114 protein-coding genes and 4 tRNA genes (2 of these 118 only partly in view) are annotated in these 115343 nt (G+C 46.1%); 56 read left to right on the top strand and 62 right to left on the bottom strand.

What is annotated here, in order from left to right; genetic code table 11:
- From JFQ59_RS02140 to cbpB, 4 genes are all read left to right on the top strand, one after another.
- On the top strand, positions 1-1608 hold the 3' portion of the coding sequence (locus JFQ59_RS02140; protein WP_202318760.1) for a penicillin acylase family protein. It extends 684 nt beyond the left edge of the window; the window shows 1608 of its 2292 coding nt (coding positions 685-2292); its start codon lies beyond the left edge, outside the window; the stop codon is at positions 1606-1608.
- Positions 1595-1894, top strand: a complete 300-nt coding sequence (locus JFQ59_RS02135) for a hypothetical protein (RefSeq protein WP_202318759.1) — start codon at positions 1595-1597, stop codon at positions 1892-1894. The genes JFQ59_RS02140 and JFQ59_RS02135 overlap by 14 nt, the downstream gene beginning before the upstream one ends.
- 71 nt (positions 1895-1965) lie before the next feature.
- On the top strand, positions 1966-2049 hold the full coding sequence (cbpA, locus tag JFQ59_RS12740) for a modified peptide precursor CbpA (protein WP_202318797.1): 84 nt from the start codon (positions 1966-1968) through the stop codon (positions 2047-2049).
- A 14-nt stretch (positions 2050-2063) separates the two neighbouring features.
- Positions 2064-3293, top strand: a complete 1230-nt coding sequence (gene cbpB, locus JFQ59_RS02125; RefSeq protein WP_202318758.1) for a peptide-modifying radical SAM enzyme CbpB — start codon at positions 2064-2066, stop codon at positions 3291-3293.
- A gap of 2 nt (positions 3294-3295) precedes the next feature.
- Here the strand turns inward: cbpB and JFQ59_RS02120 are convergent, their stop codons facing one another.
- The gene (locus JFQ59_RS02120; protein WP_202318757.1) at positions 3296-4762 is read right to left on the bottom strand and encodes a sodium/proline symporter; all 1467 of its coding nucleotides are present in this window, start codon (positions 4760-4762) and stop codon (positions 3296-3298) included.
- The gene (locus tag JFQ59_RS02115) at positions 4755-5201 is read right to left on the bottom strand and encodes a hypothetical protein (RefSeq protein WP_202318756.1); all 447 of its coding nucleotides are present in this window, start codon (positions 5199-5201) and stop codon (positions 4755-4757) included. The genes JFQ59_RS02120 and JFQ59_RS02115 overlap by 8 nt, the downstream gene beginning before the upstream one ends.
- A gap of 120 nt (positions 5202-5321) precedes the next feature.
- Between JFQ59_RS02115 and JFQ59_RS02110 the strand changes: the two genes are divergently transcribed.
- Complete coding sequence (locus JFQ59_RS02110; RefSeq protein ID WP_202318755.1) at positions 5322-6671, top strand: CaiB/BaiF CoA transferase family protein; 1350 nt, start codon at positions 5322-5324, stop codon at positions 6669-6671.
- A gap of 5 nt (positions 6672-6676) precedes the next feature.
- On the top strand, positions 6677-7978 hold the full coding sequence (locus JFQ59_RS02105; protein ID WP_202318754.1) for a CaiB/BaiF CoA transferase family protein: 1302 nt from the start codon (positions 6677-6679) through the stop codon (positions 7976-7978).
- Here the strand turns inward: JFQ59_RS02105 and JFQ59_RS02100 are convergent.
- From JFQ59_RS02100 to JFQ59_RS02090, 3 genes are read right to left on the bottom strand one after another with little or no spacing between them, the layout of a single operon-like run.
- Complete coding sequence (locus tag JFQ59_RS02100; RefSeq protein ID WP_202318753.1) at positions 7975-10530, bottom strand: PAS domain S-box protein; 2556 nt, start codon at positions 10528-10530, stop codon at positions 7975-7977. The two genes, JFQ59_RS02105 and JFQ59_RS02100, sit on opposite strands and share 4 nt — an antisense overlap.
- Positions 10530-10937 carry a response regulator gene (locus JFQ59_RS02095; RefSeq protein WP_202318752.1) on the bottom strand — a complete coding sequence of 136 codons (408 nt, stop codon included), beginning with the start codon at positions 10935-10937 and terminating at the stop codon, positions 10530-10532. Before JFQ59_RS02095 ends, JFQ59_RS02100 begins: the two co-directional genes overlap by 1 nt.
- A complete protein-coding gene (locus tag JFQ59_RS02090) occupies positions 10909-13623 on the bottom strand; it encodes a GAF domain-containing sensor histidine kinase (RefSeq protein ID WP_202318751.1) in 2715 nt (904 codons plus the stop codon). Before JFQ59_RS02090 ends, JFQ59_RS02095 begins: the two co-directional genes overlap by 29 nt.
- 554 nt (positions 13624-14177) lie before the next feature.
- On the opposite strand from JFQ59_RS02090, the gene JFQ59_RS02085 reads away from it, so the two are divergent.
- The 4 genes from JFQ59_RS02085 to JFQ59_RS02070 all read left to right on the top strand — a co-directional run bounded on the left by JFQ59_RS02085 (position 14178) and on the right by JFQ59_RS02070 (position 18852).
- Positions 14178-14747, top strand: coding sequence for a hypothetical protein (locus JFQ59_RS02085; protein WP_202318750.1), 570 nt, complete (start codon positions 14178-14180; stop codon positions 14745-14747).
- A 294-nt stretch (positions 14748-15041) separates the two neighbouring features.
- Positions 15042-16073 (top strand): mRNA surveillance protein pelota, encoded by a 1032-nt coding sequence (locus JFQ59_RS02080; RefSeq protein ID WP_202318749.1) that lies wholly within the window; start codon positions 15042-15044, stop codon positions 16071-16073.
- 35 nt (positions 16074-16108) lie between these two features.
- The gene (trkA, locus tag JFQ59_RS02075; protein WP_202318748.1) at positions 16109-17419 is read left to right on the top strand and encodes a Trk system potassium transporter TrkA; all 1311 of its coding nucleotides are present in this window, start codon (positions 16109-16111) and stop codon (positions 17417-17419) included.
- Positions 17416-18852, top strand: a complete 1437-nt coding sequence (locus JFQ59_RS02070; RefSeq protein WP_202318747.1) for a TrkH family potassium uptake protein — start codon at positions 17416-17418, stop codon at positions 18850-18852. The genes trkA and JFQ59_RS02070 overlap by 4 nt, the downstream gene beginning before the upstream one ends.
- Before the next feature lie 4 nt (positions 18853-18856).
- Here JFQ59_RS02070 and hisS read toward each other — a convergent pair whose 3' ends face one another.
- Positions 18857-20089 carry a histidine--tRNA ligase gene (gene hisS, locus JFQ59_RS02065; protein WP_202318746.1) on the bottom strand — a complete coding sequence of 411 codons (1233 nt, stop codon included), beginning with the start codon at positions 20087-20089 and terminating at the stop codon, positions 18857-18859.
- A 107-nt stretch (positions 20090-20196) separates the two neighbouring features.
- Here hisS and JFQ59_RS02060 point away from each other — a divergent pair, with 107 nt between their 5' ends.
- From JFQ59_RS02060 to JFQ59_RS02040, 5 genes are all read left to right on the top strand, one after another.
- Positions 20197-21174, top strand: a complete 978-nt coding sequence (locus tag JFQ59_RS02060) for an acyltransferase (RefSeq protein ID WP_202318745.1) — start codon at positions 20197-20199, stop codon at positions 21172-21174.
- On the top strand, positions 21134-21397 hold the full coding sequence (locus JFQ59_RS02055) for a DUF2095 family protein (protein WP_202318744.1): 264 nt from the start codon (positions 21134-21136) through the stop codon (positions 21395-21397). The genes JFQ59_RS02060 and JFQ59_RS02055 overlap by 41 nt, the downstream gene beginning before the upstream one ends.
- Complete coding sequence (locus JFQ59_RS02050; RefSeq protein WP_202318743.1) at positions 21390-22553, top strand: redox-regulated ATPase YchF; 1164 nt, start codon at positions 21390-21392, stop codon at positions 22551-22553. Before JFQ59_RS02055 ends, JFQ59_RS02050 begins: the two co-directional genes overlap by 8 nt.
- 95 nt (positions 22554-22648) lie before the next feature.
- Complete coding sequence (locus tag JFQ59_RS02045; protein ID WP_202318742.1) at positions 22649-22810, top strand: hypothetical protein; 162 nt, start codon at positions 22649-22651, stop codon at positions 22808-22810.
- Between the two features lie 59 nt (positions 22811-22869).
- Positions 22870-22942: transfer RNA gene (locus JFQ59_RS02040), tRNA-Gly, on the top strand.
- A 252-nt stretch (positions 22943-23194) separates the two neighbouring features.
- Here JFQ59_RS02040 and JFQ59_RS02035 read toward each other — a convergent pair.
- The 5 genes from JFQ59_RS02035 to JFQ59_RS02015 form a co-directional block, all read right to left on the bottom strand.
- Positions 23195-23266 (bottom strand) — tRNA-Cys (locus JFQ59_RS02035).
- Positions 23267-23416: 150 nt separating this feature from the next.
- Positions 23417-24190: a CoA-transferase subunit beta gene (locus JFQ59_RS02030; protein WP_202318741.1), complete on the bottom strand. Its 774-nt coding sequence runs from the start codon at positions 24188-24190 to the stop codon at positions 23417-23419.
- 5 nt (positions 24191-24195) lie between these two features.
- Complete coding sequence (locus JFQ59_RS02025; protein WP_202318740.1) at positions 24196-25164, bottom strand: CoA transferase subunit A; 969 nt, start codon at positions 25162-25164, stop codon at positions 24196-24198.
- Positions 25157-26017, bottom strand: a complete 861-nt coding sequence (locus tag JFQ59_RS02020) for an enoyl-CoA hydratase/isomerase family protein (RefSeq protein ID WP_202318739.1) — start codon at positions 26015-26017, stop codon at positions 25157-25159. Before JFQ59_RS02020 ends, JFQ59_RS02025 begins: the two co-directional genes overlap by 8 nt.
- Positions 26018-26081: 64 nt before the next feature.
- A complete protein-coding gene (locus tag JFQ59_RS02015) occupies positions 26082-26630 on the bottom strand; it encodes a hypothetical protein (RefSeq protein ID WP_202318738.1) in 549 nt (182 codons plus the stop codon).
- A gap of 85 nt (positions 26631-26715) precedes the next feature.
- Between JFQ59_RS02015 and JFQ59_RS02010 the strand changes: the two genes are divergently transcribed.
- Entirely contained in the window at positions 26716-27657 is a 942-nt protein-coding gene (locus JFQ59_RS02010; protein WP_202318737.1) for a hypothetical protein, read from the top strand.
- On the opposite strand, the gene pyrE is transcribed toward JFQ59_RS02010, so the two are convergent.
- Positions 27616-28146, bottom strand: coding sequence for an orotate phosphoribosyltransferase (gene pyrE / locus JFQ59_RS02005; protein ID WP_202318736.1), 531 nt, complete (start codon positions 28144-28146; stop codon positions 27616-27618). The two genes, JFQ59_RS02010 and pyrE, sit on opposite strands and share 42 nt — an antisense overlap.
- Before the next feature lie 4 nt (positions 28147-28150).
- A complete protein-coding gene (locus JFQ59_RS02000; RefSeq protein WP_202318735.1) occupies positions 28151-28690 on the bottom strand; it encodes a CDP-2,3-bis-(O-geranylgeranyl)-sn-glycerol synthase in 540 nt (179 codons plus the stop codon).
- A 152-nt stretch (positions 28691-28842) separates the two neighbouring features.
- Between JFQ59_RS02000 and JFQ59_RS01995 the strand changes: the two genes are divergently transcribed.
- Entirely contained in the window at positions 28843-29721 is an 879-nt protein-coding gene (locus tag JFQ59_RS01995; RefSeq protein ID WP_202318734.1) for a polyprenyl synthetase family protein, read from the top strand.
- On the opposite strand, the gene JFQ59_RS01990 is transcribed toward JFQ59_RS01995, so the two are convergent.
- A complete protein-coding gene (locus tag JFQ59_RS01990) occupies positions 29711-30352 on the bottom strand; it encodes a histidinol phosphate phosphatase domain-containing protein (RefSeq protein ID WP_202318733.1) in 642 nt (213 codons plus the stop codon). The two genes, JFQ59_RS01995 and JFQ59_RS01990, sit on opposite strands and share 11 nt — an antisense overlap.
- Positions 30353-30389: 37 nt before the next feature.
- On the opposite strand from JFQ59_RS01990, the gene JFQ59_RS01985 reads away from it, so the two are divergent.
- Complete coding sequence (locus JFQ59_RS01985; RefSeq protein WP_202318732.1) at positions 30390-30677, top strand: DUF211 domain-containing protein; 288 nt, start codon at positions 30390-30392, stop codon at positions 30675-30677.
- Positions 30678-30721: 44 nt separating this feature from the next.
- On the opposite strand, the gene JFQ59_RS01980 is transcribed toward JFQ59_RS01985, so the two are convergent.
- Genes JFQ59_RS01980 through JFQ59_RS01970 form a run of 3 tightly spaced genes read right to left on the bottom strand, consistent with a single transcriptional unit; the run spans position 30722 to position 33034 of the window.
- Complete coding sequence (locus JFQ59_RS01980; RefSeq protein ID WP_202318731.1) at positions 30722-31516, bottom strand: ATP cone domain-containing protein; 795 nt, start codon at positions 31514-31516, stop codon at positions 30722-30724.
- Positions 31485-32330 carry a mechanosensitive ion channel family protein gene (locus JFQ59_RS01975; protein WP_202318730.1) on the bottom strand — a complete coding sequence of 282 codons (846 nt, stop codon included), beginning with the start codon at positions 32328-32330 and terminating at the stop codon, positions 31485-31487. The genes JFQ59_RS01980 and JFQ59_RS01975 overlap by 32 nt, the downstream gene beginning before the upstream one ends.
- Positions 32327-33034 (bottom strand): DUF432 domain-containing protein, encoded by a 708-nt coding sequence (locus tag JFQ59_RS01970; protein ID WP_202318729.1) that lies wholly within the window; start codon positions 33032-33034, stop codon positions 32327-32329. Before JFQ59_RS01970 ends, JFQ59_RS01975 begins: the two co-directional genes overlap by 4 nt.
- 83 nt (positions 33035-33117) lie before the next feature.
- On the opposite strand from JFQ59_RS01970, the gene JFQ59_RS01965 reads away from it, so the two are divergent.
- A complete protein-coding gene (locus JFQ59_RS01965) occupies positions 33118-33309 on the top strand; it encodes a 4Fe-4S dicluster domain-containing protein (protein ID WP_202318728.1) in 192 nt (63 codons plus the stop codon).
- A gap of 18 nt (positions 33310-33327) precedes the next feature.
- On the opposite strand, the gene JFQ59_RS01960 is transcribed toward JFQ59_RS01965, so the two are convergent.
- The 3 genes from JFQ59_RS01960 to JFQ59_RS01950 are packed head-to-tail and all read right to left on the bottom strand — an operon-like array spanning position 33328 to position 35707.
- Positions 33328-34026: an ABC transporter ATP-binding protein gene (locus tag JFQ59_RS01960; RefSeq protein ID WP_202318727.1), complete on the bottom strand. Its 699-nt coding sequence runs from the start codon at positions 34024-34026 to the stop codon at positions 33328-33330.
- Complete coding sequence (locus tag JFQ59_RS01955; protein ID WP_202318726.1) at positions 34023-34736, bottom strand: ABC transporter permease; 714 nt, start codon at positions 34734-34736, stop codon at positions 34023-34025. Before JFQ59_RS01955 ends, JFQ59_RS01960 begins: the two co-directional genes overlap by 4 nt.
- Positions 34727-35707: a substrate-binding domain-containing protein gene (locus JFQ59_RS01950; protein ID WP_202318725.1), complete on the bottom strand. Its 981-nt coding sequence runs from the start codon at positions 35705-35707 to the stop codon at positions 34727-34729. Before JFQ59_RS01950 ends, JFQ59_RS01955 begins: the two co-directional genes overlap by 10 nt.
- An 89-nt stretch (positions 35708-35796) precedes the next feature.
- On the opposite strand from JFQ59_RS01950, the gene JFQ59_RS01945 reads away from it, so the two are divergent.
- Positions 35797-36147, top strand: coding sequence for a hypothetical protein (locus JFQ59_RS01945; RefSeq protein ID WP_202318724.1), 351 nt, complete (start codon positions 35797-35799; stop codon positions 36145-36147).
- A gap of 95 nt (positions 36148-36242) precedes the next feature.
- Here JFQ59_RS01945 and JFQ59_RS01940 read toward each other — a convergent pair whose 3' ends face one another.
- From JFQ59_RS01940 to JFQ59_RS01890, 11 genes are all read right to left on the bottom strand, one after another.
- The gene (locus tag JFQ59_RS01940) at positions 36243-37355 is read right to left on the bottom strand and encodes a (Fe-S)-binding protein (protein WP_202318723.1); all 1113 of its coding nucleotides are present in this window, start codon (positions 37353-37355) and stop codon (positions 36243-36245) included.
- Positions 37352-38731 (bottom strand): FAD-binding oxidoreductase, encoded by a 1380-nt coding sequence (locus JFQ59_RS01935; RefSeq protein ID WP_202318722.1) that lies wholly within the window; start codon positions 38729-38731, stop codon positions 37352-37354. Before JFQ59_RS01935 ends, JFQ59_RS01940 begins: the two co-directional genes overlap by 4 nt.
- 1 nt (position 38732) lies before the next feature.
- On the bottom strand, positions 38733-39764 hold the full coding sequence (locus tag JFQ59_RS01930; protein ID WP_202318721.1) for a heterodisulfide reductase-related iron-sulfur binding cluster: 1032 nt from the start codon (positions 39762-39764) through the stop codon (positions 38733-38735).
- Positions 39765-39901: 137 nt separating this feature from the next.
- The gene (locus tag JFQ59_RS01925) at positions 39902-41638 is read right to left on the bottom strand and encodes an aldehyde ferredoxin oxidoreductase N-terminal domain-containing protein (RefSeq protein WP_202318720.1); all 1737 of its coding nucleotides are present in this window, start codon (positions 41636-41638) and stop codon (positions 39902-39904) included.
- Positions 41635-41835: a 4Fe-4S dicluster domain-containing protein gene (locus tag JFQ59_RS01920; RefSeq protein ID WP_202318719.1), complete on the bottom strand. Its 201-nt coding sequence runs from the start codon at positions 41833-41835 to the stop codon at positions 41635-41637. Before JFQ59_RS01920 ends, JFQ59_RS01925 begins: the two co-directional genes overlap by 4 nt.
- Positions 41836-41965: 130 nt before the next feature.
- The gene (locus JFQ59_RS01915) at positions 41966-43030 is read right to left on the bottom strand and encodes a sodium ion-translocating decarboxylase subunit beta (protein ID WP_202318718.1); all 1065 of its coding nucleotides are present in this window, start codon (positions 43028-43030) and stop codon (positions 41966-41968) included.
- Entirely contained in the window at positions 43027-43443 is a 417-nt protein-coding gene (locus JFQ59_RS12655) for a biotin/lipoyl-containing protein (RefSeq protein WP_202318717.1), read from the bottom strand. The genes JFQ59_RS01915 and JFQ59_RS12655 overlap by 4 nt, the downstream gene beginning before the upstream one ends.
- Complete coding sequence (locus tag JFQ59_RS01905) at positions 43440-43715, bottom strand: OadG family protein (protein ID WP_202318716.1); 276 nt, start codon at positions 43713-43715, stop codon at positions 43440-43442. Before JFQ59_RS01905 ends, JFQ59_RS12655 begins: the two co-directional genes overlap by 4 nt.
- Positions 43716-43739: 24 nt before the next feature.
- Positions 43740-44372, bottom strand: coding sequence for a fibrillarin-like rRNA/tRNA 2'-O-methyltransferase (locus tag JFQ59_RS01900; RefSeq protein WP_202318715.1), 633 nt, complete (start codon positions 44370-44372; stop codon positions 43740-43742).
- Positions 44369-45145, bottom strand: coding sequence for an NOP5/NOP56 family protein (locus JFQ59_RS01895; RefSeq protein WP_230972207.1), 777 nt, complete (start codon positions 45143-45145; stop codon positions 44369-44371). Before JFQ59_RS01895 ends, JFQ59_RS01900 begins: the two co-directional genes overlap by 4 nt.
- Positions 45135-46079, bottom strand: coding sequence for a beta-ribofuranosylaminobenzene 5'-phosphate synthase (locus JFQ59_RS01890; protein ID WP_202318713.1), 945 nt, complete (start codon positions 46077-46079; stop codon positions 45135-45137). The genes JFQ59_RS01895 and JFQ59_RS01890 overlap by 11 nt, the downstream gene beginning before the upstream one ends.
- A gap of 112 nt (positions 46080-46191) precedes the next feature.
- Here JFQ59_RS01890 and JFQ59_RS01885 point away from each other — a divergent pair, with 112 nt between their 5' ends.
- The 3 genes from JFQ59_RS01885 to JFQ59_RS01875 all read left to right on the top strand — a co-directional run bounded on the left by JFQ59_RS01885 (position 46192) and on the right by JFQ59_RS01875 (position 51845).
- Positions 46192-50952: a thrombospondin type 3 repeat-containing protein gene (locus JFQ59_RS01885; protein ID WP_202318712.1), complete on the top strand. Its 4761-nt coding sequence runs from the start codon at positions 46192-46194 to the stop codon at positions 50950-50952.
- A 43-nt stretch (positions 50953-50995) separates the two neighbouring features.
- On the top strand, positions 50996-51733 hold the full coding sequence (locus tag JFQ59_RS01880) for a DUF6834 family protein (protein WP_202318711.1): 738 nt from the start codon (positions 50996-50998) through the stop codon (positions 51731-51733).
- A gap of 38 nt (positions 51734-51771) precedes the next feature.
- Positions 51772-51845, top strand: a tRNA-Ala gene (locus tag JFQ59_RS01875).
- Positions 51846-52043: 198 nt separating this feature from the next.
- Here the strand turns inward: JFQ59_RS01875 and JFQ59_RS01870 are convergent.
- Together JFQ59_RS01870 and JFQ59_RS01865 are read right to left on the bottom strand one after the other, a co-directional pair.
- Positions 52044-53336, bottom strand: a complete 1293-nt coding sequence (locus JFQ59_RS01870) for a TrpB-like pyridoxal phosphate-dependent enzyme (protein WP_202318710.1) — start codon at positions 53334-53336, stop codon at positions 52044-52046.
- An 88-nt stretch (positions 53337-53424) separates the two neighbouring features.
- The gene (locus tag JFQ59_RS01865) at positions 53425-54060 is read right to left on the bottom strand and encodes a hypothetical protein (protein ID WP_202318709.1); all 636 of its coding nucleotides are present in this window, start codon (positions 54058-54060) and stop codon (positions 53425-53427) included.
- A 73-nt stretch (positions 54061-54133) separates the two neighbouring features.
- Between JFQ59_RS01865 and JFQ59_RS01860 the strand changes: the two genes are divergently transcribed.
- Entirely contained in the window at positions 54134-54676 is a 543-nt protein-coding gene (locus JFQ59_RS01860; RefSeq protein WP_202318708.1) for an XTP/dITP diphosphatase, read from the top strand.
- Positions 54677-54680: 4 nt separating this feature from the next.
- Here JFQ59_RS01860 and thsB read toward each other — a convergent pair whose 3' ends face one another.
- The gene (gene thsB, locus JFQ59_RS01855) at positions 54681-56318 is read right to left on the bottom strand and encodes a thermosome subunit beta (protein WP_202318707.1); all 1638 of its coding nucleotides are present in this window, start codon (positions 56316-56318) and stop codon (positions 54681-54683) included.
- A gap of 314 nt (positions 56319-56632) precedes the next feature.
- Between thsB and JFQ59_RS01850 the strand changes: the two genes are divergently transcribed.
- Both JFQ59_RS01850 and JFQ59_RS01845 read left to right on the top strand, forming a co-directional pair.
- Complete coding sequence (locus tag JFQ59_RS01850; protein WP_202318706.1) at positions 56633-58363, top strand: thiamine pyrophosphate-binding protein; 1731 nt, start codon at positions 56633-56635, stop codon at positions 58361-58363.
- Positions 58360-59562, top strand: a complete 1203-nt coding sequence (locus JFQ59_RS01845) for a zinc-dependent alcohol dehydrogenase (protein ID WP_202318705.1) — start codon at positions 58360-58362, stop codon at positions 59560-59562. Before JFQ59_RS01850 ends, JFQ59_RS01845 begins: the two co-directional genes overlap by 4 nt.
- Here the strand turns inward: JFQ59_RS01845 and JFQ59_RS01840 are convergent, their stop codons facing one another.
- On the bottom strand, positions 59563-60711 hold the full coding sequence (locus tag JFQ59_RS01840; RefSeq protein ID WP_202318704.1) for an MFS transporter: 1149 nt from the start codon (positions 60709-60711) through the stop codon (positions 59563-59565).
- Positions 60712-60788: 77 nt separating this feature from the next.
- On the opposite strand from JFQ59_RS01840, the gene JFQ59_RS01835 reads away from it, so the two are divergent.
- Genes JFQ59_RS01835 through JFQ59_RS01820 form a run of 4 tightly spaced genes read left to right on the top strand, consistent with a single transcriptional unit; the run spans position 60789 to position 63644 of the window.
- Positions 60789-61568: an alpha/beta fold hydrolase gene (locus JFQ59_RS01835; RefSeq protein ID WP_202318703.1), complete on the top strand. Its 780-nt coding sequence runs from the start codon at positions 60789-60791 to the stop codon at positions 61566-61568.
- Between the two features lie 6 nt (positions 61569-61574).
- Complete coding sequence (locus JFQ59_RS01830; protein ID WP_202318796.1) at positions 61575-61937, top strand: response regulator; 363 nt, start codon at positions 61575-61577, stop codon at positions 61935-61937.
- The gene (locus JFQ59_RS01825) at positions 61934-62629 is read left to right on the top strand and encodes an RNA methyltransferase (RefSeq protein ID WP_202318702.1); all 696 of its coding nucleotides are present in this window, start codon (positions 61934-61936) and stop codon (positions 62627-62629) included. Before JFQ59_RS01830 ends, JFQ59_RS01825 begins: the two co-directional genes overlap by 4 nt.
- A 4-nt stretch (positions 62630-62633) precedes the next feature.
- On the top strand, positions 62634-63644 hold the full coding sequence (locus JFQ59_RS01820) for an AI-2E family transporter (protein ID WP_202318701.1): 1011 nt from the start codon (positions 62634-62636) through the stop codon (positions 63642-63644).
- Here JFQ59_RS01820 and JFQ59_RS01815 read toward each other — a convergent pair.
- Entirely contained in the window at positions 63619-64299 is a 681-nt protein-coding gene (locus JFQ59_RS01815; RefSeq protein ID WP_230972206.1) for a TIGR00153 family protein, read from the bottom strand. The genes JFQ59_RS01820 and JFQ59_RS01815 overlap by 26 nt on opposite strands.
- The gene (locus tag JFQ59_RS01810) at positions 64296-65303 is read right to left on the bottom strand and encodes an inorganic phosphate transporter (protein ID WP_202318699.1); all 1008 of its coding nucleotides are present in this window, start codon (positions 65301-65303) and stop codon (positions 64296-64298) included. Before JFQ59_RS01810 ends, JFQ59_RS01815 begins: the two co-directional genes overlap by 4 nt.
- Positions 65304-65390: 87 nt before the next feature.
- Here JFQ59_RS01810 and JFQ59_RS01805 point away from each other — a divergent pair, with 87 nt between their 5' ends.
- From JFQ59_RS01805 to JFQ59_RS01790, 4 genes are all read left to right on the top strand, one after another.
- Positions 65391-66356, top strand: a complete 966-nt coding sequence (locus JFQ59_RS01805) for a phosphate uptake regulator PhoU (RefSeq protein WP_202318698.1) — start codon at positions 65391-65393, stop codon at positions 66354-66356.
- A gap of 17 nt (positions 66357-66373) precedes the next feature.
- On the top strand, positions 66374-66964 hold the full coding sequence (hxlB, locus tag JFQ59_RS01800; protein ID WP_230972205.1) for a 6-phospho-3-hexuloisomerase: 591 nt from the start codon (positions 66374-66376) through the stop codon (positions 66962-66964).
- A gap of 17 nt (positions 66965-66981) precedes the next feature.
- Positions 66982-68016 (top strand): M42 family metallopeptidase, encoded by a 1035-nt coding sequence (locus JFQ59_RS01795; protein WP_202318794.1) that lies wholly within the window; start codon positions 66982-66984, stop codon positions 68014-68016.
- 65 nt (positions 68017-68081) lie between these two features.
- Positions 68082-69260, top strand: coding sequence for an inositol-3-phosphate synthase (locus JFQ59_RS01790; RefSeq protein WP_202318697.1), 1179 nt, complete (start codon positions 68082-68084; stop codon positions 69258-69260).
- An 11-nt stretch (positions 69261-69271) separates the two neighbouring features.
- Here JFQ59_RS01790 and JFQ59_RS01785 read toward each other — a convergent pair whose 3' ends face one another.
- From JFQ59_RS01785 to JFQ59_RS01765, 5 genes are read right to left on the bottom strand one after another with little or no spacing between them, the layout of a single operon-like run.
- Positions 69272-70372, bottom strand: a complete 1101-nt coding sequence (locus JFQ59_RS01785; protein WP_202318696.1) for a mandelate racemase/muconate lactonizing enzyme family protein — start codon at positions 70370-70372, stop codon at positions 69272-69274.
- Between the two features lie 35 nt (positions 70373-70407).
- Positions 70408-70944, bottom strand: coding sequence for an ASCH domain-containing protein (locus tag JFQ59_RS01780; RefSeq protein WP_202318695.1), 537 nt, complete (start codon positions 70942-70944; stop codon positions 70408-70410).
- Positions 70931-71416, bottom strand: a complete 486-nt coding sequence (locus tag JFQ59_RS01775) for a phosphoribosylaminoimidazolecarboxamide formyltransferase (RefSeq protein ID WP_202318694.1) — start codon at positions 71414-71416, stop codon at positions 70931-70933. Before JFQ59_RS01775 ends, JFQ59_RS01780 begins: the two co-directional genes overlap by 14 nt.
- On the bottom strand, positions 71413-72555 hold the full coding sequence (locus tag JFQ59_RS01770; protein WP_202318693.1) for a radical SAM protein: 1143 nt from the start codon (positions 72553-72555) through the stop codon (positions 71413-71415). Before JFQ59_RS01770 ends, JFQ59_RS01775 begins: the two co-directional genes overlap by 4 nt.
- Position 72556: 1 nt before the next feature.
- A complete protein-coding gene (locus JFQ59_RS01765; RefSeq protein WP_202318692.1) occupies positions 72557-72784 on the bottom strand; it encodes a winged helix-turn-helix domain-containing protein in 228 nt (75 codons plus the stop codon).
- A gap of 118 nt (positions 72785-72902) precedes the next feature.
- Between JFQ59_RS01765 and JFQ59_RS01760 the strand changes: the two genes are divergently transcribed.
- Complete coding sequence (locus JFQ59_RS01760; protein ID WP_330999821.1) at positions 72903-73211, top strand: helix-turn-helix domain-containing protein; 309 nt, start codon at positions 72903-72905, stop codon at positions 73209-73211.
- Positions 73212-73309: 98 nt separating this feature from the next.
- Here the strand turns inward: JFQ59_RS01760 and JFQ59_RS01755 are convergent, their stop codons facing one another.
- From JFQ59_RS01755 to JFQ59_RS01745, 3 genes are read right to left on the bottom strand one after another with little or no spacing between them, the layout of a single operon-like run.
- Positions 73310-75292, bottom strand: a complete 1983-nt coding sequence (locus tag JFQ59_RS01755; RefSeq protein ID WP_230972203.1) for a DNA topoisomerase I — start codon at positions 75290-75292, stop codon at positions 73310-73312.
- A complete protein-coding gene (locus JFQ59_RS01750; protein WP_202318690.1) occupies positions 75289-75825 on the bottom strand; it encodes a KH domain-containing protein in 537 nt (178 codons plus the stop codon). The genes JFQ59_RS01755 and JFQ59_RS01750 overlap by 4 nt, the downstream gene beginning before the upstream one ends.
- 1 nt (position 75826) lies before the next feature.
- Positions 75827-76609 carry a serine protein kinase RIO gene (locus JFQ59_RS01745; RefSeq protein ID WP_202318689.1) on the bottom strand — a complete coding sequence of 261 codons (783 nt, stop codon included), beginning with the start codon at positions 76607-76609 and terminating at the stop codon, positions 75827-75829.
- 50 nt (positions 76610-76659) lie between these two features.
- On the opposite strand from JFQ59_RS01745, the gene dph2 reads away from it, so the two are divergent.
- From dph2 to JFQ59_RS01720, 5 genes are all read left to right on the top strand, one after another.
- Entirely contained in the window at positions 76660-77592 is a 933-nt protein-coding gene (gene dph2 / locus JFQ59_RS01740) for a diphthamide biosynthesis enzyme Dph2 (protein ID WP_202318688.1), read from the top strand.
- Positions 77593-77622: 30 nt separating this feature from the next.
- Positions 77623-78804 (top strand): LUD domain-containing protein, encoded by a 1182-nt coding sequence (locus tag JFQ59_RS01735; RefSeq protein WP_202318687.1) that lies wholly within the window; start codon positions 77623-77625, stop codon positions 78802-78804.
- Positions 78805-78864: 60 nt separating this feature from the next.
- Entirely contained in the window at positions 78865-79779 is a 915-nt protein-coding gene (gene trxB / locus JFQ59_RS01730; protein WP_202318686.1) for a thioredoxin-disulfide reductase, read from the top strand.
- A gap of 734 nt (positions 79780-80513) precedes the next feature.
- Positions 80514-81737, top strand: coding sequence for a saccharopine dehydrogenase family protein (locus JFQ59_RS01725; protein WP_202318685.1), 1224 nt, complete (start codon positions 80514-80516; stop codon positions 81735-81737).
- 4 nt (positions 81738-81741) lie between these two features.
- Positions 81742-83055, top strand: coding sequence for a RuBisCO large subunit C-terminal-like domain-containing protein (locus JFQ59_RS01720; RefSeq protein ID WP_202318684.1), 1314 nt, complete (start codon positions 81742-81744; stop codon positions 83053-83055).
- A gap of 144 nt (positions 83056-83199) precedes the next feature.
- Here the strand turns inward: JFQ59_RS01720 and JFQ59_RS01715 are convergent, their stop codons facing one another.
- Positions 83200-83769 carry a DUF2250 domain-containing protein gene (locus JFQ59_RS01715; RefSeq protein ID WP_202318683.1) on the bottom strand — a complete coding sequence of 190 codons (570 nt, stop codon included), beginning with the start codon at positions 83767-83769 and terminating at the stop codon, positions 83200-83202.
- A 99-nt stretch (positions 83770-83868) separates the two neighbouring features.
- On the opposite strand from JFQ59_RS01715, the gene scpB reads away from it, so the two are divergent.
- Entirely contained in the window at positions 83869-84378 is a 510-nt protein-coding gene (gene scpB / locus JFQ59_RS01710; protein WP_202318682.1) for an SMC-Scp complex subunit ScpB, read from the top strand.
- A gap of 92 nt (positions 84379-84470) precedes the next feature.
- Here scpB and JFQ59_RS01705 read toward each other — a convergent pair whose 3' ends face one another.
- From JFQ59_RS01705 to JFQ59_RS01680, 6 genes are all read right to left on the bottom strand, one after another.
- Complete coding sequence (locus tag JFQ59_RS01705; RefSeq protein WP_202318681.1) at positions 84471-84917, bottom strand: hypothetical protein; 447 nt, start codon at positions 84915-84917, stop codon at positions 84471-84473.
- Positions 84918-85134: 217 nt separating this feature from the next.
- Positions 85135-85452 carry a hypothetical protein gene (locus JFQ59_RS01700; RefSeq protein ID WP_202318680.1) on the bottom strand — a complete coding sequence of 106 codons (318 nt, stop codon included), beginning with the start codon at positions 85450-85452 and terminating at the stop codon, positions 85135-85137.
- Complete coding sequence (locus tag JFQ59_RS01695) at positions 85442-85810, bottom strand: phospholipase C/P1 nuclease family protein (RefSeq protein ID WP_202318679.1); 369 nt, start codon at positions 85808-85810, stop codon at positions 85442-85444. The genes JFQ59_RS01700 and JFQ59_RS01695 overlap by 11 nt, the downstream gene beginning before the upstream one ends.
- A 416-nt stretch (positions 85811-86226) precedes the next feature.
- Positions 86227-86937, bottom strand: a complete 711-nt coding sequence (locus JFQ59_RS01690; protein WP_230972202.1) for a segregation/condensation protein A — start codon at positions 86935-86937, stop codon at positions 86227-86229.
- Entirely contained in the window at positions 86934-90410 is a 3477-nt protein-coding gene (smc, locus tag JFQ59_RS01685) for a chromosome segregation protein SMC (protein WP_202318678.1), read from the bottom strand. Before smc ends, JFQ59_RS01690 begins: the two co-directional genes overlap by 4 nt.
- A 1-nt stretch (position 90411) precedes the next feature.
- Positions 90412-90855 (bottom strand): hypothetical protein, encoded by a 444-nt coding sequence (locus JFQ59_RS01680; protein ID WP_230972201.1) that lies wholly within the window; start codon positions 90853-90855, stop codon positions 90412-90414.
- Positions 90856-91439: 584 nt separating this feature from the next.
- Between JFQ59_RS01680 and JFQ59_RS01675 the strand changes: the two genes are divergently transcribed.
- Genes JFQ59_RS01675 through JFQ59_RS01660 form a run of 4 tightly spaced genes read left to right on the top strand, consistent with a single transcriptional unit; the run spans position 91440 to position 94883 of the window.
- Positions 91440-92297, top strand: coding sequence for a ribbon-helix-helix domain-containing protein (locus JFQ59_RS01675; RefSeq protein ID WP_202318676.1), 858 nt, complete (start codon positions 91440-91442; stop codon positions 92295-92297).
- A 53-nt stretch (positions 92298-92350) separates the two neighbouring features.
- Complete coding sequence (locus JFQ59_RS01670) at positions 92351-93043, top strand: precorrin-2 dehydrogenase/sirohydrochlorin ferrochelatase family protein (protein ID WP_202318675.1); 693 nt, start codon at positions 92351-92353, stop codon at positions 93041-93043.
- Positions 93040-93981, top strand: coding sequence for an Lrp/AsnC family transcriptional regulator (locus JFQ59_RS01665; RefSeq protein WP_230972200.1), 942 nt, complete (start codon positions 93040-93042; stop codon positions 93979-93981). The genes JFQ59_RS01670 and JFQ59_RS01665 overlap by 4 nt, the downstream gene beginning before the upstream one ends.
- Positions 93978-94883 (top strand): TIGR00269 family protein, encoded by a 906-nt coding sequence (locus JFQ59_RS01660; RefSeq protein ID WP_202318674.1) that lies wholly within the window; start codon positions 93978-93980, stop codon positions 94881-94883. Before JFQ59_RS01665 ends, JFQ59_RS01660 begins: the two co-directional genes overlap by 4 nt.
- A 223-nt stretch (positions 94884-95106) precedes the next feature.
- Here JFQ59_RS01660 and JFQ59_RS01655 read toward each other — a convergent pair whose 3' ends face one another.
- The 4 genes from JFQ59_RS01655 to JFQ59_RS01640 form a co-directional block, all read right to left on the bottom strand.
- The gene (locus tag JFQ59_RS01655) at positions 95107-95865 is read right to left on the bottom strand and encodes a hypothetical protein (RefSeq protein ID WP_202318673.1); all 759 of its coding nucleotides are present in this window, start codon (positions 95863-95865) and stop codon (positions 95107-95109) included.
- 82 nt (positions 95866-95947) lie between these two features.
- On the bottom strand, positions 95948-96325 hold the full coding sequence (locus tag JFQ59_RS01650) for a cytochrome c oxidase subunit II (protein ID WP_202318672.1): 378 nt from the start codon (positions 96323-96325) through the stop codon (positions 95948-95950).
- Between the two features lie 4 nt (positions 96326-96329).
- A complete protein-coding gene (locus JFQ59_RS01645; protein ID WP_202318671.1) occupies positions 96330-98195 on the bottom strand; it encodes a 4Fe-4S binding protein in 1866 nt (621 codons plus the stop codon).
- Positions 98196-98208: 13 nt separating this feature from the next.
- Complete coding sequence (locus JFQ59_RS01640) at positions 98209-98475, bottom strand: hypothetical protein (protein ID WP_202318670.1); 267 nt, start codon at positions 98473-98475, stop codon at positions 98209-98211.
- 445 nt (positions 98476-98920) lie between these two features.
- Between JFQ59_RS01640 and JFQ59_RS01635 the strand changes: the two genes are divergently transcribed.
- Both JFQ59_RS01635 and JFQ59_RS01630 read left to right on the top strand, forming a co-directional pair.
- Positions 98921-99247 carry an SHOCT domain-containing protein gene (locus tag JFQ59_RS01635; RefSeq protein WP_202318669.1) on the top strand — a complete coding sequence of 109 codons (327 nt, stop codon included), beginning with the start codon at positions 98921-98923 and terminating at the stop codon, positions 99245-99247.
- Between the two features lies 1 nt (position 99248).
- Positions 99249-101282, top strand: coding sequence for a heavy metal translocating P-type ATPase (locus JFQ59_RS01630; protein ID WP_230972199.1), 2034 nt, complete (start codon positions 99249-99251; stop codon positions 101280-101282).
- Between the two features lie 16 nt (positions 101283-101298).
- Here the strand turns inward: JFQ59_RS01630 and JFQ59_RS01625 are convergent, their stop codons facing one another.
- Both JFQ59_RS01625 and JFQ59_RS01620 read right to left on the bottom strand, forming a co-directional pair.
- Entirely contained in the window at positions 101299-103350 is a 2052-nt protein-coding gene (locus JFQ59_RS01625; protein WP_202318667.1) for a heavy metal translocating P-type ATPase, read from the bottom strand.
- Positions 103347-103706, bottom strand: a complete 360-nt coding sequence (locus JFQ59_RS01620) for an ArsR/SmtB family transcription factor (RefSeq protein ID WP_202318665.1) — start codon at positions 103704-103706, stop codon at positions 103347-103349. The genes JFQ59_RS01625 and JFQ59_RS01620 overlap by 4 nt, the downstream gene beginning before the upstream one ends.
- Positions 103707-103852: 146 nt before the next feature.
- Here JFQ59_RS01620 and JFQ59_RS12385 point away from each other — a divergent pair, with 146 nt between their 5' ends.
- A complete protein-coding gene (locus JFQ59_RS12385) occupies positions 103853-104416 on the top strand; it encodes a helix-turn-helix transcriptional regulator (RefSeq protein ID WP_230972198.1) in 564 nt (187 codons plus the stop codon).
- An 11-nt stretch (positions 104417-104427) separates the two neighbouring features.
- Here the strand turns inward: JFQ59_RS12385 and JFQ59_RS01610 are convergent.
- A tRNA-Ser gene (locus tag JFQ59_RS01610) sits at positions 104428-104520 on the bottom strand.
- Between the two features lie 79 nt (positions 104521-104599).
- Between JFQ59_RS01610 and JFQ59_RS01605 the strand changes: the two genes are divergently transcribed.
- From JFQ59_RS01605 to JFQ59_RS01590, 4 genes are all read left to right on the top strand, one after another.
- Positions 104600-105919 (top strand): FAD-dependent oxidoreductase, encoded by a 1320-nt coding sequence (locus JFQ59_RS01605; RefSeq protein WP_202318663.1) that lies wholly within the window; start codon positions 104600-104602, stop codon positions 105917-105919.
- Between the two features lie 111 nt (positions 105920-106030).
- Positions 106031-107095: a glycosyltransferase family 4 protein gene (locus JFQ59_RS01600; protein ID WP_202318661.1), complete on the top strand. Its 1065-nt coding sequence runs from the start codon at positions 106031-106033 to the stop codon at positions 107093-107095.
- Positions 107096-108193, top strand: a complete 1098-nt coding sequence (locus JFQ59_RS01595) for a glycosyltransferase family 2 protein (RefSeq protein WP_230972196.1) — start codon at positions 107096-107098, stop codon at positions 108191-108193. It abuts the gene before it with no gap.
- A gap of 33 nt (positions 108194-108226) precedes the next feature.
- Positions 108227-109960 carry an STT3 domain-containing protein gene (locus JFQ59_RS01590; protein WP_202318660.1) on the top strand — a complete coding sequence of 578 codons (1734 nt, stop codon included), beginning with the start codon at positions 108227-108229 and terminating at the stop codon, positions 109958-109960.
- Positions 109961-109963: 3 nt separating this feature from the next.
- Here JFQ59_RS01590 and JFQ59_RS01585 read toward each other — a convergent pair whose 3' ends face one another.
- Entirely contained in the window at positions 109964-111028 is a 1065-nt protein-coding gene (locus JFQ59_RS01585; RefSeq protein ID WP_202318658.1) for a hypothetical protein, read from the bottom strand.
- On the opposite strand from JFQ59_RS01585, the gene JFQ59_RS01580 reads away from it, so the two are divergent.
- Entirely contained in the window at positions 111004-112038 is a 1035-nt protein-coding gene (locus JFQ59_RS01580; RefSeq protein ID WP_202318656.1) for a glycosyltransferase family 4 protein, read from the top strand. The genes JFQ59_RS01585 and JFQ59_RS01580 overlap by 25 nt on opposite strands.
- Here JFQ59_RS01580 and JFQ59_RS01575 read toward each other — a convergent pair.
- Entirely contained in the window at positions 112013-113431 is a 1419-nt protein-coding gene (locus JFQ59_RS01575; RefSeq protein WP_202318654.1) for an oligosaccharide flippase family protein, read from the bottom strand. The genes JFQ59_RS01580 and JFQ59_RS01575 overlap by 26 nt on opposite strands.
- Before the next feature lie 83 nt (positions 113432-113514).
- Between JFQ59_RS01575 and JFQ59_RS01570 the strand changes: the two genes are divergently transcribed.
- From JFQ59_RS01570 to JFQ59_RS01560, 3 genes are all read left to right on the top strand, one after another.
- Positions 113515-113859 carry a hypothetical protein gene (locus tag JFQ59_RS01570; RefSeq protein ID WP_202318649.1) on the top strand — a complete coding sequence of 115 codons (345 nt, stop codon included), beginning with the start codon at positions 113515-113517 and terminating at the stop codon, positions 113857-113859.
- 379 nt (positions 113860-114238) lie between these two features.
- Positions 114239-114397 (top strand): hypothetical protein, encoded by a 159-nt coding sequence (locus JFQ59_RS01565; RefSeq protein WP_202318648.1) that lies wholly within the window; start codon positions 114239-114241, stop codon positions 114395-114397.
- Positions 114394-114615: a DUF2283 domain-containing protein gene (locus JFQ59_RS01560; protein WP_202318647.1), complete on the top strand. Its 222-nt coding sequence runs from the start codon at positions 114394-114396 to the stop codon at positions 114613-114615. The genes JFQ59_RS01565 and JFQ59_RS01560 overlap by 4 nt, the downstream gene beginning before the upstream one ends.
- 53 nt (positions 114616-114668) lie before the next feature.
- Here JFQ59_RS01560 and JFQ59_RS01555 read toward each other — a convergent pair whose 3' ends face one another.
- Positions 114669-115343, bottom strand: partial view of an ArnT family glycosyltransferase gene (locus tag JFQ59_RS01555; protein ID WP_269140539.1) — the 3' portion only. The gene runs 621 nt beyond the window's last position; 675 of the gene's 1296 nt are visible here — the last part of the coding sequence; the start codon falls outside the window, past its right edge — the gene reads right to left on this strand; it ends in the stop codon at positions 114669-114671.

Genomic DNA, 115343 nt, shown 5'->3' with positions numbered 1-115343 from the left:
GATTACGTTTCAAAGTTTGAGGGGACAGGCGGTTCGAACAACTGGGTAGTCAGTGGTAACAAGACCACAACGGGCAAACCCATGCTGGCAAACGATCCGCATCTTCTCCTTTTCGCACCACCGATCTGGTACGAAATGCACACGCAGCTAAGAGGATGGAACGTCAGGGGAGTGACTTTTCCGGGAATCCCGGTAATTGTAATTGGATGGAACGACAACGTCGCCTGGGGGTTCACAAATGTAGGGGCAGATGTCATTGATTTCTACCAGTACGTCTGGAACGGAAGCAAGTACCTGTACAAGGGGAAATGGGTTGAGCCCGAGAGAGTTGTGAAGACGGTAAGGGTAAAAACAGACCATGGATTTGAGGAAAGGAAAGTCATCGTCGAGAAAACAGTTCACGGACCTGTTTTGGAGAAGTACGGAATTAAGGTTGCTGTAAGCTGGACGGGGCTGGCTGCAACACCGGAAGCGGTGGCCATATATCACTACAACTATGCGAGGAACATGTCGGATTTCATTAAGGGCCTGAAGGAATTCTACGTTCCCGCACAGAACGTTGTTTACGCCGATATTTACGGCAACACGATGTACTATCCGGCAGGAAAATACCCCATAAGAACCATAAACGGTAAAGAAGTGCCCGGAAATATCATATTCAACGGCTCCAATGGTGATGGAGAGTGGAAAGGATTCAAACCCTACGGAATTTCAAGCTGGGAGGGATTCATCCCATTCGAGGAGATTCCACATCTTATAAATCCAGATTACGTGGCTACAGCCAATCAGAGAGTTGTTTTCGGATACAGACACTACCTCGGAGACTCCATGTACTTCGCCGATCCCTACAGAGCAATGAGGATTTACGAGATGTTAGACTCGGCAGACAAAGTTGATGCGAACTACTTCATGAAAATGCAAAGAGATACCTACTCCAAGGTTGCAGAGAACTTTGTACCGTTCATACTGGAAGCCAAGGACAAAATGGTTGGTCTGAAGGACTACGTTGAAAAACTTGAAAATTGGGACTACAGAATGGAGAAAGATTCGGAAGGGGCCCTGATATTCTCACTGTGGCTGAAGTACTTCGTTAACGAGACATTCGGAGATGAATTCTACTCCGCTGGTCTTGATGATAGCTTTTATCCCCGACTCTATGTGCTTCAGAATCTCCCGCCCGATAGCCCGTGGTACGACGACAAGAGAACAGAAGCCGTTGAAAATAGAGACGACATCGCAGCCAGGGCACTGAAAATGGCTGTTAAGGAGATAAAAGAGAAAGGTTACAAGACTTACGGCGATCTAAATGTTCTAAACATAAAGCATGCGTTCAGCGGTGTGGTTAACTTCTTTGACTACAGACGGATGCCGATGAGTGGTTCTGACTACACGGTTTTCAACTTCCGCCGTACCGGGTGGGAGGGGACGCAGGCCGGAAGTAGCTGGAGAATGATCGTCACTTTTGACAAAAATTACTGCGTTATCCCCGGCGGCAACTCCGGATTTTTCCTCTCGAAACACTACAGCGATCAACTTGATTTGTGGGCCAGTGGTGAGTACAAGGTGTGTGATTTCTCTCTGAGAGGTGATGTAATTGAATTTGGCTAGAATTGTCGCATTTGCTGCAGGTATAGTACTGTCGATTCTCCACTGGGCCGGAATAGTGCTTGGCGCAGCACTGATTGGCTGGTCTACCGAGAATCTGAGAAAAGGGATGCTCATGGGCTTCGTCTTTGGTGTTACGGTGTGGGCACTGTTCATCGCCTACGCATTCTTCATTTTTGACTTTTCACGGTTTATCGGCCTGCCCTTAACCTATATAAGCCTGCTGATATCAGTGGCACTCGCAACACTGAGCGCCGGGTTTAGTTCAGAGGTTTCAAGAGCTATTTAAATTCAACTTTTTTTGTATTACATGTGTATAACAAAAGCAACAATTTTTAAGCGGTCAGAATACTCCCGATCATGGTGATAGCAGCAAGATACGAGTGCAAACCGGAAGGTGGGCTCACGCATTACGTGGCTCTGGACGAAAGTTCACCATTTTAATTTTTGGTGATGGCATGCTGGAGGAAATAGATCTTGGAAGTTTTAAGGCTTATCTTGACCCCAACACATGTTTCTGGGTTATAGATAGAAGCGAAATTGCAGAAAAACTCTTTGAGAAGAACAGAGACAAGTTTTTGAAGGAAATGGAGAGATACAGATTCGCCATCAATCCAACCACCGTTTACATCAACCCCACAGAGAAGTGCAACCGAAACTGTCCTTACTGTTACATTCCCGGTGAGATCAGGGCCAGAGGGAGAAGTTTTGATTATGAAACTCTCGAGGATATCCTTAACAGGCTGGAGAACGTGGAGTGGGTGATATTTCACGGTGCGGAGCCTCTAATTGTAAAAGATATCATTTTCAAAGCAATTGAGGAGTTCAATTTTAAATTCGGCATACAGACGAATGCAACGCTTCTTAGCGAGGAGGATGCGGAATTTCTGATGAAAAACAACGTGAGTGTGGGAATCTCCTTTGACAGCCACATCAGAGAGGTTGACGAAACAACCAGAGGTGAGGGACACTACAGGGCTGTTTTAAATGCACTGGAGTATTTCAATGGGTACAGGAACCTGAACATCATAGCAACGGTAAACGTGTACAACTACAGACATCTCGATGGACTGGTCGACTTTCTTGCAGGAAAGGTTGAGATACTGCTTGCAAATCCGGTAAGAGGGACAAGTGAGGGTGGTAGGGAGCTCAGACCTCCTGAGGGTTTTGAAAGGTATTACATAAAAGCTGTTGACCGGGCCATTGAGCACACCAGAGAAGGCGAAAGAATAGTAATAGGAGATTTTGCAAACGTTCTCCTTGGGTTGTTCGCCCCAACTTCCAGAGTTCTTCAGTGCGACATCTCTCCCTGTGGCGCCGGAAGAAGGTTTTTCGCCATAAGTGTTGATGGAATCTATCCATGTGGCGAATTCATAGGCATGGATGAGTTCAGGGCTGATATTTCAATGCTATCCAACCTGGAAGAAATTTTGGATATCTTCTGCCCCATCAGGGAAAGAATCGTTGAAAAAATTCCGGAATGCATGGACTGCACATTCAGACATCTCTGCGGTTCTCCATGCCCTGCAGAAATCTATGCTGAGCACAAAACCATGTATGCAAAAAGCCCCTACTGTGAGTTCTACAAGGAAATGGTAAGGCATGCCTTCAGAGTCATTGAGAGAGGAGACGTTGAGCACGTGCTGAAACTTGAAAATCTCAGGAAAATATACGAAATTAAAAAATAGGATTACAGATCCATCGCCGCTCTAATGTCCGGATCCAGCTCTTCCTCTGCAGCCCCCTTGGTAACCATCGAGACGAGGATCATTGCAAGCAGAGCCACTATTATGCTTATTCCGTAGCTCGGGATGCCGTAGGGTATTTTCATCCCCAGACCTTTCTCGTAAATCAGAAATCCAATGTTCAGCACGAGGGCAAGAACCAGGGCCGTAACATATCCCTCCCGCGTTGCCCTCTTCCAGTTGAGGCCAACAAGCACAAGAGGGGCTATTGCAGAAGCAAAGTATCCCCACCCCAGAGCTCCGAGAATCGCCACCAGATATCCCCCAAAGTAGCCGAATATCAGGGCGAATACTGTGAGAATTATCGTGACCACTCTGCCCCACCAAATCTGCTTTCTGTAGTCGAGATCCCTGCCAAAGGCTCTCGGTAGATCTCTAACCAGTGCGGCCGTACCCACTGAAATGAAGCCGCTTGAGGTTGACATTATTGCTGCAAGCAGACCTGCATAAACCAATGCAGAGATTACAGGTGGAACCTGTGTCAGAAATGCAATCGCTGCCTGATCGGGTTTTTGAAGGGCGGGGATTCTGCCACTTATAACCAGCCAGAGGGCAGCATAACCAACGAAAATCCAGAGCAGACTTGAGAGCATATATGCTCCACCGCTGATCACCGCTCCCCACTTCAAGTCCTTGTGACTCTTGAGTGCATAGAACTTCGTCACGCTGTGAGGCTGAGAGCCTATTGTGAAAACGAACCACCACATCAATACGAGCATCCACGTTCCCCTGCCGAGGGGGTCAATGAGTATCGGATTCTCCTGACCAATGGTCTGAAACATCGGCCCTGTCCCACCGGTCATTACGAGGGCAAGAATGAACACGACTGCTGCGGCAATCAGCATTATGAGCCCCTGGAAAAAGTCCGTCAGAATGCTGGCAACCATTCCTGCTATAGCTGTATAGGCCATCGTTATTCCGAAGATTATCAGTATGGACGTTTCAAGAGGTATGCCCAGCAGACCGGAAACCACATAACCTCCAGCCATAACCTGAGTTCCGAGGTAGGCTATTACACCCAGGACGAGACTTATCGCAAGCAAACCCCTTGCAGCTCCACTCTTAAACCTCGCCTCGGCGAGATCCGGAAGTGTTGCAATCGGCCTCACCTCAGCTATCGCCCTAATCCTCTTGCCGATTACGTACCACATAAAGCCGTAGCCCATACCAGCAGTCAGTGTAATCCACAGGGATGTGGCTCCAAGTGCGTAGACCAGTCCAGGACCGCCAACGAATCCGAAACCGCTCATTATTGATGCAAAAATAGCTATGGATGTTATAAATGCTCCAAAGAGTTTTCTTGCACCATAATAATGTTCCGCACTCTTTATCTTTTTCACACCATAAACGCCAATCAAAAATGTCACGATGAAGTAAAGTACAACCACTGCTACCACAAGCGGATCACTCATACTCCTCCACCCCCTTCTTCGCCTCCTTCACAAATTTCTCCCAATCTTCATCGCTCAAAACCCATCTCTCGAAAACCAGAGGATACGTGAGAGTTGTCACCACGAACAGCAGCAGCCACATCACCGGAAACAGTACAAAGAATCCAGGATGCATTCCTGCAATGGTGAAATCCGGAAATCTTCCCCTGAATAGCTGCCAGAAATATACTATGGCCGTAAAACAGACCGTCCAGATGACGAATGTCGGGATCGCTATCGCCATCCCCTTCTTCAGCCCCCCGTTTCTGGACAGCCCTATCACAAACCATACTGCGAGGTGTAGGCCCATGACGTAACCGAAAGCCATCCACTGATTTGTCAGTGCGGTTGCCAGCATCAGCAAAAGTAGCAGGGCCTGAAGTGGAAAGGCCAAGTCTCTAACACCCATACCAACCACCAATTTAATAAAATAATCATTACTTTAAAAAATTTTCGTCAAATTTGAAGTGTGTCAAATATAAAATGCATATTTCTCCCAATCTTCAATAAACCTTATATTAAATACTGAGAATATTCAATCATGTTAGAATATTTTGAGTGGGCAGAGAGGGAGTTTGATCCGGAAAAAATATTCGAGAAGCCCGAACCTCTTGAAGGTGTACGGGTTCTGGATTTAACCGTGGTCCTCTTTGGACCTGAAGCTGGATCTCTTCTGGCAGAATTTGGTGCTGAGGTAATAAGAATTGAGATGCCCGGAAGTCCACCGGGTATGGGCGATTTTGTCAGGAGTGTGGATGCATGGGCGAGATTCTGGAAAGATGCATCAAGTGCTGTGCTCTGGTGCCAGAGAAACAAATACTTCACATCTCTCAACCTCAAGCATCCCAGGGGAAAAGATCTGTTTCTGCGGCTCGTAAAAAAGAGTGATGTCGTTCTCGAAAATTTTGTGCCGGGAACCATGGACAGGCTTGGACTCAGCTACAGACACCTGAAGGAGGTGAATCCACGCCTGATTTACCTGTCACTCAGCGGTTACGGGCAGTGGGGAGAGAGATGGAACTGGCCGAGTTTTGATGCAAGCGGACAGGCAATGAGTGGTGCCGCTGCGGTGAGCGGTTATGAAGGTAGAGTTCCGCTTAGACTGCCTTCATATCCCGGAGACCTGATTGCCGCAACCGCCGGATTCATGTCCGTTCTTGCGGCACTGTACTACAGGGAGAAGACCGGAGAAGGGCAGTACATCGATGTTGCTCAGGTCGAAACTTTCCTGAGGGTTATGGGATCGGTCTTCACGTACACACACCTGAAGGGAAAGGATAGAAAACGGATGGGAAACAGAGATCCGAGTATAGCTCCGGCAAACATGTACAGAACCGCCGATGGAAGGCTTGTCGTAATCTCAACCCTGACAACGGAGGAGTTCAGAAGACTCTGCAGAGCGATGGACAGGGAGGACCTTATGGAGGATGAAAGGTTCTCCAGAACCTCTCAGAGGCTGAGGAAGGAGAATGCAGATGAGATAGACAGAATGGTTGCCGAGTGGTGCAAACAGAAAAACCTTGATGAGATACTACGGATGGCGAGGGAATACGGCTTTTCTGCCGGAGAGGTGAGAGACAGCAAGCAGGTTTACGAGGATGAGCATCTCAGAGCAAGAAGAAGTGTCTGGGTCTTTGATGATCCGGTGTACGGGAAAATGGTTGCCGCAGGAAGCCCGGCAAAGCTCAGCAAATCGCCGGGAAGGATAAAATGGGTTGGCACACCTGTCGGATACCACAACAGATACATTTTCAAAAAACTTCTTGGCCTGAGCGAGGAAGAGATTGAAGAGCTTATCAGAGAGGGTGTGATCTGTTACTGGGCAGATTTCATCGGAAGAAGGCCCCCGAAGGACTTCGATTACGAAAAAGACCCCGTGTTCATATGGTGATGAATATGGACTGGAGGGAATACGCAAGGATGATTACCAACCCCGAGGAGGCAAAATTTAAGGATGATGCACTCGATGGGCTGAGAGTTCTGGATGTGAGTGTGGCAAGTCCATCAGCGATGTTTGCCTCATCCATTCTCGCCGAGCTTGGAGCGGAGGTTATAAAGATAGAGCCTCCAGACGGGGACCCCCTGAGGGAGGTAACACCTTTCGGAGAATTTTATTTCAGGAATACAGGACTCGATTTTCTTATTGAAACGAGAAATAAGATGTTCATAACGCTGAATCTGGAAAAAGAAGAAGGTAGAGAACTTTTAAAGAAAATGGTAAGCAGAGCGGACGTTCTGATTGAGTCCTTCCCGCCGGGCTGGATGGATGAGAACGAGCTGGGGTACAGGCAGCTTAGAGAAATAAATCCCGGACTGATCTATCTGGCATTCTCATCCCACGGTCAGTTCGGGCCTAGAGCGAGGGAGTTCGCCAACATTCCGGATTCAAATCTTCTCGGTCTTGCCGAATCCGGATACATGTACATGACCAAAGAGCTGCCCGAAGCCGGAGAGCCATACAATCTGCCCACAGCTCCCGGCTTCTGGATGGCATACCACTATGCCGGAATGTGGGGGGCATGTGGTGTTTTGCTTGCCCTGATTTACCGTGCCAGAACGGGAGAGGGACAGATGATTGACGTAACCTCAACCGAGGCAATTAACAAGATAGGAATGCATCTTATATTTCCCCACGCCTTCAATGAGCCTCTTGAAGGTTTTCTCCCTCTCGATTCCGGAGTATTCAGCTATGCATTTTATGAGATCAAAGACGGGTACGCCTTTGCCTCGGGCTACACGGATGCGAACTTCAAAGCTCTGGTTACGCAGATCGAAGCTGAGCATCTGATGGAAAAGTACCCCACAGTTTTCGACAGGATTCCACTTGAAAAGCAGAAACAGGCCTACAGGGATGTACAGAACGCAATAAAGAAGTTCACATTCAGGGAGCTGGCAGAGAGAATGGTCAGGTGGAAGGATGAGGGCAGGGAGGGTGTAGCGATCTACGCCAAGGTCATGACACCCAGAGAGGTGCTTGAGGACGGGTTCTGGTGGGATAAATACCTGTTCCGCATCTACCGGGATGCAAAATACCAGAACTTGCTAGTTCCTGTCACTCCCTGGAGATTGAGCAAAACTCCCTACAAGCTCAAATGGCTCGGGAAGGAGAAGGGAGAGAACAACTATCTTGTCTACCACAATCTGCTGGGACTTGGGAGGGAGGATCTGGAAGATCTCAGAAAGGCCGGGATCATCTAACTTTTTTCCCATGTTTTTCTCAGAAACTCCCGTACCTTCTCCGACTCCAGCCACCCCTCATCAAGTCTCTTCAGAACTTCCTCAACCCTCCTTAGCTGGGACAAAATTTTTTCCTTAACGTTTTCATCCTTAATTTCAATCTCCGCAATCAGACTTAAGGCTGCGAGTGGATTGCGGATGTGGTCGACAAGAATTGCAAACTGCTCTATGTTGCTTTCAATCTGGGTGTAAGCGAGAAATTTCTCCTCCTCAAGCCTTAACGCATTCATAGCAAAGGCGATATCTCTGGCCAGCGTTGTCAGAATCTCAACCTCGTCATCCGTGAAGGGTCTGTCCGAGTGGATTGTTATGATCCCCATAATTTTCTCATCATAAATCATCGGTATCACGAGGGCAAAGAGGTGCCCCAGAATGGACAGATATCTGCATCCGGCGACGTGTTTGTTTGGACTGAGCTTCAGAACCTCTCTTCTGGATAAAGCCACTTCCACACATGCGGGTTTATCCAGAGAGGGATAGAATTTCAGCTCACCATTTTTAGCAATACCCACAAAAACCAGCGTGTAAAACTTGGAGAGATTTTCTCCGATGGCCCTTATCAAACCATCTTCATCCTTCTCTCTGACCAGCAAGTTGTTTATCTCGTTAACTATTCTGAGGAGTCTGTTCAACCTCTTTATCTCCTCCTCGTATTCCTTCCTCTTCGTTATGTCTCTCGCAATTCCATGTATCGCCACAACCCTCCCATTCTCGATAATCGGACGGGAACGCAGCTCCATCCAGAGTTTTCTGCCGTCTCTTCTCTTGACTCTCATCTCTATCGGTTCCAGTGGCTCTTTTGTTTCCAGAATTCTCTTAATTCTTCTGTTGACAAGCTCCACGAAGTCCTCATCAACCACATCCTGCACTTTTATCTTCCCGATATCTTCAGCGGAAACACCAAGCGTGCTCAGCGTAGCCTGATTTGCATCCAGGAAAACACCGTCGGGTGTGATTATGAAAAAGTTGTCATTTGCATTGTCCCAGAGCTCCCGGTATTTTCTCTCACTCTCCCTCAGCTTTCGGGTGAGCTCTTCTCTCTCCGTGATATCTATAAGAGTTCCTATAACTGCTGGTCTGCCCCTGTAGATAATTCTGGCGCCAAAAACCTCGTTGAGTCTGATCTCTCCATCCTTCCTTACCACTCTGATCTTGTAGTTTACCGCATCTATCTCCCCTCTAACTCTCCTCTCAATGTTTCTTTTTACGAGATCTCTATCTTCCGGGTGTATGAATTCGAGAGGAGATTTACCTATCAGCTCCTCAACGCTGTAACCCCAGAACTCGGCCATTTTAGGGTTAACGTACTTGAAAACTCCATCCTGTATCAGATACACCCCAACCAGCGATTTTTCCGTCAGAACCCTGAACATCTCCTCGCTTTCCTTCAGCTTGGTTATGTCCACAACCACCCCATCGTAATATTTCGTCCTTCGATTCTCATCCCTGATTGCAACGGTATTCTCAAGTATCCATACCCTGGAACCGTCTTTTCTTATCCAGCACGATTCGCCCAGATAATACCCTTTCTCCTCAAGTTCTCGGATGAACTTCTCCCTCTCATAACCGGGACAGAAGAATTCCACCTTGTTCAGATCTCTATCCTTAAGTTCCTCGATGCTTTCGTATCCAAGCAGTTTCGCTATGTACGGATTGGCAAGAATTATCTTTCCATCCGGAGTTGTACGGTAAACTCCTGCAACGACGTTTTCAAAAACGCTTCTGTATCTCTCCTCGCTCTCTTTCAGCCTGTCCTCCATCTGCTTTCTCTCTGTTATGTCCCTGATGACCCCCTCCACCCTCACCAGCCTGCCGTTTTCGAATACTGCCCACTCCAGAATCTCCAGCCAGAGTGTTCTGCCGTCCTTTGTAACAAACCTGAACTCATCTCTTTTCGTCTCGCCCCTCAGCACGCTTCTGAAAAATTCCCTCAGCCTGTCCAGATCCTCCGGATGCACGAGCTTTCTGGAATTACTGCCCATTACCTCTTTCAGCTCGTATCCCAGCATTTCGGCAAACTTCGGGTTTACCTCAATAAACCTGCCTTTCGTATCCAGAATGAAGAAGAGATCCTTCGCATTTTTGAAGAATCTCTCGTACTCCTGCAGTTTACTCAGATATTCACTGGCTTCCCTTTCCTTTTTCTTTTTCTCGATTGCCACCTCCACCGCTACGGGAAGCTTGATGATGTGCTTGGGTGATTTCAACACATAGTCATCAAATCCTGCTTTCATCGCTTCAACCGCCGTGGTCTCATCACCCGTATGCGTGAGCATGATGACGGGTATGTGAGGGGAAATTCTTCGAACAGCATTCAACACATCGAATCCCGTACCCCATCTGAGCCTGTAGTCCGTCACAACAACGTCAAAATCGAAGTCTTCCAGTGCCCTTTTGAGGTCATCTTCTGACAGAATTTCAACTACCTCCACGTCACCAAAGTACTTTCTCATCTCTCTTATGGCCAGATACCTGTCGTCCGGATTGTCGTCGGCGATCAGCAGCCTCAACATCACACCTCTGGTTTTTCATTTAACATCAGCCAGTAAATATTTATGTGTTTGGTAAGATCCAGCAAGTCCTCAAACCGGACGGGTTTGACGATATAGGAGTTTGCCCCCAGGTCATAGGCTCTGTTTACATCCCTTCCATTCCGTGAGGAGGTAAGCACCACAACAGGAATCCTCCTCAGCTTCTCTCTCGTCTTAATCCATTCAAGGACTTCAAAACCGGAAATCCTGGGAAGTTTAAGATCAAGCAGAATTAAAACCGGTGAATAGCTATTCAAATACTCAATAGCCCTCTCTCCATCCTCTACAACATCAACCGGATTGACTATTCCCGCTTTCTCAAAAGCACGTTTTATCATAAATATATCATCGGGGTTATCCTCAACCAGAAGGATTCTTTCCGTTTTCATCAGCCCACACCTCCAGCTCAATCCAGAATGTGGATCCCTCCCCGGGTTTGGATTTGACGCCGTATTCACCACCCATGATCTCCATCGCCTTCTTGACTATGGCCAAACCAACGCCAGTTCCGGGATAAACCTCCTCTCCGTGCAGCCGCTCGAATATGTTGAATATCCTCCTCTGATACTGCCCCGGTATGCCTATTCCGTTGTCCCGAACAAAAATTCTAACCTTACCGTTAGCTGTTTCGCTCCAGATTTTTATTTCAGGCCTTACACCCTTTTTCACGAATTTGAGAGCATTGGAAAGCAGGTTGAGCATCACACTGAAAAGGAGTTTACCATCTCCTCTGACCGCAGGTATATCCGCCACCTCTATCCTGGCATCTCTAGTACCGATTTCCTCCTTGAGATATTCAAGAACGTCTTCAATTATCGAATTAACGGATATTCTACCAGCAGTGAAGGAATATTTCGAAATTTTCGCATAATCGAGCAGATCGTTGACCAGAGAGTCCATTTTTTCGGAGAGTTTCTCAATTCTGCTTAAATAAAATTTCATTGTTTCATCAGCATTCTCGCCGTAATCCTCAATCAGGGCGTTGATATAACCCCGAATGTTGCGCAGAGGAGCCTTCAAATCGTGAGATATTGCGTTCACGTACGCCTCAAGCTCCTCGTTTGCCTTCCTGAGCTCATCAAGAGTATGCCTCAGTTTCTCTTCGGCAACCTTTCTGTCGGTTATGTCTATCATCGCCCCCACAATTTTAGAGAGATTGCCCTCCCCGTCATAGATTGGCGAGGGAGATGCAATAACGCTGATGCGTGACCCATCCTTCCTAACAAGCTCTGCCTCCACAACATCAGCGTAAAGCTTGCGCTCTCTATACAGCCTTAATCTCTCGGTCAGCGGCTCTTTCTGCTCCGGAACTACGGGATCCAGCATCGTCATTTTCCCCACAACCTCATCCCTCCCATAGCCCAGCATCTCGAGCAGTCTGTCGTTTACAAATGTGATGGTGCCATTAGCATCTGCCTCCCAGAAGGCAACGATGGGAGATTCCACAAGACTGCGATACCTCGCCTCGCTTTCAGCAAGCTGTCTCGTCCTCTCCTCAACCATCCTCTCAAGATTTTTGGTATAGTTTTTAAGCTCCTCCTTCAGCCTCTCTTCCTCAGTCACATCGACGGATATTCCCACAATGGCAGGCTTACCTCCAACCTCAACTCTCGACCCGTAAGTGTCCAGAATTCTCACTTCTCCATCCCGTCTAACGACTCTTAGCCTGTAATTTACGTGGTCTTTCCTTCCCAGTATCCTGTCTCTGTAGTATCTGGTAAAAGTCCCCCTGTCCTCGGGATGGATGAACTCAACCGGATCTCTCCCTATCAGCTCTTCTGGACTGTAACCAAGAATCTCTGCAAGTTTTCTGTTGACATAAACGAACACACCATCCCTGATTATGTCTATGCCCACCTGTGAGTGTTCTGCCATCTTCACAAATATTTCCTCGCTCTCTCTTAGTTTTTCTCTGGTCTGATGGCTCTTTATGGCGAGAGCCACGGAACTTGCAATTTCCATCAGGAAATTCACAACATCATCCGTAAAAACTCCCTTCTCGATTGAAGTGAGATTTATCGAACCCAGCAGATCGTCTGCGACCACAGGAATAAATGCGTAGGATTTTATCCCCTCATCCGTCAGACGTCTTTCCCCCTCACCCTCCCCCCTGACCTCATTCACAACCCACGGCCTTCCAGCCTTGAGAATCTTTATAATCTCTCCAAGTTTTTTAAATCTCAGAACGTAATTGAAAATGTCCGAACCTTCTACGAAAACAACCCTCGCCCTCTCCCCTTCATACAGAGTTACTCCAATCCCTTTAAGCGGTAGCAGATCCGGAAGCTTCTTTGCAACTGTCCTGAGAATTTCACCAACATCTTCTGCCGAAAGAATCGATCTCCTGACCTCATTCAGAATTCTGTTTGCTCTGTAAAGCATCTCAATTCTTTTTCTTGCCTTTTTTTGCTCCGTTATATCCACTGCGATGTGGATTATTCTTGAGATCTCATCTTCATGGCCGATGGGGGTAGTTGAGACGAAGTACGTATTTCCCAGCACCTCCATCTCGACCTCAACCGTTTTTGGTTCTCCGTCTTGAAGGGCCTTTACACAGGGACAGTTTTCTGCAGGCTCATCTCGTCCGTGAAATATTCTGTAGCACTTCTCCCCAACAACTTTCCGAATTCCTTTTGATTTCAGTATATCCTTTGCTTTTCTGTTTACATATATTATATCGAAGCTTGAATTTACAACAATAACCGGATGTGGAATGGACTCGAAAATTTTGGCGAGCTCAGGCATTTCTGCATGCCTTTCGATGGACTGTCTTCTCAACCTCAGCAGAACCTCAACCCTTTTCAGGAACTCAATCCTTTCTAAAGGCTCCAGTATTATATCATCCACCACCTTCAGGTGCTTTTCTGCATTCACGATCTCCTGTCTCGTGGTAACAAGCAATACCGGTAGGAGTCTGTTCTTGGCCTTCATCCGTTCTATTTCCCTGTACTTCTCCTTCAGCTTAATCAGGTCGACGATGAGCAGGTCGAAGCCATCATCCACTACCTCATACCTTTCCGAGAGAAAATCCTCGAGTACTTTCCTGCTTCTTGAGACATCAACCTTTATTTTCATGATTCCGCCCTTCCCGGAATCACGTCAAATCCAGAGACATATATTTCATAACTTAATATGTAATTATGTGACTTAAACTTTCCCTTTTAACATCATCCTCTCCCCAAATCTCCGCCTGTTTGTTAAAAACAAGCCTGATTAATCCCGGATGAGATCGCCGGCCTTAAAATCTGAACAGCGCAGCCACTCAGGAAATCCACATAAAAATTAAAATATCAAATAAAAGTCATTTAAACGATACGAGAACTAAAACGGAGTATAACAAAGAATAACTTTGTTATACTCAGAAATAACTTTCAGCACATCCGCTTCGCTGATGATTGCAAAATCACTGTTTTCGTTCAAAACTGTTCCGAAATCTTATTCTTTCTGAGCAGCTTCAAGCAGAGTGTTATTTTCTCTAACGATAAAAACGCCTTTTGCCATCATTCCCTCACTGCAAGCATGAAATGCCATTGCTCTGGATGCTTTAATTCTTAATACCTAAAGGTGGCCCCTGCAAGCTGCAGGAAGGTAAATATTTTAAATTTAAATCAAGAAACATATCGAGATATATGGCAGATCCATTTAACCATAGCGAGTACATTTTCTACAAGTATGCCGGAGCGGTCGGAGTTTTTGACGGAGATGGGAATTCCATAATGTATGCTGAGAGAGAAGGAGTAAGTAAAATCGGAAAGCCGATACACGTTTATACAAGCAAGTATCGTACCAAGGAGCTTTTAACGATCTCGTCACCGAAGATATGGAAAGAATCGGTATATATTTCCTGGCCCATCACCCCTCCAAACTGGGAGTACCACGTAACCGATGTCGCAGCAAAAGAAGATGTAGGAAGCATCGTTCAGAAGAGTAGGATAAGGATTACCAGAGATGATTGGCTTTTAATTTCCAGAGGAATAACTGTTGGCAGGCTAAAATCTATACGGTACTGGCTTCACAGTTTAATTTGGCCAAGAAAGTACAAAATTATCGCCCAAGATGGGAGGGAAGTTGGCACATTCGAACAGCATAGAGAGATTCTAAACTTCAAATATACGATGACAATCACCGAGCAATGCATAGACACGAGGCTTTTGGTAGCAGCCGGTATAATTATTACAGCATTGAACACAGGGTTTTAGAGTTTCTCTTCTCCGTTATCATGTACTCCATTATTCAAAATAAAAATATTTAACATAACTGAAAATTTGCAATCCGTAAAAGAAATTGTTAGGGAGATAAAAATAAGAGAGGTTGCCAATAGCAACAAGATAAAAAACATTCTTTTGCTCGATTACGAGTAAGAACTGTTAAAAATGAAATTTATTTTGCAAGCCGTTTATTCCGTATTACAATCGTTTGGGGTGGTGTTTGTGTTAAATGGGCACATCTTACAACGCGCCAACACTTTTAAAAACTGTGATCTTAGGTTGGGTGTGCAGATTGTTGAAGAAAACCTGAGAGGAAACGAGGGAGAGATAAAGATCATTCCTGAAACGCTGGACGATCTGTGGCATTTGAAGTACATAATCGAAAAGGGTGACATAGTTTTCGCCACAACAAAGAGGGCGAGCCAGAGCAGCGATAAACTGAGAAGTGATAAGGAAATGATAACCGTGAGACTCGGAATCGAGGTTGAAAAGGTTGAGTTTCACAAATTCGCCAACAGACTGAGAATCTCGGGGAAAATCGTTGCGGGAATTGAGGAATCTGGTTATCATACGTTGAACATTACCGTCAACAAGGAGATAAGTATCATTAAGAACTGGAAGGATGAGCAGCTTGAAAGACTTCGTCGGGCAGTTGAGGAGTCCAATCGACCTGAAATAGTGATGCTAACCCTGGAAGAAGGGTATGCAGTTGCGGGAGTGCTGAGACAGTGGGGTGTTGAGGAAGTATTCGAGGAGAGAATGGGGTACGGCAAAGGGATGGGTGACGGGAGAGGGGAATTCTTCGGGAAGGTTGTATCAAAGCTCGAAAATGTGGATTTCAGATACCTGATTATTGCCGGACCCGGATTCGCCAAAAATGACTTTTATGAGTTTTTGAAGTCCAGAAATCCCGAGATGGCCAAAAAGGCGATAGTTGTGGATGTGTCATCCGTTGGATCAAGAGGATTTATTGAAATTCTGAAGCGGAAGGTAGTTGACAAAATTGTGGGGGAAATAAGGCTTTCAGAAGAGGCAGAATACATAGACAGGTTGCTTGAAGGGATTTCCAGAGGAGAAAAGGTTGCTTACGGTCTTGAAGAGGTAAAAAAAGCCCATAACTACAGGGCAATTGAAATTTTGCTTGTGGCCGATGAATTTTTAATGATTGAGAGAGAAAAATGGGATGTGGATGGCTTTATGCGGGAAGTCGAGGAGTCTGCAGGCAAAGTCGTGATTATGAGCACTGAGTTTGAGCCCGGGAAAAGGCTCATGAGTCTCGGAGGGATTGCAGCATTGTTGAGATTCTCCATTTCCTGAGCCAAGTTTAAATAAATAAGGGAGAGGATTGCTCTATGCGAATCGTCATCGCCGGTGCTGGTGAGGTCGGATACAGCCTCGCCACATCTCTGGCACTGAAACACGATGTGTGTGTAATTGAAAGTGACGCTTCCAGATACGGGCGTGTTTCAGAACTTGATGTTCATGCGATTCAGGGTAATGCAGCAAATATGAGAATTCTGAAGCAGGCTGAGGTGGACAGGGCAGATGTTTTTCTGGCAGTGACCGGCAACGATGAGGTTAACCTGCTTTCAGGGCTCGCCGCCAGAAAGGTTGGGGCAAGAAACGTGATCGTCAGGGTTGAAAATCCTGACTACGTCGAGAGACCAATTGTGAAGGATCATCCTCTTGGATATGATGTTGTGATTTGCCCCCAGCTTGCCCTCGCCCAGGAAGCTGCGAGGCTCATAGGTATTCCGGGGGCCATTGAGATCGTTACCTTCAGTGGTGGGAGGGTGGAGATGATCGAGCTGCAGGTGATGAAGAACTCCAAGGCAGATGGCAGAGCTGTGAAAGACCTGCATTTGCCTCCAAATGTCGTCATAACCTCTGTTTACAGAAATGGCGAGGTTGTAATACCCAGAGGAGACACTGTTTTAAAAGCAGGGGACAGGATTGCGATTGTGGGCAGGACAAAAGATATAGAGGCTCTTAAAGGAGTTTTCGGTCCTCCTGTGACAAGAAAGGTTACTATTTTTGGAGCCGGAACCATAGGCAGCTATATCGCAAAAATACTCGAAAAAGGTAGAATTAGCGTGAAGCTTATCGAGTCCAGGCTGGACAGGTGCGAGATGCTCAGCGAATCTCTTGAGGGGGTAAAAATTATCTGTGGAGATGCAACAGACCTTGAGTTTCTGATTGAGGAAGAAATTGGGAAATCTGATGCTGTTGTTGCAACCACTGAGAGTGACGAGAAGAACCTTCTGATATCACTGCTCGCAAAGAATCTTGGAGCGAGAACGGCGATAGCAAAGGTTGAGAAAAGAGAATATGTTAAACTTTTTGAGGCTGTAGGGGTGGATGTGGCCCTAAACCCGAGAAGCGTAACTTACCATGAGGTTTCCAAACTGCTGAGAAGGATGCAGGTGGAAACGGTGGCAGAAATTGAGGACACAGCAATAATTGAAGTTGTTGTTAAAAACCCGAAACTCGTAGGCAAAACGTTCAGAGAGATAAACCTGCCCAGGGATGCAATAATAGGTGCGGTCGTGAGGGGAGAGGGGTGTCTGATACCTAGAGGAGACACAAAAATCGAACCGGAGGATAGACTTCTGGTTTTCGCAAGATGGGAAGAAATCGAGAAGATAGAGGAGATTTTTGAATGAACGTTAAACTCGTTCTCAGCCTTCTCGGAAAGCTTCTCTTGATGTTCTCTGTCTCCTTCACGGTACCGGCAATAACCGCAGCCATATACTCCGAACCGGTCTGGCCGTACCTGGTATCGGCCTTTCTGGCAATTTTGCTGGGTGCTGCGATCGCATCAGGCTTTAAGTCCAGCGAAGAGTTCGAATCTCTGAGACATAAGGAGAGTTTCGCCATTGTTGCGCTTATCTGGCTTTTGATATCCATAATAGGCGCTATACCCTACATATCCTTCGGCATACATCCAGTTGATGCTTTTTTCGAGTCCATGTCGGGATTCACAACAACTGGAGCTTCTGTGCTGATTCCTGAAGACCTGCCCGCTTCACTTCTGATGTGGCGGAGTATGACCCAGTGGATCGGGGGGATGGGGATAATCGTGCTCTTTCTTGCAATATTCCCGAATGTGGTAAAGAGGAGTTCTGCACTGTTTCATGCGGAGTATCCCGGTGTGGCCATCTCAAAAATTAAGCCCAGAATCAGGGAGACGGCAATGACGCTTTACAAAGTTTATCTGACTCTCACAATTGCCGAAATTGCCCTTCTATACCTATCCGGACTCTCAGTTTTCGATGCGATCAACCACACCTTTACAACCCTCTCCACCGGAGGGTACTCAACGCATTCAGAGAGTATAGCTTACTTCTCAAACCCGAAGGTTGAGGCGATAATCGCATTCTTCGCATTTCTCGGCGGTTCAAACTTCGCTCTGCTTTATTACACCTTCAGAGGAAAACCCGAAATATTCAGAAATTCCGAATTCAGAGCTTACACTGGATTTCTCGCCATTGCAACACTATTTCTTACAGTCTTGAATCTTGAAAAGTACGGTTTAATTGATTCTCTGCGATTCTCTGCATTCCAGGCGGTATCCATCATGACGACGACCGGTTTCACAACAGCAGACTTCGACACCTGGAGCGATTCTGCCAAGCTAATACTTCTCACACTCATGTTCATAGGTGGGTCAAGCGGTTCAACAGGTGGGGGAATCAAGGTTGTCAGAATATACCTCCTTATCAAATACTCACTGCAGCAAATTCTGAGGGCTGCTGAGCCGAGAACCGTGAGAGCCGTGAAGTTTGAGGGTAAAGGTGTTAAAAAAGAGTTGCTTGCCGACGTTGCCGCATTTTTCATTCTCTACATTTTTATGTTTACCATCTCCTCCATTCTCATCTCCCTATCTGGCTACGACATCGTTACGTCAATTTCAGCGTGTGCGGCAACACTCGGAAATGTCGGTCCGGGTATGGGTTTGGCCGGAGCGATGGAGAACTATGCAGCCTTTCCACATCACGCCAAAATTTTACTCTCTCTCAACATGTGGGTTGGCAGACTTGAGATATTTACCGTACTCTCCCTCTTCATCCCCTCCTTCTGGAGAGAGAGGTGGTAGTCTTTCATCCAGCAAGAAATCGGATCGCTTCTTTCTCGGTCAGCAAAATTTGTTCCTGCGTTTTCATGTTTTTCACCGCAACCAAACCCTTTTCTACCTCTTCAGGGCCAATAATTACGGTATAGTCAGCGTTCACCTCACTTGCAAAACTCATCTGCTTTTTCAGGCTTCTCTCCATCACGTCAACCACAGTCCTCACACCCTCAGCCCTCAGCTTATCGGCAATTCTGAAAGCATGTCCTTCCAGCCCTCTGAACGATGCAATTACCACAGTTCTCTCCGATTTTGGAGAAATCTTACAAACTTCACAAACACGGTCAAATCCTATCGCAAACCCGGTTGATGGCGTCTTCGGGCCTCCAAAGAGTGACGACAATTCGTAACTACCTCCACCGCAAACCTGCTTCTGCGCCCCAAGCCCCTCGGCGTAACATTCAAACACAACACCTGTGTAGTAGTCAAGTCCCCTTGCAATCCCGAGATTAAGCTCAAATTTAACCTCTGTCTCTCGCAGAATTGACGACAGCTTTTCCAGCCTCTCGAAATCGTAATCCATTATTTCCTTCGCCTCATCTATTACCCCCTCATCCCCTTTCAGATCTATGATTGCGAGAATCGTTTCTCTCATTTCTCCGTCCACGCCAGCCGCTTCCATGTAGTCCAGCAATCCCTCCCTATCACCTTTATCTATGAGTCTCATAATTTTTGACGCCATTTCATCTCCAAGTGGAGACAGCAGAGACCTCAAAATTCCCACATGACCTATTTGAAGTTCGAAATCGATCCCAAGACTGTCCAGTATTCTATAGGCAAGGAGAACGACCTCGGCATCAGCCAGATGAGAATCTGAACCTATCAGCTCAACACCAAACTGCCAGAACTCTCTGTACCTGCCCTTTTGTGGTCTCTCGTATCTGAAGCAGTTGGCGAAGTAGTAAAATCTGAGTGGGCGGGGCATTACGCTGCATTCGTTAGCGAACATTCTCATGACGGGGGCTGTAAGCTCCGGCCGAAGGGCAAGTTTTCTGCCAGACTTGTCCTCAAAGACGTACATTTCCTCAACAATACCTTCTCCAGACTTTACTGTGAACAGTTCAAGATGTTCGAAGGTAGGTGTTGCAATTTCCCTGTAACCAAAACGCTCAGCAATCCTTCTCATTCTTTTTTCTATCTCTCTCCTCTTCTCCATCTCATCCGGCAAAAAGTCTCTCGTACCCCTCGGTCTCTCGATCTTCACTTTCATGAGTTATACCGGGTGTATTTAACTCCTCCTGTCATGCAGACCCACACGTCAGAGTGCGAGGTTGGCAAAGCTTTAAAAGTTAGAAATTCAAAAGGGAATAGATGCTGGAAAAACTCGTGATTCCCTCCAACACAAGATTTGAAGAGAGGAATATAGTAGCAAGCGGTGATGTGATAATCGGACCGAACTCCAAACTCAGCTACGGGGTAATAGCCAAGAAAATACTGGTGGGTGAAAGGGCCTCCATAGATGGTGACCTTCTGGGCGAAGAGATAAGACTGGACGCCTGGTGCAGTGTAAGTGGAGACGTAACTTCAAAGAACGATGCGTACATAGGTGAGTTCGCCTCCATTGGTGGAAAACTCACAGTTTATGGCGATCTGGAGATAGGCAGAAATGTGAGAATTAAAAACGGTTTTGAGGCCAAGGGGCTGATAACAATTCAGGACCCCACACCAGCACTGTTTTTCATATTCCTGTATCTGATGATTCTGCTAAGGCTTGGACGGCTTGAGGAGGCGGAAAAGCTTCTTGAAGAGGTTGAAGAATTCGACTCGCCCCTTGTCATCCCGGAGAACTCCCAGGTAAGCATTGACAGAATTGTTACCAGAAAGAATGCAGAAATCATCGGAAGCAGAGTTCTCGGGAACGTGAGGGCAAGGGATGTGTACGTGAGCGAGAGTGAGATTTTTGGCAGCCTGAGAGGGAGAGAAATCATTGTCGATAAATGCAGGGTTCATGGTGCTATAGAGGGTAAAGTCGTTTACCTGGTGAACTCAACAGAAGTATTTGGCCATATAAGGGCCGATAAAGTCTATATGGAAGATGGATGCAGCGTGGAGGGAGGAATAGTCGGTAGAGAAGGAGTGTGGATTAAAGAAAGGGTTGAATTGCCCGGAATGGATGAGGAGGCTTCCGAAACTGAAGACGTCGAGGAAAGAGCTGGAGAAAACACCGAACTCGGGGAGAGTGAGAACACTACCGAAGGAAGTGAAGAACCGGTGATTGATGAGAGCGGAGCAAAAGAGGAAGAGGAAGATGGAGTGGAAAAAGGAGAAGTTCAAAAAGATGTTTCCTGATCTGTTTCACGAGATCGAGGGCAGAACCATGCCAACAGTCGTGGATCACCTTGAGGTATGCAAGACTGTTGATGAAGCGGTGGAGGTAATCGATTTTTTTGAACGTAAGGGTGAGATCAGCAGAGAGTATGCGAATTTTTTGAGGAGTAACCCATCACTTCTTAAAAGCCTGATAGGAACCAGAGAAAGGGGAGAATACACCAGGAGGGGTTTAGGTGATTGAGATAGGAATCGCTGGAAAGCCCAACGCCGGAAAATCAACTTTTTTCAAAGCTGCCACTCTTGCAGATGCTGAAATAGCAAACTACCCATTCACCACGATCAAGCCCAACATCGGTGTCGGCCATGTGAGGGTGAGGTGCATCTGCCAAGAGCTTGGAGTGAAGTGCAACGAGTGTATTGACGGGTGGAGATTCATTCCGGTAAAGCTGATAGATGTCGCAGGCCTGGTCCCAGACGCCCACAAGGGTAGGGGACTTGGTAACGAGTTTCTTGACAATCTGAGACAGAGCGAAGCTATCATTCACGTTGTTGACGCTTCTGGCTCCACGGATGAAGAGGGAAACGAGATAGGAGTTGGCGAGAGGGATCCGAGAGATGACGTGAAATTTCTCTACCATGAGATAGACATGTGGCTTTACGGCATTCTCAAGAGGAACTGGGACAAGATTACACGAAAAATGAAGGCAGAGAAAAAAGATGCATCCAAATTTCTTACTGAACAGCTTGCAGGACTCGGATTTGAGGAATGGATGGTCAGAGATGCCATTAAGGGCTTTGGCGATGTTTCGACTTTGGATGAGAATGGTCTGATGGAATTCGCACGGGAACTGAGAAAAAGAAGGATGAGGATGGTGATAGCAGCAAACAAGGCAGATAAGGCTCCAGAAGACCTGATGAGGAGTTTGCTGAACATTCAGGAAATTGTTATTCCAACCTCAGCGGCCTATGAGATGGTTTTGAGAACCGCAGCCAAGAACGGATACATAAAATATCTGCCCGGTGACAGTGATTTCGAAATCATCAAAGAGCTGAATGAGAAACAGATGAGAGCTCTTGAGAAAATAAGAGAGTTCCTACGTGAATTCGGAAGTACCGGAGTGCAGGAGACCATAAATAAAGTCGTTTTCGACCTTCTTGGCTACATCGTTGTCTATCCGGTTGAGGATGAGAACAGGTTTACGGACAGCAGGGGAAACGTCTTGCCTGATGCCCTGCTTGTAAAGAAAGGTACCACTGCGAGAGAACTGGCCTACAAAGTACACACAGATATAGGAAAGCATTTCATTTACGCTCTGGACGCAAGAACCAAAATGAGAGTTGCAGAGGATTACGAGCTGAAAAACAACGATGTTATCAAAATTGTTTCCAGTGTGTGATTATTATAATCACTCATATCATAATTATTAGATAGTTAGATAAAAAAGGAAAAATTTAAATACTTTCAAAACTGAAATTATTCTGGTGAAATACCATGGAATGCAGAATGTGTAGATTCTGGCTCAGAGACTTTTCCTTTCCCGATGGTATTGGATACTGCAATGCAAAAAGTGCAACCACGCCTGCACCACATTCGTGCGAGCTTTTCAGAAGGAAAGAAGAGGAATCAATTGCCGTTAAGGTGCTCTATTATTAATTTTATTAAGAACTCAAGACGAAAGTCTTATTAAGCAACCCGCTACAAACTTAAATCAAGCGCCGATGGTGTAGCCTGGAAACACTGGGGCCTGCCACGCCCCCGCCCCGGGTTCAAATCCCGGTCGGCGCATCCCTTATTCCATAAATTTCAGGTGTTGAAGACAACCATCAGAGAACAGATTCTAAAAATACAATCCACTGAGATTGAATGAGAAAGCAGTGACCCTGCCTATACCAGAATCAAGATCCGAGGATCCTTTGTCCAACCTCAAAAATGCCGATCCCAACAACAGAACTGTAACCGCCATGTGCGGAAGACCCAGAGTCCTTTTTCCACGACCTGGAGCGGGACGGGACTTATTGCAGTGGGAGGTTCATGGAGAGCCAGGGCCCGGATTCGAACCGGGGTAAAGCGGATCTGCAGTCCGCCGCATAGCCCCTCTGCCACCCTGGCCTGGTAGAATTACTGCAAGTTTGTACTTAAACCTTGCTGTTGGCTTTATCGAAAATATCAATTTTGTGAACCCATGACCCAGACTGGCCAAGCTTACGATCCGAAATTGCAGTCCATCGATGCTTCTCTGCATAGTTGGTTAAAAAAAATTTAACGAGTTCTGTAGACGTTGAACGGATCTATCTTTCTCAGGGCTGCTATCTCCTCCTCTTTTATTTCCTCACCGATCTTGGCTCTCGACATATCCACATCAAATCCGGTTTTCTGTATGATTTCTTCCTTTGATACACCGGGATAGATCTTTTCGACGTAGGCCTCCTTTGTCATTTTGTCGAACTTCATTATGCAGAGGTTCGTAACGATCATCATCGGACCTCCGGGCAGTCCCAGTTCCTCCCTCCTTATCAGCTCATCCGAAAACGGTTTTCTCACCATCCATCCGGGAGTCGTTATGTAGTCCACCATCTCAACGAGTTTTCTTCTATCGTGGGGAATAATTATGATCGTGTTCGTGAAACAGCCTATGTCAACAGCTCCGCCACTTCCTGCCAGCCTTTTGTGTTCACCGAGATATTCACCAACCACTGTCGAGTTGACGTTGCCGTACTTGTCAACCTGTGCCCCTCCAATAAACCCTATATCGTAGTCTCCCCTCCCTGTCCCGGCCAGCGAGTGCAGGTTGCTGAGCTGCGCGGAGCATCGGTAGCTTATTCGTGGGCCAAAAAGGGATATCGGTACCTCCGGTATGGTAACATCAAATGACCCACTTTCAATGTTTATGGTAAGATCCGGAGCATACATCTCCTTTGCAAGCTTCGTAACGAGGACAGGCAGACCTATACCCGCAATAAGGTTCTTGCCGTTATGTTCAGCAAGCTCCCTTGCCGCAAAAATTACTGCCATCTCAAGCCGGGTGCACTCCATCCCGATCACCCCCATTTTGGCCAGGCTCTGGGCCTGAAGCCCAGACCTTTTACTGTCCTCAAACTCTGCAGCCTGTCAACCCCAAGTTTCCTGAGGTACTGAAAGTGATCATCCACACCGTACACCCACTCCTCAGCCCATTTTCTGAACCCTTCCTCCGTCCGAGCGGCCATAGCATACTCCATTATAAATTCCGCATCAAGCTCGTAGTAGTGGGACACGACAGTGGGATGTGCACCCCACGGAAGCGGGACTATTCTGTCGACAACCGTTGATGGCAACATGTTCCTGTTTGGATCTTCCCTAAGATACTCCTCCGGAACTATTTCTTCGGCTGTAACAATTACCTTATCCGCTGCAAACGCTGCAAACTGATCCACACCCTCCACACCGAATACTCTGCACGTACCCTCCATTCCAACCTGCTGAACATGGATTATCGCCACATCAGGCTTTATACCGGGCAAAAGCACTCTATGCACTCTCTCACGTGTAAAGGGGTCCTCCGCCAGAACGTACTTCTTTTCCGGTATCTTCTCCTTGTTTCTCACGAATTCCCTGATCTTATCGAGCCCTGAGTACTTCGGGTTGAGAATGTCCGACCCCCTGGTGTAGTCTGACGCCACAAAGCTCAGACCAAATGCCGGGGCCATGAGAATCAGAAGGGAGTCGTTGTGGCCGAGATCTTCGATAACCAGGTTTCCCCTGTTATACTCCCTCTCGATGCACGGAGCCTTTCCGAACGCCCCGAGGTAGTTGTAACAACCGATGAATCCCCTGATGCATCCTGCCCCCACCGCAGGATCGTGGAGAGACATTATCGAAAGGGTGACCAAATTCTTTTTCTCCTGCCTCATTATTTCATAAACGGCTGCCATTGGAAACCTTGAGTCCAGAACTCCTCCAAAAGCAACGATGTCTCCATTATTGATCTCCTTTACAGCCTCTTCAAGCGTAACAATTTTATCACTCATCCTTTATCCACCTCCCAACCAGATCGGGATTTAAAACATCCATTATCCTTTCCTGCTCGTTTGTGTATTCCGGATCCCGTTTATCTCTGAAGGCCGCCGGACCTTCGTAAAAATCTCTGTTAAGCAAAAGATTCCAGAAAAGCATACTTTCAATCCTCAATCCATCCTCAAGCGGTCTGCCTATCCCCCGAATGAGGGCCTCTTTGTCAGTTCTCACCGACCCCTGAGGAAACGAGCATATCCTTTCTGCAATCTCCACTGCACGTTTCAGCACTTTGTCTTTCGGAACAATCTCGTTAACAAGACCTATTCTGTAAGCTTCCTCTGCATCAATCTCCCTACCTGTTAAAATCAGCTCCATTGCCCTTCCGAGACCCACGATCCTCCACAACCTCTGCGTGCCGCCGTCTCCCAAGCCAACATTCCACCTGCGATTGAGAACTCCAAACCTTGCGTCTTCCGAACACACTCTTATGTCAGCGGCCAGCGCTATTTCAAGTCCCCCTGCATAGCACAGACCATTTATCGCAGCTATTACGGGTTTGAAGACCTCAATACCTCTCGTGATGCCGCCAAACCCGGGACCTGCGTAAGCCGAAGTTCTCGGAAAACTTGTTTTCTGTTCCAGAATGAACCTGTGCCACGCCTTCAGATCTGCTCCCGTACAAAATGCCCTGTCCCCCATCCCTGTAATTATCGCAACCCACAGATCATCGTTATCCCTGAACATTCTCCATGCATCTGCAAGCTCAAAGTTTGTCTCTGGATCGATGCAGTTCAGCACATCAGGACGGTTTATTGCAATGGTCAAAATCCTGTCCTGCCTTTTTACCACTATATTTTCATAACGCATAAAATTTTTAATCATGAACATTTATTTTACTCTTGACCGGCTTTCTGTGAACAGAGTATGAACATCATTTGAGAATTTTAAGAACGAAGCCCTGAGACCTTAATTCAAGCAGAACATCCATACCATATCGTTTCTCGAAAAAGTGCTTTAACTGTCTTCCCCACATCTCATCTACCTTCAGACTTGCCATCTTTGAGAAAAAGAATATTGAAATGCCGCCTTCATCTTCAACAACCTCCACCTCCCTTGCTCTGTCACAAACAAGCCAGATCTTCCTGATCGCTTCAATCGCCTCCTCAAGAGTTACCCTATCAAGCGGTTTGGAAGTGATCCACTCAACGGCCAGCTCATTGGCATTATTGCGAATTGAGGACTCCATTCCCTCCTCAACAATTGCTCGAAGCTGCTCCTTGCTTATTACACAGAGATCCATGACCTTGAAAACCTCCGAACGTAACATCTCTATCTCATCTGGATTCTTCGAATTGCTCCCCAGATAGAATTCGATTGCCTCCTCAATTATTTCATTCAAATTCTTACCCCTTTCTCTCGCTGCCCTAACAAGCATGCTGTGAACTCCGGGGTTCAGGGTTGTGTGAATGTGCCTCTTCATTTTACAATAACTTTCACTTAAAATTTTTAAAAAATTGCGTTTCAAAGGCATAAAATGTTTTAAAACAATAATTCAGATGATAAGTGTGGACGCTGAACAGAGGATAAGGCGACTGCTCGAATCTGTGAGGGAAGACGGAATTCTGCAGAGTGAAATTCACAACAGGCTGAACCTCTCGAAATCTACGGTTTCAGAGATCCTCACCACACTTGAGTACGAAAAAGAGGTTGTGAGAAAGAAAATATCAGGCAAATCGTACAGGGTCTGGCTTACCAGATACTCCCCCGAACCCGTTGAAGGCGTGTTGAGAATCGGAATTCTGCGAGCCAGTGAGTATCCGAAAGTAGTTGCCGCTGCTGAGAGTCTAAACGCCTTTATTAGAGTTTACGACAGCAGCATTGAACTCACAAAAGATTTGGTTCACGGATACGTCGATGCTGCCGCCTCGCCATTCATAACACAGGCTTTTTTTGGGGTACTGATGAAAACAGTAACAATAGTGCGGAAGGTGGCGCTTAACGGCAGCGGACTTGTTTTCTCCAGAACGGACTCACAGTGGTGGGGTTGCTCCGAGTTCTCCACAATGGAGCGTAATCTGAGAAAATATATGGATATGCACGGTATTGACGGAAAAATAAGGTATTTCAGGTCTCCGGAGAGTATGATAAACTCCCTACCTGAGCTGAGGGCAATTGCCATCTGGGAACCCTACTTCACGATGCTCGAAAATCTCAGAAAAGAGAGATTCTGTGACGTCCTTGGTGACTACCTCTGCTGCACTCTGGCTTTCAACAACAGCTTTCTCGAAGTTAACCCTGACATTGAAGAGACCTTTCTTCGTGAGTTCGACAGGGCGAGGGCTGGCAGGAGGGAAGCAAAAATTCTGGCAGATGTGACGGGCTTTGAGAGCAATCTGATTTTGAAATCGTTTGAAAACTACGAGTTATATCCTGAACAAAAATTTAGTAAAAAAGAGCTTGAAGAGCTAAGACTTGGTGGTATCGAAGGAATCATACGCCTTGATTAAATCGCTGAGCTTTAAAAGACTCATGAACTCTCTCCCCGATTCCTCCCTGTCAACCACCGCTATTATTGCCCCGACAACTCCTCCGCTTTTCTCCACCCTCCTTGCTGCCGAAAGAGCAGACCTGCCTGTGGTTATAACGTCTTCCACCACAACGACTCTCTCTCCTTTCCGTATCTCTCCTATCCTGTCTCCCCCAACTCCGTAGCTTTTTTCCTCCTTTCTGAATATTACCAGCGGCTTTTTGAGCTTCAGGGATGTGGCAACTGCAATCGCCACGCCACCAAGCTCCACACAGGCAACTCTGTCGAATTCCACACCGCTCAGCTTCTCCGCAATCCCGTCTGCAATCATCTCAAGTATATCCGGAAACGTGGATGCCAGCTTGACATCAACATAGACCCTGCTCCTTTTTCCGGATGAGAGCAGGAAATCCCCGAACCTGAGAGCACCAACGTCTATCATCCTTCTGACAAGTCTCTCGGCATTCATACTATCACCATGGAACTTCCTTGAAACCTATGCGGAAGGCAATATAATTTATTCCAAGATGCAGTGCAGGGGTAAGCAGGATGGCCGTCAATATGATCTCCACCGAAAAAAGCTTCCAGAAGGGAGCGTAAAGGGCAGAAATAAACAAAGTTACGATGAGAAACGTAAGCTGGTCGACGATGAGAAATCTTGCCCCTCTTTCATATCCCAGTCTCCTTTTGAAAAAGCTCCCCACAGAGTCACCGATCATCGAACCTGCTGCCAGAAGCATGGTCAGTGTGAAAAATTCTGCATAAGGCAAAGAACTGTAAATTTTAAAGGCAAAAAGGGTTTCAACAGCATACTGAAGGTTTGCCGTCAGAACACCCCCGGCAATTCCTCCCACAAACCCTCTCCAGGTCTTTCCGTCACCCAGGATCCTTCTGCCATCAAAAAAGTTCTTCCCGAAATCGATTGGAGTGCCACCACCAACCAGCACTGCAAAATTGTTGGGAGTATAAGCAGGAAGAAGAAGCCAGATTGTCTTGAGGATTAAATCGAGCATACATCCAGTCATACCAAAATTTTTAAAGTTTTTCAAACAGAGCTGGGCATTATATATCAACCATACATTTTTTGAGAGAAATTCGGGGGCATATTTAAATGTCTGAAAATATCTCGAAACAGTTATAAGTTCATATCCATAAAGCTGGAAAAGTGATCGAATACTGGCCGGAGTACAGGATTTTCGAGGACAATCTTGCCAAATTCATTGAAACAGTAGTTGCCGCTCCTAAAATAAAGAGGGCTTTGTCTTATGCAATTTCCGCAGGTGGTAAGCGAAGCAGACCGCTGATAGTACTCCTATGTGGGAAACTGTGCGGTGGAGACTACGGTGACGTTATGAATCTGGCCATCTCTGTTGAACTCATACACACGGCCAGTCTTGTTCATGATGACGTGATAGACAGAGCGGAGAAAAGGAGAAAAAAGGATGCCTTGCACAAGAAATACGACATAACTCTTGCGATTGTGCTTGGGGACTGGCTTATATCAAAATCCGTGGAGCTCACCTCGGAATACGGAGAAGAGATTATCAGAGATTTTTCCAAGGTCGGAATGATGATGTCGGAGGGAGAGGTGCTCGATTTCTACAGCATAAAGGAACCATTCGATGAGAAAGATTATTTCGAGTGTATAGAGAAAAAGACTGCCGCACTTTTTGCCTACTCCGCAAGAAGTGCATGTAAAATCGTCAGTGATGACAAGAAGGCCGCAGAAAAACTTTACCAGTATGGTCTGAACCTTGGTCTGGCGTACCAGATAGTTGATGATATGCTTGAGTACATGAAAATACTTGAAGACAAGCACTCTGAGTTTGAATCACGAACCCTGCCCCAAATTTACGAGGAAAAATACGGAAAGAGCGAGGTGATCTCCAGAACAATTGAGAAGATGGGTTATTTCGCCGAAAAAAGTTTGGGTTCTCTTGAATATTTTGAAGATGGTGTCGAGAGAGAGAAACTGGAGCAGATTGTGAATTACATGACCTACGATATGATAAAAAGACATTCCGGAAAGAGGGTTATTTTCTAAGCTTCCTGAAAAGCCTCTCGTTGTTTTCCAGAACCCTTTTCCAGTCCTCAATCCCTGCTCCCCTGAGGACTTTAGCCGCCCCGCTGTCATTGATTATGTCTGACGGAGAGTGAGAGTCCGTGTTTATCACGAGCTGAAATCTGAATTTTTCCGCTAGCCTGGCAACTCTGCCGTTGCATAGGCAGTGACCCTTTCTGGTGCTGATTTCAATATGAATTCCGTTTTCTCTGGCAAGCTCCGCTTCCCTCTCGCTCATTATTCCAGGATGGGCCAGAACGGATACCTCTTCACTGAGTGCTGCAAGATTCGTCCCCTCTTTAACCGGCTCTGCAATAGTTTCACCATGCACAACAACTATATCGGCCCCTTCTTTCCATGCAGCTTCGACCGCCCTTCCAATTAATTCCGGAGGTACGTGCGTTATCTCAACACCAATCAAAAACTGGGAATCATAAAAATCAATGTACTCTCTCATTTTCGCCAGTTTTGAAAGAATATCGGATATGTTGGAGAAATCTGCGTGGTCCGTGATTGCAAATCCACGATTTCCTGCAGCAAACATCCTTCTCGCTATCTCTGAAGGGATTAGCTCCCCATCGCTGAACACGGAATGGACATGCAAATCGAACATGCAAAAACGTTAAATAAGGTGCTAATAAGCTTTTACTGTGAAGGGATTGAGAAGGTTAGTCCTTGATGTTTTAAAGCCACACGAACCAAGGACTACTGTTTTTGCCCTGAGATTGAGCGAGCTCAACAATGTTGATGGGGTCAACATCCACCTCTCCGAAATAGATCAGGCAACGGAAAATATAAAAATAACAATTTTAGGTAATGATCTCGATTTTGACGAGATCAAGAGACTGATAGAGGATCTTGGTGGGGTTATTCACAGCATTGATGAGGTCGTTGCAGGAAAAATCGTCGTTGAATCCGTAAGAACGGAGCAGGACTGACTCCAAAACTTACGAGTGGACTCACTGTACGGTCTGTACCCAAACTACTGCCGGTGAAATGATCTTGCGGCCTCTATCAGTTCTCCAGCCTTTTTGATCCCCTTCCTTTTAAGCTCATTTTCACTTGCATCCAGAACATCCCTGCAGAACACTAAGCCCGCATTCACAGCAGAATCTATTGTTTCTTTGTCTATTCTCAATATGGTAATTGGATAAAGATTTTTATACTCAAGAAGCTGTTCTATTCCATTTTCTTCGGGATAACTCCAGCCTGTGAGCTTTATACCCATGCAGGCCCCATACTTCTTTGCATCTTCAGAGAACTTCGTGTTTGTCACCATCCACGGTCTGGTGAAGTTCTCTCTGTCTTTAACGTCCAGAAACCTGGCATAGGTGTACATCGCCTCTTTAAGCCCCGTGTATAGGGGCAGGTTGTGGAACTTGCATTCAATCATGTACCTGCCCTCTCTGTTCTCAGCAATTACATCTATTTCCTGTTTCACACACCTTCCTTCAACCACGACGTTTGTTTCAACCCTGTATCCATACTCCTCAAGCAATCTGGCAACAAATTTCTCAAAACCGAAGCCCGCTGGACCCAAACGAAGAATAGAACGTTTGAGATCGTATCTTGCCCCCTTTGAGTACTCGTACTTCAGCAGAGATTCAATGACGAGTTCGAGCACATCATCAGTTGAGATTCCGTCATAAATCCTGCTTTCTACCTCTCGTGCCACCTTTTCAGCAATTCTTCTGCTAGCTCCCGCCCTCTGGCAGGTCCTCATTATCTTCTCCCTGCTGAACTCCTCAAGTCTCCCGTCTCTTTTCCTCACCCTCACCCAAATCAGCCCTCAATTCATTTGCGAACCACACAACTCTCTGAGGGAATGGGATTTCAATTCCGTTTCTTTCAAGCTCGGTCTTTATTTTCCAGAGAAGATCCATTTTAACAGAGTACCATTCATTTGATGGGGCCCAGATTCTCACCGTAAGATTTACCGAATTGTCACCGAGGCTGTCAACGAAAACCTGTGGCTCCGGGTTTTTCAGGGCAAAAGGATGTTCATCAATCAGTCTTTTAATAATTTCTACTGCTCTCTCGGCATCATCACTGTAGCGTATTCCGATTGAGTACTCAAATCTCCTGGCCACATGAGTAACATAGTTCGTTATACTTGAAGTGAAAACCTTCTCATTTGGAATCCTGACATACAATCCATCGTAAGTTCTGATGATGGTTGAAAGAATGTTCACGTCCTCCACAAAGCCAGCAACACCCTCAATGCTTATCTGATCCCCTATCTTTATGGGCTTCTCTGAAATCAAAAATATCCCGGAAACCAGGTTTGCTACAACGCTCTGGCTCGCAAAACCAATAACAATACCTACAATCCCTCCAGCCACCAGTAAACCGGACAGATCAAGTCCAAGGGAGGGAAGCACTCCGATAAACGCAACGATAATTATTCCAAAGTAAATTATTTTAAGCATCAGTTCAAGCTGATCTCTCTTCATTTTGTCAATCAGAGCTCTTCTGAGATTGGTTGTGACTATTTTGGCAAATACGGTGGCGACAGCCATCACCAGAATTACAAATATCAGGTCAAAGACCGTTACATCCTGATAGATTCTGTAGTCCAGAATATCGATCATAGTCCCCACTCCATAACAAACTTTACTCCGGCAATAGATATCCTTCTGGCAGTGTATAGCTCCAGCGACTTCTTCATTTTGTCCCTCAAGGGTTTATTCGTGAATCTTGTTTCTGCTACTTTAGGAGAGAGTATGTTTACCGATGCTGATGAGCAGACCATCTCATCGTCGTAGAATATTTTCATCCCATAGATGTCAAAAACTGCATTGCTTATCTCGATCCACTCATCGTCGCTGTTGACGATCCTCAGTCTGATCACTCCCTCTCTGTACCTGTCCACCGATGGAACATCCGCATGCAGGTCGCTCTCCCAGTACCTGCATATTATACCCTCTCTCGGGTTTCCGTAAAGGGTGTACTTTGGCCTTTGCATTGAGAAAACATCAACAAGTCCAACACTCTTTTTTGCCGCAACAAAAACGGCAATTTCAATCGGAAATGTGGCATAAACCTCAACCGTCGATTTCGGTTCTGAAACAAATGGCTTCCTGAACCTGATCTGAAGGAAGTTGGTAATCTCCTTAGGAAGATTTACAGGCTCAACAGGATTTACAATCAGTCTTCCTGAATCGGTAAAGACGTTCTTCTCCTTTCTTCCACCGTTTTCCCTTATGTATCTGTAGAAAACACCTTCTTTCTCAATTTTAATTCTGTACTCCCCGATCTCCGCAGAGAAGTCTTTAAGCTCGTGGTAACCGAACACATTTATTTTTAGATTGACTTGGATAAAAGCTTTTGTATTTGCCTGAGAAGAAACTTTTTAAATTAAACATCCAAATAGGTGCAATGGTGGAGATCAGAGTGGATAAGGAAAAATGTGATGGTTGCGGAGAGTGCATAAGCGTCTGCCCCGGATCCGTCTATGAATTCGATGATGACGGAAAATCTGAACCTGTAAGACCTGAAGACTGTATTGAATGCTGTTCCTGCGTCGAGGTCTGTCCGACCGGGGCCATTTATGTTGACGTATGTGAATAAAAATATTTTTAATTTTTATTAGTATTGAAGCTCACCGGTGACAAACCTTCTTGATATCTCGCTCTTGGGGCGTTCAAAAAATTCCTCTGTCTTTGAGACTTCAACCACCCTCCCGCCAAATATATGGGCAATCCTGTCAGACAGTCTTTTTGCCTGAAACAGATTGTGAGTTGCAAGAACAACAGTTGTCCCTTTTTTTGCAATTTCCGTGATAACCTTTTCAACAATTGCTGCATTCACGAGATCGAGATTTGCCGTTGGCTCGTCCATTATGAGAACTTCCGGTTCAATCGCAATGGCTCTTGCTATGGCCACCCTCTGCTGCTCTCCCCCCGACAGCCTCTTCGCATTGTATTTTTCAAAGCCCTCGAGATTTACAAGTTTCAAAGCTGTCCTCACCCTGTCTTCAATTTTCCTGGACTTCCTTATCCTCAAACCGTACGCCACATTTGAATAAACGCTGCTGTTGAACATCACGGGTTTCTGAAATACCATTGTTATTTCCCTCCTGCAGTTGTTATCAGCGATCTTCCCCTTGTAGTAATATTTTCCGCTGTCCGGCTTTTCAAGAAGAGCGAGTATTCTCAGTAATGTCGTTTTGCCTGCTCCACTGTGGCCAACTATCGTGAATATCTCACCCTTTTCAATTCTCAAGGTGATGTCCTCAAGAGCTCTGGTGTCTCCGTATTTTTTCGAAATTCCTTCAAGTTCAATCACATTCTCACCAGTTTCCGCTGTAGCAGATTCGAGAACAGGTTGACTGCAAAAACAATTGAGATAAGAATTATCCCGAGTGCGATTGCCATGTCAAGTTCACCACGGCTTGTGTACATTTGTATCGCAGTTGTGAGGACTCTTGTGTTCAGGGCACTGCCTTTAACAAATACGTTCCCTCCAATTATTATTGCAATTCCCAGCTCAGCAACAGCTCTGTTGAAGGCTGCTATCAGTGCAAGAAAAATCCCGCTTGAAGCTTCCCTTATTACAGCAAACGATGCTTCAATATCGCCTGCTCCCAGAGTGAGGGCCAGCTCCCTTATCTCTCTTTCGATGAACTCAACAGAGCTGGCAGAAAAGCTAATGATGATTGGGGTTATCAGCACCGCCTGCCCGAGACTGATTCCAGCTTCCGTGTAAATCAGGCCGAGAAATCCGAGTGGACCGGTAGGTGCGAGTATCAGATAGAGTATGAGGCCGAGCACAACAGTCGGTATACCCAGAAGTGCATTGAAGAGTCCTTTCACGGTAGTTTTTCCGGGAAAATTGTAGAGACCAACGGCAACACCTATCGGAAGGCCCCATATTGTTGCCAAGACCGTTGCAAATCCGGAAACCCTTATCGACCTCATCGCAATATCCACTACATCAGGATTTGCCGTAATGATGAGCTTCAGAGCCTGCTGGACACCGGACACAATCAGCTCCATGGCACTTCAAAGAAGCTCAGATCCGATTTATATCTGTAGTCTTTCGGACACTCTGTCATATAACCATCATCCTTGATGAATCCGTACTTCACTATCCACTCAAACGCCGTACCGCTACCTTTTTTTAGGACGTCAACCGCCGGATAGAATAGAGGGGTACCATACTCCTTCTTTCCATACTGACCGATTATTTTCTGCCCCTCCTGACTGGTCAACCACTTGGCAAGCATGACCGCTCCACTGTAATCCTTACTGAACTTTTCCGGATTAACTATAATTATGCTGTAAACGTTGATCAGCTCCTCTCCCCTGTTTACAAGAGCTTCCAGATTTATCAGCCCGTCTTTCCTGTATTTAAGATAGGTGCCAATATCTGAGAGCGTATAGGCCTTTGTGTTGCTGGTGTACAGCAGAGTCTTTCCCATTCCCGTACCTGTTGCCCTAAACCAGCTCTCATTTCTGAGCGATTTGTAATTAAAACCTGCTGATTCCCATAACCATATTTCCTTTACGTTTGTTCCCGAACCATCATCTCTCGAGACCCATATCGCCTTACCCTCCCTTCCAGCCTCAGCAATTTTCTTCATGGCGTCAATCGGATTGAGTCCCCTGATGCCAGCGGGGTCATCTGAGGGACCGACTATCACAAAGAAGTTGTAGGCAAATACCTTTCTGTTCACACCGTAGCCTTCCTTAAGAAACTCCACCTCCTTGCTTCTGGCATGCACCATTATCGCATCAGCCAGCCCATGCTTTGCATCCTGAATCGCAGCTCCGGTTCCCTTTGGAATGAACCTCAACGTTATTCCTGTTTTTTCTTTGAATGCTGGAGCAATCGCATCTTCAAGCAATCCCGTGTCATAAAGGCTTGTTGTTGTTGATATCGTCAAAACCCTCTCCTTTGGAGTTAAACCATACCACACCAGCCCGGCCACGATGACGGCAGCAACAACAATTAGCAACTTCTTCATCCAATCACCGATATGTTCAGCCATGCATATTGAATAAAAACTTTGCCATCCACAGCAAAACTTAAATTACGCATTGCTCGCTCACGACCATGTACAAGTTCCATCACAGAACAATATATGTTAACGAAAAAGTTGATAAAATGATAGAATGTGCCAAAGAATGGAAAATTAACATGAGAGCTTTCGAGAGACTGTTCGTGAATCTCGGACTCGAGTTCCCAACCCTCAGGGATCTGGGAAAAATTGTCAAAGTGCACACCTCTACACACCCCGGAAGACTTCGGGTTTACAGGCTCGAAAAGGTTTTGAAGAGATTTGGTCTGCATCTCGCAAGAGTCGAAAGGATAGAAGGTGATATAATTCTCAGTTTTGTGAAAGGGTGCAGAACGCGGTGGGTCGAGTTTCTTGAAATGGTTGACAACACACCGCAAGATTTTTAAAACGTAAAATAAAGGGGGATCGGGGCAGAGGGGTCTGCAGGAGGAGGACCGTTGGGGACTTGCCTCAGTATCCCCGATGAAAGCTCCATAAGGTTTTATCTTTTCAGAGCTTCAAGTAAAATTTCGGCGATGTCCTTAACTTCCACCCCAACCTTTTCGTCCCTCGCAGCGTTGTCGAGCATCATGAGACATGCGGGACAGGCGGTAACCAGGATGTCGGCGGTTTCAGCAGCCTCCCTGACCCTGATTCTCGCCGGACTTTCTTTACCACCCAGATAGTCTGTGTAAAAGTTTCCTCCTCCGCCTCCACAACAGAATGAATTTTTGCGGTTCCTGGGCATTTCGTAAAGGGTCGAAATTTTCGAAAGAATTTTCCTCGGCTCCTCGTAAACTGCATTCCACCTCCCCAGAAAACACGGATCGTGGTATGTGACTTTCTGGTCGATTCTGGAGGTTTTCAGCCCTCTATCCTTCATCAAGCTCCAGAGGAACTGGGTGTGGTGCAGAACATCCATTCGGTAGTAGTTCCTGAGTGCGTTGAATGAGTGCGGATCAGGGGTCAGCACTTTTCTCACTCCCCTTTCCTCAAATTTCCGTTTGTTTTTGTCCATTAAATGTTCGAATAGCCCAAATTCACCCATTATCAAAGCCTCATTTCCCTCACACGTTTCATCACTGAACATACCGTAGTCCACACCGGCAAGATCGAGAATTTCTGTTAACGCCTTCAATGCCATCTTTGCCCTTTCGTCATAAGCAGCTACGCATCCTGCATGCAGCAGGAACTCATTTCCGACGTATTCTCTCGCAACCTCCACCTTCGCCGCATAACCCCACGGATTTCCGAACTTGGCGAGGTTTCTGAAGAATTCTACGACCTTCTTTGGTGCCTGCCCTTTCTCCACCATGTCACTTCTCGCTGCGATGAACACATCAACAAGCTGTTCGCTGAACTTGAAAACGCAGTGCTCCACGCAGTTTCTGCATGCTGAACAGGAGTAAATTATCTCTCCAAGATGTTCGCTCCATTTCACATTTCCGTTCATCCACGCCCTGATAAGCCACATCCTTCCACCGGAAAAGTACGTCTCGAACCTGTACTTTGCGTAACTCGGACAGTTTATCTCCGAGTAGTCCGATGAGAACTTGCAGTACCCGCATCTGAAGCAGCGGTGAACGATTTCGGCGTAGTTTATTTTCTCCATCATTCCACCTCCCAGTTTCCAGGGTTCATTATGCCGTTCGGATCCAGCAAATCGATCACCCTTTTCATCAGCATTTTTGTCCCTTCATCCATCCTCTCCAGAATCATCTGCTGTGCCGGCTCTTCAGCCTTCCACGGAATTCCCCCCATTTCAAGCACGGCCTTATTCGTTTCGTGGAGAGCTTTTTTCGCTCTCTCAACATCTTCCTCATCGGCCCTGTTGAAGGGATATGCATAGGCAAACATCATGCAGTGGGATCGGCCGATAATGCGTATGCTGAACGCCCAGTCAACGCCCAGCCTTTTTACGATCTCAAGTCCTCTCCTGTAGGCCTCATCAAACAGGTAAACCGGCAGAATTGCCCCAACATACTCGAATCCTCCACCCTTTCTGACGTCTGCAAATCTAACAAGCTGTGACATTGGTTCCTCAAGGAATGCTGACTTCATCCCCGGAGTCAGATACAGAAATCCCCCGTCCTTCTGCTTTATGTAATCCTTCAGGGCATTGCGGATTATTTTCCTCTTGAACTCCAGCTCTTCCTCACTGTCTGCTGTAATGTAAATAGTTGTGTGCTGAAACCCCTCTGCCCAGTCCGGTTTCGGCTGAGCCCATACTGTAATGTCCTCGGCCATCTCGGTGTGGGTAACCCTCCATATCACATCGCTGACATGAGATGGGTTTTCGGTGACAAAGATCATCACATCCCTGTAGCGATGCTTCGGAAACAGCTTTATTCCCAGCTTTGTCACGATTCCAGTTCTGCCAAACCATCCGAGGAACAAACCGGCAAGATCGGGCAGTGGTGATCGGGAGAACCAGTAGGGCGAGATGCTGCATGACCCAACCCTGCAAATATCACCTGTGGGCAGAACAACCTCCATACCGTTAACCATCTCGGAATGAAAACCATAGATCTGCGATAACCTCCCCGAGCCATGTATGAGCGCATTTGCTGTAACCGTTGCAATCGGTGGAGCGTCCGGTGTGGAGAGGCGTAGACCGGGATGGTTCTTTTTCAGATACGCCTTGAGCTTCCCCTCGCTAACTCCCGCCTCGATCACAGCGTACCTTGCCCTCTCGTTGACCTCCACTATCCTGTCCATCCTCTTCATGTCAACAACAATCCCTCCCTTAAGCGGTCTGACCAAACCGCTCAGAGACAGAGCACCACCCATGGGGACAACTGGGATTCTGTACCTGTTTGCGAGAATTACGATCTTCTGAACTTCCTCGGTAGTGCCCGGCATTACTACATAGTCCGGCATGACGGGTGGCATCGTTCCGGGATCGGAGGAATATATGTAGAGTTCTTCGGGCTCCTTCGAAACGTAATTTTCACCAACAATACCTTTCAGCTCGCTGTAAACGTCAGTCACTTCAACCACGCCCCGGGATCTTCGGCATCTCGCCGATTGCCAGCCTGCACAGATCGCTCACAAGAACGGGCATTAAGCCCGCCTTGGCTGCTCTCTCCGCAAGTGCCACATAGCACATCGGACAGTTGAACACTGCAAATCTTGCTCCCGATCTGGCCATGTCCTCAATGTTATTTTTCTGCAGTTTCTCAGCCAGTTCGTACTCTCCCCACATTTCAAACACAGCTCCACAGCAGATTCCGTTCTCCCTATCGTACTCCCTTTCAACCCTTTCCACCCCGATCAACTCGAACACTCTGTCGAGCATCTTGTCAGTCTCGGGGCTGAGTCTGTTCGAGCAGTTTCGCTGATATGCTACTTTCACGTTCAGCTTCCGTATTCTGTCCTCATTCTTCTTAAGCCAGTCATAGAGGTACTCATAAAGGTGAACGGTTTTGAACGGTACATCTATACCGTAAGCCCTCGCATATGAATTGAAAAAGCCATAACACTCGTCATGGAAACAAACAAGTTCTTCAATACCGTACTTTTTCACGTTCTCTATTGTCTGCTTTGCCCTTTCCTTTATCACAGACATGTTGGCGAAATGCAGGTAAACCAGATTGCAGAACACCTGTCTGCCCAAAATGATCGGGAGCCCCTCGAAAATCCTGCTTCTGACATTATCCACAAGATCCGGGAAAAGACAGAGAGAGAGCGCCTTCTCTCCAACATCCGATATATTAGCAAGGTCCTTCTTTTTCGCACCATACATTCTGACGAGTTGCTTCGCAATAGGCTTTGGAGCAAGGTTAATACCATAGTTCTCCTGCAGCTCCACAATACGGTAGAAGGGGTGATTGTCGTAGGGACAGTATTCCTCACATGAATAACAGGTTTTGCACTCTTCGAGAACCCTGCTGTAATCTCCTTTCGCAATCTTCACTCTCTCTTCCCTTGCAGACTCAAGATCGTAGTTCAAATACTGACATTTCATCAAACAGGCTATGCTGTCGCAGTTGAAGCATAGTTCAGGGTCAAATTTCAGCTCCACCACACCACCTCCGCATATCCAAATTTACTCTCCTAAAATGGTGACACTCACAAATCATGATTAAAATTGGCAGAGATTTTAAAAAATTTTTCGTAATTTATGATTTGAGAGCTTGACGATTGATAAATGATGCTATTTCACATGAAATCCCATCCCATTTCTCTGTAGTACTCATCCACCATCCTCTCAACATCCTCTTTGGCAAGAGGTTTGCCCGTAACGTAATCCCTGAATCCATCCTCAAACCAGTCATCTGGTGGAGAGTCGTGTTCTCGCCTGAAACCCTCTCTGACGTTGGCAAGCTTGAGTAAAGTCCAGATTTCCTTTGCTCTCCCCATCATTTCCTCTTTCGTAACCTCCATTCCGGTCACAGCAGAATACAGCTCTGCACAAAGTTCAGCACTGTAAAATCTGTTTATCTGAGCTCTCGCACAGATGCCAAGTGATGCAAGGATCACAAACCAGAGGTTGGAGTAGCACAAAAGCTTACCAACCCTCAAACCTCCCTCCAGAATCTCCCCTATCTTTTCATCATCCAGACCCATTCGTCTGAGATGCTTTACGAAGCTTTCTGAAGGTCTTCTTGCAAAGTAGGTTGGAGAGCCGTGAGCCGCAACGTGAGGGCCTCTGGGATCGATGACCTGGCCGAGCTCCATGGTACCAAAAAGATCCCAGACAAGGGGTCCTTTGGGAGTGACGTATGCCATCATTCCCTTGATACTGTTCTTCGCCTCCCCAAATTTTCTCTCCATCCCACCAATCCCTTCTGCAAGCAGGTTTCCCATTCCTTCCCTTAAACATACCCTTTCTGCCCACCCCGACAATGACTCAAAGGATGAAAGATCTATTTTCTCCTCAAGCTCAATTATTCCCTCCTCTTCAAGCTCCTTTGCGAAGCTCAAAACACCAAAGAACTCGAACATATCCATCCCGTAATCGTCGAGGATTGCGGTGAGTTTCATCGCCTTTCTGTAGTCCTTCATCCCCATCATTACCGGTGTCAGAAGATTGACCACCGAGGTAGTATGGATTCTGTTTCCATCGATTTCTATTTCGTCCTTATCCCCAACAGGACATGATACGCATGCAATTCTCTTTTTTCTGATTCTGAAGTACTCGTCTTCCGGCAATGCTGGAAGAGATTTCAAAAGTCCGAGTTCCTGCCACTCCTTTAGATGGGGATACTTCCTCATCCGCTCAAGTAAATTCGCGCAAATTCGGTTGAATCTTTCCCTATCCGCAACTCCTATCTCTCCGTTGCCCATGACGAATATCGCTTTCAGCTTTTTAGATCCCAGTACAGCACCTATTCCTCCCCTCCCAACAGTAGATAGTCTGTCGATGTATGCCATCGAAAATCTAACAAGATTCTCACCCGCCTGACCGATTGACAATACCCCACCCTGCCCGAATCTGCTTCGGAGATTTTCAGTCGTTTCTCCAACACCCAAACCCCACAGATCTTCTGCCTTGCATATCTCCACATTTTCGTCCTCAATTTTAATGATGACGGGCGATTCGGCCTTTCCCCTGATCACAAGACAATCATAACCTGCAAATTTCAGATTGCAGCCGAACGTAACTCCTCCACCTCCGCCCCACCCAACGGCGTTGTTAGCAGGCAGCTTTGTAAAGGTATAAACTCTCGACGCTGCCGGAACGTTGGTACCAACCAGAACTCCGGTACCTATGATGACGGGATTTTCGGGTGAGAGTGGATCAACTCCGGGACGGATGTGGTCATAAGCAATTCTAACACAAAGGCCAAATCCACCCAGATATCTCTTCACAAGCTCCGGATTGAGATTTTCAACCTCGATATCACCGCTGCTCAAATCGATGGTGGCCAGTTTACCGGCAACTCCAAAACTCACTTTACCACCCTGAGAGCAGAGTAAAAGCACTGCTCCGCACATTTCCCGCAACTGTTGCAGTTCTCAAGAAATTTGATGTCGCAGTCAGTCACTCTGATTCTTGCTGAAGAGAGGCTGAATTTTCGTGTGAAGGTGTAAGAGCAGATGAGCATGCAGCGCATGCACCCCGTACAGTTCTCAGGATGTACGACCATCATACACTGTCCCCGTACTTGCGGTGAGCGGCTTTCAAATCATAACGACAGTTCATGAAGAAAATTGTCACAAGTTCTTAAAAATTTAACCTCGGCCATACGAGCACATCATTTCCACTCCTGCAATTCAGCTTTAACCGAGAATGCTTATCAGAATTCCAGCAGCAACCGCAGAGCCAATAACGCCCGCAACATTTGGCCCCATGGCATGCATCAGGATGTGGTTCTGGGGGTCTTCCTCAATAGCCATCCTTTGCACAACTCTCGCAGACATGGGGACGGCAGAAACTCCGGCTGCACCGATCATCGGGTTGATCTTCTCTTTCAAAAACAGATTCATGAACTTCGCCAGTAAAACACCTCCAGCCGTGGCTGAAGCAAAGGCCAGGACTCCGAGCATGAGGATTAGTATCGTCTTGTATGTCAGGAAACTCTCCGCCTTCATTGTACTACCGATGCTGAGACCAAGAATTATAGTCATAATATTCATCAGTTCCTCACTTGCCCCCTTTGCGAGTCTGTCAGTAACGCCGCTTTCCCTGAACAGATTGCCGGTCATAAGCATCCCGACAAGTGGCAGGGCCTCCGGAGCCAGAAATCCCGTAACCAGCATGGTGGCAATTGGAAATATTACCTTTTCCTTTTTTGAAACAACTCTAAGCTGTCTCATCTTTATTCTTCTCTCGTCCTTTGAAGTCAGAGCTTTAATCACGGGGGGCTGTATTATCGGGACGAGAGACATGTAGCTGTACGCAGCCACAGCAGTTGCTGCGAGTAGATGGGGGGCGAGAATTGTTGTCGTGTAAATCGTTGTCGGGCCGTCAGCGCCTCCAATTATCCCTATGGAGGCTGCCTCCTGTGGAGTAAAGCCAAGAAATAGGGCTGCCAGCAGAGCTGCAAAAATTCCAATTTGAGCGGCTGCACCAAGTAAAAAAGTCTTCGGATTGGCCAGAAGAGGTGAAAAATCGGTCAAAGCCCCCAAACCAAGAAATATCAGGAGAGGAACGATTTCGGTGTGGATAAGGTACCTGAGAAAATAATCAAAAATGCTCCCTTCCTCCCCCAGTCCGCCGCCAGGTATATTCACGAGAATTGCGCCTATGCCGATAGGAACAAGAAGTAATGGCTCCATTTTTCTGTATATGCCGAGATAAACAAGGCCCAACCCTACGGCAATCATCAGAAGGTTCTCAATCATCTGATCACCGCAAGGATGTCACCCGCCTCTATTCTCTGCCCTTCCTTTACCAAAATTTCTGAAACGACACCATCCTTCGGACTGACTATTTCATTCTCCATTTTCATAGATTCTATTATTACTATCGGATCACCCGCCTTAACCCTGTCACCGGACTTAACGAGTATTTTCAGAACGACACCGGGCAGCATAGAAGTTACAGCATCCTTCAACTCCTCTCTTACCTCAGAAGGCCCTGCCGATGGTGTTACCGGCTCACGTCTTTCTGAGATCGTTTCTGCCCTCTCATAAACATCCTCAACAACGACTTCGGCCTCTTTCTCGCCAACCTTTACCCTGTAAACCCCATCCCTCAGCTTCTCAACCCCAACCTTGAAATCCGCACCGTCAATTCTGATCCTGTAAAACTTCACTCCAACCACCTCCCGGCATAAATCTTCGCAAGTCTCTTCCAGTTTTCCGGCCCATGCACCTCCACTACTGAAGTACCCTCATACTGAAGAATCGCTGCCGTCACCGCCAGTACTTCGAGATCCGTCAGGCTGCTGAAATTGTCACTTTCTTCAGAAGTTGCTTTTTTCCCAAAAAATCTGCCCATAGCCCACATGACAAACGCAAGTATTGATAGAACTACGAAAACACCACCCATTCCAGATGCGGTCAGCATTATGCCAAGTTCATTCATCCCGAAGTGGGCAAGTCAGAGAGATTAAAAAATTTTAGCGTGAACAAAAATGTGATCCTTGTGGTAAGGCAGGAGGTCGTCATACCTTAAGATTTCAAAGTTTCTGCTTATACGGCTTATAACCTCCTGAAATACCTCTTCGGGCTCTGCAGTTGAATCTATGCTCCTGGCCTTGACCATTATCAGAACCTCACAACCTTTTTTCAAGAAGAATCTGGCATTGCTCTCGAGAATTTCAATCTGATTCTTCTGGGCGATGTCCTGATAGATGAAGTCGACCTTCTCCACTATACCGCTGTACTTCCACGGCCTGGAGGCATCAAAAAGCAATGGAATGATGTTGTCGCGCTCTCTGGCAAGGGAAAGGAACTTCTCAAAAGGCTTTGCAGAGTACTCAACGCCATAGATTATTCCTTCATCGAGAATATCCGCAAGATGGCTGATGGTGGTACCACTTGCGGCCCCAAGATAAAGAACCCTTTCATCCCCTCTGAAATCTATTTTATGACCTTTGAGAATCATTGCTGCCAATTTGCTCCTCCACGGAATCCACTCTCTGAATCCGTCAAAAACCCTCTCACCGTAGTGGCTTCCATAGCCACTTTTCGTAACAAGCATTTCATCAATTAAATACACATTTCTCATCAACTTTTTCATTTCCTTCTCAACTCCTCGTATCGTTTCCTGATACTCTCGTAAAGGTTCTCATCAAGCTCACCCCGGAAATAATCAATTTTGGCAGCTATTGCTATTTTTGCAGCCAGAAACCTCGCCATCTTTCCTCTTTTGGACTTCGGCAGAGTTCTGATGAATGGATGAAGGAATATAACTCCATGCTTTGGTATTTTGGCTTTCTTACCCCTTTTCATTCTGGCAAAAGCCTTGTAAAGACTCTTCTCTGCACCTATAACCTGAATTTTGCTCGCTGGCAACCTTACAAGCCTTTCCATACTTCCCGCCCTTTCCAGAAGCTTTGCAGCAACCTTCGCACCGGCTATTTCCACGAGATTTGGTGCAATTTTCCCCATTATCTCCTCAATCTCACTTTCAATGGAATTTCTCAGCCTTTTAAGCTCTTCAATCTTGCTTTTGAACTCATTTAACAGTTCAGAATCTCTAACTGACTCAATATCCTCGAGTTTCTCGCTGAGCATGTTTATGGACTCTTCCACTTCCTCAAGGGCCTTGACGAGAGCAATGACGTACTTGTCCTCCCTTCTGAGTTCATCCTCAACAAGTTTTTCTGCCACACTCAAGGCTGTTTTCCTCAAAACAGTGTAGTATTCAGAACCAAACACCTCTCTGCCCAGTTCCGCTACACTAAATGGGAGAGGTTCCTCATTGGCGGCATTGAGAAATGAATCCTCAAGACTGGGGCTTTTTTTAACCATTCCCCTATCGTAAACCCCGAACCACAGATTATACCTCAATCTCAACCCCCCTGTTTCTGCCTTTCGTGATATACACCGAGCATTCAAATCCCCTCTCCCTAAAATAGCTCTCGATGTCTCTCGAAAGCACCTTTGCATTCGTGTCAGTCACGGCGTAAACAGCTGGTCCGGTTGAACTCATGCCCACACAATCACCCAGAGAAAGACATCCTTTAATAAGATCTCCGTACTGGCTTACCTCCGCTTTCTTGAATCCAAGTTCCTGTATCCTTCCGATGGCTCTGCCAAATTCATCAAGGTCGGCTTCAACCACCGCCGGAAGCATTTTCATCAGAATTAAATGACAAAGCTCCCTGACCTCTTCAAGCGGTACCGGGCAGCATTTCTGGAAGAGGTTAACCTCCTCTTCCCCAAAAAATCCCTTTAGATTCGGCACTGCCAGAATCACGTCCCACTCTGGAAAATCGAGACGGGCAATCACCGGTGCGGGTTTCGCCTTGCTTGCTGAGGATGGCAAAAAGCTCTTCTTCTCCTTCATCGAATGTCCTCCGTCAACCACCAACCCTCCATGGTCAAAAACGGCCACACCTATACCTGATGTCCCACCCCTCCCCATTATCTCCGCAATCTGTCTGGTTGTGAGACCCAAACTGTAAATTTCACTGTAGGCTCTGCCAACAGCAAGGCTGATCTGTGTTCCACTTCCCAGCCCCACATGTGATTCATAATCTGACAGAACCTCAATTTCTAACCCTTTCCCGCAAAACTCCGCCATTTTACTCGCTGATAGTCTGAACCTCTCGATGTTTGTTGACACACCTTTGATAATCACATCTTCACTCTCCTTTGCTGTGATCTGGATGTAAGGTTCGTTTAAAGCTAAACCAACCCCTCCATCAATCCTCCCCAAACTCCCATTTAAGTCAATTAGCGTGATGTGTATTCTCGATGGCGTTCTTAACCTCAAAGACATATTTCACCTTTTGATTTCCCAGTTAAAAAATACTTTTTTGATTTATGTTTTCATGATTATTATGGTAATCCGGTAAGTTTAATAAAATGTAATTACTCAGAAGTAACGGCGGATGAGAGTTGGCGGTCTTGTTGCAGTACTCTGTTTAAGTCTTCTGATTTTAACAATAGCTGATGGCATGGAGTTCGGAGAAGATATCAGAAACAGTACAGTCTACTTTCCTGGAGATACAATTTTAGTTAAGCTTAATTTTATGCCCGAAAAGGCGTACATCGTCAATCCGGCAGGAAAAGTCATGAAGCTAAAATTCAAGGGCAAACATGGAGAATACACCGCAATACTCGAATTGAAAAAGGACGTGGTTTTGGGAAAGTATCTCGTGGTTACGGACAATGAAACTGCCGAATTTTTCGTTGACAGCTACAGCATCAATGCTGAGTACAAAAACGGGAAAATAGTGGGAAACATTAGCTATTACTTCGTGCCTCCAGAACAGCTGGAATTTGACATTGATGGTGTTCCCAACAGCATTGTGGTTGAAAATGGAAGTTTTGAAATCCCTTTGAATCCCGGGATCCACAAGATCATTCTGAAATGTGGAAATGCCGTTAAAAAGTTAAATGTGAGATCAAAGGTGGAGATAGCCATTGACAGTATCACGACCGGTAACGGAACGGCGGTGATTGTGGGCAGAGTCCTGGTGGATGGTGCCCCAACAAAGGCCAGTTTAACATACTGGTTTAAAGGGGAAAGGGCGAAACACGAAGAAATAAACGGAAGCTTTAAACTCAGTTTTTCAAACGTAACAGGAGTTTTGCACATAAAAGCTGAAGCATTCGGTCTGGCTGCAGAAAGAAGTGTGAGGATTGAAGCAGCAAGAAGGGCTGTGGATGTAGGGGGGATTTACTTTGTTAACGATACAGTCTCTGTTAAAACCAACTTCAAGCCGAAAAAGGCTTTTCTTATTGATGCGCAGGGAAAAAAGCTTAAACTCATGTTTGAGGACAGGAACGGTACCTATATTGCAAAATTTGATCTGAGAAAGGATGTTGTACTTGGGAACTACACTGTATACGTGGACGGAATTGTCAAACGGTTTACAGTTGACTTCTGTGACATCTCTGCAAAATTTGAAGGTAACATGATAAGGGGGTGGGTGAGAGGTTACTTTACAAAACCGGTGGCAAAATACACGATAACTGGCGAAAACTTCTCCTATAAAGGATTTGTGCGGGAAAATTTCAGTATTCCTCTGCATCTTGCACCCGGAAACTACACAGCCGTTTTAGAATGCGGCAATTCCAGAAAAGTTATCAACTTCAGTATGGCCGAAGAGAAGCGTGTTTGGGTAAAGAAAGTTTACTTTCTGAACAAATCCGTTTTCATACGCTCAAACTTCCTCCCATCAAGCGCATCTGTTGTCACTCCGTCCAACACAACAGTGGAGCTAAACTTTTCAAAACATGGCAGGTTCTTCGTGGCCTGGTTTCTGGCTGAAAAGGTTGGGAAGTATGCGGTGCATATTGACGGATTTAACACCAGCTTTGTTGTGGACAGCTACACAATCAACGCCACCTTCAACGGCTCGGCAGTTATCGGTACGGTGGAATGGCACTATATCAAACCGCATTTCGTTTATTACATCCTTGGAAAGGTAAAGGGCAAAGCAAACATACTTGAGAACGGGAGCTTTGTGATACCGGTAAAGTCTAAAAAAGTCGGTGAAATTGTGCTTAGGTGTGGAAACGCTGTTAAAAGGGTTGCAATAACGGAACACAAGGTAAAGAGGGTCGTGGCCTTTGATCCGGTTAAAAAAGTCATCGTCGTAAAGGAGATCGGTAACTGGGGCGGACTTCAGATTGCGACGGCTGAAAAATCAGAGAAATCCAAAAAGATATTAGAGGTGGAGTTTCCGGCAACAGAGGAAAACCTGAAGAAATTCAACCTTTCGCAGGATATTTTAAACACAGAAATTCGTAGTGAGACGATAAAAAAAGACCTGATCAGAGTTGTGGTTTCCAACAAGCATGATATCTGGTACAGGTTCAGCGTAAAGATACCGGAAGGTTACAGTGTAAAGGAAATCGTTAGAGATGACGGCAGGAAGATCGTAAATACCCTCCACGTGAACAGGACCACTGGAGAACTTGAAGGAGACCTGAGGTGGTACGTGAAAAACGATACCCTGTATTTTTATGACGATCCAGTTTACGGATACAACATTTCTCTGACACCTCCCCAGCCAAACAGATCCATAGCAATAGAGCTTGCCAACAATGGTGCGGGACAGATTTCGGCCATCGTTTTTCCATATTCTCAGGGGGACGATTCTGCAACAATCGCAACTTACGATCATGCTGGGAGAACAGGGGATAACGGATATGGAAACAACATAGATATAGATGCGGGGTCGAAGATTGCGATTAAGTTTCAGGTGAGAAATAGAGAAAGACAGTTTGGCAATCCATATAGTGGGGGAGATCTGGGAGATGATACTATATATCATATTTCAAGAGAGGATACTATCCTGAATACAGTGCCGGATGGGGAACTTGAAAGCGTCATTGTGACAGAAATGCAAACCCCCACATGGAGGAACGTTCAGCTTAATATTACCCAGAAAGTCATTATCAGAGATAACAACCGCTGGTTTGCAACTGTGTACTATATCGAAAACGTAGGAAGCAGAACTGCCAGAAACCTGAGATTCTTTCAGGGGATGGACTGGAATTTCAGAGGCAGTTACACCGGCGACAATGCATACTATGATCCGGCCAGTGACATCGTTTACGGATACGATGCCAACGCTCCACCGGGAGACATTCAATATGGTGGTTACAGCTCTTACATCTCAAGCTCGCAGCATGATGTTGACTGGTATCGTTTTCTCTGGGATAAAATAGCATTTGATTTTCTTACTAACTCCAACAGTTATATTGGAGATGCAGCAACAGCTCTTGCTTGGGATTTTTCATCTCTCGCTCCCGGCGAAAAGCTCGTAATACCAATAATCTGGGGCCTCGGGTACGACTACGCTGACATGCTGAACCAGATCAACGACGGAAAGTCAAAGCTTTTCGATGCGGGCATTCTATCCATAGATTCACCGTCAAACAACACAAAGTACAACCCATCCACTGCAGGTGTTGTTTACTTCAACGCAACTGCTGCGCTTTTTGGCTTGGTTGATGCCGAGAACCTTGAGGTGACATTCAACGTTACGAGGGTTGGTGGGGGATACAGCTATCAGAACACGACCTATGTCAACCTTTCCGTACCACATAACGAGACCTCCACAGTTTCTTTCCCCCTTAACCTGTCTTCTCTTCCCTACGGAAAATACAGGGTCGAGTTTAGAACGAACTTGCCAAACGATCAGAACTCAACAAACGATGCAAAATGGATATACTTCTACGTTGTGGCATTCACAGTTGAACCGGATCAGCAAAAAACCGCACCTTCCGGATCGGAGGTTTACTACAACTTCACCTCAGCAAACTACTTCGCAGCGGGAAGGTTTGATGTAACCATCACTTCATCAACCAAGGGATGGGCGACGAGACTCTACAACGGATCGAACCTTGTAGCAGAGGATTCGGATGGAGATGGCGTCTGGGACACGGTTAACGAAGACGCAAATGGAGACGGGGTTCCGGACATTTTCCTGCCCTACGGGATTGGCTACATCAACGTCTCCAAAGTGGTTCCCTCAACTGCCCCTCTTGGGGAGACGGATATCACAACACTCAACTTTTCCAGCATCTCTTCGCCCGACATCAACGATGATGTTAGCATGTCAACCTCCACACCACAACCGCCAACTGAACAAAAGCAGTTTTATCTACACCCAGACTCGGTCATGAACACATCTAAGGCCGTTCAGGGAATCACGGCTGTTGAAGCCTCGACGATAGAGTCGTGGTATCAATCTCCACCATTCGCCGCAACCTTCAGGATTTACGGGAGGGTTTTCGTGAATCTGTGGATGAACTCTTCTGCAACTGCAACAAACCAGATTGCAGTCTCTGTGATAAAGACAGATGGTGTCAACTCGGAAGTGATAGGCACAAACATATCCCGGGTTTCCATGACGACCTCGCCTGCCCTCTACACCCTTACCATACCACTCAACACACCCGTCACCTTTAATCGAGGGGAATACGTAATCCTGAGAATCGACAACCCCAGCACCAACGATATTTTCGTGTTTCAGTCTGCAACCTATGACTCCAATGTCACCTTCAACACCACCACTTACGTTAAAGTTGCCACTGTTTATTCTTCCGAATGTCTTTCTGGGGGGCCCGTCAGGATTTATGCAAACACAACAGATCCCATAGGGTCTCACGACATCTCATCGGCAAACATTCGGATATACTTCGAAAATGGCTCTCTGGCTGAAAGCGGAACTATGAACGTCAACACAACAGATCCCTCATCACCATCTTTCTGGAAGCTTTTTGATTATTCAACCGTGTTATCCCAAGGGAATTACACCGTTAACGTCACCGCTGTTGAGAGCAACGGTGTAAATTACATGGCAAGCCTAAAGCTCTCCTGCCAGCCCCCACTCACACCAAGAAATGTTACGGCAACCCTCTCAATGAACGGAGACGCGATATTGCTCAACATACATGCGGTTGAAGATGTTTCGAACGTCAGGGTGTACTGGATAAAGCCCGACAACCTGTCCATAATTTCCATGACCGGTGATTTTGATACAAATGGCACGTCGGGAAACGTTTACTGGTGGGAGTTTCAAACGATCAACCAAAGCGAGACCAAGCACGTTTACCTCACCATAAAATCCACAGGCGAATTTAATCCAACTGATGTTTTCAACATTGGAGTGGATCCGTTGAAAGCCGATTGAAAACCTCGAAAGGGTTATATCTCCGTAAAGGAAATTTCGAATTATGGATGTAAAGATTGTTGAGGAGTTATCCAGAATGCTTGAGAGCAGAAAAGTTGTAACGGAGGAGGAAGTTAGAAGAAAGGCCATAAGAGCCGCTCTAAAGATTCTCGGCCCGGAACTCGTTGATTCAAAACTGGATCTTATTGAAGAGGTTACCTGCAGTCTTATTGATTGTCCGATAAGTCTGAAAAGTCTCCATTTCTCAGAGAAGGTGAAAATAGAAGATATTTTTTTCTACCACCCCCACACAGAAAAACCTGAAAGGGAGGATTTCGAGGTAGCCTACTTTGAATACGTGATATCCAAATCCTACCTTGAAAGTATCGCCGCAATGCAGGAAACCACGGACAGATTCTTTGATGGGTACAGCGTTAGAGGAAACTACATGAGGGTTTACAGCAAGGGTAACAGGAAGTACTTTGTTTTTTACTCAACGATCGATGATGTTTATGAGGATATCGAGCATCATCTGGATATGGTTGAAAAGGTGGACGGCGAGTATGTGGTGGTGGTGCCAACGGAAAAGGAGCTCGGACCATTTCTGAAGTTTTTCAAAAAGTATTCGGAGGATGCAAAGAGGACAGGACTTAAAATATGGGTCGTGAACCCTGAGGTCAAGAGTATTGACCCATTCATAGGTTATCCGAAAGATTTCAGGCTGTTAAAGGGCTTCAAGAACCCTAAAGCTGCAGCTCTGGTCAGTGCCTACTGGAGGGTTGATGTTAAGGAGCTGGACTAAGGTAAGCTTTATAATCCCAACTGAACCTATCCAAACAGGGGCCGGTAGCTCAGTCTGGTAGAGCGTCGCCTTGGCATGGCGAAGGCCTGGGGTTCAAATCCCCACCGGTCCATGCCGTATTTTCCGTATTCCGTTTTTCAGAACTGTCAGATACTACCCAAGCTGTGTTTCGAGAAAAACCGACACCTATACAGATTTTTATCCACAGTCAGGGTTAACTTTGTCCTGTTGGTCTTCCGCCTTACCTATTTTAATTTACATGTGTAAATTCAAATCTGGGCTATTTTCCCAAAAAATTAAAACAGTCGAATCAGGTATCCGACAGCTTTCCGGTTAGATAATCGTCGTAGGCCTGTAAATCCAGCATACCGTGTCCACTAAACCCGAAAACTATCACCTTCTCTTCATTACTCTCCTTTGCCTTCAATGCCTCATCTATTGCAGCCCTAACAGCGTGATTTGTTTCTGGGGCCGGGATTATACCCTCGGTTCTTGCAAACAGCACCCCTGCCTCGAAGGTGGGGATCTGCTTGACGGCTTTTGCCCTGATAATGCCGTGTTTAACCAGCATGCAAAGTGTAGGTGTGTCTCCATGATATCTCAACCCACCTGCATGAATGGGGGGTGGAATGAAGTCGTGTCCAAGGGTGTACATTTTGAGCAGCGGTGTGAGCCCGGCCACATCTCCGTAGTCGTACTTGTATTCCCCGCCAGTTAATGTCGGGCATGCTGCTGGCTCGACTGCAATAATCTCGAGATCTCCGTTCTTTGCATCGTTTACAAATGGATATGCCAGTCCAGCGAAGTTGCTCCCGCCACCAACACATCCAATAAGCACATCAGGCTTTTCGCCTGCAATTTCAAGCTGTCTTTTAGTTTCAAGCCCTATGACGGTCTGATGAAGAAGAACATGATTCAGAACGCTTCCGAGGCTGTACTTTGTGTTTTCATTCTTTGCTGCATCCTCTATGGCCTCGCTAATCGCAATACCCAGACTCCCGGGGCTGTCCGGATTTTCAGCCAGTATCTTCCTACCGATCTCCGTTCTTTCGCTTGGAGATGGGATTACCTCCCCTCCCCATGTTTCCATCATAACCCTTCTGTACGGTTTCTGCGTGAAACTCACCCTTACCATGTAGACCGTGCAGTCCATCTCAAAGAGTTTGGTTGCGAAGCACAGTGCGGATCCCCACTGTCCAGCCCCTGTCTCGGTTGTAAGTCTCTCCACACCTTCTTTAGAGTTATAATAAGCCTGCGCAACGGCAGTATTTGGTTTGTGGCTCCCCGGTGGGCTTACTCCCTCATACTTGAAGTAAATTCTTGCCGGTGTTTTCAGAGCTTTTTCAAGCCTCTCAGCCCGGATCAGTGGTGTGGGCCTCCAGATTTTATATATTTCTCTAACCTCCTCTGGAATTTTCACCCATCTTTCGCCACTCATCTCCTGCTCTATCAGACCTCTGGGGAAAATGGGTTCAAGGTCCTCAGGTTTTACCGGTTCCTGAGTGGCTGGATGCAGAGGAGGAGGAAGTGGCTCGGGCAAATCGGGAAGTATGTTGTACCAGTGTTTCGGAATCTCGTCCTCTTCTAGTAAAATTTTCTTCATACCTGATGAGAACATTCACATTATTTAAGTTTTTTCTCCTTTTACGGGTATAACCCATAAATCTGACTCATACTCATTCTGCCCCCCGCTAAATCCAACCCAGAACGCCCCCAGATATTGCGAAGAGAGCGAAATCGAACCCCAGAATTCCAAAAGCTGTGAGTGCCTGCTTTCTCACTGATTTCATGTCGTAAACCCGGTATGCAACGAGAAAGAACGGCAGGTAGCCGATGAAGAATATAAGAACTGGCATTCTGGCGCTCCACCACCAGTACTCCCACACGAGTACACTGGCAGCGTTCAGCAATACTTCAACGAATACGCAGGCTGCTGAAAGCATAATGGCGTAAAAAATTCTGTTCGGGATTCCAAAAACCTTTGCACCTCTATCCTCAGGCAGTAGCTTGGTAGATGCAATTCCCATAATGGCAAACATCATCGAAATCTCGACGTTCAGGCCTATCAGGATCAGATAGGCCGTTTTTCCGGGAGCCATCCACAGTGCAGCGTAATTGGTGAAGTGAAACACCAGAGCGTTCCATATCTCGTTGAACCAGTCCATCCCCCAGAAAGCAAGGGCCGCAAAAACCGTCCTGTAGTTCCCCGCAGAGAGTTCAGAAGCGTACATGTAAATCACAACCAGCAGAAGTGTTATCACATACCACTGAAAGGTGGATGGATCTCTTAGAATAGCTAATGCTTCGAGAGCAGATTGTGTTGGCATATAACAAATGCAACTGGATGATATTTAGCATTTTCCCCAAATCGTTTTTATCCCACACAGAAACAAAAGCACCATGTACTTCATAACCTCCAACGAGGGAAAGTTCAGAGAAGTAGAAAGGATAGCGGAGATGTACGGAATTCAGGTAAAATGGATGAAGATGAAATACGTTGAACCCCAGGGAAACTCCCTCGAAGAAATTGCAAAACTTAGCGCCCGGATGCTTGCGGAGAAGATCGAGGGGGAGTTTGTCATAGAAGATAGCGGGCTCTTTGTTGAAGCTTTAAAAGGATTTCCCGGACCCTATTCAAGCTACGTATTCAAGACCATAGGTAATGAGGGAATCCTGAAGTTGATGGACGGTGTGAAAGATAGAAAGGCCTATTTCATGGCCGTTGTGGCCTACTGGGATGGAGAAAAGGCGCACGTTTTCACGGGAAAAGTCGACGGGGAGATTGCCGATAGCGCCAGAGGCACGAAGGGGTTTGGATACGATCCCATCTTCCTTTATGGGGACAAAACCTTTGCGGAAATGGAAACCGGGGAAAAAAACAAGGTTTCACACAGAAGAAGGGCTTTTGAAGAGTTTTTCAAATGGTTGAAAGAAAAAAGTTAAAGTTTTATTCTTCAGAGTCCTCATCTCCACCCGTCTCGCCCTCTGGCCCTTCCTTGCTCTCAAGTCCCTTGGCAGCAATGACATCATCAATCCTCAGGATCATTATTGCTACCTCAGTGGCGCTGGCGATTGCCTGTGTCTTGATCCTCAGAGGCTCAAGGACGCCGACCTCCTTCATGTCAACGACCTTGCCGCTGAAGACGTCTACTCCGTAGGTCTTCTTGCCCTCTTCGTGCGCTCTTCTGAGCTCCACCAGGATGTCAATCGGATCCAAGCCTGAGTTCTCCGCAAGAGCTCTCGGAATGGTCTCCATAGCTGAAGCAAATGCTTCGGCGGCAAGCTGCTCCCTTCCGCCAAGTGATGGGGCCCACTCCTTCAGTCTCAGAGAGACCTCGATCTCAGGAGCGCCGCCACCTGCCACAACCTTGCCGCTCTCAAGGGCAGTCTTGACGACTTTTATGGCATCGTTCAGGCTCCTCTCCACCTCATCAACCACGTGCTCGCTACCACCTCTGACGAGCAGTGTAACGGCCTTCGGGTTCTTGCAGCCCTCGATGAACACCATTTTCTCATCACCGACCTTTCTTTCCTCGACGAGTTCTGCATATCCGAGATCCTCGCTTGTGATCTCTCTGAGATCTGTCAGAATCTTTGCTCCAGTTGCCTTTGCGATCTTCTCAATATCGCTCTGCTTTACCCTTCTAACTGCAAGAATTCCTGCCTTCGCAAGGTAGTACTGTGCGAGGTCATCGATACCCTTCTGGCAGAATACGACATTCGCTCCCGCTGCAGCAATCTTGTCCACCATGTCCCTGAGCATCTTCTCCTCCTGCTCGATAAACTTCATTAGCTGATCGGGATCGGTGATTCTGATCTCCGCATCTGTCTCAGTCTCCTTAACCTCAAGTGCAGCCTTCAGAACTGCGATCTTGGCATCCCTGATCCTCTTGGGCATTCCAGCATGGACTACCTCTTTGTCAATTACGATGCCGTTGACCAGCTTGGTGTCAGCGACACTTCCTCCCTGCCTCTTCTCGATCTTTATGTTGTCCTCGTCAATCTTGTATTTGTCATCAACCTTCTCCGCAACTCTCTTCACCGCCTCAACCACGAGACCTGCGAGGTGCTCAAGAGCATACTCTGAGTGCTTTCCGGTTATTGCAGTGGCTGCAATCTTCTTGAGGGTTTCAACATCCTCCACATCAATGTCCATTGCGATGTTCTCCAGAATCTCAACTGCTTTGGATGCAGCGAGCCTGTAACCTCTGGCTATGACGGTTGGATGGATATCCTGATCGAGCAGCTCCTCAGCCTTTTTCAGCAGCTCTCCAGCCAGAACCACCGCCGTTGTGGTACCATCTCCAACCTCGTTGTCCTGAGTCTTTGCAACCTCTATTATCATTTTGGCCGCCGGGTGCTCCACATCAATTTCTTTGAGAATTGTAACACCGTCATTGGTTATGACCACATCTCCGAGGCTGTCGACAAGCATCTTATCCATTCCCTTTGGCCCGAGAGTACTTCTTACAGCCTCGGCAATTACTCTGGCAGCCGTAATATTCATCCTCTGAGCATCTCTACCAACAGTTCTCTGGGTTCCCTCCTTCAGTATCAATACCGGAGTCCCCTGCAGCGTGGCCATCCCACTCACCTCCCTTTTGCAAATATTGGTGGATAGGAATTTCTATATAAGCCTTTTGGTTGAACAAACCGGATCTTTCCCCAAAATTATATTTTTCTCAGCAAACAAAACCCAAAAGTGGATGGAGATCATGAGCGGAGGGGTTCAAGAAAAAATAGCTCTGGAAGAATCGGCGGCCAGAGATATGATATGCAAGCAATAGAAACCAGCGCCTCTGATATTTTTGTTGCGACTGAGTTGTAAAATTACTGCCAAACATTTCATATTTCGTTAAGTTTTTAAAATTTTAATCAAAAATCATTAGAGGTGATTTGATGGCTGCAATATCTGGCGGAGAACTGCTGGTAAGGTGCTTACTCAAGGAGAAGGTCAGATACATTTTTGGTGTCCCTGGAGGGCAACTCCTTACTTTTCTGGACGCCATAAAGAGAGTGGGAGAGAAGAACGGAATGAAGTTTGTGAATTGCAGGCATGAACAGGCTGCTGCGAGTATGGCTGATGCGTACGCAAGGGTGACGGGAGAGCCGGGTGTCTGCGTGGGAACAATCGGACCTGGTGGGGCAGATCTGGTTCCGGGTGTCTACCCGGCTTATGCAGACAGCGTCCCAATGATTGTTCTTACGGCCCAAAATCAGACCTGGAAGAGCTATCCTGACCACGGATCGATGCAGGCTCTGGATCAATACCATCTTTTCAGGCCAATAACCAAGTGGAACGCTGTTGTTTCTCACTGGGAAAGAATACCGGAACTCATACAGAGAGCGTTCAGGATTGCAACATCGGGCAGACCGGGGCCCGTTCATCTTGATTTACCCTCAGACGTACTGTACAACGGTCAGGAAGAGAGTTTTGCCAAGATTTATCCTCCCGAGAGATACAGGCCGATAAAACCACCAGTTGGAAACCCTGATCTCGTTGAGAAAGCTGCCGAGATGCTGTACAATGCAGATATTCCTCTGATACATGCCGGATCTGGTGTGCTGAGGTCTAAAGCCTGGAATGAGCTCAGAGAGCTTGCAGAATACCTGGGAGCTGTTGTTACCACCACAATGAGTGGCAGAGGATCCATACCTGAAGACCATCCGCTCTGCATTCTCCCCTCCTGTCCGGCTGCAATCGCAGCCCAGAATGATGCTGATGTCGTTCTGGTCGTTGGGAGTAAAATGGGCGACATGGATTTCTGGGGAAAACCGCCCGCCTGGGGCGATCCTGACGTCCAGAAAACGATTCAGATAGACATCGATCCGGAGATGATTGCACTTAACCGGCCGGTGGATATGGGAATTGTCGGTGATGCCAGAGAGACCCTGAGACTTATGCTGAAGGCTGTGAAAGAGATGGGCGAAAGAAGGAGGCCTGCTGACAGGCTTAAAGACTACAAAAAGATGCAGGAAGAGTGGCTAAGCGGATTTCTATCCCTTGCCGAAAGTAACGAAAGGCCAATGCATCCATTGAGGGCAATAAAGGAGATAAGAGACTTCTATCCCAGAAACGCAATCTCATGTATCGACGGCGGAAACACCGCTGTCTGGGCCTATTACCTGAACAGAATCTACGAGCCAAATACTTTCCTGTGGGCTGCAGATTCGGGCCATCTTGGAACCGGTCTGCCTTTCGCCATAGGTGCAAAGCTTGCGAACCCCGACAAACCTGTCTACCTTATCACCGGCGATGGTGCATTCGGTCTGACGATGGAGGAACTTGAAACGGCAAGCAGGGAAGGCGTGAAAATTACGGCAATCGTGATGAATGACGGATGCTGGGGCATGATAAAGGGTTCCCAGAAAATGGGATTTGGAGAGAGATTCATAGGAGTTGATTTCAGCGACATTAACTACGCCAAAGTTGCAGAGTCCATGGGATGGTACGGACAGAGAGTTGAGGAGCCCGAAGATCTCGCTTCAGCACTCGATAAGGCCGAGAGTTCAGACAAACCAGCGTTGCTGGACGTGAAGATATCTCAGGAGAAAAACCTGACGCCGCCAGAGCTCGTTATGCTTTCAATGGTCTGGCTTGAAGGCTGCAATCCTCCGGAGGTAAAATGAGGGCAATAGTAATTGAGTTCAGTCTGCTGAAAGCCGCCTTAACACTTGCTCTCTCGAAAATTTCCAGAAGCGCCTACTACGGACCGCTCTCAATGCTGAAATTTCATCGTGAGTATCCGGAACCGGGGCTTCCCGGGGAGGACTGGGTGAAGGTGAGGACAAAACTGTCGGGAATATGCGGCTCTGACCTGAGAATCATAACTCTTTCAGAGAGCTTTTATCTCTTCCCCCTGACCTCCTTCCCCATAATCCCGGGCCATGAGGTTGTTGGAATCGTTGAGAGTGCTGGAGAAAAAGCTGAGGTTGGAGAGGGTGAAAGAGTCGTTCTCAATCCTGCACTGAACTGCAGGGTGAGGGGGTTTGAAGACTGCGATCCGTGCAGAAGGGGAGACTTTGCAGTCTGCGTTAATACAGACAGGGGAAGAATTGCGCCGGGAATATTTACGGGAATCTGCAGGGATACAGCAGGTGGCTGGGCAGAGTACTTTGTGGCTCACAAATCCCAGCTCGTCAGAGTTCCCAAGAGCATTCCAGATGAAAATGCGGTCTTTGCCGAGCCACTCACCATTGGAATTCACTCAGTCCTCAGAAATTTTCCCGACGATGGGCAGAGAGTCGCTGTGGTTGGTTGCGGAATTATCGGAATCTGTACAATCGCCGCCCTGAGATACTTCGGGTACAGGGGAGAGATAATCGGAATAGACGTTAGCGAGAGGCAGGCTGAGATTGCAAAAAGGTTCGGAGCAGATATGGTTATAACAAAAAACATTCTCGGAGAGATTGCAGAGATTACAGGAGGGAGAGTCTATCAACCCCCAAGAGACAAACCGATGTTCGTTGACGGCGGTGTGGACGTGGTTTTCGAGTGTGTTGGCTCGCCTGAAAGCGTTGATACTGCACTCAGAATTGCAAAACCGCTCGGAAGAGTCGTGATAGCTGGAACGGTAGCCAGGATGAGTGTTGACTGGGCCCCTGTTTTCGCAAAGGAGCTCGAGATTGTGGGGACTTTCGGCTGCGGCGTAGAGGAGATTGACGGCGAAAAGAGGGATACATTTGAACTGGCACTGGAAATGCTGGGCAAGATTGCTCTCTCAACCCTGCTGACCCACAGGTTCAAAATTGAAGAGTACAAAAAAGCACTGTGGACAGCACTCAATAAGCGCGAAACGCAGGCAATTAAGGTTGCATTCACCTTTTAATCACTCCTTTATCAGTGCTGTCAGTGCAAGGGAAAGCAGGAACAGTGCTGAAGAGAGCAGGAGTGTGGAGTTCCAGTTAAAAGCAGATGCCAAACTTTCAAACTCAACAATAAGGACCACAGATCCTATTTGCGAGAGCAACCAGAGAGATGAGTTGGCGGTACCGGCATATTTCTCCCCCACAGACGTTGCTGATAAATCCAGGGAAAGCGGAAGAGCAGATATGAAAAAGAAGCCGAGTACAAAAAGCAAAATGGCCAGTTCTGTCATCCCTGAAGCGAGAGTGTGGACGTAAAACAGCAATGCTGAGAGTACAAAGCAAACATAGAGAAATGGCTTTCTCCTTCCCACCTTATCTGAAGCTGCCGGAATCACTATGCTTCCAGCAATCCCACCCAAAAGCAAAGCGGAGGCAGTAATACCAGCGGTTTCCACGCTTAACCCATGCTCCTCCATCACGGGCTCCACCCAGGTAAGATATGCCGTAAAGATACCAACGCCTATGAAGGCTATTAACGAAAGAATCAGGACATTTCTATTCTTCAGAACCTCAACGTACTCCCTGAACCTGTACTCTTCTTCTTCAACCATCCCGGACTCTTTCCCAAACAGATAAAACAGTACCAAAATGAAGGTGGCAGCAAGGGCGTACACCAGAAGCATGTTCCTGAATCCAAAAGCAACGGTTAGAGCGGGAGTTGCGCCAAGTCCTATGATGGTGCCAATGAAAAGGGATATGCTTCCAAGTCCCGTGGCAAGCCCTGCTTCCTCTTCCGGGAACCAGCTTTTAACGAGTTTGGAAATGCTGTTGAAAATGAAAGGCTGACCAACCGCACCGAGTGTCTGAAAAGCCAGAAGAGCTGTGAACGAACTCGCAAAAGCCCTCAAAAATCCTGAAACAGCGAAAAATGCACTTCCAGTCAGAACTGCCTTCCTGAACCCGCTTTTGTCAACATACCAGCCCACAGGTAATGCAAAAACTATGAAAACCAGCGGATACACTGCCGAGAGCATTCCGACCTCTGCTTCACCGATGCTGTAAATCCTCTCCACGATGGGAAGTATGGGTGAAAACGTTATCCACATTATCTGCGAGATGATTCCTGCAAAAATGTACATCACCAGAACTACCCATCTATAATTTCTCATTATCTGAAATCAAATTTTTCATATTTATTAGTTTTGGTAGAAGTAAGTTTTTAATAAAGAGCGACGTTAATTTTTCCATGAGATTTGGATTTTTTGACTCGGATGGTCTGAAGCTCAGATATTTCGAAACTGGAGAGGGTGAGGCGTTGATCTTAATACATGGACTTGGGGATTGCATAGAGGGGTGGACCTTTCAGTACGATGACCTCTCAAAACATTTCAGAGTAATTGCGCTTGATCTGAGAGGATTTGGAATGTCGGACGTGCCCGACAGTGTCAATGTTGAGGACTTTGTAGAAGATGTGAAAAACCTGATGGACCATCTCGGCATCGAAAGGGCGAACCTCCTCGGTCTTTCAATGGGTGGAATCGTGTGCATGGAGTTCTACAGGAAATATCCCGATAGGGTTAAGAAACTGATTCTGGCCAACACCCTCCACAAACTTCCCGAGGCCGGAAGAGCAATGTTCGAACAGAGGATTAAACTGCTTGAGGCCAGTCCCGATATGAGCCAGATTGCAGACTTTATTGCTGATATGTCCATCCACCAGGAAAGAGAGGATCTCAAGGATATGGTCAGAACTATTCTGAGAAAGAACGATAAGAAGTTCTACACAATGGCCACTGCAGAACTCGGAAAGGTCAATTACGAGGAGTTGCTCCCCAAAATTGAGGTGCCGACTCTCGTGATCGTTGCAGAGTTCGATGTTACAACACCGCCTGCCCTGGGGAGGGAGATCGCAAACCTTATTCCCGATGCTGAGTTGAGAGAAGTGAAAAATTCTGCTCATCTGGCGAAACTTGAGAATCCCGAAGAGTTTAACAGATATGTGATCGAATTTCTCATGGGGAGCTGACGGATGATGAAAACGAAACACAGAGTAATGGTCGTTGAGGACGATGCAGCGGTTCTTGAAGCGATACAGCTTATGCTGGGAGACCGCTACAGCATAATCACCGCAACAAATGGAAAGGAAGCTGTGAGATTGTACAAGGCATTCAAGCCCGATGTTGTTCTGATGGACATAGCGATGCCGGTAATGGACGGGGTAGAGGCGACAAAGGAAATTTTGAAGTTTGATCCCGAAGCAAAAATTGTCGGAATCACCGCCTACGCCAAGAAAAGGGGGCGCGAGTTGCTTGAATCCGGTGCGCTGGAAATCATTGAAAAGCCATTTACAAGAAAGAAAATACTTGAAACAATTGAGAAGTACATTGAAGAATGAAGGTTTACGTTGTCCTTGTAGAGCTGAAAATTCCGGAAAACATCGGTTTCATGGCAAGACTCGTAAAGAATTACGGTATTGGAAATCTGTGCCTGTACAAATGCAATGTTACCGAAGCCAGCTATCATACCGCCTCCCACGCTAAAGACGTGCTGGAGAGCGCAATACAGGTTGACGACCTTCGAAGCTTCCTCTCCCGGATGAATCTCGTTATAGGGACCACGGGTGTTGAGGGTGGAGATTACAAGTACCTTAGGAAAACAATTCTTTCCCCCGAAGACGTTCAGGAACTGGTAAAAGGCACTGATAAGGTCGCTGTGCTGTTTGGGCGGGAAGATTACGGTCTGTATAATGATGAGCTTGCGTTCTGCCATTCCGTCGTAAGAGTTCCCACCAGTGAAGAGTATCCCGTTATGAATGTGAGCCATGCTGCTGCCGTTGTGCTGTACTTCCTCAGACAAACTCAAACCCATCCAGAGGAGAAACTTGCCACTGCAAGGGACGTGGAGATTTTCCTGAAAAATCTTGAAAATCTGCTTGAGATGATTCAGTACCCGCCTCACAGAGTGAGGAGGACAATGGTCGTCTTCAGAAGGATACTCGGAAGAGCCAAAACGAGAGAATATGAGATTCAGACTCTCAACGCCATATTTCGAAAAACCGTTAGTTACATAAAGAGGATGAATAAGTAAGGTCATGAATAAAATCTGGACTATAGTTCTGCTGGCATCCATTCTGGCCATCCTCTTCCTGACGTTCTACTTCTTCCTCCCTCTGCTCGATGGAATAGTTATGGGTGTTGTTTTTGCTTATGTTGCAAAACCAATAAAGCGTAGATTTGACAGAATAGGAAAAATCAAGTCTTCTTTAATAGCAACGACCGCTGTTGTTGTTCCAATTTCGATTCTAATATTTTACGGCATTTTTCAGGGCGTAAATCAGGCCATATATCTGATCACCCACTACAAGGTCATCGAGTCCGGACTCATCGACTTGCTGAAAAAGTTTGGAGTCCAGGAGGGCAGGGAGTACGTGAGCTGGATTGTTTCCAACATTTTCTCAATCCTCCAGAGTTCAGTACAGCCATCGGCAGTTGAGATAACCAAGAAGGCAACGCTGCTAATTCTTAACTTCTTCATCTCCATTGTGGTCTGCTTTTACTCCCTCGCAGACATGGAAAGGTTCGTGGACAGAACAATCAACATAGTCCCGCCCGAAAGCAGAGAGGAGCTGAAAAAATTCATAAAGGAAATAGATGAGACGTTTGAATCTCTCTGGTTTGGAAACTTCATCGTTGCGATGTCCATTGGACTTGTCAGTCTCCCATTCTTCCTCTACTTCAATGTACCGTTTGCTCCACTCCTTTCCGGACTCATGTTCCTTGCAGCACTGATTCCAATCTTTGCGGAGTGGATGATCATCCTCCCTGTCTCACTCTATCTGCTGCTTGTTGATGTCGGCAGAGGTTTGACATTCCTCATAATAGGAGTGATTTTTCTCTACATAGTGCCAGAGCTAATTCTGAGACCGTACTTCGTTGGATACACATCAAGAATCCACCCGCTTGTTCTGATGCTGGCGTTCCTGGGTGGTGGGCTGGTTGGTGGGATAAGCGGGTTCTTTATCGCACCGATGATTGCGGGACTTGTTACTGCGATTTACAATTATTACACCGAGGAGACTACCGACCAAGAATCATTATCCTGAATCTGTCGGATGCGGCGGCTGCAGCATTTGCCACATAACCCAGATGCACGACCCATGTAACCATCAACTGAATGTCCAGAGGCTCCGCATCATCCATGTTGAAAAGTCTGTTGTGAAGGCCGATCTGAATCAGATCACACTCGTGTTCAAGCTGTTCTATTATCGGAACAAAATCGAGGGCTTTTTTCACTTCCTTCTTGCTGAAAGACGTTTCTATGAGCTGGCCGATGCTTTCAACCATCTCCTCATAATGATTTACAATTTCCATAAGTTTGGAAAGAAGCACAGAAAATTCGTCCCATACGTCTTTCGGTGCCTTGATCCTTCTAAAAGTAAGCATATGTCCGACATGTTCGCAGTTGTTTACAATATCATCCTGAACTTTCAGGAACTCAAGCAGATCATGCCGATCAATTGGTAGCATAAGAGACTTGGTCACATTACCCCTTATTTCCTCTTTAATCCCATCTGCATGGTGTTCGAGCTCATCAATTTCATCTCTCAGTTCTTCAACTTCTTCATAATCTTCTCTTTTCAGCGCTTCGAACTGCTGCTGAAGCAGACCCACAGCTCTTCCGCACATCCTTGCATGCTGTGCAAGAGACCTGAAGGGAGAGTATCCAAAAACCTCTCCCACGGACCTGAAGAACTTCATGCAAACACCACCATCATCGTGTAAAGGCTTATTGTCATTCCTGCTGCCACAGGCAAAGTTACAATCCATGAGAATATAATTTTTTGCACGATTTTCTTGTTCACACTCGCCAGGCCACCTGCAAGACCCACACCAATTACACTCCCCACCAGAGTGTGGGTTGTCGAGATGGGCATTCCATAGCTTGATGCGAGCAGAACCGTTGTTGCAGTGGCAAACTCAGCCGAGAAGCCCCTTGTATACGTAAGCTCGGTTATGTTTTTTCCAACGGTTTCAATCACCCTGTATCCCCAGGTGGCTATACCAATGGCGATCCCGATACCTCCAAAAAGCAGAACCCAGAAGGGTACCTCTCCGCTGTACCCCATAATCGCTGCTATTGGTCCTGTTGCATTGGCCACATCGTTGCTTCCGTGAGCAAAAGCCATGTAACATGCTGTCAGCACCTGCAGATACCTGAAAACGTGCTCCACACTCTCGCTACTGTATCTCTCAAGGAGTGCATACCTAATGATCATGAATACCAAATATGCAAGAGCAGCACCCAGAAGTGGAGATATTATCCAGCTTAAAACGACTTTCAGCAAAACGCCCCACTTGATGCTATCAAGAGTTAAATTGCCCTGTGATACCGCTGCAAGACCAAAGCCCAGCATGGCTCCAACGATTGAGTGGGTTGTCGAGATTGGCAAATTGTAGTACGTGGAAATTGTTATCCAGAATCCTGCAGAAAGCAGAGCTGCAAGTGCACCATACACAACCAGGTTGTGATCCAGAAGCTCGATAGGAACTATGCCCTTTGCGATCGTGTGTGTGACCTTTTTTCCAAAAAAGGCTGCTCCTGTGAATTCGAGAATTGATGCGACTATTATAATTTGCTTCAGAGTCAGGGCTCTGCTGCCATACGAAGTTGCCATTGAGTTCGCAGCATCGTTGGCGCCTATATTCCAAGCAACGTAAAAACCCACAACAGCCGCTGCTGCAATGAGTACATCAAGAGCCATAGCGGCTGTAAGATTTTATGTATATATCCTTTTTCATTTCAGTATGAAAAACAAAATAGATATATATCTCCATTTTGACTATATACTATGCTCGAAAGCAGAAAGGTGTTTTTCAGTGGTAAAAGCAGCTACATCCTGACCCTGCCAAAGAAGTGGGTAAAGGAGAACAGCATTGAGCCGGGAACTGAAGTTCTGCTGAGCATTGGAAAGAATTTTATTACCATATATCCCAAAAAATTCGGTCTTAAAAGAAAGTCAATTTTTATTGATGCTAAGAATTTAAAACATGAATCGCTTATCAGGAGGATAATTTCCTACTATCTGGCCGGGACGGATTCAATAAAAATCAAGGTTTACAATGAAGAGCAGAGATCAGCAGTGGTGAGGGCATCAGATATTCTGATGGGCACGGAAATCGTTGAGGATACGGGGAAGGAAATTATGCTGGAGATATTTCTTGATAACTCGAGATTGAAAACAGAATACATAATGAGAAGGATGGGGAACACATGCATCGGTATGGTTTCCGATTTTTGCTCGGCCCTCAGAAAATTTGACAGATATCTCTGCAACTCAATAATCGCAAGGGAAAAGGAGGTTGACAGGCTGCACTTTTTGCTTCTGAGACAACTGAAACTGGCCAACATTTATGCCGATGTCGCTTCAGAACTTGAACTGCCGGTTGAAAAGCTTCAGGAATACAGAACGGTTGTCAGGGCTCTTGAGAGAGTTGCAGACCACGGTGCAAATATGGCAGAGAACCTTCTCGATCTTGGAAAGCCGGTTGAGTTTCTCTGTGAGTTCGTTGATGCCGATCTGGAAATGCTTAGAACTGCTGTTGTTGCATTTCTTGAAAACGAAATAGAGCTTGCTGAGGTGGTACTGGAAGAATTTGACGAAATTGAGGAACTTGAGAAAAAAATCTACAGCAAGGTCCTCACCGCCGATGTGGAGGAGGCTGTAAACCTCAAATCGATGATTGACAGTATTTCGAGAATTGCAAGCTACTCAGCAGACATTGCCGAAGTTGTTGTCAACATGGCTGTGATATAGTTAGTATTAAAAACAGAATGAAGATAAAATATGCAGGGATTATGGTGGGCGAGACTCTGATAAGGTTTCTTGATGTTGTCTCAGAACACATCAAGAATCTCAAAGACCATATAGAACTGCATAAGGTCGAAGAGACCATCAGACTGATTGATACGTCAAACGCCATTTTCGTCATAGGTGCGGGTAGAAGTGGTTATATAGCGAGGGCCTTTGCCATGCGGTTAATGCATCTTGGTTACTCTGTCTATGTTGTGGGAGAGGCAGTTACACCGAGAATAAGAAGTGATGATACGCTCATAGCAATATCCGGAAGTGGAGAGACTACATCTGTTGTAAACATCAGCAAAAAAGCCAAGGACATAGGATCAAAGCTCGTAGCAATAACCGGAAACAAAAACTCAAGTCTGGCAAAGATGTCAGATATCGTGGTGCTGATAAAGGGCAAAATGAAGTCTGAGAGGGATGAGGCGCTGTCTCAGCTTGCCCCCCTCGGCACGATGTTTGAACTCACCGCAATGATATTTCTGGATGCTCTCGTGGCGGAGATCATGATGCAAAAGCATCTTACCGAGAGCGATCTTGAGGCAAGACATGCTGTTCTCGAATAAATTTGTGGGGTGGTTTTCTGAAGGAGTTGATTGCGAAACTGAGTAATGCCCACGGAATTAGCGGGTTTGAGGATGAGATAAGAGAGATCATAACGTCCGAGATGGAGGATTGGGCCGACGAGATAAAAGTGGATTCAATGGGAAACGTAATTTGCACGAAGAATGGTGGAAGTCCGGAAGTGATGGTTGCAGCCCACATTGACGAGATAGGCTTTGTTGTCAAGTACATTGATGATAAGGGCTTCATCAGGGTTGCTCCAATTGGCGGATGGTTTTCACAGATTGCTCTGGCACAGAGAGTCGTTCTTTACGGCAAAAAAAAGGTTTACGGTGTTATCGGCTGCAAACCCCCTCACCTCATGAAGGATGAGGAGAGGAAGAAGGGCATCGAGATCAAGGACATGTTCGTTGATGTGGGGGCGAGCAGCAAGGACGAGGTTCTGGAAATGGGAATAAATGTTGGAACGCCAGTTGCTTTGGACAGAGAGGTTGTGGAGCTTTCTAACGGTAGAATCACAGGAAAGGCGTTTGACAACAGAGTGGGAGTGGCTGTGATGATTGAAGCTGTTAGAAGGGCCAGTGCTGACATCACGATTCATGCGGTGGCAACCGTGCAGGAGGAGGTAGGTTTGAAGGGGGCAAGAACTTCTGCATTTGCAATCGAGCCTGATGCCGCCATTGCAGTGGACAGTTGCGTAGCAGCAGACTTTCCTGGCAGTGAGTCTGCACATATGGATGTAAAGCTCGGGAAGGGAGCTGCAATAACCATTGTCGATGCTTCGGGCAGGGGGTTGATTGCATCACCAAAAGTTTTGCGCTGGCTTACGGAGACGGCTGATGAGTACAACATACCTTATCAGCTCGAGGTGGCGGAGGGTGGAACGACAGATGCTACGGCCATTCACCTCACAAAGGCCGGAATTCCTGCTGGAGTTGTCAGTGTGCCTGCCAGATACATACACAGTCCGGTAGAGGTCGTGGATTTAAAGGATGTCGAGAGTGCTGTAAATATAGTGGCAAGGGCTCTTGAAACAGCAAAAAAGTACTTTTAGAGAAATTTTTTATTTCGTGAGTCAGAAAGAGATTAACTATCATCGATTTCTGGAGGTGATGGCTCATGAGAATTTGGCTAATCGGTGCTTATGGTATAGTTTCAACAACAGCAATGGCAGGAGCGATGGCCATTCAAAAAGGTGTTGCTCCAAAGACAGGTCTCGTTTCGGAACTCCCTCCGTTTAATGGAATTGAAAGGTACGCTCCCTTTTCATTCGAGTTTGGCGGGCATGAAATAAGAACCATGGAAAATGCGTATGAAGCTGCAAAGGAGCACTGGGAGCTGAACAGACACTTTGAGAGGGATATTCTCGATTCAGTGAAGGACGAACTTGAGAACATCGTGGCTGAGAGGGGCACAGCTTTGAACTGCGGAAGCGGTATTGAGGGGCTCGGGAAAATCAGCACTCTGGAGGACGAGGGGATGACCCTGAGAGAGATAGCGGACAGAATAATCGAGGACATAAAAAAATTTGCAGATGATGAAACGGTGGTGATAAACGTTGCCTCCACAGAACCGTTGCCGAACTTCAACGAGGAGTACCATGGCACTATTGACGGATTCGAAAGGATGATTGATGAAGACAGGAAGGAGTTTGCCTCTGCAAGCATGCTCTACGCCTACGCTGCTTTGAAGCTAAAACTGCCCTACGCGAACTTCACGCCAAGTGCTGGCTCCTCAATACCAGCACTTAAGCAGCTCGCTGAAGAGAACGGGGTTCCGCACGCAGGTAACGACGGTAAAACTGGCGAGACTCTTGTCAAGACCACTCTCGCCCCAATGTTCGCCTACAGGAACATGGAGGTTGTTGGATGGATGAGTTACAACATTCTTGGCGATTATGACGGTAAGGTTCTGTCTGCTAGGGATAACAAGGAGAGCAAGGTTCTCAGCAAAGACAAGGTTCTGGAGAAAATGCTTGGATACTCACCATACAGCATAACCGAAATACAGTTCTTCCCAAGTCTCGTTGACAACAAAACTGCCTTCGATTTTATCCATTTCAGGGGCTTCTTGGGCAGACTGATGAAGTTCTACTTCATCTGGGATGCCATAGATGCCATCGTTGCCTCACCGCTGATTCTCGACATTGCCAGATTTCTGCTGTTTGCCAAAAAGAGGGGTGTGAGGGGTGTGGTAAAGGAAATGGCTTTCTTCTTCAAAAGCCCAATGGACACCAACGTGATCAACACCCACGAGCAGTTTGAGGTTCTTAAAAGGTGGTTCGCAGAGCTTTCCTGATTTTTTGAATGCTAAATCCTCATCTTTCTCAACTTCTCTTCATCAGGCTCAAGTCCAAGACCCGGAGTTTCTGGCAGGACAGCATAACCATTCTCAATCTCAACTCTGCCATTAAGAGCCCCGAACATCACCTCATCCCACCAAAGTGGATCAAAAGGTGTTTCTATATAGGGGCAAAGCTTTTCCGGTAGCGAAGCAGCGAGATGCAGATTTGCCAGCCAGCCCAGACCCGGGTCCCATGCGTGTGGCATGAATCTGATCCCAAAAGCCTCTGCAACCGCAGCAACTTTTCTGCACTCAGCAATCCCGTTAGAATAAACGGCATCTGCCTGTACGATGTCAAAAGCTCCATTCTCGATGAGCATTCTGAACCTCTGAAGGCCATGCTCAAGCTCCCCACCAGCGATCTCCACCGTGGTGTTCTCCCTGAGCCATCTGTATCCCTCAACATCGTCTTTCCAGAGTGGTTCTTCAAGCCAGAGCACATCGTAGTTTTCCAGCTCTCTTGCAACCTTCAAAGCCACCTTTCTGCTCCAGTAAGGAGGAGTATAGCTCCAGGCCTGATTTGCGTCAACAGCAATCTTCAAATCTCCAAATTCACTGACTGCAGCTTTCAAAACCTCAAGGTCGTCCTCAATCCTTTCTCTCCTGAACCTCAGCTTTACGGTATCAATTCCCATCTCCACGTATTTCTCAACAAGCTTTAAAGTATCTTCAGGATTCAAAAGTCTTCCAGTGCTTGCGTAAATCTTTACTCTCCTTCTCGTCCCGCCCAGAAGTCTGTAAAGTGGCAGTCCTTCCATCTTAGCCTTCAAATCCCACAAAGCTACTTCAAAAGCTCCGAGACGCTGTATTGCCCAGCTTCCGATTTCGAGCAGCCTCTCATCAATCTCTTCCGTACCCAAAACCTGCAATGTCATTTTTACAGTGGTTTCAAGGAACTGCTTGTATGCTGGTCCGAATTCAATGGCAGAATATCCCCTGTAACCATCACTTTCAACCTCAACAATGCTGTAAACATATACCGGCCTCGGAAAAGGCTCCCACGAAAACCGCACCGGCTCACGGAGAGGTTGGGAGATTACATGCACCTTCAAATCGTCAATTTTCATGATAACAGTTCCGCAACCTGCAATTAACCCTTTCCCTACTCAGCCAGCCCCTTCTCCTTCAACCTGAGATAGCAGTCTCTCAGGACCTTTCTTACATCTCCCCTCCTCCTGCTTCCCCCAAGCTTTCTCGCAGCCCTCCTGATGCTGCCATATCTCAAAAAAGTCTCGAGAATCCTTCTTTCACTCTCACTCAGATCAAGGTGTTCAAGGCTTTTCCTGGCAATTTCTTCCAGATCTGAGCTGCCATAGTACATGTTATGGGGACTTACGGATTCTAAAGGCTCAAAATCGAATTCTATAACGTAAATCTCATCACCATAACCCAACTTCCTGATCTCGTTCAGCATTTCCTCAAGACTTCTAAAGCCGTCAAGCTTGGCCTCCCTTTCTGTTAATTCAGAGACTTTCTTTCGTCTGATAGATTTTATGTGAGCCTTTCCTATTATCTTCCCGCCACAGTGGACAAAAACATCGTCTCCCTCTTTTAAATTCGTCCAGTTTCTGATTGTAATTCTCTTCTTACCAGATAAAAGCTGATTGACATACTTCCTTCTGAATTCAAGGTGCTTCATCTCTCTCCTTCCCCTCCAGCCACTCAGCAATCTTCCTGTCATACTCAGAGGTGAAATAAAAGGCGTCTGCAGAGGGGGCGTCACCTTTACCCTTTAAAAAATCAATTAGCCTTTTAAAACTCTCCAGATCGTAAGCCACACCAATTCCGGCCTTGGCTGCCGCTCTGATCAGTGAAATGCCGCCAATGTCGATGTTTTCCCTGCATGGCCTTTCATCGAATCTGTAGGGAATCACAACGACGACGTCTATCTCACCGGAAAAGATCATCTCATAGATTCTCGGATGGAGGGTTTTAACCCATGCGTCCTCTTCAATACCCGTTATCTCGGAAAGTCTTCTGACCTCCACACCCCTCTCTTCAAGGTAATCTGCAGTTCCATCGGTGGCAAGTATTTCAAATCCCATTCTCTTCAGCTCCAAAACCGGTTGCTCCAGCCCTTCCTTTACACTTGACGAGACCAGAGCCTTCATCTCTCCACACCCACAACAATTCCGTCCTTCGTACTCACCACCTCAAATTCAACCACATCCCCAACTTTTTTGTCGCTCATCACCGCTACGCTTCTATTTCTCGAGACGCAGAGCTTCTCACCAACCAGCCTACCTTCAGCCATAATTCTCGCCCTTTCTCTTTCTCCCTTCTTAAACGGGCATGGGATTTTTCTCCTCCTCTCCATACCAAAGTCTTCCGGTTTCAGAATCAGCTTAATTCCGTACTCCCTCTCATATTCTTTAAGCCTTGCGTAAAACTCCCTGAATGGTATGCTCTTCCCTGCTTTCCTTCCAAACCTGTAGGGAATGTACTTCTGAATTCCGAGTGGCGGATACCTCTTCCCGGCCCCTATTTCGAGTGCAAATTCTATAATCCCTGGAATTTCTTTATCATTATACCCCGGAACCCAGACCGGTGCGATGAGTAGATCCATTTTGCTGTTCACAATCATCTCAGCCACTTCCATGACCTTCTCAACGTTATACGGCCCATGGAGCTTCTTCGCAACTTTTCCATCCAGCGAGCTTAATGACAGGTTTACTCTCGTAACATAATCCTCAATAGCCGATATTCTGCTTTCGTTGAGTAAAGTTCCATTTGTTTGCAGAGATATCACCTCCACTCCGTTAATCCTGCTCGCTCTCTCCACAAAATATTCAAAGTATGGATACAGCGTCGGCTCACCCTGGCCATCCAAATGCAGCTCCACACCACCACCTTTAAATTCAACAGCCTTCTCAATCTCTTCAAGCATGTAGTCAGGATCGACCAAGTAGTCGGTTTTCCTAGTTCTGCTCATCCTGCCTTCATCAACGCTGCAGAAAATACAATTCAGGTTGCAACCTGATATGCACCTTATTTGAAGCAAATTTGTTCCCCTATCAATTATGCCAAACGCTGAATGGCCGAGAAGCGGAATTCCACTTTCCTTTGTGACAAAAACAAGCTCCCGTCCGGTAACTCTGTTTAGAATCCTCTTTGTTTCGCAGTAAGATATTATATACTCCTTCGAGTATCTCCTCTCAAGCTTACGGTACACATTTTTCGGAATCCTTATCTCAACTATGTCTCTCAGGACGAATACTTTTTCGCTACCCTCTTCCCTTTCCCTTAACATCTCAAACCTTCAAGCTCTTAAGGGCTTTTTTGCCCTCTTCTGTTGCAGAATAAACTCCATCCTTTTCCGCTACAAAGCCGTCCTTCATGAGTTCGTCCAGAATACCGTTTACAAGATTTTCAGGTATTCTTGTAGACTTTACGATTTTTTCCTTTGAAAGCCCTTTCTTAACCAGAAGATTCATGATTTTAAGTTTGCTGGGATTTGATGCTATCGAACCGGCTTTCATGTTTTTTAGGTAACTCTGAAGGTATAAGGAGTTTGCCCACTAACACAATTGTAATTCCTCAAAAATAATTATCAAACAAAAAGATAAATTTAAGAAGGGTTCAGGATTACATCACTGTGTGTCGGAGATAGTAGAGGCCAGTGACGTGAGAAATACGGAACCAAGTGTAAAGGACGTGCTCAAGTTTATTGGCAGGAAGGGCATGAGCGACATACTCTACTGTCTCGAAAAAGAGCCGAAAAGATTTTCCCAGATAATGTTTGAAACCAAGCTAAATCCGAGTATTCTGGACAGGCATCTCAAGGTTCTGCTGAAATTTGGCCTTGTGGTAAAAGACGGGAACTTTTACAGACTCACCGAATCCGGTATCAGGGTTGTCGAAACGATTGATGAGCTTCTCGAAGTTTTTAGAAAGAATCTGGATTAGTGTTTCCGCCCGAATGTTTTCCACAGCTTTCGCATCTCAAACTCTGTGTTCTGTTTCAGTCGCTTTTTGATGGCAGATAGAAGGATTAACATTAACAGTCAGCCAGAATTTTCCTTCCATCTGAGATAATTGCAGTAAGGGCAGCCGAGATTCCAGTAACCCTTCTTCGTTCTGATTTTGACCTCTTTAATTCCGTGCTCTCTGCAAAGTTTTGAAGTGACGTAGAGGGTTCCGTTTTGAGGGAGAGGAAGTGTGAAGGTACAATCAGGATAGTTGCTGCAGCCGATAAATCTCTTTTTTGCCTTTGATTTTCTTAAAACAAGTTCTCCTTCGCATTCTGGACACTTTCCCAAAACCTTATCTTTCTTTATTCCCTCCTTCAGCTCTCTACTGAGCTTTCCGTAATCGATGGTATCGAGAATCTGCCTTAACATGTTCTTTGAGTCCTGAACGACCTCCAGTTCATTTTTCTTTCCTTCTGCAATCATGTCCATCTCTTCTTCAAGCTTTGCGGTCATATCGGGCAGTGTTATGGTCTCCGCAGTTTCTTTCAGGACGTTTATCACCGATAAGGCAGTTTCACTCGGCCTGAACGGGTTTCCGTGTATGTACCCTCTGCTCATCAGCTTCTGTATTATCTCATGCCTGGTTGACTTTGTTCCGAGATTCAGCCTTTCCATTGCCTTTATAAGGGACGATGCGGAAAATCGATGCGGAGGTTTTGTCTCCTTCTCTTCAAGCCTCTTTTTATGTATTTTCAGTATCTCACCTTTTTTAAGCAAGGGAAGGGACGTTTCCTCGACCTTAGAGTATATGTATATCTCTCTCCATCCCTTCTCGAGAAGGGTTCTGCCGTTTGCCACGAACCTGACGCCGTTGCTCTCCAGATCCGCTTTTCGTACATCCCAGACGGCTTTTGGAGCGAGTGTTGCCAGAAAACGCCTAACAACAAGCTCGTAAATTCTCCATTCGTCCTTTGAAAGCTCATTCTTTGAGGCCACACCCGTAGGATAGATGGGCGGATGGTCTTTCGTCTCCCTTCTGCCCCTTGACGGGATAATCTTCTCCTGTCTGAGAACCACGTCCGCCTCTGGAAAAACTGCAGCGAGAGATTTGACAATTCCGATAATATTAAGCGTTTTCGGATAAACAGTATTGTCTGTCCTCGGATAGCTGATGTAACCGTTCATATACAGTGTTTCTGCAATGGACATGGCCTTATGGGGAGACATGAACTTAGATGCTTCTCTGAGAAACTCAGTAGTGTTAAAGGGTATGGGTTTCGCCTCTTCAACTTTCCTCCTGCTGAAGGATTTTACCTCAGCCATTTCACCGATAGCTGAAAATACCTTTTCTGCCTCCTCTCTGTTGCTGTATCTCTCAGGATGCCTTGCAACAAAACCATCAAACTCGGCAAATATTTCATAGTACTTTTCAGGCTTGAAGCCCTGAATTTCAAGCTCTCGATCAACAATCAGTCTCAAAGTTGGTGTCTGCACCCTTCCAACACTCAGAAAGTCCTTTCCCATTCTTCCCGAATGGACCGAAACCAGCCTTGTCAGGGTTGCCCCCCATATCAGGTCTATCTTCTGCCTAGCCAGAGCAGCATTTGCAAGGTTGAAGTCCACGGTTACGGGTTTTGAAAAGGCTGCTTTAATCTCCTGCTCGGTTACGGCACTGTACTTCACCCTATCAACTTTAACGTTCGGATTTACCTTTTTAACCATCTCAAGAGCCTCAACACCTATGAGCTCACCCTCCCGGTCGTAGTCGGTGGCGATCGTTACTCTACTCGCATCTTTTGCAAGATCCTTCAGAATCGAAGATATCGTCTTCTCTTTAATTTTCCTGACAAATTTCACATCAAGCAGCTTTTCTAAAGGAGTTTTAGACCAGTTGTTTAGTTCTTTCGGGAAATCAAGCTCAACAATATGGCCCTTCAGACCCACGACGTAGGCATCGCCTGATGGGGAGTGGTAGTATGTGACTCTACCTTTTTTCAGCTTTTTAACATCTTTGAAAAGAATTGACGCAATTCTCCTGGCCGTATTGTCCTTCTCCGTTATAATCAGCCAGCTCATATCCAATCAAGGCTCCTCGACTTCAAATCTCTCCTCTTTTTCTCCATGAACTTTATAACTGTTGAGTGCTGTGCACCGTCAATAAGCATCATCAGCGCCTCTCTGGCAGCACCGACATTTTCCGCCTCCCCTATAATTGCAACGTATTTGTCCCGCACAGAAACGTTCACATTTAGCATATCTTCAATTTGCTTTCTCATTTTTCCTTCCTTTCCTATAATTCTGCCCTTTATTCTCCTCATGGAGTTATCGGAAACCATACTGGACAGGTCAATAACCTCCAGCACAAGAAAATCGTCATCAAGAAGTTTCAGAGCGACATCAGGTGAAAAGCCGTGCGCAATGGCGGTTACGACATCTCTGGCCTTCATGAAACCTATGGCATCACCACATTCAATCTTAACAGACCCGTACCTACCGCTTATCTTCAATTTGCATCCTGTCCTTTCTTCAATGAGTTTTCTTATCTCTCCTTCCTTCCCGATTAACACGCCAATTCTGTCCTCTGGAACCTCAATCTCGATAACGTTCATTCTAATCACCCTTTATCTCCCTTAAAATTTCATCAGCATCAGCCTTTACACCGAACTTGTTGAAAAACCTTACAATATTTCTAACGTCTCTCACGAGCCAGCTTTCAGCCATCGGGTGCCTGATAACCACAGCCTGTCCCATGTCTATGAAGTAAGTCCTATCCAGATACATGATGTTGTATTCGCTCAGATCTGCATGAACGAGCTCGGCATCAAGGTAAAGTCTCTTAAAGTTCTTCAGCACATCTTCGAAAATTGACTCAACATCCAGCTCCCTCAACTCCTTTCCAAGCTCGAAGAGGGTTGGTGCCGGCAGCTCGTCCTCGCCCACAAACTCCATGAGCAGAACGTTTTTCATGTATGTGTACGGTTCAGGCACACTCACCCCAGCATGCCTGGCCCTTTCAAGATTCCTAAATTCCTTCTCGGTCCATATGTAAACCTTCTCCTTAGGGGATATTCTGCGCATGTCAAACCTCTCATCACCAAAAAGATACTCATCCATCCTGTCGAATTCACTGGTTTCAATCCTGTAGATCTTTACAGCCATTGCAACCTCTTTTCCATTAAAAACCCCATCAGCATAGAACACATTTGCCTCTTTTCCCGTATTTACCACGCCCCCAAGGGCCGTGATGTATCCCCTGCTGGAGAGCTTGTACAGAACTTTCAACGTCCTGCCATCCAGTACTTCAGCATATATCTTTCTCTCCTCCTCATCTCTTTCCTTTATCTTAAGCTTATCAAGATAGGCATCAATTCTCCTTACCTCGCTGTCCTTCACACCCCAACCTCAACACAGTATTTTATAAATCTAATGTCCCCCCATCCAGTATGGTCAAATTCCGGATTCCATTCGACACCCTCAGGGGAGTTAGAAGAGTGGGCATACAGCTTCCAGATGGTCTGAAAAGACAGGCCTTTGAGATTGCCTCCATTCTTGAAAATAAGGGTTTTGACGTTATCATATCTGGCGAAACGAGTTTTGGCGCATGTGATGTTGATTTAAAGCTTCTTGAAGAGGTTGATGTCCTTCTCCACTTTGCTCACACTCAGATACTGCACATCGACAGGGTTGTTTACGTCCCCTACTTTATCGACTACAATCCGAAAATCGATATTGAGATACCTGAAAAAAAGGTTGCGCTCATATCCACTGCCCAATACGTTCACAGGCTTGATAAGGTAGCTGAATGGCTAGAAATGCAAGGTTACGAGGTAGAGATCGGAGAGGGGCGGGGTAGGGTGAAGTACAGAGGCCAGGTCCTTGGTTGCAATTACTCAGTCCTTAAGAACGGTCAGGCGGATGCTGTTTTATTTATAGGTGACGGGCTTTTCCACGCCATTGGAGCGGCAATGTACTCTGGAAAGAAGGTTTATGCCTTCAATCCACTGACCGGAGAACTTAGAGTAGTGTCTGCTCGTGATTTTGTGAAAAAAAGGTACTTCATCGTTTCAAAATGCGTTGGAGCGGAAAAAGCCGGAATAATAGTCTCCTCTAAACCGGGCCAGAAAAGGATTGAACTGGCCAAGAGGTTAAAATCTCTGGGCAGAGAAAAGGGACTGAAAGTTCATATCATCTACATGAACAATGTGATTGCTGAGGAACTTTACAATCTTCCCTATGAATTTTACGTCAACACAGCCTGCCCGAGAATAGCTTATGACGATGCTGGAAGGTTTGAAAAGCCAATCATCACTCCACAGGAATTTGAATTTTTAATCGGTCTGAGGGACAGCATCGAACTTGATGAGATATATGAATAATGTTAAATTCCTCTGCACCATACATGCCACGTGGATGATGCCGAGAAACTTATAGCAATGAACAAAGCATTTAAAATTCTGAGAGAAAGACAGAGGAGGAATCTTGAAAAGTATCCTGAAATCAAAGAGATTGCGAAAAAAATTAGGGTTGTACGGGAAAAAAGCGTTGGAAATGAGGAATTACTGGAAAAAACCGTGGAAAACCTAAAGAGAAGGGGTTTTACTGTCAAGAGAGCAGAGGATAGAGTTGAGGCTTTAAGTATCATTTCCGAACTTCTGGAGGGTGAAAAGGTTATTGTAAAATCAAAATCCAACCTTTCCAAGGAGATAGGTTTGAGAGAAGAACTTGAAAAGCTGGGTTTTGACGTTGTAGAAACCGATGTTGGAGACAGGCTTATACAGATTCTGAACGAGCATCCTTCACATCCGACCGGTCCAGCAGTTCATCTCTCAGTCAAATTGATTTCGGAGAAACTTTCAGAGTATTTCGGATTCCCGATACCTCCTGATGCAGGAAGAATCGTTGAGCTTCTAAGAGAGGATATTCAAAGGCATGTTAAAATTGCCAATGTTGGAATCACAGGTGCAAACGCCATCACCAAAGAGGGTGCAGCCGTTCTTCTCCATAACGAAGGGAACATCTTCGAAGTCATGCACAGACCCAAGCGATGGATAATTCTGGCAGGAATAGAAAAAGTGTACCCCTCTGTGGAGGACGCCATTATGGCCGCCAAACTCCAGAGTTTCTACGCAACAGGAGAAATACTGCCCTCATTCGTGGAGATCGTATCAGGAACTGCAAAGACTGCTGATATAGAGAAGAAACTTCTAAAATCTGGCTCTCCAGAGGAAGTTATCCTTATTTTGATCGATAACGGGAGGAGCAGGATCGCAAATTCAGAATTCAGAGAGGTTCTCTACTGCCTAGGCTGTGGAAACTGTGTTGCCAACTGCCCATCTCATTCGGTTCACGGAAAGAAGTTTACGGGTGGTAGATTTGCCCTGATTGATGCGTTATACGGTCGTAAAGACGTGCTAAAACTCTGCCTTTCATGTAGAAGATGCAAAAAGAACTGTCCTATGGAGATCGATATCCCCAAAATGATCAGTTCTCTTAGAGACGGTAATGAGATCGTCAACTTTTTGATTTCTCACGCTATCTGGCTCAACGAGAGGATTAAGCTCGAGATTCTCAAGTATTTACTTAAATGATTTTGATCGCTTCTTTCCAAACCCGGAAAAAGATTATTAACGTTCGCTCAGAATTGAGATATGTACGATGTTGCGATAATTGGTGGAGGGCCAGCAGGACTAACAGCAGCTCTTTACTCGGCAAGATATGGGCTTAAAACAGTATTCTTCGAGACGGTCGATCCGGTTTCACAGCTATCTCTGGCAGCCAAGATTGAGAACTATCCGGGTTTTGAGGGTAACGGCATGGAACTGCTGGAAAAAATGAAGGAACAGGCTGTAAACGCCGGAGCAGAGTGGAAGATGGAAAAGGTGGAAAAGGTGGAAAAAACTGGAGACACGTTTACGGTCATAACAGAGAGTGGCGAATACGAGGCGAGGTCGATTATTGTGGCTACAGGAGGAAAACACAGGGAGGCGGGTATTGAAGGTGAAAATGCATTCATAGGGAGGGGTGTGAGTTACTGCGCCACATGTGACGGAAACTTTTTCAGAGGAAAAAAGGTAATAGTGTACGGAAGCGGGAAAGAAGCAATTGAAGATGCGATATATCTGCACGATATAGGCTGCGAAGTTGTTGTAATCTCCAGAACACCATCCCTCAGAGCTGAGAAGGCACTGATCGATGAACTTGAAAAAAGACAGATTAAGGTGCTGACAAGTACCACGATAAGAAAAATAATCGGCCCGGGAAAGGTGGAAAAGGTCCTAGTTTACAGCAGAGAGGAAAAAGAAGAATACGAAATTGAAGCAGACGGGCTGTTTATCGCAATTGGCATGAGGCCAGCCACAGACGTGGTTGCAGAGCTTGGAGTTGAGAGAGATCACATGGGTTACATCAGGGTCGACAAAGAGCAGAGAACAAACATTAAAGGTGTTTTTGCTGCCGGTGACTGCTGCGACAATCCGCTAAAACAGGTTGTTACAGCGTGTGGAGATGGAGCTGTGGCCGCATCCTCAGCCTATCGTTACCTGACCGAAGGTCTCGATTTTTAATTTTCCACACTGAATTAGAGCCTGTGGTTCGAGACAATCTGTATCCTTTCCAGCCCACCCCTTCATTTCCTGTGGAACTTTCAAAATCACTCGACTAGCTGCAATACCGCCAAACAAGACACCATACAACCTAAATTACCGCAAAAAGTGGAAATATTTTTCCCTTCACTGATTTTCTCCATTTTCGGATTGCTTGCACCATCCACCAATGAAAAATCGGTAACGGGGTGGAGGAATCTTTAAGGATAATTCATTTCTGAAATTTCGGAAATGAATGCTCCACCCCCTTTGTTTCCTGTGGAGATATCAGATACTGCATTTCAGATCGTTTTTGTGAGAATGGATGAATTTCGGGCACTCTTTCTGCGTTATCTCTGGAGTTTTGCTGTTATTTTGAGATCAGGTGATTAAATGAGGTTCCAAGGACGGAAAACACTTCCGGGCTGAAGACAGGAGTACCAGTCATTACCTGTACGGGTAGTTTGCAGAGTCGTAAAACTTACCTGCAGGAGAAATCGATTTCCTGTAGGTGTCGAGAATGTGCCGAATTGAGTGAAATAAGCAGCAGGAAATTTGGAGTGAATGGATCAGCAGAGCTATACGTAAGAGCGGAAAAAGGACTCAGCGGAGATACTGGAAGAGATGGTAAAGATTAGCAATTCCTCATATTCCTCAACCTATATTTCAGGGACAATAATCATAATCTTTATATCTCATTCTAAGTCAGGTATGTTATGAGATGTGTTGTTTTGGGCTGCGGTACAGTTGGTTCCACCGCAGCAATGATTCTTGCAAAGTCGGGTATTTTTTCGGACATATACCTCGGGGATGCAAATATCGATGCTGCAAAAAGAGCTGCAAATATGTGCAATCTGGGCGACGAACACGTTTTCCAGTGCAATGCTTCGGATGTTGATGGTGTGGTGAAGCTGATAAGGGACTTTGACGTTGTTCTGAACTGTATCGGACCCTTCTACGAATACGGGCCAAAATTGCTGAAAGCGGCAATAAAAGCGGGAGTTAACTATGTTGACATCTGCGACGATTATGATGCCACAGTTGAACAGCTGAAAATGGATGAGGAAGCGAAGAGGATTGGTGTTAAGGCTGTAATCGGCATGGGCAGTTCACCCGGACTTGCAAATCTACTGGCCAAGTATGCTGCCCAGCAACTGCTGGATGAGGTTGAGGCAATAGACATCTACCATGCTCATGGCGGAGAGCCGACAGAAGGAGCTGCAGTTGTGAAACATCGCATTCACTCTATGGAAATGGATATTCCCGTGTTCCTAGATGGAGAATTCAGAACTGTCAAACTTTTTGAAGAAAGTGGCCGGGCTCTCGAAGAGGAGTTTGAGTTTCCGGTGATAGGAAAATATTGGGTCTATGCCTATCCGCATCCCGAGACCATAACACTCCCCAGATATATCAAAGTCAAGAGAGTGACAAACCTCGGCCTTGTCCTCCCACCTGAGTATGCTGAATTGATCAAAACTCTCGTCAGAATCGGCATGACCTCATCCCCTTCCCTTAAGATAGGAGATGTGGAAGTTGATCCCCTCGAGTTTGCAGTCGCATTCATTCTGCATAAGAGGGGAGAACTACTGAAAAAAGCCGGACTTACAGAGCCCGTAGGCTGCGTCACCGTCGCAGCAAGGGGAAAGAAGAATGGGAAGACTGTCAGGTACTATTTCTCCCTTGCCTCGAAAGGAATGGGTATGGGAGAGGGAACGGGGATCCCGGCAGCAATCGGAGCGTTGCTTATGGGGATGGGCAGAGTTAACGGTGAGGGTGTAATGCCGCCAGAAGCGTGCATTGACCCGATGGATGCCCTGCAGCTTGCACAGAGAATTCTACAGACGGTCGGTGTGGACAGGATCCCGCTAATAACAGAAATAGAGGACGAAGCTGGGAGAAGGGAAATTGACTACAGAGAGGTGTTTCCGCAACTGGGGTGATGTCATGCAGCTTGGAGTCAGGTTGAGATTTCAAAAGTTCGAACATCCCGAATCCAACCCCGAAGCTCTACCTGAAGGTATTGACCCGGAGGAATACATAATCGGAACGTACTACATGTCATTTCCGAAAGGTATGAATCCTTTTGAGATCACACAGGTTCTGGCTCTGGAACAAAGTACCGGAACGTGGCTACCTGTGCCGGGTGAGACACCGGAAGTCAGGAAGAAACACGTTGCTAAGGTAATCGGAGTGTACGAACTTCCGGACTACGAGATAATGGTTCCCCAAGAAGTTGACTGGAGAAACTATATCGTCCAAATTGCGTTCCCGTGGAGGAATATGGGTAGCAGGCTTTCAATGCTTTTCTCAACTGTTGTCGGCAACATCTCCATGGCTCCCAAGCTGAAACTGCTTGACCTTAGGTTCCCTGAAGCATTTGTGAAGGGTTTTGGAGGGCCAAAATTCGGTATTGAAGGTGTGAGGGGTGTACTGGGTGTTAAAAACAGGCCACTGTTGAATAACATGATCAAGCCTGACGTTTACTCTCCCCCCGATTTGGGGGCCAAGCTCGCATATGAAGTTGCGAGAGGTGGAGTGGATATAATCAAAGACGATGAACTGCTATCAAACCCTGATTTTAACACGATTGAGGAGAGGGTACCCAAATTCATGGAGGCAATAGATAAAGCCAACGAAGAAAAAGGTGAAAAGACGCTTTACGCTGTAAACGTAACTGCAGACTTGCCGGAGGTGCTGGAAAATGCGGAGAGGGCGATAGAGCTTGGGGCAAACTGTCTGCTTGTCAATTACCTCGCTACAGGGTTTCCGGTGCTGAGAGTTCTGGCTGAAGATGAGAGCATAAAGGTGCCTATTATGGCCCACATGGATGTTGCCGGAGCATTTTACGTTTCCCCCATCTCAGGAGTTAGAAGTACACTCATTCTGGGAAAACTCCCGAGACTTGCAGGTGCGGATATTGTTGTTTACCCTGCTCCCTACGGTAAAGCTCCAATGATGGAGGAGAAGTACATAGAAGTGGCAAAACAGCATAGGTATCCCTTCTACCATATCAAACCCTGCTTCCCGATGCCATCTGGAGGGATAGCCCCGATTATGGTGCCGAAGCTCGTCAACACTCTCGGGAAGGATGTTGTGGTTGCTGCGGGTGGAGGGATACATGCACATCCCGATGGGCCTGCTGCGGGAGCGAAAGCGTTCAGAGCGGCAATAGATGCAGCAATGCAGGGATATGCCGATCTAAGAAAGTATGCTGAGGAGAACAACATTCCAGAATTGCTTAAGGCTCTGCAGCTTTAATTTTTTAAATTTTATCTGGAAATGGTCCGGTGACAGGTGAGAATGCGATAGGTATGCTGAGGAGTTGAAGTGATGAAACAGGCATGCTCAGATTGAGGTTTGTAAGACTAAGTCGATTATAGAGGGGGGCAGAAAGTGCAAAAATCAGCTGAGATGTCTCAGAATCATATCCATCAACCGAGATGTTGTGTAATATGTGTGATGAGTTCTCGTCTCCTTTTTAGCCTTAGTCTTTCTATTCTTTCTCTTGATTATCTTGCTCTTACACTCCGAAATCAAACCCGCATCTTCTAATCTTCTGATTGCCTCTTTAACGTCGTTTTTATCTGCAGATACCAGTTTCGCAAGCATTCCTGCATGCTCACATCCGGATCTGTAGAGAATTGTCAGGAGAGTGAAGGCAAAACTAAATCCAGATATTTCAGAGAAGTATTTTTCAAGACTGTTTTTAAGGTCCCTGAGAATGTGGCTGCCATCTCTCGTGAGAGTGTAGTAGGTATGGTGCTTGTGAACTTCGTAACTCAGCTTGAACTTTGCCTCACTCCTTTTTATTGCCGAACCTGTCACCTTCTGGACGAGGCCAGCTTTTTCCAATTCGTTTAACCTCTTCTCAATTTCTTTTTGAGGTACTGCCACCATTTTGGATATGGACTTTGCGTAGTCCACTTTCGCTCTGTGAAGGTGAGCAAGTATGTAGAGACATACCGGATCCATATCAAATTTTTACTCTGCAGTAAGTTTACTTTTACTGAATCCGGGCAAGATAAAACCCGGCGGATAAAATATAAAACAGACAAAGAACAATAGTGATACATGGAACTCAAAAAGATCGTTGAAGCCATCTTGTTCTCATCGTCAGAACCCGTAAAGCTAACAGAACTCTCCAAAATTACCGGAAAAGATAAGGATGAGGTTTTGAATGCTGTAAACATGCTGATTGAGGAGTATTCAAGTAGGGACACTTCAGTTGAGGTTATAAAGGTCGGCGACAGCTATCTGATGCGTATAAAACCACAGTACGCTGACTACGTTGAGAAGTTCACGGTTAGAGAATTCGACAGAGGGACTTTGAGGACTCTGGCGGTGATTGCGGTAAAACAACCCATCACACTCGCTAAGGTGGCAAGAATCAGAGGCAACAAATGCTATGATCACGTGAAAAAGCTTGTGGAAAGGGGACTTGTTAAGGCTGAGAAAAAGGGCAGATCAACAATTCTGACGACTACAGAAGAATTTGCCATTTACTTCGGCCTTGAGTCAAGTGATCCGGAAAAAATTAAAGAGGCTTTGAGAAAATACTTTGAGGGTGATGAGAAACCTTAGCTGAGCACATGCGATGATGAGGGGTATACGGTCTGATTTCTCATATTTGAAGCTTTTAGAACCCCACAAACCATGGATTCTGTTTATTTTGGCTATTTGTAGACAATGTAGATCTTCGAAATTCCCGTTACGTTTAACCATCCTTTGGAATCCACTGTGAATTCATCGTATCTGCCCCCTGAATACACCTCTCCATCGTGCTTCGGTGCCACCGGTATTAAACCGAGAAAACTATCCAAACCAGATTCCATATAGACGCTCATCCTGACTTTGGTGGCGTTTTCTTCGTACTCCACAAATATAGGGATTGTTAAATTAACTGTTTTTTCGTAGTATCTTCCTACCCTCTCATCTTTTGTAATCAACCTGTTTAAGGTGGGTTGCAGTTCTACATTGAAGAGATCCAAGGGCCAAGGATGATCGAAGAGAACCCCGACACTTCTATCAATCCTCCTAACCTCTACCTTCCACATTTTTCCGTACTTGGTTTCGACGACCGATATGTTGTATTTCTTGACAGATCCTGAAGATAAATCCAAATGCCGAACTTCGAGAAGTTTACCTTGGTATGTATTACACGGGAAAGACCAGCGTAAAGTTGTCTAAACGATCGTCTGATTTTATATCTATCCTTATGTACGACGCAAGATCGGTAAATTGTTCGACGAATGGGACGACGACAAGTAAAAACAGAGCCGTTATAACAATTACAGAAAAAAATAAATAAAACACCCTATCTCCACTCATCAGGAACCCTCATGTATTGTTCTCAAAATACTCAATTAGACCCTTTGTATATCCCGCCATCTTTTTGACTAGGAACTGGGCTGTTTGCTTCAGTTTTGCTTCATCCTTCACGTATGGCACTGGAGCGTTGTATATCCAGTACACCCCTATGGCTGAGTCTAGATCGTCTTTGTGCCAGTAAGACATTGTTGCTAACGTTTTAACAGCCTCTTCTGGATCTGTTACAGTTATTTTTGGTGCATTGTAGGCAATGTTACTTAGACTCCAGTCTACCCACTTATCGCGTACAAGAAGTTCATAGAAATCATGTCTTGCTTTATTTTCCAAGGGGTTTCCGGTTTGCGTGGTAGGGATTACCGACATCCGTCATGTAATGAGAAGCTTTTCCTAAATCCAGATATGCATCTAAATAATTGCCATTCCGAGCGTAATTGATTGCACTTTCTACCTTTTCATTGCATGATCTTGGAGCTCTGCCAAATGTAACTACTGGGTCGTATATATGATTGCACAATCTGTCAGGACATCCGGGTGGCCACCAATCTGAATCCTCCTCATCTGGAAGTTTAGAACCAAGTTTAAATCTCGACAAACTCTCTCCATTTAAGCCCATATACTTTCCAACCTCTTCTGCGATGAGCATATGTGTAGACTGGGCATATTTTACTCCACCATCATCATCCATGTGCAGCCAGTTTTCCCAGATAGTTCTCACCAAGATTGGTGTTAGAACTTTTTCCGGTTTTACAGTGTTTTCAGACCCTCCAGCCATAACCGGCAAACACTATTCCTGCCATCTTTTTCATTACAACACCTCCATGACATTAGCTAATACAGATTAAGATACTTAAATTTTTCTTTCTGTTGAATAAAAATACAAACCAAATTTAGTTATCAAAAACTTTTGCTTAGATGTTCTCAAGTCTTTCATATCCAAAATTGAACTTTGTTTTGAGAATTGCAATATCTTAGCTCCAGAAAAATTGCAATCGAGTGAATTTACTTGAAATTTCCCGTCAACACAAACACCACCTCTCTCAACCAACTGTAACAGAATGAACAGCGGGATTTGGATTATCGAGATGACCGCAAAAACTCACCTCACTCATCCCACTCTCTAATCTCCACATCCCCATAGAACTCCTCTTGATTGATTAAAACTTTCCTCCTAAACGCCAGATGAAGTATTGAAACGTAGTAGTCAACAAGCATCGAAACATCCCATCCCCTGACGAGAGAGAAGAGGGTGACAGCTTTCCTCTTCCTCAGTATATCAAAAACTTCCCTCTCAACCCTTGCGATCATCTCCTCCAAACTCTCCTCATGCGGAACTCTCAGGGCAACATCGATGTTTACATCCTGTTTTTGAGCTCTTCTCCTCCTTCTCCTCCTCTTCTCAACTTCCTCAGCCCTTCTCAATTCGTCGATCAGGTCTCTCAGAGTTGTTATCTTCCTAACTCTTCTCCTCTGGGATGCCAGAACTTCAAGAATTGTGTCCTCAAATTCTCCCTCATACTCAAATTCATACTCCGGAAACTCCAGCGGCTCATCGATGAAGTAGAACTCGTCAAACTCTTCCTCTTCCTCGCCTCCAAGAGCTTCAAGTGTTATAGCCTCGGCTTTCATCCTCACAAGAATTGCTGCATAAAGCAGAACTCTCCCCGAAACTCTCAGATCCAGCTTTTTTGCTGTTTCAAGCCTTTTCAAAAATCTGTCGGTAACATCGACTACATTGATGTTCCAAGGGTCGATCTCCCCCCTTTTAGCCATTTCAATGAGAATCTCTATCGGATCCTCAAACTCCCGGTTCAATTCGACGTTTTCAGCTTTATCCCCGTCACTAACGATACGTTATCCCTCCCGAGAGTTATTCCGACTATCGCATCCGCATTTTCGAGCATCGGTTTTCTGAGCGAGACCACTATGAACTGTGCCTCCTTCGATCTCTTCTTTATCATTTTCGCCACCCTACCGACATTGACGCCGTCAAGAAACATGTCCACCTCATCGAAGGCGTAAAACGGAGCGGGCTTGTACATCTGAATTGCGAAAATTAATGCTAAGGCAACCAAACTCTTCTCTCCCCCGCTCATAGATTCAAGCTTTTGAACCGGCTTGTTGTTCGGCTTAACCTTAATGTAAAGACCGCTGTTGAATGGATCGTCACTATCCAGATATAGCTCCCCCTCTCCGTTCGCCAGTTCCCGTATTATTTCGGCAAAATTCCTGTTTATGGCTGTAAATACCTCGAAAAATATCTCCCTTTTCATCTTCTCGTATTTGTCGATCCTGTTTAGGATATCCTCCCTCTCCTTTTCGAGAACGATCTTCTTCTCAACCAGCTCGTCTCTTCTGGCCTTTACCTCCTCAAACTCCTGGATAGCCTTTAAATTAACATCGCCAAACGTTGAAAGTTCCTTATCGATTTCGTCAAGAACCTTCCTTACCTCCTCAGCCGGTGGCAGGTTGTCAGGGACCTCAACCTCGCCTATTTCGAGCATCTCATCCTCCAGACTTGCAAGCCTCTCCTTCTGAAGCTTTATCCTGTCCTCAAGTCTTTGCAGCTCGAACCCAATCCTGTTTTTCTCGTCCTCAAGCTCCCTTAGCTTCTTAAGTAGCTCATCTCTCTCTTTTCTCAATTCTTTCAGCTCCTTGCTCAGCTCTTTCTCCTCTTTTCTCAGCGTCTCAAGCTCGGCGTTTATCTCGGCAACTCTTTTCCTGCCATCTTCAACGAGCTTTTGAATCTCAACCTGCCTCTCCTTAAGCTCCTCCACGTAAACCTGTTTTTCGTTCAGGGAACTCTCAAGCTGATTCCTCTTGAACTCGAGACTCTCTATCTTCTTTTCGATTGACAGAAGGATCTCTCTGTTTCTCTGATACTCCTCCTTTACGTTCTCAAGCTCCTCAACGATTTTCGGTATCTCACTTCCCTTCAACTTTTTCTCAATTTCCTGAATTTCCGTCTCTAGAACCTTTATTTCCCCTTCAATATTCTTTAGAGAATCGTTGTACTCTTTAAGCAGGCCGATACTCCTTTCTTTTTCCTCCAGCCTCTCATCAACCTTTGCTTTCAGCTCTTCAATCCTTTTCCTGCTATCATCTATTTTTTCATTCAAAACGTTCATGGCACTCCTCAGTTCGCCAATTAACCCATTCAACCTGTCCACTTCTTCTCTGTACTGCCTCCTCAAACTCTCGGCTCTGTTAAGCTCCGAGAACAGTTTCTCCTTTTCCTTCTGCAGTTCGTAAATTCTGTCAGAAAGCTCTCTTTCCTTCTCCATCAACTCTCTCGAAACAAGAACACTCCTTCTCTCACTGCTTCCACCAGACATCAGCCCTGACTTCTCCACGATGTCTCCATCCAGGGTTACCAGTCTGTAGCCTCTGTCCATCAGCCTTCGTGCAGTTTCGATCGTGTCGACCACAACTGTATCTCTGAGTATAAACCTGAAAACGGGCTGGAACTTCTTCTCACATCTGACGAGATTTACGGCATAATCAATAACTCCCTCCTCTTTTAGGATTGATCTGTCAAACCTCAAATCAAATTTCTTGATTTTTTTGAGTGGAATGAAGGTGGCTCTGCCACCTCTAACAGATTTGAGGTACTTTATTGCAGTAACAGCGTCATCTTCCGTCTCAACAACGATGAACTGCAAAGCATTGCCGGCTGCAGCCTCGATCGCATTTACAAACTCCTCGTCGACCTCACCGAGCTGTGCAACCGTTCCAAAGATGCCCGGAAGTTCTCGTCTATTCCGTGCTTCGAGCAAAAGCTCGACAGGCTTTGAGTATGTTCTCAGAGTAGAGAGTTTGGCCCTAACTTTGGCCAGTTCCACCTCTGTCCTTTTAAGTTCCTCTTCAACGTCAGAAATCCTTGATCTCAGACTGAAAAGATCCTTATCTGCTGAACTGAGCCTGTTTTTTGCAATTTCAAGCTCTTTCATGAGCTTACCAACTTCTGTATGCTTCGAATCTCTTTCCTTCTCAAGCTCTCCTGTTCTAAGTTCCAGAGTTTCTGTTTCCTTCTTTATGTCTTCAATCTCAATATCAATCCTTCTTAACAACTCAATCAGCCTGTCTCTTTCTCTCAAAACGTCGCTTCTCTTTTCCTTCAAAACGTCAAGTCTTTCCTTTTTCTCAACAAGCTGATCCCTGAGGTCCTTGTATTCCTTATCAACGATCTCCAGCCTTTCTTTCAGCTTGTTTATTTTATTGCTGAGGCTATCAACAATCTCTCCGATATGTATCCTCTTTATGGCATTCTCCTCAAGTTCAGAGTCAATAGAATCAATCTCCTCTCTAACTTTGGAAATTTCCCCAAGATTTTTGACAATATCATCGTCAATCCTTTTACTCTCCTCAAGATAAAAACTCTCTGACCTCTTTATTGTTTCAAGCTCCGAACTCAGCTCGAGTATTCTTGATTGGATCTCGGCCGATCTTTCATCTCCGAGTTCCGAAATTTTACCAGCAAGCTCGCTTATTTTCTCATTTACCTCAGATATGGATGCGTTTATTTCGGGTATTCTGGATGTAAGAGAATCTTTCTGCTTCTCAAGCTTCTCTAACTCTCTCTCAATTTTCTCCTTTCCCGATAGAACTGTAAGGTATTCATGTACTCTCAAATATTTCTCATACTGCTCTTTTCTGCTCAGCACTTCCTTGTATCGCAGGGCCTCGTTCCTGTCTCTTTCCAGAGATTTTAGCCGATCGTTGACTTCAGCAATCACAGCATCGAGCTTTTCTATACTTTCTCGTACTCTCTCAAGCTCATCAAAAGCTTTTTCTTTCTTTTCGTCAAATTCCGAGATTCCGGCTACATCGTCAATAATTTTCCTTCTCTGGAAAGGCGACATCTCGATAATTCTCGTAACATCTCCCTGCATCACAACGTTGTAAGCATCATTGTAGATTCCAAACTGAGAGAGGAAGGTGTGAATGTCAGAAAGGCTCACACTCTTTCCGTTGAGGTAGTAGTAGCTGTAGTATCCTTTTTCCGTAATTTTGACCTTTCTTGAAATTTCGTACTTAGCTCCGTTTTCTGCAAACAGGATCGTTACTTCAGCTTCTTTTCTTCCATTGTGTACAAGGTCCGTAAGTCTTTCAGCCCTTAACTGCTTTGTGGAGGTTGACAGGCCGAGACAGAATAGAATGGAATCAATAACGTTGGATTTTCCACTGCCATTGGGACCGGTGATAACTGTAAATCCCCTGTAAAAAGGAATTTCTGCTTTTTTTCCGAACGATTTGAAATTTTTTAAGATTATTTTTTCGATGTGCATTTCAGTCGCAAATAATTATCTCATCATCATCTTCCTTTACTTGTTTTTTCTCAGTGTCTATAAATTCGACTTTCTTTTGAGCTCTGCTCTCCTCACCTGTCAAATCTCTTTCATCCTCCACCGAGAAAACTACCTCTTCACTGTACTTTTGAGGCTCTTTTCTTGTCTCAGCCTCTTTTTTCTCTATTAATTCTCTCAACTCTCCTTTGACATACGTAAGTTCGGTAATGACACTTTCTACAGCTCTCCTCAATTCCACCATTTTGGATTCGAGTTCTGAAATCTTCTGATTAACGTCTGGCATTCTTGATTCAAGCTCTGATATAATCTCTCTTTTGATTCTCTCGATATCTTCGATGTTCATTCTCCTCAACTCCGCTAACTCTCTCTCTTTTTCCGCAAGCTTCCTCTCAAGCCTCTCAATAAGCAAGTCTCTTTCTGACATTTTATAAAAGAAATGGTTAAAGTCATTAATAAGCTTTTTCCTTAATTGTCTCTCTTAGCTTTGGTTCATCTGTAATTGTGAAGTATAGAACTGTTACACCGGATATGACAGTAATATACACAAAATTAATTAAATTCTTTGCATTAAATTTGAACTTTACATGCTGGGCGGTGAAAGGTTTACGAAACTGCAGCTTGTGATCAATCTCAAAATAACAGCAAAACTCCAGAGATAACGCAGAAAGAGTGCCCGAAATTCATCCATTCTCACAAAAACGATCTGAAATGCAGTATCTGATATCTCCACAGGAAACAAAGGGGGTGGAGCATTCATTTCCGAAATTTCAGAAATGAATTATCCTTAAAGATTCCTCCACCCCGTTACCGATTTTTCATTGGTGGATGGTGCAAGCAATCCGAAAATGGAGAAAATCAGTGAAGGGAAAAATATTTCCACTTTTTGCGGTAATTTAGGTTGTATGGTGGCTTGTTTGGCGGTATTACAGCTAATCGAGTGATTTTGAAAGTTCCACAGGAAATGAAGGGGGCGGGATAAGTTTTTTGTAATTCACGTGTATTACGAATATGAAGCTGATATCCCTCAGGCTTGATGAGAAAATTGTGGATCGGATTGATGAAATCGGAAGAAAGACTCTGATGTCGCGATCGGAGGTTATAAGGAACGCAATTGCCATGTACATATCGCTGCTTGAAAACATCGGTTTTTACTTCAAACCATCTCTTCCTGTAAAAAATGTAGATGTGTATACTGAAAGAAACGCAGTTTATGTTGATATGGGCAATCTGACTTCTATTGCGTCAATGGCAGTTACATACGCTGGTGTTGGTGAAAAGGAACTCGATGAAAGGGAAAGTCTTGAAGTTGTTGCGGAAGTGATGGCCAGCCAGCTTTTTGTTGAAGCAACCTGTCGCTTTGTGGAACCTCTGGCGGTGATGATCCTCACGGGCAATGAACTTGATTACTCTGTAAGGTTTCAGCATGCATTCAGGAAGGCATTTGAGAAACGGGTTAAGGCTAAAAAAATTCTTCTTGCCAGTGTAGAAGAAGTATTTAGCTCAAATTATAGTTTCTTTGCAGCAAATCTTATCGGGTTGAGGGATATGAGTGTTAGAAATGAGCCACAAAGAGGCGATAGCATATTTTTGTGGGGAAAGCTAATGAAAGCGAAAATCATTATTGAAAATCTCCCCGATCCGGATGAATTGAGGAGACTTGCAAACCTGGTTAGGGTAGGAGAGGTAAGTGCGATATTTCCGATTAAAAGTGGAGGCGTCAGGGATGCGGCGAACTTTGCAGCATCGCTTGCAGGAGGGAGGGCAGAAGTTACCGTCGACGGAAGCTGTCCAGCTTCGGCGGTAATATTGTGTTCAAACAGTGATTTAAGCAAGTATGGGTGTGTTAAGGTTGGGGAAATCATCTGACCTAGGTGTTCGGGGGAACAGTTTAAAAACAACTTTACCCTCAATTTCAGTTAATGAGAATACCACTTTACATAGAATTTCAGGGGAAAAGGGTTGCGGTAATTGGTGGTGGGGGAGTCGGCACTCTGAGAGCGAAGAAATTCATAGAGGCTGGAGCCGAGGTTTCGGTTTTCAGTCAGGACTTTTCGTCCGAGCTGCTCAAACTCTCTGAAGAGGGAAAGGTTGAACTTGTAAGGGCATCAGTTGAAAGTATGGATTTTGAGAAGCTGGCATCAAACTTTCACCTAATTGTGGTTGCGATTGGCAGTAAGGATTTTAATGAAAGGGTTATTGAAGCTGCTGAAAAGCATAAGGCGATGGTAAATCTGGCAAATGATGCGAAAATGACTGAGGTTGTAGTTCCTTTTGAAGGTGGCAAAAACGGGGTGAGATTTGCAGTGACAACAGAGGGAAAAAGTGGTGTTGTTGCGAGAAAAGTCAGAGACAAGTTTCAGAGAGTTCTTGATGAAGAAGAAGAGCTTTTTTACTTCCTCAATGCTATGGATCACCTCAAGAGTTACATGAAGAAAAGAAATGTACCCGTAAATCTGAGGATGAAACTGTACTCCATCGTCAGCTCTGATGTAAGATTTGTGGAACTTGTAAAACAGGAGAAGGTGGATGAAGCAAGAAAGCTTGCAGAAGAAATTGTAGAGGAATATGTTTCCGGAAAAAAGAAAGCTGAGAATGGAGGGATAGAATTTTGAATCTCGATGTCGATCTCCTCATGGAATTGCAGTACAATTTACCACTCACGACATCACCCCTCTCGGACTTGGCCGAGAATCTGGGAAGGAGTGAGGATGAGGTTTTTGAAGCGGTAAGAGAGTACATGGCGAGTGGTGTGATTAAGAGGTACGGCCTGAATCTCAATTACAGGGCTTTTTCAGGCTACAGGAGAGCAGCACTTGTCGGTTTCAGGGCATCAAGTGTAAAAGAGGTTGCTGAAAGGATAAACAGGTATGACGAGTTCAGGGTCAAGCATAACTTTCTGAGAGATGCATACTACAACGTCTGGTTTACCGTGAAGGGCAGAGATGTGGAGGAGATTGAAGGGGTTGTTGAAAAGCTTGCATCTGAATGCAGAGTTGAGGATTTTGTTATCCTGCCCACAAAGAGGGTTTACAAAATGGACGTAAAATACGACTTGGAAAAAGGCGTTTCCTGGAGTGAGAGAGGGCTGGAACCTGAAAATGTTCCGCTGGTAAGAGAGCTGGGACTTGATGAAGAATTCGTGAGGTCTCTGGAGTCTCTGGAGATTGCGAAAAGACCTTTTTCGAAGTTCTCAGGATATTCGGAAGAGGAAGTCGTGGACGTTATCAAAGAACTGATGGCAAAAGGTGTGGGAAGAGATTTCAGCGGTGTGCTGAGGGAGAGGAAGGTTGGATTTAAGGAAAATGGAATGACGGTTCTCAGGATATCAAAAAAGCCTGAGAAGGTGGCAATGTTTTTACTTCAGAAATTCCCCCAGATTACACATCTGGTCGAAAGGATTGTGAATGAAAAGTGGAACTATCCTGTTTACTTCATGGTTCATGCTATCAGCAAAGGTCCGATTGAAAAAATAAGGCAGCAGATTTTGCAGATTGAGGACGTGGAGGAAGCAGAGACAATTTACAGTAAAGCAAATCTGAGAGAGAGATGATAGGGTGTTCTAGGTGTGATAGAAGGGCAGTAATATTCCAGAGACACTCAAACAGGCATCTCTGCAAGAGACACTTTATCGAGGATTTTGAGAGGAGGATAAAGCTTGCAGTTCGAAAATTTAAGATGATTGAGAAGAACGACAGAATTGCAATCGCTCTGAGCGGTGGAAAGGACAGCGTCACCCTCACCTACACTCTTGCGAAACTGTATGAAAAGAGGAGAGACCTGGAACTGTTTGCCATAACCATCGACGAGGGTATATCCAACTACCGACCGCCGACAGTTGAGATTGCAAGAAAAGTGGCGGAACAGCTTGGGATCGAACACGTTGTTGTATCGTTTGAGGAAAACTTTGGAATGACGCTTGATGAAATGGTGAAGAGGGGGGACAAAAAGCCGTGCACATACTGCGGTGTTTTCAGGAAATACCTGCTCAACAGAACTGCGAGGGAAATGGGGGCCACGAAGCTGGCCACAGGGCATAACCTTGATGATGAAACGCAAACAATTCTGCTGAACTTTCTGAATGCGGACATGGAGAGAATGGCAAGACTCGTACCGCAAAGGGTTCAGGAAGGCCTGATTATGAGAATAAAGCCTTTCAGATACATTTATGAAAAAGAGGTTGTGGTCTACGGCCTTCTTCATAACCTGCCAATGGACTTTGAAGAATGTCCGTACAGCTATTTCCCGGTAAGGGCGAGCGTTAGGGACTTCCTTTACGAGTTTGAGAACAAGTATCCCGGCAGAAAGTTTTCGGTTATGAACAGCTTTGAAAAACTGATCCCGTGTTTGAGAGAAATGTATCCACAGATCGACCTCAACAGGTGCGAGAGATGTGGTGAACCAACGCCGAAAAAGGTCTGTCAGGCATGCAAGCTGCTTGAGGAGCTTGGCTGAGTTTTTTATTAAAGCAGAGACATTGTTAAGCCTTTTGCCACTGGAAACGTGGATTACTGATCAGAGGCGATACCAGCAGGCTGAAATAAAAATTGTCTTCATCTGCAGCAAAAGGAGAGAATGTCACGCAGTGAAAATTTGGAAACTAGTGAATGGCAGGAGTATGGCCCGATCATACCAACCAGCAGGGCCTTTGAAAAGGCGTGGGAGCTACCAGAACATCTTACGTGCTCAGATACACACCTTTCCCTGTTTCCAGACTTCCAGTCACATTGTTCCACCCATCTTCGGTTAGAAATGCCAGTATGTGGTCGTAGAACTCATTTCCGGTCCATCCCATCTGGAACCAGTAATTTCTGCCCTCGAGCGAGATATACATGCCCGCATCGATTGAAGGATGTGAGGCGTAAAATACCACGGTACTGTAACTGTAGCACTTCACGTATCTGTAGTGCTTTAAATATTCCTCAGGGCAGTTTATCCTCCTCAGTTCGTATTTGGGTTGAAGAACGAACTCACCGTTTAGGGGGTTGAGGGTGTTGATCTCCCTGTTCATTTGAAGTCGCAGCTCAAATTCGTAGCCAGCAGCTTTTTTAACCATTGTGGGCGTTACTGTTGGAGTTTTTCCGCTCTCAACGGGTACGGGCATTGGAGACATTTTCCAGGTCCTTACGTTTTTCCCTTCCAGCTTCAACATCGTGCCGTGGGGTGTTTCAGTGATCTCCGCTTTCCAGCCGGCGGGAATCGTTAGGTTCTGGAGCTTAATGGGCTGACCGTCAATCACTGGCAGAGGAACAATCACAGTAATGTTCTCAAGCTCATCGACTTTGGAGGATGGCTTTATCGTCCTGCCCTCCACGAGCTCACCAAAAGTCAGGGAAATTGTATAGTCGATGGTATGCGTAAAACTCCCTTCCTCTGGTCCGAGACATCCAAGTGTGAAGATTGTGATCAGAATAAATGCTATAGTGCAATATTTCATTGACAGTGATTGTATGTTTTACTTAAAAAATTTTCGAATCTCAGTCAGGTTTTCACGAAAAAAATTAAGATGTTTCGGAAACTCAAACGACTACAATCGTTCCCCGCATGAGCCTGTGATAGGGGCTGCAGTACACTGAGCACATGAACGGATAGACACCGCTCTTTTCAGCAACGAACTCCACGACCACCTCATCGCCTGCAGGAATCAGCTTGTTTATTCCGAGATCCGGAATGAAAATGCCGTGCGTCACGTCTTCTGACTTGAAAACAAGTTTGACTCTGCTACCTTTTGGTACGACTATATAATTCGGCTTAAATCCACCTGATTCGGGGACGTAGGCATTGATTACGATTTCAGAACCTGTCTGCTTTTCAGAAAGCCTGTCTATGGTCAGGTATACGGGAATTGCCAGGGCGATAACAACAAAAAGCAGTGCGGCAAACTCTCTCTTCTCCATACAATCACCCCGCAACTATTTTTACAAGTATCAGGGCCATAAGAATGTGCGGTATGCTGTAAATCACCGCTATCGCTGATTTTTCAGTAAGCCTCTCAGCTATCTTTCTTGTAGCTATGATGGCAGTGGCGAGGGCTAGGGATATGAAGGGGGCCTGAAGGAGTATTATCTGTTTTGCAGTCAGGGATGCTGGAAAGGCGTTTTTCTCCAGACCGAAGGGATCGAGAAAGGCATTGAGTGGGTAGGTGTAGAAGTATGAGAGCAATCCAATTGCGAATCCGGCCCATACGAGAAGACCGTATGGTGCGAGTGAGTAGCTGAACGCTACGAAAACCTTTTGTGGATCGAGTCCGGCAATCTTTGCTGCTATAAAGCTGAAGGCGTAGTAGAGCGCAGCAATTGCTAGAATTGCTGACAAAACAATTGCCGCCCAAATCGACCACTTCATAACTCCGAAAATGGACGGAACAAGCAGATGGGCGTTTTCAAGGTTTACTCCGTAGGGGTTGCCGAGATTTCCGAAATCCTTTAGCCAGTAGATACTGCCGAAGAAGAACAGCTCATAGAATATTGCCAGACCAAATCTTATGTAGCCCATCGCCGTTTCGTCAAGCTTTCTGGACTTTGCAGCCCTTATGGCCTTTCTGGCGAGCTCCTCGAAAGGTAATCTGAGCTTCAGGGCGATGTTGTCATACCTGCAGGTTCTCAGACATTCAAAGCAGAGTCCGCAGTATGTGTTTTCATCGTTTCCACCCGGGTAGATTTTCCACGGGCATGGGTACCCTTCATCGCTGCCCTTGAGGCAGAATTTCTCACATCTCCTGCATTTCTCCCTGTCAATGCTTCTCAGAGCCAGCAGCGATGCGTTGGAGTGGTAGCCGATGTATCCCCCAGCCGGGCAGACATGTTTGCAGAAGTAGCGCGGCGGGTAGACCAGGTAGAATGCTGTGGCAGCGATGAAAAGGGAAAGGAAGAGAAGAGCCGTAACGAGAGGCTTCGTCACTATCCATGGTATGAAGAGCGAAAGCGCAAGGAAACCGATGGCCGGTATCCACATGTTCCGGTACTTGACAGGAAAGCTTCCTTTCTCTGGTATCACCCTCCTCGCTCCAAGAAATCGCCCTCTTCGCAACCATTCACCCACTATCGGAATCGGGCAAACTGCACACCAGGCCCTCGCTGCAAAGAGTATTGCAAATTCAACCAGAGCGAACCAGAGTATCCACGTAACCGCGATTGAGAAATTTTCGCTGCCAATAACGCTGCCGAAAAGTCCTGTAAGAATTATCAGCAGAAACATCGACAGATTCAGTGTCGTGAGGATGAAAATCAGAGCCCTCGATTTAAGAAATCTGGTCTTAAAATTAATTTCCCTGCCACCGCTTTTACCGCTGTAGAGCAATGCGGCCATACCTGTCATGATGACGAAGCCTGAAAGAGCGTAATAGGGAACGTTCGGCTCAACCACGATATCCATGGTCATGAATGGATGTAAGGAACCGCAGTTGGTTGAGCACCTGATTCTGTACTTTCCCGGCTCGTTGAAGGTAACTGGACCGACTACAAGAGTTCTGCCGGGCAAAACGAGCAGATTTTCGGCCACATCATCCGTTATACCTTCTATGGTGAACCCATGGGTGACATCCTTCGTTACAACGTGGAAGGTAACCGTATCGCCTGCGTTCAGCCTTAAGGAGTCCGTTCTGTATATTCTGTCCCCTTCCTGTATCGCCACAACTCGGTATCCAAACTGAAATGCCTCAATATAAACGACCTTCTCCGTGCCCCTGGAAGTCTGTACTTGAAATCCTGCAGTTGTTGCAAGTCCTAAAAGGAGTAGAGCTAAAAAAATAGGAAAAATCTTACGCATATCCGCCAGCCACCTACCAGTATCCCATCATCGGACAGCCGTGACCGCCGTAGTAGCCATACGGCACGTAATAGCCCTGCGGTTGCGTCTGATTTACATCATATCCTTGGTAGCCCGGATATCCCATACCTCCGTACCCTGGCCCGTATCCGCCCATCATGGGCATGCCGTATCCACCGTATCCCATGTATCCCATCATTCCCCAGGGCATTGCAGCCGCAACATACAGCCCTGCAGCAACTGCAAGGGCCACCACGATTCCGACCTTCTTCCAGTCCATCTCACATCACCTCAAAACACTGTTAACGTCATGGGCAATAGGTGTTGCCCGCTGAAACGTCAGTATTTGGAGCTGCCAAAACGTTCAGAACGTTTTAAAGATCTGCAGAACGTTTTATCTTCAGAATCAAACGCATTTTCTCAGGCAATGTGTGTTAAAACTCCAAGAGAATAACGATTCAAAAGAGTTAACCCTCCATTTTTGAGTCCTGATCAGATCGAAAACTTCATGCAATCCCGCAGAGCTGAAAAGCACCCTTCAGAGTTTTACTGACATCCACTTCCACAAGAGCTGGATGGTCTGCCTTACAGCCTGTCCATTTGATGGATCTCGGCCACGTTTGAATTTTTAAATTTTAAATTTTTCGACAAGTACTCCCAGCTCAACTGTTAATTTTTAGGCCTATCATTCAAAAGCTATCATTCAAAACACCATAACATTTAATATGAATGGACTCATATATCCTTACATGATGTTCCTCCCGTTGTTCGGAATTGGAATGTTCATCTGGTGGATTCCACTTCTCGTTATCGGATACCTGGTGTACAAAGACGCTGAAAAAAGAGGTATGAACGGGCTGCTGTGGTTCATTCTCGTCGTAATTCCGATGCTCGGAATAGTATTTCTGCTCATATATATTGTTTTGAGAGAAACTAAGGGCGAGATGGCCAAAACGGAAAAGACACCGCTGGAAATTCTGAAGGAAAGATATGCGAGGGGAGAGATAACCGAAGAGGAATACAGGAGGATAAAAGAGGAGATGGAGGGGTAGGATGAAGGAGCACGAAATGGAGGGTATGGATCATTCCGGACATGGGGAGAGTGAGCATGCAGGCAAGGATGTCCGGGAAATGAAAGGAATGAAGCACGCTCACGATCACCACAGGCACATGATGGAGGATTTCAAGAGGAGATTTTACGTTTCATTGGTCTTAACAGTTCCCATTCTCATCCTGTCTCCTGCGATTCAGAACTTCTTTAATTTCAAACTCGAGTTTTTTGGCTCTCTCTATATCCTTTTCCTGCTGTCGTCAGCGGTTTACTTCTACGGAGGCTATCCCTTCCTTCGTGGACTGTTTGATGAGTTGAAAAAAGCACAGCCCGGAATGATGACATTAATAGCGGTTGCAATAAGCGTTGCTTATTTCTACAGTTCTGCGGTCGTTTTTGGTTTGAAGGGCAAATTCTTCTTCTGGGAGCTCGCCACGCTGATAGACATCATGCTCCTCGGACACTACATCGAGATGCGATCCGTTCTGGGTGCTTCTCGCGCTCTGGAGGAACTCGTCAAGATCATGCCGTCAGAAGCCCATCTGGTTAAAAACGGAGAGACGGTGGATGTAAAGGTCGAACAGCTTAAGCCGGGAGATAGGGTGCTGGTGAAGCCGGGAGAGAAGATTCCTGTTGATGGGATTGTGGTGGAAGGTGAAACCTTCGTTAACGAGGCGATGCTGACGGGCGAATCAAAGCCAGTATCCAAAAAACCCGGAGACAAAGTCATTGGCGGCGCTATAAACGGAGATGGATCAATCGTCGTCGAGGTTGAGAAAACAGGAAAGGATACGTATCTCAATCAGGTTATCGAGCTCGTGAGGCAAGCGCAGGAGAGCAAGTCAAAAACACAGGACCTTGCCAACAGGGCGGCTCTGTTTCTGACGATTGTTGCACTGGCCGTAGGAACCGTGACGCTTGTTGCCTGGCTCGCCCTTGGAATGGAATTCGTCTTCGCAATAGAGAGGGCTGTGACGGTTATGGTTATAGCCTGCCCTCATGCCCTAGGATTGGCAATTCCGCTCGTTGTTGCAGTCTCCACCTCCCTTGCAGCAAAATCCGGATTGCTAATACGAGAAAGACAGGCATTTGAGAGGGCAAAGGATCTTCAGGCGATAATCTTTGACAAGACAGGTACGCTAACGGAGGGGAGCTTTGGTGTGACGGACATCATTTCCTTCAACGGCAGCGAAGAGGAGGTGCTGAAAATCGCTGCATCTCTCGAAGCAAAATCGGAGCATCCAATCGCGGCGGCCATTGTTGAGGAAGCGGAAAAGAGACAAATGAAACTGGAAGAGGTTGAAGAGTTCAGGGCAATACCGGGGAAAGGTGTTGAAGGCGCTGTTAACGGCAGGAGATTCATGGTTGTGAGTCCGGGGTACATCAAGGAGAAAGGAATTGAGGTGGAGGAGAAGGTTGAGAGGTTGAAGCAGCAGGGTAAAACTGTAGTTTTCCTGCTTGAAGACGGAAAAGTTGCAGGCGCAATCGCTCTGGCGGATAAAATAAGACAGGAGTCCAAGGAGGCAGTAGCGAGATTGAAAGCGATGGGGATAAAATGCATGATGCTCACCGGAGACAACAGATTCGTGGCAAAATGGGTGGCCGAGGAACTGGGTCTGGATGACTACTTTGCAGAAGTTTTACCGCATGAAAAGGCTGAGAAGGTTAAAGAGGTGCAGCAGAAGTACGTCACGGCCATGGTGGGTGATGGTGTTAACGATGCCCCGGCCCTGGCTCAGGCCGATGTGGGCATCGCCATCGGAGCCGGAACGGATGTTGCAATTGAAACCGCAGACATCATACTTGTGAGGAACGATCCGAGGGATGTTGCGACGATTATCGAGCTCTCGAAAAAGACCTACTCGAAGATGAAGCAGAACCTGCTCTGGGCAACCGGTTACAACTCATTTGCGATACCTCTGGCAGCAGGTGTGCTTTACAATTTCGGCTTTCTTTTAACTCCAGCAGCCGGGGCAGTTCTGATGAGCCTCAGCACCGTCATCGTGGCGATAAATGCTAGATTGCTGAAAATGTAGCATCATGCTTGACAGATCACCGCAGTAACCTCATCGAATTTGCCACTGCAATCAGCGTCACGCCCACGTCTGCAAATACAGCCTCCCACATAGTTGCCATTCCAAGGGCACCGAGACCTATGAAGAACCCCTTTACCGCCAGAGCTACTCCAATGTTCTCCCACACCACATTCTGCGTCCTTTTCGCCAGTCGTATTGCCTTTGGCACCTTTGAGGGTTTGTCGTCCATGATGACAACGTCAGCGACCTCAATGGCCGCATCACTCCCCATCGCCCCCATGGAAATGCCAACGTCAGCCCTCGCAATGACGGGAGCGTCGTTAATTCCATCGCCAACGAAGGCCACAATCCCCTCGTCGGTTCTGATTTTCTCTATTACCCTCACCTTGTCTTCAGGCAGCAGTTCAGCATAAAATTCGATGCCGAGCTGGTCGGCGATTTTTTCAGCCACCTCCTTGCTGTCTCCTGTAAGCATCACAACTTTGCATCCGACAGCCTTCAGCTCTTCAACAGCCTGCCTGGCATCTTCCTTTAGACTATCAGCAACGACGATGTAGCCAGCATATCTGTTATCGACCGCTACATGCACCACAGTCCCATCAACATCGCAGAACTCGTGATCAATTTTCATTTCGTGCATCAGCAGATCATTTCCTGCAGCTATGGTCAGCCCGTCTCCGCTTGCCACAACACCTCTGCCCGCAATTTCCCTGTAGTCTTTCACCTCCAGGTCCGCATTGCCATAAGCCTCAATGATTGACCTGGCGATGGGGTGATTGGAGTGCATCTCGGCCATGGCGGCGAATTTCAACACGTCCTCCTTGCTGAATCCATTTACAGCAACGATCTTTGCAACCTTAAACTTTCCCTCCGTCAGAGTTCCGGTTTTGTCCATCGCTACAACCTTCGTTGCTTTCAGCACATCGATGAAGTTTGCACCCTTGATGAGCACACCCCTCCTTGCAGCTTTTCCGATAGCTGCGAAGTAGCTTAGCGGAATGGAAATGACGAGAGCACATGGGCAGGAAATTACTAGCAGAACGAGGGCCCGGTAAAGCCAGGGGGCGAAAGGCTGGTTGAAGGCAAGAGGCGGTATGACGGCAATTGCCGATGCAAGAGCTATCACAGCCGGTGTGTAGTAGCGGGCAAAGCGGGTTATGAATTTTTCAGCCTTTGCCTTCCTCCCTGCAGCCTCTTCAACGAGCTCGAGAATTCTTGAAACCGTTGAGGCTGAGAAGGGCTTTGTGACCCTCACTGTAAGAAGACCGCTCAGGTTCACCATTCCCGAGAGTACCTCGCTACCCTTCTTGACTTCTCTTGGTTTGGCCTCTCCTGTTAGGGCCGATGTATCGACGACAGAAGTGCCCTCAACAACAACTCCGTCGAGCGGTATTCTTTCACCCGGCTTAATCACTATCAGGTCTCCAACCTTAACATCCTCCGGTTTAACCTTCATTACCTCTCCATCCACCTTCAGATTAGCGTAATCGGCCTTGATGGCGAGCAAAGACCTGATGGATCTCCTCGATTTTCCAACTGCCAGATCCTGCATGAACTCTCCAATCCTGAAAAAGAGCATCACCGCAACTGCCTCTGGCATCTCGTGGATTGCTATTGCTCCGATCGTAGCAATGCTGATCAGAAAGTTCTCCTCAAAGAAAACACCTCTCCTGACGTTTCTTGCAGCGTTCGTCAGGATTCTGTGGCCCGCTGTAAAGTAGGCCGCTATGAAGATGGCGTACTCAGCGGCTGGAAAGGCATGAAGACTCTGCTCAAAGATCATTCCTAGGAGAAACAGGATTCCGGAAAGAGCTATTTGAAATATCTCCTTCTTTACGTCTCCGGGCTCTTCATCTTCTGTTTTCTCTTCCTCCTCAACCCTTATAACCTCGATTTTCGGTTCTACCTTCTTGATGATCTCCACGACCTTCTCCTCGTCCTCTGTGTCAACTACAAGCTCAGAAGTGGAGAAGTTCACTGCTGCAAAATTGGCATGCTTCTTCAGCTCCTCCTCTATGTTTGCAGCGCAGCTTGCACAGCTCAACCCTTTAAGCCTGTACCTTTTCATCTCCTCTCACCCACGTGCTCCATCGCTATTCTGAGAATTGCCGCAACGTGTTCATCATCTAGGCTGTAAAATACGTTCTTCCCGTCTCTTCTGTATTTCACAAGCTTTTTATCCTTTAAAATCCTGAGCTGATGTGATACAGCGGAAACGGACAGTCCTGTTATCGCTGACAGATCGCAATTGCACAGCTCCCTCCTTGACAGTGCAAGAAGAATTTTCAGCCTAGACGAATCGGCAAAAGCCTGAAGAAATTCCGCCAGCTCGACGATTTTGTCGTCCAATGGTAAGCTTGATACGATCTCGTCAACATACTCTCCCACACTTAAACTCCTACATGCAGGAGCTCTGGATTCCATAATTGAACAATTGCTCAAATGTTTTATAAAACTTTCTCTCATGAGGGCATCCAAAGTCAAAGGAGCTGGATTAAGGTTAAAAAGGACCTTAGAACAGTCTGACAACTGCACCGAAAATCTTTTAACAATGTTATTTGATGTCGGACATGGAACTGAAAATTGGCAAAGCCTCGCCGATGGCATATCTGCTGGCACTGCTTGGAGCAATCATGCTGATCTTTTTTTTGCTTAACATGTTTCCACCCTATCCGTCCTACCCCCTCGGATGCGTCGAGATGGGGGGCCAGTACATAACTCTGTATCAGAATTTCCTGTTTCTCTTTGCGGCAATTGCACTCTTCTTTACAGCAGTGCTTTTAACTGAAAAGGACAGGAAAGGAGGAGAATTAAAGCAGGATATACAGGAGCAGAAAGCATCTGGAATGGAAGAAAACAGAATGGTGGCGAGCGGAAATGGAACCCTGGAACTAATCCAAAATCTGCTTGAAAGAGACGAGCTGACGGTGATGAAAATAATACTGGAGAACGACGGTATAACCCAGGACTCCCTGCACTTCAGGACAGGTTTTTCCCACTCTAAAATTTCAATGATAGTTAAGAAGCTGGAAGAGAAGAACTTGATCGTAAGGGAAAGGTTCGGTAAAACCTACAGGATTCATTTGAGCGAGTGGTTGAGGGGTCTGCTTGGAAGCACCGATCGGCAGTTTTAAAATTAAAAACACGCCGGGGGTGGGATTCGAACCCACGCGGGCGAACGCCCACACGCTTTCTGTAAACACTCCAGGCGTGCGCCTTACCGCTCGGCAACCCCGGCTTTTTCAGACTTCGAGACCACTGAATTTAACATTTACCTCATGGAAAACCTTAAAAAATATAATTTTTTAGTTCCATGTGTGAAAGTTGCAGTAATCGGCGGTGGAGCAGCCGGAATGAGTGCAGCATCAAGAATAAAGGCACTAAGACCCAACTGGGAGGTAATGGTTTTTGAAAAATCCTCTTTTGTGAGCCACGCTCCCTGCGGCATTCCTTTTTATATTGGGGGGGCAGTGGATGAATTTGAAGAGCTCTGTGCATATGACGTCGATTATTTCAGGAGAGAAAGGGGTATTGACGTTCACACAAACTCAAAGGTAATCTCTGTTGATGATGGTTCTGTTACTGTAGAGGAGAATGGAAAGGAATCGGTTTATGAGTGGGACAGACTCCTATTTGCAACCGGATCGAGAGCCCAGAGGTTGAATGTGGATGGTGAGAATCTTGACGGGGTTCTCTACGTTGACGACATAGAGAGCGCTCAGAGGGTGAAAATCGATGCGATAGAGGCTGAAAACGTTGTGATTGTCGGTTCTGGCTACATTGGGGTGGAGATGGCAAATGCAATCTCAAGGCTTGGGAAAAAGGTAACGGTTATTGAAGTCAGGGAGAGACCTCTGCCAGAATATGATGCGGAGATAGCCGCAATAATAAAATCGGAAATGGAGAAATTTGTTGATTTAAGATTGAGTGAGAGAGTTGCGGCTTTTGATGGTCAGGACTGCGTTGAGAGGGTTATAACAAACAAGAGTGAATACAGATGTGACCTTGCCATCGTTGCCGTGGGTGTCCTTCCAAACACGGCAATTGCAGAGGGTTTTGTGGATCTTGGGAGAAGTGGGGCCATAAAAACAAACAGCAGGATGGAGACAAGCAGAGAAAACGTTTATGCTGCAGGAGATTGTGCTGAATCGGTAAATGTGGTAACTGGAAGGGAGGACTGGATACCTCTCGCCGCACCGGCAAACAAGATGGGCTACGTCGCCGGGGTGAACATGGCCGGTCTCGAATTGCACTACCCGGGATCGCTGAAGAGCCAGCTAACAGGATTTAAGGGGCTTGAAATTGGGAAAGCAGGGTTGAGTGAGAATGAGGCACTAAGAGAAGGTTACGAAGTTGTTTCGGCCTTTATTACTTCCCGTACCTCGGCCAGATACCTTCCTGGTGGATTGATACACCTTAAAGTTGTTGCAGATCGAAGTGGAAAGCTTCTCGGGGTGCAGGCTGCAGGAAACGACGTTGCAATGAGAATTTACGCCGCTTCGGCACTTCTTTACAATGGGGCTGATGTGAAGGATCTGTTTTTTACTGATTTTCCTTACTACCCACCCATATCGAGGGTCTGGGATCCTCTGGTGGTTGCTGCAAGAAATCTGTTCAGAAAGCTTGGGATACCGTAGCGATCAAAGCTGCTGGGCCTCATCGGCATCTCCACAAAGTATTCCGGATCACGTCGAACTGAGTCGGGTTGGCACTAAAACTTTTAATCATCCATCTTCAAAACAAGATTGGTGAAGATAGCCTTCGTGTATGATGCTGTTTACCCGTGGGTGAAAGGGGGTGCAGAAAGACGGGTTTTTGAGATAGGAAGGAGGCTTGCTGAAGAGGGGCATGAGGTGTACTGGTTTGGATTGGGCTGGTGGGGCGACAGTGAAATCGAATATTCGGGTATCAGGCTCATCCCATGTTTCAAGCCTGTTGGTTTATACTCAAGAGGAAAAAGAAAAATAAGCGAGGCAATCCTATTCGCTGCAGGGCTGAGCAAAAAGATCAGGCTCAGCAATTTCGACGTTGTGGACTGTCAGGTTTTCCCTTACTTTCCAGCCATCGTCTGCTCTTACCACCACAATCTCATCCTGACCTGGCATGAGTTCTGGGGGGATTACTGGATGGAATATCTTGGATATTTTGGTCACTTCGGCAGGGCTGTTGAGAGGGTTGTTGCTGCGATTGAAAGCAGGCATGTATCGGTATCATCAACCACCGCCAGACAGCTACTTGAGGTAGGAGTTGAGGCGGAAGTTGTGCCGAATGGAGTGGACATGGAAGAGATACAGCATATAAAACCCGCAAAAAAGGGTTACGATGTGGTGTTTGCGGGAAGGCTGATAAGGGAGAAAGGGGTGGATTTGCTTCTCGATGCGCTTAGTCTGATACCGGATTCACCGAGATGTCTCATCGTTGGTGATGGGCCTGAAAAGGGTAGACTGATTGAAAAAAGTGAAAGACTTGGATTAAACTGTAATTTTCGTGATTTCATGAGATGGGAGGACCTGATTTCGGTAATGAAATCGTCAAAGGTGTTTGCTTTGCCATCTATGAGGGAAGGTTTCAGTATTGTTTCGCTTGAGGCCAACGCCTGTGGTATGCCTGTCGTTACCTTAAACCACCCAAAGAATGCCGCTTCCGAAATTGCCTGTGGGGTGGTATGTAAGGCTGATCCTTCAAGTTTTGCAGCCTCGCTTGTTGAGGCAATGGATCGGAAGAAAAGATTAAGAAACAGGTGCGTTAAAAATGCAAAAAAGTACGAATGGGGCAGGATAGCCGGGAAAATGCTTGAAATATACTCAGGGTGAATGAGGTTGAAGGTTAGCGTAATACTGCCGACGAAAAACGAGGAGGAGGCGATTGAAGAAATCATCAGAAAGTGCAGGGAAGCACTGAAAGATGTAGATCATGAGCTGGTGGTTGTGGACAACTCAATCGACAGGACTCCGGAGATCGCAGAGAAACTCGGCTGCAAAGTTATTAGGAATGTGGAGGGATATGGAAAGGCTTACATCGAGGGAATCAGACATGCAAAGGGGGAAATCGTCGTGATGCTCGATGCCGACGGAACGTACGATCCTCTCGAAATACCGAGGCTTGTTGAACCGATCATTTCCAACAAAGCAGATATCGTGCTCGGCAGCAGGTTTAGGGGTGAGATCAGACCGGGATCGATGGGACCAGTTCACAGGCTGGGGAACGTTTTGCTGACTAAAATAACCAATTTTTTCTTTAAATCCAGCTTTACAGATGTGCACTCGGGAATGAGGGCGTTGAAGAAGGAGGTAGCGGAATCTCTGAGGTTCAGTTCTGAGGGCATGGAGTTCGCCACGGAAATGCTTGCCAAGGCGTGGAGAAGTGGCTGCAGAATCGTCGAAGTTCCGATCACCTATCACCCCAGGAAAGGTCACAGCAAGCTTAGAACGTTAAGAGATGGCTGGAGACATCTGAGGCTCATGCTTCTGCTCTCGCCTTCTTACCTGTTTTTGGTACCCGCAGCATTGATGCTGATAGCCGGCATCACTTTAATTTTGTATGTGCTGCTTCTGGAGCCGATCAGAACACATACACTTGTTCTGGCGTCTATGCTGACGATGATAGGCACTCAAACACTCTTTTTCGGCATTTCGAGCAAGATATTCTCCGCTAGAATCGGGCTTGCTGAGGTGGACAGGGTGGTGAGATTTTTCAAACGCTATTCCATCCTCGAGGAGGGGCTGATAATTGGAATTGTGCTAATTCTTGCCGGACTGATCCTCGGATACCTCATTTTTTCCGCATGGGTCGAAAGCGGCTATGGGGAGCTTAACGCCCTTAACTACGCGATCCTGTCTTTTCTAATGGTTGCAGTCGGTCTACAGGTGTTTTTCAGTACGTTTTTCATAAGCAGTCTGTCTATAGAATAGCAACTTATTTATTCTCTCAATAGATTTTCCTTCATGTGGCTGCTGGCTGTGATCATATTGGCAACCCTGCTGAGACTTCAAAACTTTCGTGTCTTTTCTCTCAAGCTTCCTGCAGGTTACGATCCATTTTATCATCTCAGGCTTGCTGAGATCCTCGTTAAGTCAGGCTACCTACCTGAGTTTGACTACTACCTCAACTACCCTCACGGTTTGAAAATCGGCTGGCTACCACTTTTTGATTACCTTCTTGCCGCTCCAGGGATGCTGTTTGGCTTCGATGCCACCGTTTATTTTGCTCTGGTGCTGCCCGTGGTGCTTGGAATTATCAGCACCATTCTTGTTTATGCCATAGCGAAGAATTTTGGAGATGAAAATTTTGCACTGCTCTCCGCCCTCGTTTATGCAACAATTCCTGCAGCAGTTCATACGAGTGTTCTGGGGTTTGCAGATCATCACGCATGGAACATGTTTCTGGTGCTGCTCGCAATATATCTTCTGTTCAGGCATCCCATCACTGCTGCCGCACCTCTGACAATTCTGGCCTTCTCATGGGTAGGAGCGCCGATTTATGCTGCCGTTCTCGCATTTGCAGTATTCCTGTATTTTGATGAGAAAAAGCTGTTTTATTCCATACCAGCGTTCCTCATTCCAGTGGCATCTGTAGTTGTGAGCCACACTCTTGCCCTATCCTTTGTGGTAATCGCCCTCTTTCTTGCTGCCGGTGTACTTGTTAAAAGGTTCGGTGATTTCAGAGTGGAACTGGGTTATGTGGCTGCCAGCGCTCTGATACTGGCAGTTTTATACCTCATTCCTGTTAAGGAACTGAGCTTTATCAGGGCGGGTATGGACTACCTTCTCGGAGCGAACATATACCTCCCGACGATTGCTGAAGCACAGTCCTTTGATCTGGCAGGAATCATGTCACTCTCGGGGTATCTATCCTTTGTTCTGGCCCTTCCGTCACTGCTCACATTTAGAAATCAATTTTTCCGTGCACTTTTCTTTGCATCATTCGCTCTTGCCATCCTGCAGGTGAGGTTTGTTGATGTTCTGGCAATTCCCGTGGCTTTCTTTGCCTCTTCCACCCTCGTCTACATTTTCGAAAAGACTGAGGTAATTGTAAGGGAGGAGGGCGATGAAGTGAAGAAAAAAAGGGGGAGAAAAAAACCTCGAAAAAAGGAAAAGCTAACTCTTGGCGATAAGGTCGTGGTGGCAGTCTTCCTTGCCTTCATTTTCTCACCTGCAATTACAATTTCAATCAGGCCATATGAACTGAACAAGGATTGGTATGATGCGCTGAAATGGTTGGAGGCGAATACAGATCCCACGTCATACTACCTGCACCCTGACAGCGGTAAGCCAGAGTACTCCGTATTGAGCTGGTGGGACTATGGAAACTGGATAGTGTATGTTGCAAAAAGGCCGGTGGTGTGTAATAACTTTCAGGCAGGAGCTGTTGATGCGGCAAGGTTCTTCACCGCTCAGAGCGAAGAGGAGGCGCTCAAGGTTGTGAAAAGGAGAGGTGTTAGATATATCATCACGGACGAGGAGATGGGTCTAAAGAACGAGAGCGGAGTCTACACGGGCAAGTTTGAGGCAATAATGTCCATTGCGGGACTTCACCCTGAACACATGAAAAAAGAAAGAATTCTCGAATTTTACAATACCTCCATGTTCTACAGGTTACATGTGGAGAATGCTGAGAACTTAAAGCATTTCAGGCTCTTAAAGAGTTTCGGGAAGGTTAAAGTTTTTGAGGTGCAATAGCCATCACTTGGATTTTATGAGCAGATAAGCCTCAATGATGATCGCTGTAATGGCAAGAACGTAATCTGTGTGGGGGAGAAATTTGAGGACTTCTGGTGAGATGTGTATGAGGTATGCCACAACAAGCAAACTGATTGAGCCCCTCAACCAACCCGCCCTTTCGGATCTGTATTCAATAAGGAGGTTTATGACACCCAAGGTCAGGAAATAATAGGCAATTATCGCCAGAGAGTTGGCGAAATCTTCTCCGTAAAAGCTGAGAACCACGGCCGATAAAATCAAAAGAACTATGGAGATGTATACGAGCTTTTGACCCACAGATAAGCCGTGAATATGTCTTCTTGCTGCATACGTTCCAGCAAAAATGATCGCAAGAGTTCCCATCAATATAAGAAACTCGTTTCCGGGATAGGCGGTAACTCTCACATCGTAAGACCAGCCATCCCCCGAGATTGTAACGGTATAGATACCGGGTATCTTGAAGCAATTGAATTCATAGTGATGTTTACTTGCACTCGGATAGCTCCAGAACATCACCTGCCCTTTACATCCGGCACTCTCCACCTTCAGAATATGCCACATCTTTTCCTTGGAGAAGCTGATGAGATCGAAAGAAAACTTTTCGCCTACGGCCAATTTTGAAACATTCAGAAGATAGAGGGAGTAATTTTCGGTCTTGTATGCAAAATCTGATTTAATTTCCTCCACGTTCTTCTTCACCATTACCGTGCCTCTTCCAGTCAGTATAATGTAAACCGTGTAATCCCCGGGTGGAAGAAGAAAGTTAAATTTACCGGTTCCTGAATTCAGCGATTGGGTTTTTACTATCCTGTCATACCGTTCTAAAACGACTGTGCCTGAAACGTCTGAAGTTTCCACAATCAGGCTCACTCTCGAAATGTTCTCTATTCCGATTTCCCATTTGAGCTCTCCCGAGCCGTTTACAAAATACTCGTCACCTTTTTTCACAATACCATAGCTGATTAACTCAGTCGAGGCTGCTTCTGCTATAAATATATATACGAAAGCCAACAGTAACAGGAATGCGAGTGCTGTGCGTTGCACCATATTTTCACCCTAAACCCGGAGGACTCGAAAGGTATGTATATGAAGTTTGTCGTAGATTGGCTGAGAGACACGAAATTAAAGTTTTGTGCAGCAATCCATCATCTCAGGTTTTTGAAGTTATAGGTGTGGGGGAAGGAATAAAAATTTCGAACACTCCCGTATCTTTTAGAGCGGCGAGAGTATTTCCAGAGCTCTCCAGGTGGTGTGATGTTGTGTACGCCCACACTCCGGTGCCCTATTTTGCGGATATGGCACTTCTGCTGAAAAAGAAGCCATCCGTCGTCGTATACCATTCTGCCTTTGTGACGGCCGCCGGAACTCTGGCCCCTCTTGCTAGGATTTACAGATGTTTACAGCCCTACATCCACTCCAGGGCAGAAATCAGCGTTGCAGTTTCAGATTTCGTAAAAAGAGCTGTTAAAGCGGATTTTGTCGTTGAGCCGGGAGTGGATATCAACTTTTTTAGACCCGGTCCCAGAAAAGAGGACTATTTGCTCTTTGTTGGTCAGCTAAACAGGGGACACATGTGGAAGGGACTGGACGTTCTTATAGAAGCTGCTTCACTGAGTGGGGAGAGGCTGGTGGTGGTTGGAGAAGGGAACAAAAGAGAATACTATGAAAAATTGAGCCAGGTGTTTAATGTTAGCGTCGAATTTACAGGTGTTGTAGGGGATTCAGACCTCGTCAAACTGTATTCGTCAGCAAAGTTACTTGTTCTCCCATCGAAATCGGATCTTGAGGCTTTTGGCATGGTGGCGCTGGAGGCAAATGCATGTGGAACCGGGGTGGTTGGAACGAGAGTTGGAGGCATACCCTGCTATATAAGAGATGGAAAAAACGGAGTGCTGTGTAACCCCTCACCAAGGAGCCTTGCCGAGGCAATTGAAAGGGCCGGTAAAATTTACAGAAAACTTGGCTCTACAGGAAGACGAATTGCGGAAAGGTATACCTGGGAGAGCGCTGCTGAAAAGACCGAGAAGATTCTCATCGAAGCAGTGAATTCAGCTTAGTTACGATCACGGCAGCTCTCTCTCTTACCGTTTTCGGAAGTGGGGCAAGGAGAAACTCAACGTCCCTGTCATCAAAAAGTCCGGTTATCGAAATGAGGATCGTGTAGGTAAGGAGGGCTGCAGCAATTAGAGCAAGGTTGACCACTCTGCCCTCGACCCTCAGCGTCATCAGAAGACTCAGCACTGCGTAGCAGCACAGCAACTTTGTTATTCTCGTTAGACCGGCTTTGAAGTAGTAGTTTTTGGCATAATATATCGTTAAAGCGATTGTAAGAGTGACCGATACCAGCAGCAGAAAGGCGGAGATTTTGAGAGTGTCCGAGCTGTAGGATACCACTGCGTAAGCTATGCCTGCCATAGCCACACTGAGCGCCGTAAATCTGGACTTTCCGAGAGCAAGCAGATTTGAAGCGAGGATGGTCGAAATGCTCAGGAATCCCACTCCCAGACCGAGATATCTCAGAAAAATCCCGGCGTCAACGTACTTGTTTGAGAAGAATACGGTCAACCAGGCTTCCGGATTCGAACTCATCGAGAGTGCTATCGGGAATGCAAATAAAATGACATATTTCAGGCTCTCAAAAGACAGCCTTTCTCCCATTGACTCGGATGAAACGTAGGGAAATGTGACTGTAATCAGTGCGGAGGCCAGGAAAAAGACAGCCCTGGATACCGTCAGAGCTGCATTGAACGAGCCCGCCACAACATCGCTGAAACCAGAAAGCTTCAGCATGACAATGCTTCCGTTAACCAGAAAGAAAATTCCCAGAAAGGTCACTGACATGGATGCACTTTCCCTGACCATTTTAAAGCTCCATCCTGATGATTTTCCGAATTCTATCTTTCTTGCCACGATCGCCAGATACGCTGCTGAGAATGCTACGGCCGCCACCAGTCCTGCAAGGGCCCCTAAAACACCATATCCGGCGATAACCAGGGCTGCAGCCACAAGGATTTTTACGACAGGATTTGCGGTGTTTGCAACAGCTATTGGTAAGAACATCTTGAAGCCTCGCAAAGCAGAGACGTAGGAGTTAACGATAGCAGTCAGCAGAAGTGAGGCAGCAACGAGCAGCATTATCTGACCGAAGTGTATTATTAAAAAAGATGCTGCGAGAGCAAGGATGAGATTGCCGACCAATGCTGTTCTGAAATATCTGGCACCGTTTTCTGGATTTACGGCTATGAACTTGGTTGCAGGCCACGAAAAGGTATTCTGGGTGACAACGGATGCTATGTACAGCACGGAAAGAGCAACTCCCAGCGAACCGAAATCACTCCTGGGAAGCAGTATACCCATTACCACCTGATAAAGATAGTTAACAACACTTGCAATAAAAAAAGCTGCCAGAATTAGATAGCTGTACCTTGCAACCTCTCCAACATCCGACACTGCTGAGGTTAGATGGGGATGATATATAATCGCTTCTGTTTCCAACAATGTATTTATACTGAGTTCGGCTATCAACATTCGAGATGGTGTGTGAGCATAAGAGCGCCAGAGATAGGGTCTGGTACCCCGCCGAGAACAGGCTAATTGCTCCCCACCCCTACTGTTCAAAATGCGGAACACTCAAAAACGTTTCTTCAGACAGGGGGAAAAGGTTGGGATTCTTTACGGGCGTTCTTTCAAGCTTACGCAGAGACCTTGAGCAAAAAGGTTATAAAATATCCAGAGCACAGATCAGACTGATAGTGAAGGAGCTGGAATTCCTGGATGATGTTTACGCTTACAGTTACTCCAGACAGAAGGAAATTTTTGTGGAAATCGTCAGGAAGTATATAAAGGTTTCAAGGGAAAGGATACTCTCATATCTCTAACGGATCCGGTCGAACTGATCCGTGATGGGAGGCCGGATCCGGGCAGCTAGTGCTATCATCTGTCCATTGCAGATAAAATGGATTCGATTGCATGGAGTCTTAAAAAGCGTATTCCACGGGAATGGAATAAGGATGCGAAAATATGATATTCAATCAATGAAACTTTATCTGTTAAATTCAAGTTAAATCCACAGAAAAGTTGCAATCCAAATAAATTTAAGGAGTTGTAAAGACTTCATAGATTCAGGGGAGAAATGAAATTGGTGTTTACTGAACATGCAAGATTAAGACTCATCGAAAGAAGATTGACATCCAAGAGGTAGAGAGAGTTATCCTGAAACCTGAGTGGAAATTCTATGATTTAAAAAACAGGTACAATGTGGCAATAGGTAAGCGGAAGAAAGAAGGACATTATCTGATAGTTGTTTATGGTCTTTCTCAAGAGTTTGTTGAGGTTATAACTGTGATCGATACAAGTAAAAGGCTGGGAAAGATTATTAAAAACAAGGTGGAGAGTAAAAGGTGGGTGAAATTATGAAAGTTAGATACGACCCTAAGGCTGATATCCTCTACATTCTCATCAGGGAAGGTGAGATCTCAGATAGTGATGAAATCGATGAAGGTGTCTGGATAGAGTATGACAAAGATGGTAAAACAGCAGGCATTGAAATATGGAATGCTGGCGAAAAAGTGATAATGAAGGCGTTAAAGGAGATTAAAAAAGTGTCAGAACTGGATGAGGCAGTGTTAATATAATTCAGCAATACTTTAAAATTCACCCAACCCTGTGACCAAGGTTGTTCAAGTTCTTATTTCCTCAATCTGTTAAACCCGAAATTCGTTGTCTCAACATATTCCCTGATGAATCCCCGTGGATGGGAATGGATAAGTATGTAAGGGCCGACTTCATAAACTTCGAGTTTGTTGTTGGGCTTGACTTTAACCCATGCTTTGAAAGTAACAAGCCAGTCGGGGTTCAGGGCGATTGCCTGAGCGATTTTTCGCTCGGCATACTTCCACGTGCAGTTGACGAATGCGCCGTGGGGTGTGCCGACGACGAACTCTCCCTGAGCCTTCTCGTTCAGAATGTTCACAACCTCGACATCATACCAGAATCCAAAGTCGTAGATGCTGTTTGCTCCGATTTCGCTTAAGGCAACGACGCCCGCATTCAAAATGAGGAGGTGGACAAGTAGGAAGGCAATAAGATGCCTCATTTTCAAACCATGCTTCTCCATGAAATCAGCGATGGGTTTGCCTGCAGTTATGCACATTAATGCGAGGGGGATCATGGTGTAGCGTTCGAAGGCTCCGTTGAGGAGGAAGCCGTAGACTCCGCTTAGGGCGAGAATCATGGGCATGGTGAGAATGAAGATGTCTTTATTTTTCTCAGATTTCAGAGAGTACAGGAATCCGAAAAATGCAAGTGGGTAGGCGATTGCGAATTCGAGCCATCCTCTTGAAAGGCTTGTGAGGATCCAGGA

Origin of the sequence: Archaeoglobus neptunius (assembly GCF_016757965.1) — an archaeon.
GTDB lineage: Archaea > Halobacteriota > Archaeoglobi > Archaeoglobales > Archaeoglobaceae > Archaeoglobus > Archaeoglobus neptunius.
The sequence above is the reverse complement of the archived record's forward strand: the minus strand, read 5'-3'. Positions and strand labels throughout refer to the sequence as shown.

Coding starts and splice junctions, on each gene's coding strand:
- cbpA (WP_202318797.1), top strand. CDS start 1,966: ATGGTGATAGCAGCAAGATACGAGTGCAAACCGGAAGGTGGGCTCACG.
- cbpB (WP_202318758.1), top strand. CDS start 2,064: ATGCTGGAGGAAATAGATCTTGGAAGTTTTAAGGCTTATCTTGACCCC.
- JFQ59_RS02120 (WP_202318757.1), bottom strand. CDS start 4,762: ATGAGTGATCCGCTTGTGGTAGCAGTGGTTGTACTTTACTTCATCGTG.
- JFQ59_RS02110 (WP_202318755.1), top strand. CDS start 5,322: ATGTTAGAATATTTTGAGTGGGCAGAGAGGGAGTTTGATCCGGAAAAA.
- JFQ59_RS02105 (WP_202318754.1), top strand. CDS start 6,677: ATGGACTGGAGGGAATACGCAAGGATGATTACCAACCCCGAGGAGGCA.
- JFQ59_RS02100 (WP_202318753.1), bottom strand. CDS start 10,530: ATGTTGAGGCTGCTGATCGCCGACGACAATCCGGACGACAGGTATCTG.
- JFQ59_RS02095 (WP_202318752.1), bottom strand. CDS start 10,937: ATGAAAACGGAAAGAATCCTTCTGGTTGAGGATAACCCCGATGATATA.
- JFQ59_RS02090 (WP_202318751.1), bottom strand. CDS start 13,623: ATGAAAATAAAGGTTGATGTCTCAAGAAGCAGGAAAGTACTCGAGGAT.
- JFQ59_RS02085 (WP_202318750.1), top strand. CDS start 14,178: ATGGCAGATCCATTTAACCATAGCGAGTACATTTTCTACAAGTATGCC.
- trkA (WP_202318748.1), top strand. CDS start 16,109: ATGCGAATCGTCATCGCCGGTGCTGGTGAGGTCGGATACAGCCTCGCC.
- JFQ59_RS02070 (WP_202318747.1), top strand. CDS start 17,416: ATGAACGTTAAACTCGTTCTCAGCCTTCTCGGAAAGCTTCTCTTGATG.
- JFQ59_RS02060 (WP_202318745.1), top strand. CDS start 20,197: ATGCTGGAAAAACTCGTGATTCCCTCCAACACAAGATTTGAAGAGAGG.
- JFQ59_RS02055 (WP_202318744.1), top strand. CDS start 21,134: ATGGAGTGGAAAAAGGAGAAGTTCAAAAAGATGTTTCCTGATCTGTTT.
- JFQ59_RS02045 (WP_202318742.1), top strand. CDS start 22,649: ATGGAATGCAGAATGTGTAGATTCTGGCTCAGAGACTTTTCCTTTCCC.
- JFQ59_RS02030 (WP_202318741.1), bottom strand. CDS start 24,190: ATGGAGTGCACCCGGCTTGAGATGGCAGTAATTTTTGCGGCAAGGGAG.
- JFQ59_RS02025 (WP_202318740.1), bottom strand. CDS start 25,164: ATGAGTGATAAAATTGTTACGCTTGAAGAGGCTGTAAAGGAGATCAAT.
- JFQ59_RS02020 (WP_202318739.1), bottom strand. CDS start 26,017: ATGCGTTATGAAAATATAGTGGTAAAAAGGCAGGACAGGATTTTGACC.
- JFQ59_RS02015 (WP_202318738.1), bottom strand. CDS start 26,630: ATGAAGAGGCACATTCACACAACCCTGAACCCCGGAGTTCACAGCATG.
- pyrE (WP_202318736.1), bottom strand. CDS start 28,146: ATGAATGCCGAGAGACTTGTCAGAAGGATGATAGACGTTGGTGCTCTC.
- JFQ59_RS02000 (WP_202318735.1), bottom strand. CDS start 28,690: ATGCTCGATTTAATCCTCAAGACAATCTGGCTTCTTCTTCCTGCTTAT.
- JFQ59_RS01990 (WP_202318733.1), bottom strand. CDS start 30,352: ATGTTCGATTTGCATGTCCATTCCGTGTTCAGCGATGGGGAGCTAATC.
- JFQ59_RS01975 (WP_202318730.1), bottom strand. CDS start 32,330: ATGATCGATATTCTGGACTACAGAATCTATCAGGATGTAACGGTCTTT.
- JFQ59_RS01965 (WP_202318728.1), top strand. CDS start 33,118: ATGGTGGAGATCAGAGTGGATAAGGAAAAATGTGATGGTTGCGGAGAG.
- JFQ59_RS01955 (WP_202318726.1), bottom strand. CDS start 34,736: ATGGAGCTGATTGTGTCCGGTGTCCAGCAGGCTCTGAAGCTCATCATT.
- JFQ59_RS01950 (WP_202318725.1), bottom strand. CDS start 35,707: ATGAAGAAGTTGCTAATTGTTGTTGCTGCCGTCATCGTGGCCGGGCTG.
- JFQ59_RS01945 (WP_202318724.1), top strand. CDS start 35,797: ATGTACAAGTTCCATCACAGAACAATATATGTTAACGAAAAAGTTGAT.
- JFQ59_RS01940 (WP_202318723.1), bottom strand. CDS start 37,355: ATGATGGAGAAAATAAACTACGCCGAAATCGTTCACCGCTGCTTCAGA.
- JFQ59_RS01920 (WP_202318719.1), bottom strand. CDS start 41,835: ATGATGGTCGTACATCCTGAGAACTGTACGGGGTGCATGCGCTGCATG.
- JFQ59_RS01915 (WP_202318718.1), bottom strand. CDS start 43,030: ATGATTGAGAACCTTCTGATGATTGCCGTAGGGTTGGGCCTTGTTTAT.
- JFQ59_RS01905 (WP_202318716.1), bottom strand. CDS start 43,715: ATGAATGAACTTGGCATAATGCTGACCGCATCTGGAATGGGTGGTGTT.
- JFQ59_RS01900 (WP_202318715.1), bottom strand. CDS start 44,372: ATGAAAAAGTTGATGAGAAATGTGTATTTAATTGATGAAATGCTTGTT.
- JFQ59_RS01890 (WP_202318713.1), bottom strand. CDS start 46,079: ATGTCTTTGAGGTTAAGAACGCCATCGAGAATACACATCACGCTAATT.
- JFQ59_RS01885 (WP_202318712.1), top strand. CDS start 46,192: ATGAGAGTTGGCGGTCTTGTTGCAGTACTCTGTTTAAGTCTTCTGATT.
- JFQ59_RS01880 (WP_202318711.1), top strand. CDS start 50,996: ATGGATGTAAAGATTGTTGAGGAGTTATCCAGAATGCTTGAGAGCAGA.
- JFQ59_RS01870 (WP_202318710.1), bottom strand. CDS start 53,336: ATGAAGAAAATTTTACTAGAAGAGGACGAGATTCCGAAACACTGGTAC.
- JFQ59_RS01865 (WP_202318709.1), bottom strand. CDS start 54,060: ATGCCAACACAATCTGCTCTCGAAGCATTAGCTATTCTAAGAGATCCA.
- JFQ59_RS01860 (WP_202318708.1), top strand. CDS start 54,134: ATGTACTTCATAACCTCCAACGAGGGAAAGTTCAGAGAAGTAGAAAGG.
- thsB (WP_202318707.1), bottom strand. CDS start 56,318: ATGGCCACGCTGCAGGGGACTCCGGTATTGATACTGAAGGAGGGAACC.
- JFQ59_RS01850 (WP_202318706.1), top strand. CDS start 56,633: ATGGCTGCAATATCTGGCGGAGAACTGCTGGTAAGGTGCTTACTCAAG.
- JFQ59_RS01845 (WP_202318705.1), top strand. CDS start 58,360: ATGAGGGCAATAGTAATTGAGTTCAGTCTGCTGAAAGCCGCCTTAACA.
- JFQ59_RS01840 (WP_202318704.1), bottom strand. CDS start 60,711: ATGAGAAATTATAGATGGGTAGTTCTGGTGATGTACATTTTTGCAGGA.
- JFQ59_RS01835 (WP_202318703.1), top strand. CDS start 60,789: ATGAGATTTGGATTTTTTGACTCGGATGGTCTGAAGCTCAGATATTTC.
- JFQ59_RS01830 (WP_202318796.1), top strand. CDS start 61,575: ATGAAAACGAAACACAGAGTAATGGTCGTTGAGGACGATGCAGCGGTT.
- JFQ59_RS01825 (WP_202318702.1), top strand. CDS start 61,934: ATGAAGGTTTACGTTGTCCTTGTAGAGCTGAAAATTCCGGAAAACATC.
- JFQ59_RS01820 (WP_202318701.1), top strand. CDS start 62,634: ATGAATAAAATCTGGACTATAGTTCTGCTGGCATCCATTCTGGCCATC.
- JFQ59_RS01815 (WP_230972206.1), bottom strand. CDS start 64,299: ATGAAGTTCTTCAGGTCCGTGGGAGAGGTTTTTGGATACTCTCCCTTC.
- JFQ59_RS01810 (WP_202318699.1), bottom strand. CDS start 65,303: ATGGCTCTTGATGTACTCATTGCAGCAGCGGCTGTTGTGGGTTTTTAC.
- JFQ59_RS01805 (WP_202318698.1), top strand. CDS start 65,391: ATGCTCGAAAGCAGAAAGGTGTTTTTCAGTGGTAAAAGCAGCTACATC.
- hxlB (WP_230972205.1), top strand. CDS start 66,374: ATGAAGATAAAATATGCAGGGATTATGGTGGGCGAGACTCTGATAAGG.
- JFQ59_RS01790 (WP_202318697.1), top strand. CDS start 68,082: ATGAGAATTTGGCTAATCGGTGCTTATGGTATAGTTTCAACAACAGCA.
- JFQ59_RS01785 (WP_202318696.1), bottom strand. CDS start 70,372: ATGAAAATTGACGATTTGAAGGTGCATGTAATCTCCCAACCTCTCCGT.
- JFQ59_RS01780 (WP_202318695.1), bottom strand. CDS start 70,944: ATGAAGCACCTTGAATTCAGAAGGAAGTATGTCAATCAGCTTTTATCT.
- JFQ59_RS01775 (WP_202318694.1), bottom strand. CDS start 71,416: ATGAAGGCTCTGGTCTCGTCAAGTGTAAAGGAAGGGCTGGAGCAACCG.
- JFQ59_RS01770 (WP_202318693.1), bottom strand. CDS start 72,555: ATGTTAAGGGAAAGGGAAGAGGGTAGCGAAAAAGTATTCGTCCTGAGA.
- JFQ59_RS01765 (WP_202318692.1), bottom strand. CDS start 72,784: ATGAAAGCCGGTTCGATAGCATCAAATCCCAGCAAACTTAAAATCATG.
- JFQ59_RS01755 (WP_230972203.1), bottom strand. CDS start 75,292: ATGAGCTGGCTGATTATAACGGAGAAGGACAATACGGCCAGGAGAATT.
- JFQ59_RS01750 (WP_202318690.1), bottom strand. CDS start 75,825: ATGAACGTTATCGAGATTGAGGTTCCAGAGGACAGAATTGGCGTGTTA.
- dph2 (WP_202318688.1), top strand. CDS start 76,660: ATGGTCAAATTCCGGATTCCATTCGACACCCTCAGGGGAGTTAGAAGA.
- trxB (WP_202318686.1), top strand. CDS start 78,865: ATGTACGATGTTGCGATAATTGGTGGAGGGCCAGCAGGACTAACAGCA.
- JFQ59_RS01725 (WP_202318685.1), top strand. CDS start 80,514: ATGAGATGTGTTGTTTTGGGCTGCGGTACAGTTGGTTCCACCGCAGCA.
- JFQ59_RS01720 (WP_202318684.1), top strand. CDS start 81,742: ATGCAGCTTGGAGTCAGGTTGAGATTTCAAAAGTTCGAACATCCCGAA.
- JFQ59_RS01715 (WP_202318683.1), bottom strand. CDS start 83,769: ATGGATCCGGTATGTCTCTACATACTTGCTCACCTTCACAGAGCGAAA.
- scpB (WP_202318682.1), top strand. CDS start 83,869: ATGGAACTCAAAAAGATCGTTGAAGCCATCTTGTTCTCATCGTCAGAA.
- JFQ59_RS01695 (WP_202318679.1), bottom strand. CDS start 85,810: ATGGATGATGATGGTGGAGTAAAATATGCCCAGTCTACACATATGCTC.
- smc (WP_202318678.1), bottom strand. CDS start 90,410: ATGCACATCGAAAAAATAATCTTAAAAAATTTCAAATCGTTCGGAAAA.
- JFQ59_RS01680 (WP_230972201.1), bottom strand. CDS start 90,855: ATGTCAGAAAGAGACTTGCTTATTGAGAGGCTTGAGAGGAAGCTTGCG.
- JFQ59_RS01675 (WP_202318676.1), top strand. CDS start 91,440: ATGAAGCTGATATCCCTCAGGCTTGATGAGAAAATTGTGGATCGGATT.
- JFQ59_RS01670 (WP_202318675.1), top strand. CDS start 92,351: ATGAGAATACCACTTTACATAGAATTTCAGGGGAAAAGGGTTGCGGTA.
- JFQ59_RS01660 (WP_202318674.1), top strand. CDS start 93,978: ATGATAGGGTGTTCTAGGTGTGATAGAAGGGCAGTAATATTCCAGAGA.
- JFQ59_RS01655 (WP_202318673.1), bottom strand. CDS start 95,865: ATGAAATATTGCACTATAGCATTTATTCTGATCACAATCTTCACACTT.
- JFQ59_RS01650 (WP_202318672.1), bottom strand. CDS start 96,325: ATGGAGAAGAGAGAGTTTGCCGCACTGCTTTTTGTTGTTATCGCCCTG.
- JFQ59_RS01645 (WP_202318671.1), bottom strand. CDS start 98,195: ATGCGTAAGATTTTTCCTATTTTTTTAGCTCTACTCCTTTTAGGACTT.
- JFQ59_RS01640 (WP_202318670.1), bottom strand. CDS start 98,475: ATGGACTGGAAGAAGGTCGGAATCGTGGTGGCCCTTGCAGTTGCTGCA.
- JFQ59_RS01635 (WP_202318669.1), top strand. CDS start 98,921: ATGAATGGACTCATATATCCTTACATGATGTTCCTCCCGTTGTTCGGA.
- JFQ59_RS01630 (WP_230972199.1), top strand. CDS start 99,249: ATGAAGGAGCACGAAATGGAGGGTATGGATCATTCCGGACATGGGGAG.
- JFQ59_RS01625 (WP_202318667.1), bottom strand. CDS start 103,350: ATGAAAAGGTACAGGCTTAAAGGGTTGAGCTGTGCAAGCTGCGCTGCA.
- JFQ59_RS01620 (WP_202318665.1), bottom strand. CDS start 103,706: ATGGAATCCAGAGCTCCTGCATGTAGGAGTTTAAGTGTGGGAGAGTAT.
- JFQ59_RS12385 (WP_230972198.1), top strand. CDS start 103,853: ATGGAACTGAAAATTGGCAAAGCCTCGCCGATGGCATATCTGCTGGCA.
- JFQ59_RS01595 (WP_230972196.1), top strand. CDS start 107,096: ATGAGGTTGAAGGTTAGCGTAATACTGCCGACGAAAAACGAGGAGGAG.
- JFQ59_RS01590 (WP_202318660.1), top strand. CDS start 108,227: ATGTGGCTGCTGGCTGTGATCATATTGGCAACCCTGCTGAGACTTCAA.
- JFQ59_RS01580 (WP_202318656.1), top strand. CDS start 111,004: ATGCGAGTGCTGTGCGTTGCACCATATTTTCACCCTAAACCCGGAGGA.
- JFQ59_RS01585 (WP_202318658.1), bottom strand. CDS start 111,028: ATGGTGCAACGCACAGCACTCGCATTCCTGTTACTGTTGGCTTTCGTA.
- JFQ59_RS01570 (WP_202318649.1), top strand. CDS start 113,515: ATGGTGTGTGAGCATAAGAGCGCCAGAGATAGGGTCTGGTACCCCGCC.
- JFQ59_RS01560 (WP_202318647.1), top strand. CDS start 114,394: ATGAAAGTTAGATACGACCCTAAGGCTGATATCCTCTACATTCTCATC.